This is a genomic window from Halobellus clavatus, from assembly GCF_900107195.1.
Taxonomy (GTDB): Archaea; Halobacteriota; Halobacteria; order Halobacteriales; family Haloferacaceae; genus Haloquadratum; species Haloquadratum clavatum.
This window is the reverse complement of record NZ_FNPB01000003.1, coordinates 110,239-222,052: the sequence shown is the minus strand read 5'-3', so window position 1 is coordinate 222,052 and position 111,814 is coordinate 110,239. Positions and strand designations below refer to the sequence as shown.

General features: G+C 65.7%; 110 protein-coding genes and 2 tRNA genes. 48 read left to right on the top strand and 64 right to left on the bottom strand.

The window, feature by feature from the left end:
* Positions 1-60 precede the first annotated feature (60 nt).
* Together BLU74_RS06645 and BLU74_RS06640 are read left to right on the top strand one after the other, a co-directional pair.
* Complete coding sequence (locus BLU74_RS06645; RefSeq protein ID WP_089766487.1) at positions 61-999, top strand: RsmB/NOP family class I SAM-dependent RNA methyltransferase; 939 nt, start codon at positions 61-63, stop codon at positions 997-999.
* Positions 996-1,544, top strand: a complete 549-nt coding sequence (locus BLU74_RS06640) for a DUF7122 family protein (RefSeq protein ID WP_089766486.1) — start codon at positions 996-998, stop codon at positions 1,542-1,544. The genes BLU74_RS06645 and BLU74_RS06640 overlap by 4 nt, the downstream gene beginning before the upstream one ends.
* Positions 1,545-1,565: 21 nt before the next feature.
* Here the strand turns inward: BLU74_RS06640 and BLU74_RS06635 are convergent, their stop codons facing one another.
* Positions 1,566-3,137, bottom strand: coding sequence for a DUF790 family protein (locus BLU74_RS06635; protein WP_089766581.1), 1,572 nt, complete (start codon positions 3,135-3,137; stop codon positions 1,566-1,568).
* Positions 3,138-3,241: 104 nt separating this feature from the next.
* Between BLU74_RS06635 and BLU74_RS06630 the strand changes: the two genes are divergently transcribed.
* Complete coding sequence (locus tag BLU74_RS06630; protein ID WP_089766485.1) at positions 3,242-3,643, top strand: hypothetical protein; 402 nt, start codon at positions 3,242-3,244, stop codon at positions 3,641-3,643.
* 18 nt (positions 3,644-3,661) lie between these two features.
* Here the strand turns inward: BLU74_RS06630 and BLU74_RS06625 are convergent, their stop codons facing one another.
* Complete coding sequence (locus BLU74_RS06625; protein ID WP_089766484.1) at positions 3,662-5,011, bottom strand: DEAD/DEAH box helicase; 1,350 nt, start codon at positions 5,009-5,011, stop codon at positions 3,662-3,664.
* 98 nt (positions 5,012-5,109) lie between these two features.
* On the opposite strand from BLU74_RS06625, the gene BLU74_RS06620 reads away from it, so the two are divergent.
* Positions 5,110-5,304 carry a hypothetical protein gene (locus BLU74_RS06620; RefSeq protein ID WP_089766483.1) on the top strand — a complete coding sequence of 65 codons (195 nt, stop codon included), beginning with the start codon at positions 5,110-5,112 and terminating at the stop codon, positions 5,302-5,304.
* Positions 5,305-5,326: 22 nt separating this feature from the next.
* Here the strand turns inward: BLU74_RS06620 and BLU74_RS06615 are convergent, their stop codons facing one another.
* The 3 genes from BLU74_RS06615 to BLU74_RS06605 form a co-directional block, all read right to left on the bottom strand.
* On the bottom strand, positions 5,327-6,076 hold the full coding sequence (locus tag BLU74_RS06615; RefSeq protein ID WP_089766580.1) for an ABC transporter ATP-binding protein: 750 nt from the start codon (positions 6,074-6,076) through the stop codon (positions 5,327-5,329).
* Positions 6,077-6,141: 65 nt separating this feature from the next.
* Positions 6,142-7,032 carry an ABC transporter permease gene (locus BLU74_RS06610; RefSeq protein WP_089766482.1) on the bottom strand — a complete coding sequence of 297 codons (891 nt, stop codon included), beginning with the start codon at positions 7,030-7,032 and terminating at the stop codon, positions 6,142-6,144.
* The gene (locus tag BLU74_RS06605; RefSeq protein ID WP_089766481.1) at positions 7,029-8,111 is read right to left on the bottom strand and encodes an ABC transporter substrate-binding protein; all 1,083 of its coding nucleotides are present in this window, start codon (positions 8,109-8,111) and stop codon (positions 7,029-7,031) included. The genes BLU74_RS06610 and BLU74_RS06605 overlap by 4 nt, the downstream gene beginning before the upstream one ends.
* A 262-nt stretch (positions 8,112-8,373) precedes the next feature.
* On the opposite strand from BLU74_RS06605, the gene BLU74_RS06600 reads away from it, so the two are divergent.
* Together BLU74_RS06600 and BLU74_RS06595 are read left to right on the top strand one after the other, a co-directional pair.
* Entirely contained in the window at positions 8,374-9,495 is a 1,122-nt protein-coding gene (locus BLU74_RS06600; protein ID WP_089766579.1) for a pyridoxal phosphate-dependent aminotransferase, read from the top strand.
* A gap of 212 nt (positions 9,496-9,707) precedes the next feature.
* The gene (locus BLU74_RS06595) at positions 9,708-10,847 is read left to right on the top strand and encodes an ATP-binding protein (RefSeq protein ID WP_089766480.1); all 1,140 of its coding nucleotides are present in this window, start codon (positions 9,708-9,710) and stop codon (positions 10,845-10,847) included.
* A gap of 152 nt (positions 10,848-10,999) precedes the next feature.
* Here BLU74_RS06595 and BLU74_RS06590 read toward each other — a convergent pair whose 3' ends face one another.
* Positions 11,000-12,175: a redox-regulated ATPase YchF gene (locus BLU74_RS06590; RefSeq protein WP_089766479.1), complete on the bottom strand. Its 1,176-nt coding sequence runs from the start codon at positions 12,173-12,175 to the stop codon at positions 11,000-11,002.
* A 67-nt stretch (positions 12,176-12,242) separates the two neighbouring features.
* Positions 12,243-12,473: a hypothetical protein gene (locus tag BLU74_RS06585; RefSeq protein ID WP_089766478.1), complete on the bottom strand. Its 231-nt coding sequence runs from the start codon at positions 12,471-12,473 to the stop codon at positions 12,243-12,245.
* A gap of 269 nt (positions 12,474-12,742) precedes the next feature.
* Here BLU74_RS06585 and BLU74_RS06580 point away from each other — a divergent pair, with 269 nt between their 5' ends.
* On the top strand, positions 12,743-13,654 hold the full coding sequence (locus BLU74_RS06580) for a DUF368 domain-containing protein (RefSeq protein ID WP_089766578.1): 912 nt from the start codon (positions 12,743-12,745) through the stop codon (positions 13,652-13,654).
* 283 nt (positions 13,655-13,937) lie between these two features.
* Here the strand turns inward: BLU74_RS06580 and BLU74_RS18415 are convergent, their stop codons facing one another.
* Positions 13,938-14,087 (bottom strand): rubrerythrin-like domain-containing protein, encoded by a 150-nt coding sequence (locus BLU74_RS18415; protein WP_139175666.1) that lies wholly within the window; start codon positions 14,085-14,087, stop codon positions 13,938-13,940.
* Between the two features lie 110 nt (positions 14,088-14,197).
* On the bottom strand, positions 14,198-14,752 hold the full coding sequence (locus tag BLU74_RS06575; RefSeq protein ID WP_089766477.1) for a class I SAM-dependent methyltransferase: 555 nt from the start codon (positions 14,750-14,752) through the stop codon (positions 14,198-14,200).
* A gap of 106 nt (positions 14,753-14,858) precedes the next feature.
* Here BLU74_RS06575 and BLU74_RS06570 point away from each other — a divergent pair, with 106 nt between their 5' ends.
* The gene (locus tag BLU74_RS06570; protein WP_089766476.1) at positions 14,859-15,068 is read left to right on the top strand and encodes an HEWD family protein; all 210 of its coding nucleotides are present in this window, start codon (positions 14,859-14,861) and stop codon (positions 15,066-15,068) included.
* Positions 15,069-15,085: 17 nt separating this feature from the next.
* Here BLU74_RS06570 and BLU74_RS06565 read toward each other — a convergent pair whose 3' ends face one another.
* The 6 genes from BLU74_RS06565 to BLU74_RS06540 form a co-directional block, all read right to left on the bottom strand.
* Complete coding sequence (locus BLU74_RS06565; RefSeq protein WP_089766577.1) at positions 15,086-15,763, bottom strand: HAD-IIB family hydrolase; 678 nt, start codon at positions 15,761-15,763, stop codon at positions 15,086-15,088.
* Positions 15,764-15,948: 185 nt separating this feature from the next.
* Positions 15,949-19,083, bottom strand: a complete 3,135-nt coding sequence (gene ileS, locus BLU74_RS06560; RefSeq protein WP_089766475.1) for an isoleucine--tRNA ligase — start codon at positions 19,081-19,083, stop codon at positions 15,949-15,951.
* Between the two features lie 81 nt (positions 19,084-19,164).
* Positions 19,165-19,767, bottom strand: coding sequence for a hypothetical protein (locus BLU74_RS06555; protein ID WP_089766576.1), 603 nt, complete (start codon positions 19,765-19,767; stop codon positions 19,165-19,167).
* A gap of 221 nt (positions 19,768-19,988) precedes the next feature.
* Positions 19,989-20,447 carry a DUF7992 family protein gene (locus tag BLU74_RS06550; RefSeq protein WP_089766474.1) on the bottom strand — a complete coding sequence of 153 codons (459 nt, stop codon included), beginning with the start codon at positions 20,445-20,447 and terminating at the stop codon, positions 19,989-19,991.
* Positions 20,448-20,512: 65 nt separating this feature from the next.
* Entirely contained in the window at positions 20,513-21,025 is a 513-nt protein-coding gene (locus tag BLU74_RS06545) for a bifunctional nuclease family protein (RefSeq protein ID WP_089766473.1), read from the bottom strand.
* 87 nt (positions 21,026-21,112) lie between these two features.
* On the bottom strand, positions 21,113-21,736 hold the full coding sequence (locus BLU74_RS06540) for an ArsR/SmtB family transcription factor (protein WP_089766472.1): 624 nt from the start codon (positions 21,734-21,736) through the stop codon (positions 21,113-21,115).
* Positions 21,737-21,880: 144 nt separating this feature from the next.
* Here BLU74_RS06540 and BLU74_RS06535 point away from each other — a divergent pair, with 144 nt between their 5' ends.
* Positions 21,881-22,474 (top strand): GNAT family N-acetyltransferase, encoded by a 594-nt coding sequence (locus BLU74_RS06535; protein WP_089766471.1) that lies wholly within the window; start codon positions 21,881-21,883, stop codon positions 22,472-22,474.
* Between the two features lie 57 nt (positions 22,475-22,531).
* Here BLU74_RS06535 and BLU74_RS06530 read toward each other — a convergent pair whose 3' ends face one another.
* Positions 22,532-22,816: a DUF8142 family protein gene (locus BLU74_RS06530; protein WP_089766470.1), complete on the bottom strand. Its 285-nt coding sequence runs from the start codon at positions 22,814-22,816 to the stop codon at positions 22,532-22,534.
* Between the two features lie 60 nt (positions 22,817-22,876).
* Positions 22,877-23,206, bottom strand: a complete 330-nt coding sequence (locus BLU74_RS06525) for a DUF7520 family protein (RefSeq protein WP_245705744.1) — start codon at positions 23,204-23,206, stop codon at positions 22,877-22,879.
* A gap of 90 nt (positions 23,207-23,296) precedes the next feature.
* Between BLU74_RS06525 and cdd the strand changes: the two genes are divergently transcribed.
* The 3 genes from cdd to BLU74_RS06510 all read left to right on the top strand — a co-directional run bounded on the left by cdd (position 23,297) and on the right by BLU74_RS06510 (position 25,910).
* Positions 23,297-23,728, top strand: a complete 432-nt coding sequence (gene cdd / locus BLU74_RS06520) for a cytidine deaminase (protein WP_089766469.1) — start codon at positions 23,297-23,299, stop codon at positions 23,726-23,728.
* A 57-nt stretch (positions 23,729-23,785) separates the two neighbouring features.
* Positions 23,786-24,604, top strand: coding sequence for a nucleoside phosphorylase (locus BLU74_RS06515; protein WP_089766468.1), 819 nt, complete (start codon positions 23,786-23,788; stop codon positions 24,602-24,604).
* 121 nt (positions 24,605-24,725) lie between these two features.
* Positions 24,726-25,910 (top strand): NAD(P)/FAD-dependent oxidoreductase, encoded by a 1,185-nt coding sequence (locus BLU74_RS06510; protein ID WP_089766467.1) that lies wholly within the window; start codon positions 24,726-24,728, stop codon positions 25,908-25,910.
* A gap of 103 nt (positions 25,911-26,013) precedes the next feature.
* Here BLU74_RS06510 and BLU74_RS06505 read toward each other — a convergent pair whose 3' ends face one another.
* The gene (locus tag BLU74_RS06505) at positions 26,014-26,547 is read right to left on the bottom strand and encodes an Rrf2 family transcriptional regulator (RefSeq protein ID WP_089766466.1); all 534 of its coding nucleotides are present in this window, start codon (positions 26,545-26,547) and stop codon (positions 26,014-26,016) included.
* 254 nt (positions 26,548-26,801) lie between these two features.
* On the opposite strand from BLU74_RS06505, the gene rocF reads away from it, so the two are divergent.
* Entirely contained in the window at positions 26,802-27,710 is a 909-nt protein-coding gene (gene rocF, locus BLU74_RS06500; protein ID WP_089766465.1) for an arginase, read from the top strand.
* A gap of 118 nt (positions 27,711-27,828) precedes the next feature.
* Here the strand turns inward: rocF and gyrA are convergent, their stop codons facing one another.
* Positions 27,829-30,351, bottom strand: coding sequence for a DNA gyrase subunit A (gene gyrA / locus BLU74_RS06495; protein ID WP_089766464.1), 2,523 nt, complete (start codon positions 30,349-30,351; stop codon positions 27,829-27,831).
* A gap of 32 nt (positions 30,352-30,383) precedes the next feature.
* Complete coding sequence (gene gyrB, locus BLU74_RS06490; protein ID WP_089766463.1) at positions 30,384-32,357, bottom strand: DNA topoisomerase (ATP-hydrolyzing) subunit B; 1,974 nt, start codon at positions 32,355-32,357, stop codon at positions 30,384-30,386.
* 199 nt (positions 32,358-32,556) lie between these two features.
* Between gyrB and BLU74_RS06485 the strand changes: the two genes are divergently transcribed.
* Positions 32,557-32,892 carry a ferredoxin gene (locus tag BLU74_RS06485; protein ID WP_089766462.1) on the top strand — a complete coding sequence of 112 codons (336 nt, stop codon included), beginning with the start codon at positions 32,557-32,559 and terminating at the stop codon, positions 32,890-32,892.
* Positions 32,893-32,953: 61 nt separating this feature from the next.
* A tRNA-Leu gene (locus BLU74_RS06480) sits at positions 32,954-33,038 on the top strand.
* Between the two features lie 160 nt (positions 33,039-33,198).
* Here BLU74_RS06480 and BLU74_RS06475 read toward each other — a convergent pair.
* A complete protein-coding gene (locus tag BLU74_RS06475; protein WP_089766461.1) occupies positions 33,199-34,017 on the bottom strand; it encodes a hypothetical protein in 819 nt (272 codons plus the stop codon).
* A gap of 146 nt (positions 34,018-34,163) precedes the next feature.
* Here BLU74_RS06475 and BLU74_RS06470 point away from each other — a divergent pair, with 146 nt between their 5' ends.
* Both BLU74_RS06470 and BLU74_RS06465 read left to right on the top strand, forming a co-directional pair.
* Complete coding sequence (locus tag BLU74_RS06470) at positions 34,164-35,825, top strand: TraB/GumN family protein (RefSeq protein ID WP_089766460.1); 1,662 nt, start codon at positions 34,164-34,166, stop codon at positions 35,823-35,825.
* A 70-nt stretch (positions 35,826-35,895) separates the two neighbouring features.
* The gene (locus BLU74_RS06465) at positions 35,896-36,531 is read left to right on the top strand and encodes a zinc metalloprotease (RefSeq protein ID WP_089766459.1); all 636 of its coding nucleotides are present in this window, start codon (positions 35,896-35,898) and stop codon (positions 36,529-36,531) included.
* A gap of 6 nt (positions 36,532-36,537) precedes the next feature.
* Here BLU74_RS06465 and BLU74_RS06460 read toward each other — a convergent pair whose 3' ends face one another.
* Positions 36,538-36,819, bottom strand: a complete 282-nt coding sequence (locus BLU74_RS06460) for a DUF8028 family protein (protein ID WP_089766458.1) — start codon at positions 36,817-36,819, stop codon at positions 36,538-36,540.
* 240 nt (positions 36,820-37,059) lie between these two features.
* Between BLU74_RS06460 and purM the strand changes: the two genes are divergently transcribed.
* Entirely contained in the window at positions 37,060-38,073 is a 1,014-nt protein-coding gene (purM, locus tag BLU74_RS06455) for a phosphoribosylformylglycinamidine cyclo-ligase (protein WP_089766457.1), read from the top strand.
* A gap of 26 nt (positions 38,074-38,099) precedes the next feature.
* On the opposite strand, the gene BLU74_RS06450 is transcribed toward purM, so the two are convergent.
* Together BLU74_RS06450 and BLU74_RS06445 are read right to left on the bottom strand one after the other, a co-directional pair.
* Entirely contained in the window at positions 38,100-38,642 is a 543-nt protein-coding gene (locus BLU74_RS06450) for a CBS domain-containing protein (RefSeq protein WP_089766456.1), read from the bottom strand.
* A gap of 74 nt (positions 38,643-38,716) precedes the next feature.
* Positions 38,717-39,097 (bottom strand): DUF555 domain-containing protein, encoded by a 381-nt coding sequence (locus BLU74_RS06445; protein WP_089766455.1) that lies wholly within the window; start codon positions 39,095-39,097, stop codon positions 38,717-38,719.
* 299 nt (positions 39,098-39,396) lie between these two features.
* Between BLU74_RS06445 and BLU74_RS06440 the strand changes: the two genes are divergently transcribed.
* Positions 39,397-39,582 (top strand): hypothetical protein, encoded by a 186-nt coding sequence (locus BLU74_RS06440; protein ID WP_089766454.1) that lies wholly within the window; start codon positions 39,397-39,399, stop codon positions 39,580-39,582.
* Between the two features lie 151 nt (positions 39,583-39,733).
* A complete protein-coding gene (gene psmB, locus BLU74_RS06435; protein ID WP_089766453.1) occupies positions 39,734-40,462 on the top strand; it encodes an archaeal proteasome endopeptidase complex subunit beta in 729 nt (242 codons plus the stop codon).
* Positions 40,463-40,650: 188 nt separating this feature from the next.
* Here psmB and BLU74_RS06430 read toward each other — a convergent pair whose 3' ends face one another.
* Entirely contained in the window at positions 40,651-42,183 is a 1,533-nt protein-coding gene (locus BLU74_RS06430; RefSeq protein ID WP_089766452.1) for a glutamate-cysteine ligase family protein, read from the bottom strand.
* 109 nt (positions 42,184-42,292) lie between these two features.
* On the opposite strand from BLU74_RS06430, the gene ligA reads away from it, so the two are divergent.
* Positions 42,293-44,071 carry an ATP-dependent DNA ligase LigA gene (ligA, locus tag BLU74_RS06425; RefSeq protein WP_089766451.1) on the top strand — a complete coding sequence of 593 codons (1,779 nt, stop codon included), beginning with the start codon at positions 42,293-42,295 and terminating at the stop codon, positions 44,069-44,071.
* A gap of 85 nt (positions 44,072-44,156) precedes the next feature.
* Here ligA and BLU74_RS06420 read toward each other — a convergent pair whose 3' ends face one another.
* The 7 genes from BLU74_RS06420 to BLU74_RS06390 all read right to left on the bottom strand — a co-directional run bounded on the left by BLU74_RS06420 (position 44,157) and on the right by BLU74_RS06390 (position 50,750).
* A complete protein-coding gene (locus BLU74_RS06420) occupies positions 44,157-44,456 on the bottom strand; it encodes a hypothetical protein (protein WP_089766450.1) in 300 nt (99 codons plus the stop codon).
* Positions 44,457-44,532: 76 nt separating this feature from the next.
* Positions 44,533-44,814 (bottom strand): DUF7967 family protein, encoded by a 282-nt coding sequence (locus tag BLU74_RS06415; protein WP_089766449.1) that lies wholly within the window; start codon positions 44,812-44,814, stop codon positions 44,533-44,535.
* 52 nt (positions 44,815-44,866) lie between these two features.
* Complete coding sequence (locus tag BLU74_RS06410; RefSeq protein ID WP_089766448.1) at positions 44,867-45,961, bottom strand: DNA topoisomerase IV subunit A; 1,095 nt, start codon at positions 45,959-45,961, stop codon at positions 44,867-44,869.
* Position 45,962: 1 nt separating this feature from the next.
* A complete protein-coding gene (locus BLU74_RS06405; protein WP_089766447.1) occupies positions 45,963-48,371 on the bottom strand; it encodes a DNA topoisomerase VI subunit B in 2,409 nt (802 codons plus the stop codon).
* A 117-nt stretch (positions 48,372-48,488) separates the two neighbouring features.
* On the bottom strand, positions 48,489-49,028 hold the full coding sequence (locus BLU74_RS06400; protein WP_089766446.1) for a peptidylprolyl isomerase: 540 nt from the start codon (positions 49,026-49,028) through the stop codon (positions 48,489-48,491).
* A 143-nt stretch (positions 49,029-49,171) separates the two neighbouring features.
* The gene (locus BLU74_RS06395; protein WP_089766445.1) at positions 49,172-49,588 is read right to left on the bottom strand and encodes a nuclear transport factor 2 family protein; all 417 of its coding nucleotides are present in this window, start codon (positions 49,586-49,588) and stop codon (positions 49,172-49,174) included.
* An 88-nt stretch (positions 49,589-49,676) separates the two neighbouring features.
* A complete protein-coding gene (locus BLU74_RS06390) occupies positions 49,677-50,750 on the bottom strand; it encodes an anthranilate phosphoribosyltransferase (protein ID WP_089766444.1) in 1,074 nt (357 codons plus the stop codon).
* A gap of 139 nt (positions 50,751-50,889) precedes the next feature.
* Here BLU74_RS06390 and ahbB point away from each other — a divergent pair, with 139 nt between their 5' ends.
* Entirely contained in the window at positions 50,890-51,939 is a 1,050-nt protein-coding gene (ahbB, locus tag BLU74_RS06385; protein ID WP_089766443.1) for a siroheme decarboxylase subunit beta, read from the top strand.
* A 7-nt stretch (positions 51,940-51,946) separates the two neighbouring features.
* Here the strand turns inward: ahbB and BLU74_RS06380 are convergent, their stop codons facing one another.
* Positions 51,947-52,633, bottom strand: a complete 687-nt coding sequence (locus BLU74_RS06380) for a helix-turn-helix domain-containing protein (protein WP_089766442.1) — start codon at positions 52,631-52,633, stop codon at positions 51,947-51,949.
* A gap of 140 nt (positions 52,634-52,773) precedes the next feature.
* Here BLU74_RS06380 and BLU74_RS06375 point away from each other — a divergent pair, with 140 nt between their 5' ends.
* A complete protein-coding gene (locus BLU74_RS06375; RefSeq protein WP_089766441.1) occupies positions 52,774-53,742 on the top strand; it encodes a VOC family protein in 969 nt (322 codons plus the stop codon).
* A gap of 58 nt (positions 53,743-53,800) precedes the next feature.
* Here the strand turns inward: BLU74_RS06375 and BLU74_RS06370 are convergent, their stop codons facing one another.
* The 3 genes from BLU74_RS06370 to BLU74_RS06360 all read right to left on the bottom strand — a co-directional run bounded on the left by BLU74_RS06370 (position 53,801) and on the right by BLU74_RS06360 (position 56,911).
* Positions 53,801-54,922: a hypothetical protein gene (locus tag BLU74_RS06370; RefSeq protein ID WP_089766440.1), complete on the bottom strand. Its 1,122-nt coding sequence runs from the start codon at positions 54,920-54,922 to the stop codon at positions 53,801-53,803.
* Positions 54,923-54,994: 72 nt separating this feature from the next.
* Positions 54,995-55,774, bottom strand: a complete 780-nt coding sequence (locus BLU74_RS06365; protein ID WP_089766439.1) for a CehA/McbA family metallohydrolase — start codon at positions 55,772-55,774, stop codon at positions 54,995-54,997.
* Between the two features lie 72 nt (positions 55,775-55,846).
* Entirely contained in the window at positions 55,847-56,911 is a 1,065-nt protein-coding gene (locus tag BLU74_RS06360; RefSeq protein WP_245705743.1) for an NAD(P)/FAD-dependent oxidoreductase, read from the bottom strand.
* A gap of 113 nt (positions 56,912-57,024) precedes the next feature.
* Here BLU74_RS06360 and BLU74_RS06355 point away from each other — a divergent pair, with 113 nt between their 5' ends.
* The 4 genes from BLU74_RS06355 to msrB all read left to right on the top strand — a co-directional run bounded on the left by BLU74_RS06355 (position 57,025) and on the right by msrB (position 59,515).
* Positions 57,025-57,699: an HAD family hydrolase gene (locus tag BLU74_RS06355; protein ID WP_089766437.1), complete on the top strand. Its 675-nt coding sequence runs from the start codon at positions 57,025-57,027 to the stop codon at positions 57,697-57,699.
* Between the two features lie 38 nt (positions 57,700-57,737).
* Positions 57,738-58,442, top strand: a complete 705-nt coding sequence (locus tag BLU74_RS06350; RefSeq protein ID WP_089766436.1) for an RAD55 family ATPase — start codon at positions 57,738-57,740, stop codon at positions 58,440-58,442.
* Between the two features lie 2 nt (positions 58,443-58,444).
* Positions 58,445-58,861 carry a DUF8057 family protein gene (locus BLU74_RS06345; protein ID WP_089766435.1) on the top strand — a complete coding sequence of 139 codons (417 nt, stop codon included), beginning with the start codon at positions 58,445-58,447 and terminating at the stop codon, positions 58,859-58,861.
* Positions 58,862-59,095: 234 nt separating this feature from the next.
* The gene (gene msrB, locus BLU74_RS06340) at positions 59,096-59,515 is read left to right on the top strand and encodes a peptide-methionine (R)-S-oxide reductase MsrB (RefSeq protein ID WP_089766434.1); all 420 of its coding nucleotides are present in this window, start codon (positions 59,096-59,098) and stop codon (positions 59,513-59,515) included.
* Between the two features lie 5 nt (positions 59,516-59,520).
* Here msrB and BLU74_RS06335 read toward each other — a convergent pair whose 3' ends face one another.
* Together BLU74_RS06335 and BLU74_RS06330 are read right to left on the bottom strand one after the other, a co-directional pair.
* Entirely contained in the window at positions 59,521-59,955 is a 435-nt protein-coding gene (locus BLU74_RS06335; protein ID WP_089766433.1) for a universal stress protein, read from the bottom strand.
* Positions 59,956-60,057: 102 nt separating this feature from the next.
* Positions 60,058-61,017, bottom strand: a complete 960-nt coding sequence (locus BLU74_RS06330) for a PAS domain-containing protein (protein WP_089766432.1) — start codon at positions 61,015-61,017, stop codon at positions 60,058-60,060.
* 122 nt (positions 61,018-61,139) lie between these two features.
* Here BLU74_RS06330 and BLU74_RS06325 point away from each other — a divergent pair, with 122 nt between their 5' ends.
* Positions 61,140-62,726, top strand: a complete 1,587-nt coding sequence (locus BLU74_RS06325; protein WP_089766431.1) for a spermidine synthase — start codon at positions 61,140-61,142, stop codon at positions 62,724-62,726.
* A 14-nt stretch (positions 62,727-62,740) separates the two neighbouring features.
* On the opposite strand, the gene BLU74_RS06320 is transcribed toward BLU74_RS06325, so the two are convergent.
* The 4 genes from BLU74_RS06320 to BLU74_RS06305 all read right to left on the bottom strand — a co-directional run bounded on the left by BLU74_RS06320 (position 62,741) and on the right by BLU74_RS06305 (position 67,560).
* A complete protein-coding gene (locus tag BLU74_RS06320; protein ID WP_089766430.1) occupies positions 62,741-63,460 on the bottom strand; it encodes a hypothetical protein in 720 nt (239 codons plus the stop codon).
* 253 nt (positions 63,461-63,713) lie between these two features.
* Complete coding sequence (locus BLU74_RS06315; protein ID WP_089766429.1) at positions 63,714-63,908, bottom strand: cold-shock protein; 195 nt, start codon at positions 63,906-63,908, stop codon at positions 63,714-63,716.
* A 238-nt stretch (positions 63,909-64,146) separates the two neighbouring features.
* Positions 64,147-65,487, bottom strand: a complete 1,341-nt coding sequence (locus BLU74_RS06310; protein WP_089766428.1) for an FAD-dependent oxidoreductase — start codon at positions 65,485-65,487, stop codon at positions 64,147-64,149.
* 129 nt (positions 65,488-65,616) lie between these two features.
* Entirely contained in the window at positions 65,617-67,560 is a 1,944-nt protein-coding gene (locus BLU74_RS06305; RefSeq protein ID WP_089766427.1) for a PAS domain-containing sensor histidine kinase, read from the bottom strand.
* A gap of 241 nt (positions 67,561-67,801) precedes the next feature.
* Here BLU74_RS06305 and BLU74_RS06300 point away from each other — a divergent pair, with 241 nt between their 5' ends.
* A complete protein-coding gene (locus BLU74_RS06300; protein ID WP_089766426.1) occupies positions 67,802-67,975 on the top strand; it encodes a DUF5786 family protein in 174 nt (57 codons plus the stop codon).
* A 44-nt stretch (positions 67,976-68,019) separates the two neighbouring features.
* On the opposite strand, the gene deoC is transcribed toward BLU74_RS06300, so the two are convergent.
* Positions 68,020-68,658, bottom strand: coding sequence for a deoxyribose-phosphate aldolase (deoC, locus tag BLU74_RS06295; protein WP_089766425.1), 639 nt, complete (start codon positions 68,656-68,658; stop codon positions 68,020-68,022).
* A 124-nt stretch (positions 68,659-68,782) separates the two neighbouring features.
* Between deoC and BLU74_RS06290 the strand changes: the two genes are divergently transcribed.
* From BLU74_RS06290 to BLU74_RS06270, 5 genes are all read left to right on the top strand, one after another.
* Positions 68,783-69,604: a DUF63 family protein gene (locus BLU74_RS06290; protein ID WP_089766424.1), complete on the top strand. Its 822-nt coding sequence runs from the start codon at positions 68,783-68,785 to the stop codon at positions 69,602-69,604.
* Between the two features lie 98 nt (positions 69,605-69,702).
* Complete coding sequence (locus BLU74_RS06285; protein WP_089766423.1) at positions 69,703-70,566, top strand: ATP-dependent ribose-1-phosphate kinase; 864 nt, start codon at positions 69,703-69,705, stop codon at positions 70,564-70,566.
* Between the two features lie 49 nt (positions 70,567-70,615).
* On the top strand, positions 70,616-71,137 hold the full coding sequence (locus tag BLU74_RS06280; RefSeq protein WP_245705741.1) for a hypothetical protein: 522 nt from the start codon (positions 70,616-70,618) through the stop codon (positions 71,135-71,137).
* Between the two features lie 37 nt (positions 71,138-71,174).
* Positions 71,175-71,903: a nucleoside phosphorylase gene (locus tag BLU74_RS06275; protein ID WP_089766422.1), complete on the top strand. Its 729-nt coding sequence runs from the start codon at positions 71,175-71,177 to the stop codon at positions 71,901-71,903.
* Between the two features lie 3 nt (positions 71,904-71,906).
* Positions 71,907-73,394 (top strand): HPP family protein, encoded by a 1,488-nt coding sequence (locus tag BLU74_RS06270; protein ID WP_089766421.1) that lies wholly within the window; start codon positions 71,907-71,909, stop codon positions 73,392-73,394.
* Between the two features lie 25 nt (positions 73,395-73,419).
* Here BLU74_RS06270 and BLU74_RS06265 read toward each other — a convergent pair whose 3' ends face one another.
* Positions 73,420-74,682, bottom strand: coding sequence for an NAD-binding protein (locus BLU74_RS06265; RefSeq protein ID WP_089766420.1), 1,263 nt, complete (start codon positions 74,680-74,682; stop codon positions 73,420-73,422).
* An 84-nt stretch (positions 74,683-74,766) separates the two neighbouring features.
* Between BLU74_RS06265 and BLU74_RS06260 the strand changes: the two genes are divergently transcribed.
* The 3 genes from BLU74_RS06260 to BLU74_RS06250 are packed head-to-tail and all read left to right on the top strand — an operon-like array spanning position 74,767 to position 77,582.
* Positions 74,767-75,990, top strand: coding sequence for a potassium channel family protein (locus tag BLU74_RS06260; RefSeq protein WP_089766419.1), 1,224 nt, complete (start codon positions 74,767-74,769; stop codon positions 75,988-75,990).
* Positions 75,987-77,231: a DUF8167 domain-containing protein gene (locus BLU74_RS18870; RefSeq protein WP_089766418.1), complete on the top strand. Its 1,245-nt coding sequence runs from the start codon at positions 75,987-75,989 to the stop codon at positions 77,229-77,231. The genes BLU74_RS06260 and BLU74_RS18870 overlap by 4 nt, the downstream gene beginning before the upstream one ends.
* A gap of 60 nt (positions 77,232-77,291) precedes the next feature.
* Positions 77,292-77,582 carry a ubiquitin-like small modifier protein 1 gene (locus BLU74_RS06250; protein ID WP_089766417.1) on the top strand — a complete coding sequence of 97 codons (291 nt, stop codon included), beginning with the start codon at positions 77,292-77,294 and terminating at the stop codon, positions 77,580-77,582.
* A gap of 27 nt (positions 77,583-77,609) precedes the next feature.
* Here the strand turns inward: BLU74_RS06250 and BLU74_RS06245 are convergent, their stop codons facing one another.
* Genes BLU74_RS06245 through BLU74_RS06230 form a run of 4 tightly spaced genes read right to left on the bottom strand, consistent with a single transcriptional unit; the run spans position 77,610 to position 85,315 of the window.
* The gene (locus BLU74_RS06245; RefSeq protein ID WP_089766416.1) at positions 77,610-79,622 is read right to left on the bottom strand and encodes a SpoVR family protein; all 2,013 of its coding nucleotides are present in this window, start codon (positions 79,620-79,622) and stop codon (positions 77,610-77,612) included.
* On the bottom strand, positions 79,619-80,968 hold the full coding sequence (locus tag BLU74_RS06240; protein WP_089766415.1) for a YeaH/YhbH family protein: 1,350 nt from the start codon (positions 80,966-80,968) through the stop codon (positions 79,619-79,621). Before BLU74_RS06240 ends, BLU74_RS06245 begins: the two co-directional genes overlap by 4 nt.
* Complete coding sequence (locus BLU74_RS06235) at positions 80,959-83,244, bottom strand: PrkA family serine protein kinase (protein ID WP_089766414.1); 2,286 nt, start codon at positions 83,242-83,244, stop codon at positions 80,959-80,961. Before BLU74_RS06235 ends, BLU74_RS06240 begins: the two co-directional genes overlap by 10 nt.
* A 1-nt stretch (position 83,245) precedes the next feature.
* A complete protein-coding gene (locus BLU74_RS06230; protein ID WP_089766413.1) occupies positions 83,246-85,315 on the bottom strand; it encodes a PrkA family serine protein kinase in 2,070 nt (689 codons plus the stop codon).
* 338 nt (positions 85,316-85,653) lie between these two features.
* Here BLU74_RS06230 and BLU74_RS06220 point away from each other — a divergent pair, with 338 nt between their 5' ends.
* Positions 85,654-86,064, top strand: a complete 411-nt coding sequence (locus BLU74_RS06220) for a DUF5820 family protein (protein ID WP_089766411.1) — start codon at positions 85,654-85,656, stop codon at positions 86,062-86,064.
* Positions 86,065-86,089: 25 nt separating this feature from the next.
* On the opposite strand, the gene BLU74_RS06215 is transcribed toward BLU74_RS06220, so the two are convergent.
* The 3 genes from BLU74_RS06215 to BLU74_RS06205 are packed head-to-tail and all read right to left on the bottom strand — an operon-like array spanning position 86,090 to position 89,722.
* Positions 86,090-87,661 carry a glutamate-cysteine ligase family protein gene (locus BLU74_RS06215; protein WP_089766410.1) on the bottom strand — a complete coding sequence of 524 codons (1,572 nt, stop codon included), beginning with the start codon at positions 87,659-87,661 and terminating at the stop codon, positions 86,090-86,092.
* Positions 87,662-87,707: 46 nt separating this feature from the next.
* Positions 87,708-88,832, bottom strand: a complete 1,125-nt coding sequence (locus BLU74_RS06210; RefSeq protein WP_089766409.1) for a DUF7972 family membrane protein — start codon at positions 88,830-88,832, stop codon at positions 87,708-87,710.
* 44 nt (positions 88,833-88,876) lie between these two features.
* Complete coding sequence (locus BLU74_RS06205) at positions 88,877-89,722, bottom strand: PspA/IM30 family protein (protein ID WP_089766408.1); 846 nt, start codon at positions 89,720-89,722, stop codon at positions 88,877-88,879.
* Between the two features lie 53 nt (positions 89,723-89,775).
* Here BLU74_RS06205 and BLU74_RS06200 point away from each other — a divergent pair, with 53 nt between their 5' ends.
* The gene (locus BLU74_RS06200) at positions 89,776-90,459 is read left to right on the top strand and encodes an AcvB/VirJ family lysyl-phosphatidylglycerol hydrolase (protein ID WP_089766407.1); all 684 of its coding nucleotides are present in this window, start codon (positions 89,776-89,778) and stop codon (positions 90,457-90,459) included.
* Here the strand turns inward: BLU74_RS06200 and BLU74_RS06195 are convergent.
* From BLU74_RS06195 to BLU74_RS06170, 6 genes are all read right to left on the bottom strand, one after another.
* Entirely contained in the window at positions 90,438-90,866 is a 429-nt protein-coding gene (locus BLU74_RS06195) for a hypothetical protein (protein WP_089766406.1), read from the bottom strand. The genes BLU74_RS06200 and BLU74_RS06195 overlap by 22 nt on opposite strands.
* 56 nt (positions 90,867-90,922) lie before the next feature.
* Complete coding sequence (locus BLU74_RS06190) at positions 90,923-91,252, bottom strand: transcription factor S (protein WP_089766405.1); 330 nt, start codon at positions 91,250-91,252, stop codon at positions 90,923-90,925.
* A 148-nt stretch (positions 91,253-91,400) separates the two neighbouring features.
* On the bottom strand, positions 91,401-92,570 hold the full coding sequence (locus BLU74_RS06185) for a lycopene cyclase domain-containing protein (RefSeq protein ID WP_089766404.1): 1,170 nt from the start codon (positions 92,568-92,570) through the stop codon (positions 91,401-91,403).
* Positions 92,571-92,656: 86 nt separating this feature from the next.
* Positions 92,657-93,202, bottom strand: a complete 546-nt coding sequence (locus tag BLU74_RS06180; RefSeq protein ID WP_089766403.1) for a DUF8135 domain-containing protein — start codon at positions 93,200-93,202, stop codon at positions 92,657-92,659.
* On the bottom strand, positions 93,199-94,203 hold the full coding sequence (locus BLU74_RS06175; protein WP_089766402.1) for a hypothetical protein: 1,005 nt from the start codon (positions 94,201-94,203) through the stop codon (positions 93,199-93,201). The genes BLU74_RS06180 and BLU74_RS06175 overlap by 4 nt, the downstream gene beginning before the upstream one ends.
* A 236-nt stretch (positions 94,204-94,439) precedes the next feature.
* On the bottom strand, positions 94,440-95,801 hold the full coding sequence (locus BLU74_RS06170) for a putative ATP-dependent zinc protease (RefSeq protein ID WP_089766401.1): 1,362 nt from the start codon (positions 95,799-95,801) through the stop codon (positions 94,440-94,442).
* A gap of 120 nt (positions 95,802-95,921) precedes the next feature.
* On the opposite strand from BLU74_RS06170, the gene BLU74_RS06165 reads away from it, so the two are divergent.
* From BLU74_RS06165 to sdhB, 4 genes are all read left to right on the top strand, one after another.
* Positions 95,922-96,953, top strand: coding sequence for a succinylglutamate desuccinylase/aspartoacylase family protein (locus tag BLU74_RS06165; protein WP_089766400.1), 1,032 nt, complete (start codon positions 95,922-95,924; stop codon positions 96,951-96,953).
* Between the two features lie 121 nt (positions 96,954-97,074).
* Positions 97,075-97,470 (top strand): succinate dehydrogenase, cytochrome b556 subunit, encoded by a 396-nt coding sequence (sdhC, locus tag BLU74_RS06160; RefSeq protein WP_089766399.1) that lies wholly within the window; start codon positions 97,075-97,077, stop codon positions 97,468-97,470.
* The gene (locus tag BLU74_RS06155; RefSeq protein WP_089766398.1) at positions 97,470-97,841 is read left to right on the top strand and encodes a succinate dehydrogenase hydrophobic membrane anchor subunit; all 372 of its coding nucleotides are present in this window, start codon (positions 97,470-97,472) and stop codon (positions 97,839-97,841) included. The genes sdhC and BLU74_RS06155 overlap by 1 nt, the downstream gene beginning before the upstream one ends.
* A gap of 5 nt (positions 97,842-97,846) precedes the next feature.
* Positions 97,847-98,731, top strand: a complete 885-nt coding sequence (sdhB, locus tag BLU74_RS06150) for a succinate dehydrogenase/fumarate reductase iron-sulfur subunit (protein WP_089766397.1) — start codon at positions 97,847-97,849, stop codon at positions 98,729-98,731.
* A gap of 429 nt (positions 98,732-99,160) precedes the next feature.
* On the opposite strand, the gene BLU74_RS06145 is transcribed toward sdhB, so the two are convergent.
* Positions 99,161-100,408 carry a tyrosine-type recombinase/integrase gene (locus BLU74_RS06145; RefSeq protein ID WP_089766396.1) on the bottom strand — a complete coding sequence of 416 codons (1,248 nt, stop codon included), beginning with the start codon at positions 100,406-100,408 and terminating at the stop codon, positions 99,161-99,163.
* 86 nt (positions 100,409-100,494) lie between these two features.
* Between BLU74_RS06145 and BLU74_RS06140 the strand changes: the two genes are divergently transcribed.
* The 3 genes from BLU74_RS06140 to BLU74_RS06130 all read left to right on the top strand — a co-directional run bounded on the left by BLU74_RS06140 (position 100,495) and on the right by BLU74_RS06130 (position 102,937).
* A complete protein-coding gene (locus BLU74_RS06140) occupies positions 100,495-102,339 on the top strand; it encodes an FAD-binding protein (RefSeq protein WP_089766395.1) in 1,845 nt (614 codons plus the stop codon).
* A 62-nt stretch (positions 102,340-102,401) separates the two neighbouring features.
* A tRNA-Thr gene (locus BLU74_RS06135) sits at positions 102,402-102,495 on the top strand.
* A 214-nt stretch (positions 102,496-102,709) separates the two neighbouring features.
* Complete coding sequence (locus BLU74_RS06130; RefSeq protein ID WP_245705740.1) at positions 102,710-102,937, top strand: TrmB family transcriptional regulator; 228 nt, start codon at positions 102,710-102,712, stop codon at positions 102,935-102,937.
* A gap of 130 nt (positions 102,938-103,067) precedes the next feature.
* On the opposite strand, the gene BLU74_RS18865 is transcribed toward BLU74_RS06130, so the two are convergent.
* The 6 genes from BLU74_RS18865 to BLU74_RS19455 all read right to left on the bottom strand — a co-directional run bounded on the left by BLU74_RS18865 (position 103,068) and on the right by BLU74_RS19455 (position 110,161).
* Positions 103,068-103,217: a DUF7557 family protein gene (locus tag BLU74_RS18865; RefSeq protein ID WP_175454578.1), complete on the bottom strand. Its 150-nt coding sequence runs from the start codon at positions 103,215-103,217 to the stop codon at positions 103,068-103,070.
* 97 nt (positions 103,218-103,314) lie between these two features.
* Complete coding sequence (locus BLU74_RS06125; protein WP_089766393.1) at positions 103,315-103,662, bottom strand: DUF7268 family protein; 348 nt, start codon at positions 103,660-103,662, stop codon at positions 103,315-103,317.
* Positions 103,655-104,572, bottom strand: a complete 918-nt coding sequence (locus tag BLU74_RS06120; RefSeq protein ID WP_089766392.1) for an ABC transporter permease — start codon at positions 104,570-104,572, stop codon at positions 103,655-103,657. The genes BLU74_RS06125 and BLU74_RS06120 overlap by 8 nt, the downstream gene beginning before the upstream one ends.
* The gene (locus tag BLU74_RS06115; RefSeq protein WP_089766391.1) at positions 104,569-105,582 is read right to left on the bottom strand and encodes an ABC transporter permease; all 1,014 of its coding nucleotides are present in this window, start codon (positions 105,580-105,582) and stop codon (positions 104,569-104,571) included. Before BLU74_RS06115 ends, BLU74_RS06120 begins: the two co-directional genes overlap by 4 nt.
* A gap of 43 nt (positions 105,583-105,625) precedes the next feature.
* Positions 105,626-107,341, bottom strand: coding sequence for an ABC transporter substrate-binding protein (locus tag BLU74_RS06110; RefSeq protein WP_089766390.1), 1,716 nt, complete (start codon positions 107,339-107,341; stop codon positions 105,626-105,628).
* Between the two features lie 102 nt (positions 107,342-107,443).
* Positions 107,444-110,161: a dipeptide ABC transporter ATP-binding protein gene (locus BLU74_RS19455; RefSeq protein WP_089766573.1), complete on the bottom strand. Its 2,718-nt coding sequence runs from the start codon at positions 110,159-110,161 to the stop codon at positions 107,444-107,446.
* A gap of 80 nt (positions 110,162-110,241) precedes the next feature.
* Between BLU74_RS19455 and BLU74_RS06100 the strand changes: the two genes are divergently transcribed.
* Both BLU74_RS06100 and BLU74_RS06095 read left to right on the top strand, forming a co-directional pair.
* A complete protein-coding gene (locus tag BLU74_RS06100) occupies positions 110,242-110,724 on the top strand; it encodes a DUF7529 family protein (RefSeq protein ID WP_089766389.1) in 483 nt (160 codons plus the stop codon).
* Between the two features lie 182 nt (positions 110,725-110,906).
* Positions 110,907-111,704, top strand: a complete 798-nt coding sequence (locus BLU74_RS06095) for a class I fructose-bisphosphate aldolase (RefSeq protein ID WP_089766388.1) — start codon at positions 110,907-110,909, stop codon at positions 111,702-111,704.
* The last annotated feature ends 110 nt before the right edge of the window (positions 111,705-111,814 follow it).

Sequence of the window (111,814 nt, the reverse complement as noted above, 5' to 3'; positions counted from 1 at the left end):
TGCGCCAGTCGGCCTCCGCGAACCGACATTCACAAGCGCATACGCCGAGTGGCTCGTCGTATGCAACCACTCGAGCGGTACGCGTCGATCGTCGACGAGTTCGACGCGTTCCGGGCGGCGTGCGATCGGCCGCTCCCGTCTGTCGTCCGCGTCAACACTCTCAAGGCGTCGATAGCGCGCGCTCGCGCGGCACTCGACGCCGATAACGTCGAGTACGAGGCGACCGACTGGCACCCCGGCATCCTCCGACTCGAAGAGCGCGGTCCCGGGACGTCGTGGCCGTACTTCCACGGCTGGCTCCACGGGCAGGAGGAGGTCTCGGTGCTGCCCGCACTCGCACTGGATCCACAACCCGGCGACGTCGTCTGGGACGCCTGTGCCGCGCCCGGGAGCAAGACCACGCAACTGGCCGACCTGATGGACGATCGGGGAGTGCTCTTGGGCAACGACAACAACCTCGGACGGCTTTCGGCGTTGCGACACAACGCCGAGCGACTGGGGATCACGAACCTCGTCGTGACGAATCAGGACGCACGGAATTTCTCGTTCAAGCCGTTCGGCGACCGCACTGACGACGAAAACCGGATCGAGGCGGTCGACCGCGCGCTGGTGGACGCTCCCTGCTCGTGTGAGGGGACGATCCGGAAGAACCCCGACGCGCTCGACCAGTGGTCGATGGACCACGTCGAGAGCGTGGTGGGAATACAGAAAGGGATCCTCCGGCGGGCGGTTCAGGCGACGCGCGCGGGCGGGACCGTGGTCTACTCCACCTGTACGTTTGCCCCCGAAGAGAACGAGGCCGTGCTGAATCACGCGCTGGAGACCGAAGACTGCGAACTCCGCGAGTGGGAACCGCCCGCGGGATTCGAGACCGACCCGGGGATCACCGAGTGGGACGGCGACGAGTACGACCCGTCGGTCGAACTGGCACACCGCGTCTACCCGCACCGCAACGACACGGGCGGGTTCTTTTGTGCGAAACTGGAGGTGACTGGATGACTGACCCGAACACGGACGGTGTCGACGGCGACAGTCCCCCCGAGAACGATGGCCACCGGTTCGACCGACTGCCGGCGACGGCCGCCGAGCGCGAGGTGCCGGGCCGACCGACCCGAGCGGAGGTCGTTCAGTGGTGGGAACAGCGATACGGGATTCCGCCAGCGACGTGGGAGGAACACACGTTCTGGGAGAAGGGCAACGGGAAACTATGGGCGTTTGCGGCCGACGTGGTCTCGCCGATCCCGGTCGAAAGCCTGGGGCTGCGCATCCTCCGGACGCGGCAGGAACACTGGAAGCCCTCGACGGACGCAGTCCAGCGATTCGGACGTGCCGCGACCGAGAACGTGGTGCGTCTCGATCGGACCGAGGCAGAGCGGTTCGCCCGCGGTGAGGACCAGGAACTCCCCCGGTGGGACGGCGACTGGGGCTACGTGATCGCTGCCCACGAGATCGCCGACGGGGTCGAACCGATCGGCGTCGGCCTCTATCTCCACGGCGAACTCCGGTCGACCGTCCCGAAGGGACGGCAGGAAGACCTCTCATAGATCTCGTAGACTGGGACAGACTCACTTCGGCTGGACGGTGCCGCCACCGAGTCCTTCCCAGGCGACGCGGTACCCGAGTCGCGAGAGGACTGCAGCCACCTCGTCGATGCCGTGGCGCGACATCGTCTCCTCCACCGCCGAGAGCGACAGTCCGGCCTCGACGTCGGCCTCGATCTCGCTGAGCACCGCCGGCCGGATCAGCGTCCGCCCCACGCGTTCGTGTTCGGGAAACGACACCGATTCGACGGCCTCGACGCCGACACCGCGCTCGTTCGCGACGTCTTCGAGGCTGACCACGTCCCGGTCGGGAACCAACGCTTCGGGCAGGCCGGCCGCAGCCCGCGCGATCAGTTCGGACTCGTACTCGCGGAGCGCGTCGACGACGTCTTTCACCCGCACCCGTTTCGAGAAGGTGACGACGCGGTGATCCAGCGCCTCGATCTCCTCGCCGACGCCGAGCGATTCGTCTACCGCGACGAGGAGTTCGACGTCTTCGGCGACGCTCCCGAACTGATCCAGTTTCTTCTCGACGTACGCCGGCGTCCAGAAGCCCATCACCTCGAAGAAGACCCTGCGTGAGGGGGCCGCCGCGTCCCCCGCTGGATCCGCATCACCGGGGCGGTACTCGAAGGCGAAATCCGGAATCATCGCCCGCGCGCCGGCCGCGAGCGGTTCGGGTTCCCGGGACAGTTCCCAGTCGAGATCGAGATTCGAGAACCGGGCGGCGAAGTCGGCTTCGACGCCGCTGTCGTACGTCGGTTCGGCGACGGGGTCGACGTCGGGGACGGAGACGTCGTCGGGACCGAGTCGGAGTTCGCGTTCGGTCCCTCGATCGTCGATCGTCGCCGTCAGCGACCAGTCGGCGGTGGCCGCAACACTGCGCAGTAGCCGGGCGAACGCCGTGCCGTACCGCCTCGTGCGGCGAAAGAGCGCATCCGGTCCCGTCACCAGGAGTTCGCGCGCCGCCGTGCCGTCGGTCGCCTCGTCGGCGCTGTCCTGGGTCAGCCGTCGGATCTCGTACAGCAGGCCGAGGCGCTTGACCGCCGAGACCAGCCGCTTTGGGTCCGAACTCCGGATCCGGACCTCAGTCGCGTCGAACAGTGCCGTCTGCGCGAGCGATAGATTGTACTGCGCGATCAGTTGTGCCGGGTCCCACCGCGAATCGAACTCCGTGAGCACCTCGTTCCGGTCGCGGTCGGCGTACAGCGACTGCTCGACCGCGTCGCGGTCCGCTCCCAGTCGGTCGGCTGCGGCGTCCAGCGCCTCGCGGCGGTCCGCCGCCGTGACGACCGGGCCGAGGGACTCGGCGGCCTCGAAGGCGACCCGACGGACCCGGGCCGGCGGCAGGGGCGCTCGCGTCTCGAACACCGCTTCGCGCTCCAGCAGCGCGGCGAACCCCCGGACGAGTTTGAAGTCCTCAGCATCGCGTTCGAGATCCTCCAGCGCCTCGTCGAGTCGGACGCGCGGCTCGCCGACGTGGCCCTGAAAGACGCCGACGACGCGCGCGGCCAGCGGACGATCCGCGCGCTCTGCGAACTGCGGGTGGTAGCCGCCGCCTGCCCGCGAGACGCGCAAGAGGTCTTTTCGCAGCACGTCCACGATTTCGCGGGCGCAGGCCAAGAGCGTGCCGCCGGGGGGTCGAGACGGCCCGGCCGCGAGGAGAAGACTGATCACACCGGCCGGTCCTTCGGGAGACGATGAAGCGACGAAGCCTCCTCGAGGCCGCCGCCGGTGTCTGCACCGCAGTCCTGGCCGGCTGTCTCGGCGCGGCGCCCCGGGCGACGGGTCCGCGAAACCCCCCGGCGGCACCCGCGGGGGAGCCCCGGCAAACCACTCCCCCGCCGGCCCTCGTCGTCGGCACGTTCGACTTCGAGGCGACCGACGCGGGCACACTCCGCGTGTTCGGCACGGTCGAGAACCGAGGCGAAACCCAGACGACCGCGACGGTAACGGTGACGGCCGACATCGGCGACGAGCGGGTTGAGACGCAGACGTCAGTGGCAGTCGACTCGGACTCGACCGCCGAGTGGTCAGTGGTTTTCGACGTCGAGTACGCGCGGTTCACCTCGAACGGGAGCCTGAGCGTCGACGTCGGCTGAGTGGGGTGCGCTGACGGCTCACCGCCGTCGGTCGGCCACGCGCTCTTCGGCAGTTTCCTCGGTCACGACTTCGTACAGCAGCGCGCCTCGGCCGTCGGACTTCGGGCGGAGGATCCGCCCGAGCCGCTGGGTGAACTCCCGCTCGGAACCGGACCCGGCGAGTACGACCGCGACGGTTGCGTCCGGAACGTCGACGCCCTCGTCGAGGACGTTCGCGGTCACGACTCGTGAGTACGTCCCCTCGCGGAACCGATCCAGAATCTCCTGGCGCTCGCTCGCGCCGGTCTCGCTCGTGATCGCCGGGAGCAGATAGCGATCTGAGAGCCGGTAGACGAGGTCCGTGTGCGCGGTGAAGACGATCACGCGGTCGTCGCGGTGACGGTCGAGCAGGCGTCCCAGCGTGTCCACCTTCGCGTCGGCGTTCATCATAATCTGGCGCGCGCGCTGCTTGGCGAGCAGGGCTTCCCGGGCCTTGGGATCGGTGCCCGAGCGCATCACCAGTTTGCGGTAGTCCGATCCGCTGGTCAGCGAGAGGTTCGAGCGTTTCAGGTAGTCCACGAAGGTCCCCTGGGCCTCGTCGTACGCCTCGCGCTCCTCGGGGCCCAGTTCGACTTCGATCCGCCGGATCTCGTACGCTGCGAGATGCTCACCGGCGAGATCGTCGACCGACGTCTCGTACACCTTCGGCCCGACGAGGTCTTCGAGGACCTCGTGCGCACCGTCCGGACGCTCGAAGGTCGCCGTCAACCCGAGACGCGCCGGAGCCGCGAGTAGTCGTGCGATGTCGCGGTATCCCTCGCCGCCGAGGTGGTGGACTTCGTCGAACACGACGAACCCGAAGTCACCGCCGACGTCCTCGGCCCGGAGGTACGCCGAGTCGTACGTCGAGACCGTGATCGGTGCCTGGGTCTGTTCGCCGCCGCCGAACTGCCCCACTTCGACGTCGAAGTCTGTTTCGAGTTCGCGTCGCCACTGCGTGAGCAGATCGATTGTCGGCACGACGATCAGCGTGGGCACGCCGAGCGTCGCGATCGCGTCGACGGCGAGTACGGTCTTGCCCGCGCCCGTCGGGAGTTCGACGACGCCGCGGTCTCCGCGCTCGCGCCAGGCGGTAATCGCGTCTCGCTGGTACGGTCGTAAGTCGTAGGAGTGCGACAGCGAGAGCGTCTCTTCGGGGAGGACGTGGTCGGCGACCGTCGAGTCAGCGTCGCGAAGCGCGCGCCGGAGGTCCGCGTACCGGAACGCGGGCGTGCGGGCGACCAGGCCGCGTTCGTCCCAGGCGACGCCGGGGAGCGACGCGGCGCGGGCCGCGGACTCGTCGAGTCCCTCGATCCGAATAGTTCCGTCCTCGAACCGCAGCGTGAGCACGCCCGGAGGTGCGTGGTGATCGCATATATACTGTGGGCCGAGGGTGGCTGATGACTCGGACGGCGGGCTTTTACCGACCCGCACGCAACTCCGGTGGTATGAGCCGCGAATCCGAAGAAACCGACGAGGAGGCCGGGGAACAGTCGCTGGAGGCGACGGTAGCGGCGGTCCTCCGCGATGTCGACGCCGCATACGACGACTACGAGCGCGGCTACGTCGACGCGGACGCGACGCTGTCGGTCGTGATGACACACGTCGAGCGCCTGCGCGAGGCACAGGCGGACGAGGACTGACCAGCGGGCCGCGTCTCGGTCGCTATTCCCCGATCAGTCTGCGGACTCGATCGACGTACTCGCCGAACGCCGGTTCCGTCCGATCGCGCGGCCGATCGAGGTCGACGGTCACGACTTCACGGACCCGACCCGGATCGGCTGCCATCACGACGACCCGATCGGAGAGTTTCACCGCTTCCTCGACGTCGTGCGTCACGAACAGGACGGTCTTCTCCGTCTCCGACCAGATCCGGAGGAGTTCCTGATGCAGCATATCGCGGGTCTGTGCGTCGACGCTTCCGAAGGGCTCGTCGGCGAGCAGGATCTCCGGGTCCACCGCGAGGGCCCGCGCGATCCCGACGCGCTGTTTCATCCCGCCGGAGAGCTCCTTGGGATAGGCGTCTGCGAAGTCGGTGAGGCCCACCAACTGCAGCATCTCGTCGATTCGGTCGGTCCGCTCGGTGCCGCGCACCCCCTGTTCTTCGAGGCCGAACGCCACGTTCTCGCGAACGGTCCGCCAGGGGAACAGGCCGTACTCCTGAAACACCATCCCTCTGTCCGTCCCGGGCCCGGTGACCGGCTCGCCGTCCAGGCGGATTTCACCGCTCGTCGGGGCTTCTAGCCCGGCGATCGTCCGGAACAGCGTCGTCTTCCCACACCCGGAGGGACCGACGAGACAGACGAACTCGCCGTCGTTGACGGTAAAGCGCACGCCAGAGAGCGCCTCGACACGCTGGCGATCGGACTCGTAGACCTTGCCGACGTCGTCGACGACGACTTTCGAGCCCCGCATCGTCGCGTTCGTCCGCTCGGCGTCGTCGGCCGTCGAGGAATCCGACGCCGCCGCGTCGCCGTCGCTCACGCCCGCCACGCCAGGACCCTCCGTTCGACCCGCCGGAACAGTCCGTCACTCACGAGGAACACGAGGCTGATGACGGCCATATACGCCACGCTGACGTCTGTCGCGAGGTTCTGTGCGGCGTTGATGATCTGGAATCCGACGCCGGGCGCGCCGAACAGTTCGGCGGCAACGACGATCATCCAGCACTGCCCGATGCTCGTCCGGATCCCGGTCGCGATCGACGGCGTCGCCGCCGGGAGAATGACCTTCCGGATCATCGTGAGGTCGTCGTCGACGCCGAGGCTCGCCGCGACTTCCTTCAGGTGCGTCTCGACGCCCTCGACACCGGCGTAGGCGTTGTAGAAGTTGATCCAGAACGCGCCGATGCCGACGATGAACGCCGCGCCGCCGTGGCCGATTCCGATCCAGACGATGGCGAAGACGATCCACGCCAGCGGTGGGATCGGCCGCAGGAAGCGCGTGACCGGTGTGAGTGCGTCGTCGAGCCGCCCACTCCACCCCATCCCGACGCCGAGGGCGATCCCGAGGACGCTCCCGACGACCAGCCCCGGAAGGTAGTGCAGAAGGCTCTGTGCGAGGTTCGCTGTCAGTCGGGTCGCCGGCATGGCGACGCCGACGAACGGGACGGTAAACGTCGTCGGCGCGGTGAGTTCGACGACGAACGCCGTCGCGACTTCCACCGGCGACGGGAGGAGATACGTCCGGTCGACCGCCATCGCCGCGGCCTGCCAGAGGGCGAGAAACGCGAGTGATCCGACCGCACCGTAGGCGAAACTCGTTCCGTCGAGGTCCGCGAGCGAACTCGTCGAGACCGAGTCGGACTCCTCGTCGGGCCGGGCCGCTTCCGACGTGCCGGTGCCGGACGTCGCTCCCGTCTCGAGGCTCATAGCGAGTCGTACACCCCGAAGTCGAACATCGCGTCGTTCGAGAGTACCTCGCTCGTCTTGCCGGACTGCTCGGCGTACTCGGAGAAGACCTGTGCGCCGTCGGCGATCTTGTGCGGATCAGTGATGAAATCAGAGGCCCGAGAGTCCATCGCCCGCCGGGCGGTCTCGACCGGCAGCGAGGACTCCCCGATGACGGTGCTCGCGTGCTGTGCCGCCTCCTCGGGGTTCTCGTTCGCGAACGTCGTCGCGCGCTGGTGCTGCTCGACGAACGCCGCCGCCTGCTCGGGGTTGTCCTCGCGGAGGCGGTCGTGCATCAGCGTGACCGCCGCGGGTTGGCCGGGCATAAAGTCGCCCGCCCAGGCGATCGATTGATACGGCGCGTCGTTGATTTCGGCGATCGTCGGGACCGGTTCCATAATGGACGTCCCGTCGATTTCGCCCGCCAGGAGCGCCTGCCGGACCGGACCGGCGCCGCCCAGCGCCGTGACGTTCACGTCGGTTTCGGGATCGACGCCGACGATCTCCGCGAGCCAGTAGCGGAGCAGGATGTCCGGAACCGAACCGGGTGGGAACGTTCCGAAGGTGAACTTCCGACCCCGTTCTTCCTCGAAGCGAGCGAACGCCTCGGCACCCGAGGACGCGTCCGCCCACATCGCCGCGAAGTCGTCGTGTGCGAGGATCTGCATCGCGTTCTGGATATTTGCGGCGGTGATCTTCGAGGGAATGCCCTTGTCCATCACGATCATCGCCGGCACGATGCCGAACATCATCACGTCGAAATCGCCGGTCGCGGAGGCCTGGACGATGCTCGGGCCGTCGGAGAATACCTCGCCGGAGACCGTCGCCGACAGTTCGTCGAAGTACTCCTCCTGCTCCATAATGAAGTACTGCATATCCGGATAGATCGGCATATACGCGACGGTGATCTCCTCGAGGCCGCCGTCACCGCCGCTTCCACTGGCCCCACCGCCGGTACAGCCTGCAACGCCCGTGAGGCCGACCGCCGAGATCGCCCCGGCCGACCGGAGTACCCGTCGCCGCGAGACCGCCATCCGATCGGTCGTCGTGTCGTCTGTCATTCGACTGTTATAGGCGTTCCTCCCTTATTTACAGCGCGCACGCGGCGAACGTCACGCACAGGTCAGACGGTCGAAAAAGCCCTGATTGGCCACGTTCGGTCCGGAACGGCCCCCTGGGTTCAGAGCCGCCGTTCAGGTGTTGTCAGAGATACCAGTAAAAGTTGCTTATTTATGCACGATGCACGGCAGTCGTCACTGACGGCTACCGGCGCGGTCGGCCGAGGAGGCAAGACCTAACCCGGTGGCAGACGCCAGCGAGGATATGACGAACTTTTCCGAGCGGGTCGAGCAGGTGTCGATCAGCGGCATCCGCGAGGTGTTCGAGGCCGCGGGGGAGGACGCGATCAATCTGGGACTTGGGCAGCCGGATTTCGCCGCGCCGCCGCACGCCCGCGAGGCAGCCGTCGAAGCAATCCGAGACGGCGCTGCCGACGGCTACACCGAGAACAAGGGGATGGCCTCGTTGCGAGAGGCGATTGCTGCGAAGCACGAACGAGACCAGGGCCTCGACGTCGACCCCGACGACGTGATCGCCACTGCGGGCGGTTCTGAGGCGCTTCACATCGCGTTGGAAGCCCACGTCGATGCCGGCGACGAAGTCATAATTCCGGACCCCGGATTCGTCTCTTACGACGCGCTCACGCGGCTCACGGGTGGTACGCCCGTTCCCGTTCCGCTTCGCGAGGACCTCACGATCGATCCGGACGCCATCGAGGCGGCGATCACCGACGACACCGCGGCGTTCGTCGTCAATAGCCCCGGCAACCCGACCGGAGCGGTCTCCCCACCGGAAGACGTCCGCGAGTTCGCCCGGATCGCCGACGAACACGACGTGCTCTGCATCTCCGATGAGGTGTACGAGTATACGGTATTCGACGGCGAGTTCCGCTCGCCGATGGAGTTCGCCGAGAGCGACAACGTCGTGGTGGTCAACTCGGCCTCGAAACTCTACTCGATGACCGGGTGGCGACTCGGCTGGGTGACGGCGTCCACGCCGCGAGTCGAGCGGATGCTCCGCGTTCACCAGTACGCGCAGGCCTGCGCCGCGGCACCCTCGCAGTTCGCCGCCGAGGCCGCGCTGACGGGGCCACAGGACCAGGTTGCGGAGATGACCGACTCCTTCCGCGAGCGACGGGATCTCGTCGTCGACGGCCTGGAGAAGATCGGTCTCGACGTACCCACACCGGGCGGTGCGTTCTACGCGATGCCAGAAGTCCCCGAGGGCTTCGTCGACGAGTGCTTGGATCGGGGCGTTGTCATCGTCCCCGGGGAGGCCTTCGGCGACCACGGTGACGGGTACGCCCGTCTCTCGTATGCGACCGACGAGGAGTCCCTCCGGAACGCGCTCAGTATTATGGAAGACGCGTACGACGCCGTGGTGTGAACGCGAGCGGGGCGCACTCACCGCGTTTGGCACCGGACGTCGCGGAGATCCAGATGGGACGCGACGTCAGGACACGGCTCCGTTCGTCCTGGGGAGGGACGTGCGTCCCGAGCGAGTCCGACCGACTCCTGTGGGCACACTTCGGCAGAAAATCAGGTGTGAGTCTCTAGAGGAGCGTTTTTATACGAACAAACTAATCTTGACGCTATCGAATGCCGCGTTCGGAAGCGACCAGAGCCCGCGTGGGTATCCTCCTGATCGGAGCCATCGGTGCCGGGCTTGTCAGTATCCACGTGAACCACGCTCTGGGCGACCGAGAGAGCCTCCAGACCTTCCTCTCGGGGATTTTCATTCCGATGCTGTTCGCGCTCGGGGTCTTCACCGGTGGCATCTGGCTCTGGAGACTGCGACTTGACGGTGAATATGTCCTCCGTGTCGCAGGGTGGTGTGCACTCGGGGCGGTCGCGTTGGCCGGCGTCGCGACGTTGACGACGGTGTATCAACACGGCGAGGGCGTGACGATGAGCCACCAGTTCTACGTGTTCTCGAACGCCGCCTCTACCGGTGCCGTCATCGGATTTATTACCGGTGTCTATGACATCCGACAGCGCATTGCACAACAGAAACTAACGCAGTTGAGTCACCAACTCACGGTCCTGAATCGCGTCCTTCGTCACGACATACGGAACAACGCGAACATCATCCGGGGCCACGCCGAACTGATCGAGGAGGATTCCGTTGACACTGCCGAACAGATCAACACGATCCGCCAGCGGTCGACCGAACTGGTCGAGATGGGCAAGCAGGCGAGACAGGTGGAGCAACTGCTCCAGGCGGACGATCTGCGTATCGACCCGGTCGAGATCGTCTCCCTGATCGAGAGCAGTTGCGAACAGCTCGCCCGCGAGTATCCCGATAGCATCATCGATACCGCGCTTCCGGACGAATTGGTCGTCTACGGACATCCACTGATCGAATCGGCGCTCCGGAACGTACTCGAGAACGCGATCGAACACAACGAGACGGAGACGCCCCGGGTGTCAGTCGAATCGGTCGCGCCCAGCCAGGGCAGAACCGACCTGGTCGAGATTCGGATCGCGGACAACGGTCCGGGCATCCCCGACCGCGAGCGCGAAGTCCTCGAACGGGGATACGAGACACCGCTCGAACATACGAGCGGCCTCGGACTCTGGCTCGTCAACTGGATCGTCATCGAATCAGGCGGACAAGTCGGATTCGAGGAGAACGATCCGACAGGCAGCATCATCTGTCTCAGGTTCGAGCGGCCACAGACGGGATCACCGCCGAATCCCCCGCTGGAGTCACCGGTCGCTGATGGGAGACCGTTATAAGAGAACGCTCGCCCACCACTCCGCGCGGGCCCCCACGGTTCCTCGCTATGGAGTGGCCGTCCGTGCAATCGGTCGGTGAGCCTGGACGCCCGGAACCGGCCAGTGACTCCACAGTGATGGGGTGGCGGACGGCACGAAACCCAGAGACGGGCTCAATTCGCCGTGCTGACGATCTTGATCACGTCGCCCGATTCCAGTTCGTAGTCCTCGCCGATCCGGCGATTCGATCGCGCGTCGACCGCGTGAAGGTAGCCCTCGCCGATGTCGGAGTGAACGGCGTACGCGAGGTCCTTCGGCGTCGACCCTCGCGGCAGGAGGAAGGCGTCGGGCAGGACGTCGCCGGTCCCGTCGGTCCACCTCGTCTCGTTCTGCACCGGGTAGGCCGTCACCATATCGAGGACGTCGTAGACGACCGTGTCGATAGCACGCTGGACGCCGGTGCCGCCGTGCGTGTTCATCACTTCGCGGATCGTTTCTAAGCCCTGCTGCTGGGCGTCGGACACGGCACCCGAAATCTCGAAGTCGTTGTCGCCCGGCAGGTAGTCCACGACTCCCGACTCGGCGGCCGTCCGGAGCGCCCGCTCGCCGTCCGCCGTCGCGGGGATCACGGGCTTCCCTGCTTCGTTCAGTCGGTCGAGGTTCTCCGCGGGAGCTACGTCGGCCTTGTTGGCGACGAGCACGATTGGCTTGGTCCGCTCGCGGACGTCCCTGGCGAGTCGCTCGCGGTCGTCGTCCGTCCACTGCTGTGGGTCCTCGGGGTACGACACTGCCCGGAGCGATGCGGCCACGTCGTACTCGGTGGCCCCGAATCCAGTCAGCATCTCCGTGAGCGCCTCGTCGATGTCGAAGTCCGGCGATCGGGACTTCCTGACGACTGACTCCCAGTTGCGTTCGATGATGCCGGCCAGCCACTGTTCGAGTTCGGCTTCGACGAAGTCCGCTTCGCGGACGGGGTCGTACGTCCCCACTTCGACGGGTTCGCCCTCGTCGTTGGTCTCCCCGGCGGCGTCGACGACCGCCAGGATCGCGTCCGCGTCCGTCAGCGCGTCGAGGAACTGATTGCCCAAGCCTCGTCCCTCGTGCGCACCGGGGACCAACCCGGCCACGTCGAGGAGTTCGACGGGGACGTAGCGGACGCCGTCCTCACAGTTGCCGCAGCGTTCCTCGCGATCGAGACAGGGGCACTGCGTACGCGCGTGGGTGACGCCGCGGTTCGGATCGATCGTCGTGAACGGATAGTTGCCGACGTCGACGTCGGCCATCGTCGCCGCGCGATAAAAAGTAGACTTGCCCGCGTTGGGCTTCCCGGCGAGTGCGAGAGAGAGCATACCAGCGAGAGGGGCGACGGTCGGAAGTAGGTTTCCGTCCCACTCGCGCTCGCGCTGTCGGAGCCGTTCAGTCCGACGCGCGCTCGATCCGCCGGCGGGCAATCTCGTCGATCCGATCGGCGAGTTCGGCCGTGTCAGCGTCGCTCGCCGCCGCATCGATCGCCGCCTGATCGATCAGTTCCAGCGTCTCGAGGCGCTGCCGAATCGCGCGCTCCGAGATGCTGCCCCAGTCTACGTCTCCGTACGCGTCCATCCGCTGTTTGAGTTGGTCGTCTACCTCGATGGTGATCGCGGGCATATATGCTATACGTGCACACATAACACTATACGTTTCGGTGAATTGATCCGAGTGAGAACGGTCCCGCAACGACACACTGAAACGAAAGTCCGGAGTAGGGGGCAACCGAACGCACTCCTATGTCGAAAGAGCGAGACGGGTCGGGCGGGACGAGTGGGGGGTCCGGGACGGCCGTCGACGGGGCAGAGAACCCGGAACTGGGCCGCGGTGAGAGCGTCCTCGGTCTCGGCGGAACGTCGTGGGTGGTCGTCTACCTCAAGGGGCTCTGTATGGGCACTGCGGACGCCGTCCCGGGCGTCTCCGGGGGCACGATCGCACTCATCACTGGGATCTACGAGCGGTTGATCGGGGCGATTACCGCGGTATCGCCGGCGCGGATCCGTCGCGTCCTGATGGGGATTTTTTCGGACCACCGCAGCGATGCGATCGAGGCGCTCCGCACGATCGACGGCGGATTCCTCGCGGTGCTCGGATTCGGCATCGCCACGGCGATCGTCACCGTCACCCGCGTCGTCCACGTCGGGATCCAGTCGATGCCGGTCCTCACCTTCGGGTTCTTCTTCGGCCTCATCGCGGCGTCCGCGTGGGTGCTCTTTTCGGAGGTCGCCGTCGACACGGCCCCGCGTATGGCCGCGGCCGTCGCGGGATTCGTCATCGCCTTCGTCGCCTCAGGGCAGGCGTCTGCAGCCCTCGGCGCAGGGCTTCCGGTCACCTTTCTCGCCGGCGCGATCGCGGTGAGCGCGATGATCCTCCCCGGAATTTCGGGGTCGCTCCTCCTCCTCATCCTGGGTCAGTACGACTATATGACCGGCACCCTCTCGGCGTTCGTCGATGCGCTCCTCGCGCTCGCGACGGGCGGCGGACTGGGGCCACTGCGCGAGAACGGAATCGTCGTGGCCGCGTTCGTCTCTGGCGCGCTCGTCGGCCTGCTCACCGTCGCGCACGCGGTCCGGTGGGCGCTGGATCGTGCGCGGACCGCGACGCTGGCGTTCCTCGTTGCGCTGATCGTCGGTGCGCTGCGCGCCCCACTGTCTCGGACCGGCGACCGCCTAGCGGAGCTCGGTCGGACGTGGACTCCCACGACCATCGGCGTCTTTATCATCGCAGCCGTGGTCGGCGCAGCGCTCGTGCTCCTGTTAGAACGGTACACGGGCGTCGCGACCATCGAGGACGGAGCCTAGACGCAGAACTGGCGTTTCGGGCTGGTCGAACAGACGGGTTCGAGCCGCAGAATCGAAGGGACGAACGCCGGATGACTGACAGCGACGTGGTCACAGGCGTCCCGACCGCGTGAGGGCCGGCAGCGAACGACGTCGTCCGCGCGCAGTGCTCCGGCGGGGCACCGCGCCCAGCGGTCGGGAGGAAGGCCACCGTGATGCGGCGGGCGACCGACGTGTGGCACCGTCCGACCCGATGTGATGCCGATCGGCCGCCGTCGCCGCGGGAGTGTGCGTGTGCCCAGTATCACTCCCTCGGTACCGCGATGTTCACCAGCGATGCTTCGCCACACTGTTCGCAGACGCCGCCTTCGTCGGCCCGAGCGCCGCATATCCGGCACTCGTAACGACTCTCGTCGGGGTGGTATGGATCGATTGACCCGTTGTATATCACCATACGTGTTAGCTGATGACACACCGTAATAACAGTTGCCCTGATATCGGGCTGTACGAGAAATAAGACCTAAAGTAACATAATATATCGACAGTTATCGTATCAGTCTAGGATTATCTACGCGCGATGTGAACGAACGTTTCTTTCCGGCTGCTCGCTTCCACGGTTCGGAATCCGGCGGACTCGAACCGTTCGACGGCGTCGGCAAGTGCGTACCGCTCGTCCATCGGCGGGCCGTCGTCGCCGGTCCCCCGCGCGGACCAATCGAGGGTCACCACGCGTCCCCCGGGCCGAACGACGCGCGCGAGTTCCTCGAGAGACGCCTCGGAAGCGAACTCGTGGTAGGTCATCGTCGAGAAGGCGGCGTCCAGTTCGTCGTCGTCGAGCGGCATCGCGGACGCTTCGGCGGCGACGAATTCGACGTTCTCCTGAGCACCCTTCTCCCGGTGGTACTCGTGCATTTCGCTCTGGACGTCGACTGCGTAGACGGTGTCGGCGAAGGGGGCGATCTCGTCGGTGTAGAATCCAGTACCGCTGCCAATGTCGGCCACGACCGCTCGGCCGCCGAGATCGAGCGCGGCGAGAAGTTCTTCTCGCGAGCAGAACCGATACCGACCGGGGTCTTCGAGGACGTCCGCCCGGTCAGCGTCGAAGGTGTGAAATCCCATACCGGATGGAGGGACGGTACGGGCCTAAGTGTGTCCGTTGCGCTCTCACCGGACGAGGGAGACGGAGGAGTCACAGTTATCAGGGTCGCACGCAGATCTTCTGGCGATGGCCCCGACACTCAAAAGCCCGACCGAACGGACCTGTGAACGCTGCGGCCGAATCGAGGTCTGGGATGAGTCCATCGCCACGTGGCGTCTGACGAACGAGGACGACGAGAGCGATCGGGACGTCGGCAGCCCGTACTGTATTCACGAGTGGGACATCAACGGCTCGTTCGTCCCCTTCGAGGACGAGTCGAAGGCTGCGACGGCCTGAGTGCGGTTCTCTTCGCTCTACGTCGAGCCGAGCGAACCCAACACCGACGCCGTCCCGTCGAAGTAGGAACCGTCGACGACGACGTCTGCTGCGTCCCGAGCAGCCGCGTCGGCGTTCGCGACGGCGTAGGCAGTCCCGGCGGCCCGGAACGTCGAGACGTCGTTCTCGCTATCGCCGATAGCGACGAACTCCGACGGGCTCCGGCCCAGCGACGAGGCGACGACACCCAGTCCGTCCCCCTTCTCGACGCCGGGCGTCTTGAGATGGTACGCGTAGCCGGTGTCGACGACTTCCAGATCGAACTCCGCGGCGACTGTCCGGAGCAGGTCCTCGTCGGCCGAGAGATCGACTGCGACCTCCGTGCGTCGCCACTCGTTGACGTCGTCGAACCCGTCCCAGCCGAGGTCCCCGCCCCGCTCCACGAACGCATCGGCCGCGGCCTGCGCCCGCTCGCGGTCGCCCTGATAGGACACCTGCCCGTCGGCGAGGACGACGCCGCCGTTCTCCGCGATCACGGTGAGTTCGATCCCGAGGTAGTGACAGAGCGTCACTGGATACGGGAAGGCTTTCCCGGTCGCCAACACCACCGGTGCGTTCCAGGCCTGGAGATACGGGAAGGTCCGGGAGTCCAGGCGGCCGGCGTCGTCGGTGAGCGTCCCGTCGATGTCCAGGACCAGCGGCGGCTCCGAAGTCATCGACAGCACTAGCGCCTGCCGCGACATAGACCCTCCGTTCGGTGGGCTCGGTCCGGTGACTTCGGCGTCCGTTTCGGGTGCTGTCCGTGGCTGTCAGCGCACCGTCTCCCAGGGTCGGGCCGTCGACTGACCCCGTGGTGGGCCGTCTACAGGCAGCCCGGTCGGCCGGCGAACGAGGACGCGATCTACGCCGACGCGACGGGTTCGACGCCGATCGTGACGGTCACGCCCTCGACGTCCCACTCCTCGACGAGCGCCCACTCGCTCTCGGCGGCGAGTTCGTCGCCGTCGACGAACTCCCGCGTGCGAGTCTCCTCGGCGACGACGTCGCGGTACTGGTCGACGAACTGCTCGATTCGGGGATCGGCGACGTCGACGTAGGTGTCGATCTCCGCGTCGACGTCGAGATCGAGCCGCTTGCGCATCTCCTGGATCCGCCGGACCACGTCGCGGGCGTACCCCTCGGCTTCGATCTCCTCGGTGAGCGAGGTGTCGACGTAGACGGTGCCGCCGTCGAAGTCTGCCCCCGAGACGTGCTCGGGCGGTTCGGCCTCGTAGGACACCATCTCGTCAGTGAGTTCGTAGGTTTCGCCGTCGATCTCGACGCCGTTTTCGACTGCCTCGCGCGTCTCCCCCTGGACGGCTTCCATCACGTTCTGGGCGTCGGCACCGAACTCGGGGCCGATCACGCCCATTTCGGGGACGGCGCGCTCGATCAGTTCGTCGAACTCCGCCACTACCTCGATCGAGCGGGCGTTGACGCGTTCGCGCAGGAGCGCCGAGAGCGATTCGACTGCCGCGCCGACGTCGTCGTCGCCGGTGGCCACGATCACGCGCTCGACGGGCCAGCGGAGTTTGCGACCGCCCTGCTGGCGGGCGTTGGCTGCGGCCTCCTCGACGTCACGGAGGACCGCCATCTCACGTTCGAGTTCCTCGTCGCGCAGGTCGCTGTCGGGTTCGGGGTACGAGAGCGCGTGGACGCTCGCCGCGTCGCCGTCGAGGTGCTGGTACATCTGCTCTGCGAGGTACGGCGTCACGGGTGCCAGCAGACGGATCGTCTCCTCCAGGACGGTCACGAGCGTCGCGTACGCGCCGCGCTTGGAGGCTGAGTCTTCGTCGTCCCACATTCGCTCGCGGATCGCCTTCACGTAGAAGCGCGAGACGTCCTCGGTGAGGAAATCGAGCACCGTGTTCAGCGCCGTGCTCACCTCGTAGTCCTCCCACGCATCGCGGGCCTCGCGCTTGACGGACTGCAGTCTCGAGAGGACCCACTCGTCGACGACCGTGCGTTCGCCGTCCGAGAGGTCCGCGTCCGCGGGATCGTAGCCGTCGAGTTCCATATACGGCAGCGGGAAGCGGAAGACGTTCCAGAAGATGTTGAGCGTCGACTGCATTTCACCCAGTCCGTCCCACTCGAAGGAGAGATCCACGCCCTGCTGGTCGTGGCTGAGGAGATACGCTCGCAATGGGTCCCGGCCGGCCCGCTCGATGGCCTCCTCGGGCGTGACGATGTTCCCGAGCGACTTCGACATCTTTCTGCCGTCCTCGTCGTTGACGAAGCCGTGCATCATCACCTCCTCGTAGGGGGCGCGGCCGACCGCGGCCGAACCCATTCCCAGCTGGGACCAGAACCACCCGCGGGTCTGGTCGTGCGCTTCGACGATCCAGTCGGCGGGCCACAGTTCCTCGTAGGCGTCGGTCTCGCTCGGGTAATCGAGGGTTCCCCAGGTCGCGACCGAGGAGTCGATCCAGACGTCGAAGACGTCGGGGACGCGCTCGTAGGTCTTGCCGTCCTCGGTGATCGTCAGCGGATCGACCGCGGGCCGGTGGAGGTCCAGTTCGTCGGGGTCGACGTCCTGATCGGCGCGTTCGGCGAGCTCGTCCCGGGTGCCGATCACGATCCACTCGCCGTCGTCGGCCTGCCAGATCGGCAGGGGGATCCCCCAGTAACGCTGCCGGGAGATGTTCCAGTCGGGGGCGTCCTCGACGAAGTCGCGGAAGCGGTTGTCGCGCGCCCACTGCGGGTACCACTCGGTCTCCTCGATGTTGTCGAGCAGTTCGTCTTTGATGTCGGTGACGGTGATGAACCACTGGTCGGTCGCGAGGAAGATGATGTCCGTGTCGCAGCGCCAACAGTGACCGTACCGGTGCTCGTGGGTCCCCGACGCAAGGAGCGCGCCGTCGTCGTCGAGGTCGTCGATGATGTCGTCGTTCGCGTCGCGGACGAACGTGCCCGCGTACGCGCCGGCCTGTTCGGTGAACGCTCCGCGGCCGTTCACGGGGACGAAGACGTCGAGGTCCAGTTCCTGACCGCGGGCGAAGTCCTCCTGCCCGTGACCGGGCGCTGAGTGGACCAGTCCGGTGCGGTCGGCCTCGACGTAGTCGGCGGTGTACACCTCGCCGGCGCCCTCGAAGTCCGCGTGTTCGTTCAGATGTGGTTCGAGCGGATTGTCGTACGTGTAGCCGACGAGTTCCTCGCCAGCGAACTCCTCGACGACCTCGTAGTCCTCGTAACGGCCCTCTTTGAGGACGTCCTCGACGCACGGTTCGGCGATGTAGAGCACCTCGCTTTCGCCGCCCTTCTCCGCGCGAACGGCCTGATACGTCATCTCGCCGTCGACGGCGACGAACGTGTTCGCGGGGATGGTCCAGGGGGTCGTCGTCCAGATCACGAGACTCCCCGCTCGGTCCCGAAGCGGGAACTTCACGTAGATCGACGGTGAGGTGATCTCGTCGTACTCGACCTCGTTGGCGGCGATGGCGGTCTGACACCGCGGGCAGTAGTTGACCGAGCGCTTGCCCTGCTCGACGAGTCCGCGCTCGTCGACCTGCTGGAAGGCCCACCACGCGGCTTCCATATACTCGGGCGACATCGTCTCGTAGGGATCGTCCCAGTCCATCCAGACCCCGATCGACTGGAAGTCGTCGTCCATCGCCTCGCGGTTGCGCTCGGCGAACGCCTTGCACTCCTCGATGAACGGTTCGATGCCGAACTCTTCGATGTCGCGCTTGGTCTCGAAGCCGAGTTCCTCCTCGACTTTCACCTCGATCGGCAGGCCGTGCATGTCGTACCCCGGCCGATCGGTCACGCGGTGCCCTGTCATCCGCTTGTACCGGATGACGGCGTCCTTCAGCGTCTTGTTCCAGGCCGTCCCGAGGTGCATCTGTCCGGAGGTGTACGGTGGCCCGTCGACGAAGAAGAAGGGCGGGTCGTCGGCGTGCGCCTCCTTCGTCGCCTCGTAAGCGTCGGCGTCGTCCCAGTACTCCTCGACCGCGGATTCGACGGCCGCGGGCGTGTACTGGTCGTCGACTTCGTCCATACAGGTGGAGTACCAGCGAACGTATATGAAATCCGTGGAACGGGCGCGAACTTCGGGTCTCGGCGGCGCGAGTCGGGACCGTCAGGACTCGGATCGGACCATCCGTTCGGCGAGCACCTCCCCCGTCTCCTCGTCGTATACGGGGACACGGACTCGTCGGGGGGTCGCGTCGGCGCTGTAGCGGATGACCGTCGTCGCGATAACGTCCTCGGTCTCCGGCGGCAGGTCGAGTTCTGAGGCATCCCGCGTCGCTCGCACCATCGGGGCCATCACCGTCCGCCAGCCCGTCCAGCCGAGGTCGCCGTACAGTATCGTCGGGGCGACTTGGGCGGCGTCGGCCCGCGGCATCCGCACTTCGTAGACCAGGATGAAGTGCGACCCGTAGTCGGCGTTTCGCAGTTTGTTGTCGAAGGTGCGCTCGTTCGTCGGGTAGTGATCGGTGAATACCTCAGAGACGTCCGGCGGTTTCTCGGTGAACAGCGCGGCGTGGTGGGTCGACTCCGACGACGCCGAGAGGCCGTCGGCGAACCACGGTTCCGACGCGGGGTGAAACACCATCGTGGCGACGTCCATTTCGACGTCGTCGCTCAGTTCTCGGCGCACCGCGCCGGTGCAGCCGGCGAGGGCGGTCATCGACAGGGCGGCGGCCGACGCGGTCGTCGAGAGGAGGGCTCTGCGATTCACGGTCGACTCTCCCGGAGCCATCGACATATATCCGTGGACTGGAGCGCGATCGAACGGGTACGATCGGATGGGCGGTGAGCGTACGCTTCGTGGCGGCGGTGCAGTCGTCGCACCGAATCGTACCGCGAGTCTCGCGGCGCGAGTCTCGCGGCACTTTTTTCGTCCAGATTTTTGCAAGGAGTGGTGCGCCTCCGGCACCCGACGCAGCAAAAAGGTGGGTTTTAGAAGTCAGGCAGGTCGTCGGGCGCTTCGTACTCCGATTCCCAGGTGATGTAGTCGTCTTTCAGCACGTCGCAGACGGTCTGGCCCAGTTCTGTCAGGCCGGCGTTGATCGACGAGACCGTCTTCCAGGAGTCGACGTCGGGGTGGATCTCGCGCTCTTTCCAGTCCTCCGGCAGGCCGGGGGCGTGATACCCCACGCGGTCGGCGAAGTCGTCCCAGAAGAAATCGAAGTGCGAGAGCAACTCCAGTTCCAGGATGATCGTCCACTCCTCGTCGGTGACGTCGGTTGTCGCAGCCCACGCCGCGAAGGCGTCTTCCCACGCGCCGTCGCGGAGGAGCGCCTCGAGGTCGTCGCGGCGATAGTCGGTGTCGCCGACGACGTCGGCGTCGTCGTACTCGTTCGGGTCGACGGTGTCTTCGAGTTCCGGGACGGACGGGGTCTCGACCGAGAGCGTCATAGGAAGATGTTGGCCTCCAGGCGGGATATACTGTCGGGACGACCGGGCGGGAGAGACGCTCGAACTCAGCGCTCGCCGCCGAAGCCGTCGAAGTCGTCGAACTCGTCGGGTTCCTCGGTCGGGTCGTCGCCGGTGTCGTCAGTCGGTCCGAGATCGAACCGCTCGGGGGGTTGCCCCGCCTCGTCGAGCACCACGTCGCTCACCTCAATCGGGCAGTCGATGCGGACTGCGAGCGCGATCGCGTCACTCGGGCGAGCGTCGAAGACGAACTGGCGGGACTGTCCCTGTTTGTACCGCTCGGCGTCGATCTTCGCGTAGAAGGTCCCGTCTGCGACGTCGTCGATCCGGACGCGATCGACCGCGCCGCCGAACTCGGTGACCATCTCGACCAGCAGGTCGTGCGTCAGTGGGCGCTCGAAGGGCTCGCCTGAGACAGCGAGTTGGATCGCCCGGGCCTGGTCGTTCGTGACCACGATCGGGAGGAACTCCGACCGTGCTGACACGACGACCGCGGGGATGTTCTCGCCGTCGGCGTCGACGCCAACGGCGATGCCTTCGACCTCGCCCGGGTGATTCATACCGTGCTCTAGTGCGTCCGGGTACGAATACTTACGGGACGTGACCCCCTCTCGGACGGGCCGCGCACTCGGTCACGGGCCCCGCGATCACCGTCGTTCGCGGACAGCCCAGATCCCGAACCACAGGAGTAAGACGGTGAGGCCACCGAGGAAGACGAGCAGCCCGGGAGGAATGGTAGACGCGGCGGCATCGGCGGCGATCTGGGCCGATTCCGTCGATTCCGCCGAGAACGTTCCAGCGTCGCCGCCCCCGCTGCCGGTCTGCGCGCCGAAGGGGAACCCCTCGATCGCGACCTGCGCGAGCATGCTCACGATTCCGACGACGCCGACGCCGCCGAGGAGGCTCTTGAGCGCCGACGAGAGACCGGCCGTCTCTTCGTTGTCTGTCGCGACGACGACGAGCGGGCGGTCCGCGGGCGCGTAGACGTTCATCTCGCGACCCTTCTCGGAGTAAGCCGTGTCGACCACCTCGATCGCCCCGGCCGATTCGAGGCGTCCGAGGTGGTACTGGACGTTTTGCAGGGACGTGTCGACGGTCTCGGCGAGGGCGGCGGGGTTCGTCGGTTCGTCGTGGAGCGCACCGAGGAGCTGCCGAGCGGTCTTCGATGAGAGGACCGAGAGCAGTTCGTCGGCGTCATCGTCGTCGAGTCCGACCACGCGCGGGGACGCGTCGACGTCGGGCTCGGATTGGGAGGGCAGGAGACGAGCCATCGCAAATCGCTACGACGGGGACCGATACAAATCTGTTGTTCTGCCGGGGTCCAGATCGGACGAGTGCCGTGGGGCCGTCGCCGTCGCGGGACGGGGTGTTCTCCCTCCGCAATACACTTGCATCCCGGCGTTCTACGTCGGGTTATGTACGTCCGGGACGCCAAAAATCGAGACGAGGTCTGGTTACTCGACAGGATCGAGGAGGCCGACATCGACGACCCCGCGTTTCGGTCCCGGGATTACGTGATCGCCCTCGACGAGGAGACGTCACGAAAGGCGGGATTCGGCCGTATTCGGGTCCACAAGACCGACGCGGGTGAGTTCTGTGAACTCGCGTTCGTCTACACCCTCCCGCCGTGGCGCCAACAGGGCGTCGCGGCGCACGTCATCGAACGGCTGGTTTCTGAGGCCTCAGACGAGGGCTACGACACGGTGTACACGTTCACGCGGCAGCCCTCGTACTTCACGCCGTTCGACTTCGAGCCACGAGAGACCGGCGACCTCCCGGCTGCGGTCCGCGAGCGCCTCGAGACCGTTCGGAAAGAGCGCGGCGAGGACGTCATCGCGATGGCGGTCCACGCCGACGATTTCACCGTTCCCTCGCGGTTCCGCGAGCGGTTCAAGAACGCGTCGCCCGCAGACGAACCCGAGGACGGTGAGGTACCGATCGAAGAGACGGCGGAGGACTTCGGGATCGACGCAGACGAAGCGACGTACAAGTACGACACCGGTAACTGAGGCGGTCAGGGCCGCAACGATTGCCGCGGCGTCGAGTCCACGTCTGTGGATCAGTCGCTACGTCCGGTCTTCGAGGAAGTCGGTGCTGAAGACGATGTACGCCAGCACCGAACAGAAGAGGATCGGCGGGAGGATTGCGAACGCCCACAGCGGCTGGATCCCCCACCCGAGGAGCAACACGACGTCCGCGAGGCCGACGGCGAGGAAGGGAGCGACCGCGAGGGCGGCGCGACGGCGGTTTTTGCCGCCCGAGGTCGAGTCGAGCGGGTCGTCGGGGTCGAACTCCTCGTCGGGGGTCGCCGCGGTGTCGCCGCGGTCCTCGGCCGACGTGGTCGAAGGCATACCGGCACTCGGACATCCAGCGACAAAAGCGCCGCGCTGTGTCACCGTGTCTCAGCGAGGTCAGTCGCGATCGACCCGCTCGCTCTCGTTCGTCCCGACGTCGTCGTCTTCCAGACGAGACGCGAGTTCGACGAGGCCGAACAGCCCACCCAGGAGAAGGGTCGAGATGCCGACGCCGTAGAGCGCCACAGCGAGCGGTGTCACGGGGATTGTCAGGTTCGTGCCCAGGACCGCCGCGTCTGCGAGTTCCGCCGAGCCGTTGCTACCGACGAACCAGCCGACGGCGGCCGAGAGGAGCACCACCGTGCCACCGACCGCGAGCATAATGCGTCGGCCGAGCCCCGCCTGCCCGGTGACCGCGCCGTCCTCGACTGCTGTATCCGATTGCACGGTCGATCTACGTGCGGCGGCCCCCTTGCCCTTTCGGTGCAGGCGCCTCGACGGCAACCTACAAGCCTCGGCCCCTCGAAGCGACGGGCGATGCCAGCCCACCGCGAACTCGTCGAGCGCGCCCGCCAGGCCACGAAGAACGCGTACGTCCCGTACTCGGAGTACCGCGTGGGCGCCGCGCTCGAAACCGCCGACGGCTCGGTGTATCTCGGATGCAACATCGAGAACGCGAACTACTCGAACAGCCGCCACGCCGAGGAGGTCGCGATCCTCGAGGCGATAAAGGAGGGCCACCGCGACTTCGAACGGATCGCGGTCACCTCCGGCGCGCGCGACGGCGTCACCCCCTGCGGGATGTGTCGACAGACCCTCGCCGAGTTCGCTTCGGAGGATCTGACGGTCGTCTGCGACGAGGGGGGCGACGAGACGACGGTGTACGCGCTCGGTGCTCTCCTTCCGGACGCGATCACGCTGGAGACGCTCTCGGCGGCCGAGGCCGGGCGACGCGACGACGAGGGGTAGGGACGTCCGACGACCACAGCCGACAGTGTATTCTCCCTTCGTTCTCGACACTCGGGTATGACCGACAGCGAAGACCCGAACGACGAAACGCAGTACCACATTGCCGTCGGCCCCGACGACGTCGCCGACGCGGTCCTCCTGCCGGGCAACCCCGAGCGCGTCGACAAGGTCACCGCGCTGTGGGACGACGCCGAGGAACGGGCGCACCACCGCGAGTACCGGACAGCGACGGGCAGTTACGAGGGAACGCCGATCTCTGTCACCTCCACGGGGATCGGCAGTCCGTCGGCGGCAATCGCCACAGAGGAACTCGCGCGGGTGGGCGCGGACACGTTCGTCCGCGTCGGCTCCTGCGGCGCGATCCAGCCCGAAATGGACGTCGGTGACCTCGTCATCACCTCGGGCGCAGTCCGTCAAGAGGGAACCTCGAAGGAGTACGTCCGGGAGGACTATCCGGCAGTGGCCGACCGTGAAGTCGTCTCCGCACTCGTCGCCGCCGCCGAGCGCCTCGGTCACCACTACCACGTCGGGCTGACGATGAGCGCTGATTCCTTCTATGCGGGCCAGGGGCGGCAAGGATTCGAGGGCTTCCGTGCAGCCGGCGCGGAGTCACTCGTCGAGGAACTCCGCGACGCGGAGGTAAAGAACATCGAGATGGAGGCCGCCGCACTGCTCACCATCGCGAACGTCTACGGCCTCCGGGCCGGCGCGGTCTGTTCGGTGTACGCGAACCGGGTCACCGGTGAGTTCCGGACCGCCGGCGAGTCCCGGGCCGCCGAGACCGCCAGTCTCGCCGTCCACCTCCTCGCGAAGATGGACGAGGCCAAACGGGCGGCCGGCGTCGACCACTGGCACGCGGGGCTCTCGATCGAGTGAGTGCCGACAGGCCGATTGTGGCTCGTTCCGACTGAAACCCACGAACGCGGACGATCCCGGGGGGAGCAGTTCTGCGCGGCGTTTCGCAGTCCCTTTATTCGATGCCGCCGCAGGGACAGATATGACTACGCAGGTTGTCGTCGTCGGTTCCGGCTACGCCGGTGCCGGTGCGGTCAAACGACTCGAAGCGGAACTCGATGCGAGCGCGGAACTCACCTGGGTCTCAGAGCACGACTACCATCTCGTTCTCCACGAGGTCCACCGATGCATCCGCGATCCGAGCGTCGAATCGAAGATCGCCATCCCGGTCGACGACATCAAGGCCGACTCCACGGAGTTCGTGAAGGGACACGTCGAGAACGTCGACGTCGACGAGCGCGTCGTCGAACTCGGCGACGACGAGATCGAGTACGACTATCTGCTACTCGGCGTCGGGTCGGGCACCGCGTTCTTCGGCATCGACGGGCTCGAAGCGCACGCTCACGAGCTGAAGGGGCTGGACGATGCCCGAGCGATCCACGCAGACGTCAAGGAGGCCGCCGAGGCGGCCTCACGTGACGATCCCGCGCAGGTCGTCGTCGGTGGTGCCGGTCTCTCGGGCATCCAAACCGCCGGCGAGATTGCCGAGTACCGCGACGAGCACCGCGCACCGATCGACGTGACGCTGGTCGAGGGGCTCGACGAGGTCTTCCCGGGCAACGATCCCGAACTCCAGGGCGCGCTCCGGCGACGCCTCGAAGACCTCGACATCGAGATCCTCACCGGCGACTTCATCTCGAAGGTCGACGCCGAGACAGCCTATCTGGGCGACGACGAGGACGACGACGCCCTTGACTACGACGTCCTGATCTGGACGGGCGGCATCACGGGCCACGAGGAAGTCAGCGAAATGGAACTCGACCAGGACGACCGCTCCCACCGCCTCTTCGCCGATGCTGACTTCCAGACCTCAGACGAGCGCGTCTTCGCGGTTGGCGACACGGCGCTCGTCGAGCAGGGCCCGGACGACGTCGCACCGCCGACAGCCCAGGCAGCCTGGCAGGCCGCCGAAATCGCCGGCGAAAACGTCGCTCGGGCGGCCGCGGGGAAGCCGCTGAAGACCTGGCGTCACGACGACAAAGGAACGGTCGTCTCCGTCGGGGACGACGCCGTCGCACACGATGTCAAACTGCCCGTGCTCGGCGCGTTCCCGGTGAACGTCTTCGGGGGCTCGGCGGCTCGAAACCTCAAGAAGGCCATCGCGGCCCGTTGGATCGCGGACGTCGCCTCGCCACGCCACGCGCTCGACGCGTGGGACAGTATGTGAGATAGGCGGAGACAGACACAGACGAGGAACGTCGTCGAGTTTTTAGCCTGTTTCGGATACGGCTGCGGCTCCGGGCGGTCTGGCAAAGAGAGAGTCTGGAGAGCTAGTGCGAGGCGTCGCCGACGGGCGCGCGCATATCCTCGATGCGGAGAATGAGGATATTTCCGGTGTCGTCTTTCCCGTCCACGGTGCCTTCGATCACCAGTTTCGAGAGCGGCGTCGGGCCGACGGTGACGTTGTCACCCTCGTGGAACTCGCGCACCGAGCCCTGAATGTGGATCTCCGCGCGGCAGAGTTCGGGGTGATGCACCGACGAGAGGTCGATCTCGTCGACGTTCGCGTTCTCGACTTCCTCGTCGTCGTGGAACAGCGGGACGAACGCTGGCTCGTCCATCTGGTCGACGTCGAGGGCCTCGTACGCGTTCGCAGTCGGCTTGTACCCGCCTTTCGGGCCGGGGACGCCCTCGACGAGTTGGAGGGCTTTCAGGCTCTGCATCTGGTTACGGATCGTTCCGGGGTTGCGGTCGACCTCGGCGGCGATGTCCTCGCCCTTTACTGCGTCTTCGTCTTCGCGGTGGAGGTTAATGAGCGCCGTCAGGATGGTTTTCTGACTGGACGTCAGTTCGATCGATGACATAGACTGTGGTTCGCCGCTGACGGCCTTAAATCCGGTGGATGGATTAACGCCACAGCAGGTAGTAATTTCATTCTCCGATGTGTGTATACAATTGTCGAACATAGCTGTACAGAACACAATTCGACTCCCGTTCTGTTCGATTATCAGACAATTCTGTTTCGGCGGAATGGCTTTGTGAGCGCCGGGTCGTGGTGAGATATGGAACCGATCACGAAGCGGGTGACCGCTGCTGCGACTCTGCGAGCGGGTGGCCGATGAGCCGGACCGTTCGGATCATCGGGGCCCCGACCGACTACGGGGCGAACCGTCGCGGCGTGGATATGGGGCCGTCGGCAATCCGCTATGCGGGGTTGGCTGCGCAACTGGAGCGGATCGGCATCGACGTCGTCGATTCGGGTGACGTTCCCGCGCCGCGGGCCGAAGAGCGCGAGCCAGACGCCGAGACGTTCCAATCGGGCGAAGCGAAATTCCTCAGAGAAACTCGACAGGTCTCCACCCGCCTCGGCGACGCGGTCGCCACGGCACTGGATGCCGACCAGACGCCGCTCGTTCTCGGCGGCGACCACTCGGTCGCTATCGGCTCTGTCACCGGTTCGGCCCGTGATGCGGAGATCGGAACCGTCTGGTTCGACGCGCACGGCGACTTCAACACGCCGGCGACGTCGCCGTCTGGCAACGTCCACGGGATGCCGCTCGCGGCGCTGCTCGGGGTCGGCGAGTTCGCGAATCTCGAGTGGCCCGCGGGTGACGGGCTCCGGTCTGAGAGCATCGCGCTCGTCGGGCTCCGTGACGTCGACGAGGCGGAGCGCGAAGCGATCGCCGACAGCCCGGTGACGGCGTTCACGATGTCCGACATCGACGAGCGCGGAATCGCACCGGTCGTCGAGGACGCGCTCGACGTCGCGACGATGGCCACCGACGGGGTCCACGTCAGTCTCGACCTCGACTGGCTCGATCCGCGAGAGGCGCCCGGCGTCGGAACACCCGTGCGCGGCGGCGTCACCTACCGCGAGGCGCACGCGGCGCTCGAGTCCGTGTCGGATCGCGGCTGTCTGCGCTCGCTCGAACTCGTCGAGGTGAATCCGATTCTGGACGAGCACAACGAGACGGCTTCCCTGGCGACTGAACTGGCGGCGAGTGCGCTCGGCAAGCAGATCCTCTGATCGCGTCATAGGTGCCGTACGCGGCGAGGGCGTGCGAGGACTGCACACACCGCGTTTCCGGTGAAAATATCCGATTGGTCGGTAGACAGGACCCGGAAGCTAACGCCCGAACGCGGGGTTATTCGTCGGGATCGTCGCCGGGTTCCTCGTCGTCGTCCTGGGCGGGATGCACGTCGACGCTGGCGACCGCATCGCCCGGTGTCAGGTCCATCACGATGACGCCCATCGTGTTGCGGCCGACCGTCGAGATGTCCTCGACGGGCGTCCGGAGGATCTGACCGTCGCCGCTCATTACGAACAGGTGGTCCGCCGGACCGACCGTCTCGAGTTCGCAGACCCGGCCGTTGCGTTCGTTCGTCTTGATGTCGATGAGCCCTTTTCCGTTCCGCGACTGTCGGCGGTACTGACCGACGTCAGTGCGTTTGCCGTAGCCCTGTTGGGTGACGGTCAGGACCCACTCGTGGCGGTCGGGATCGACGGCTGCGAGCGCCGCGACTTCGTCGTCGCCCTCGAGTTTGATGCCGCGGACCCCACGGGCAGAGCGGCCCATCGCCCGGACGTCCGCCTCCGCGAAGCGAATGGCCATACCGTCGCGACTCGCGAGGATGAGATCCTGCGAGCCGTCGGTGACTTCGACGTCCGCGAGCGCGTCGTCGTCGTCGAGTTTCGTCGCGATGATTCCCGTCGAGCGGATGTTCTGGAACCGGTCGACGCTGGTCCGCTTGACGTACCCGTCTCGGGTCGCGAGGGTGAGGTACTTCTCCTCGTCGGCCTCGATGTCGGCAGTGTTGACCACTGCAGCGATCTCCTCGCCCTCGTCGAGGTCTAAGAGGTTGACCGCCGACTTCCCGCGTGCAGTCCGAGACATCTCCGGCACCTGGTAGGTCTTGAGTTTGTAGACCTGTCCGTGGTTGGTGAAGTACAGGAGATAGTCGTGCGTACTCGCGACGTAGACCGATGAGACGCGGTCGCCCTCCTTCAGCTCGGTGCCGATGATCCCCTTCCCGCCGCGGTGTTGCGCGCGGAAGTTTTCGAGGGGCATCCGCTTGATGTAGTCGTCTTCGGTGACGACGACGACGACGTCCTCCTCGGCGATGAGGTCCTCGTGGGTGACCGTGCCCGTATCTTCGATGATCGACGTTCGGCGGTCGTCGTCGTACTCGTCTTTGATCTCTTCGAGTTCGGACGTCACGACGGCGTCCAGTTCGTCGGGGTCGCGCAGGATCGTCTCTAGCCGCTCGATCCGCGCTTGGACTTCCTCGTACTCCGCTTCGATCTCCCCGGCCTCCATCGCGGTGAGCGAGCCGAGTTGCATCGCGACGATGTGATCGGCCTGCGCCTCGGAGAAGTCGAACGTCGGCAGCGTCTCGCCGTCGACTTCGACGACGTGCTCGCCGCGGAGTGCCGCCTTCGCGTCGTCACGGCTCTCGGAGTTTCTGATGACTTCGACGACGTCGTCGACGTTCTCGAGAGCCGTCAGTCGCCCCTCGAGAATGTGTGCGCGATCCTCCTTCTCTTCGAGTTCGGACGCAGATCGCCGGCGCACGACCTCGCGGCGGTGGTCGACGTACTCGACGAGTGTCTCTTTCAGGTCCAACACCTTCGGCTGGCCATCGACCAGCGCGAGGTTGATCACACCGAACGTCGATTCGAGGTGGTGCTCGAGGAGCTGATTCTTCACGACGTCCGCGTTGGCCCCGCGTTTGAGTTCGACGACGACGCGGATGCCGTCCCGGTCGGACTCGTCGCGCAGGTCGCGGATGCCTTCGATCTTCCCCTCGTTGACGTCGTCGGCGATCCGCTCGACGAGTCGAGCTTTGTTCTCCTGATACGGGAGTTCGGTGATGACGATCCGATCCGATTGGACCTCGAACTCCGCGCGGACGCGGACCCGGCCGCGACCCGTCTTGTACGCCTTGTGGATGGCGTTGCGACCGACGATGTTCGCGCCGGTCGGGAAGTCCGGACCCTTGACGTAGTCCATCAGGTCCTCGATCGTGCAGTCGGGGTTCTCGATGAGGTGGACGGTCGCGTCGATCACCTCTCCCAGGTTGTGCGGCGGAATGTTGGTCGACATCCCGACGGCGATACCCGAGGATCCGTTCACCAGGAGATTCGGTAACGCGGCGGGCAACACCTCCGGTTCCTCCAGTCGGTCGTCGTAATTGGACTGGAAGTCGACGGTGTCCATCTCGATGTCCGAGAGGAGTTCCTCGGCGATGGGCGCCATCCGTGCTTCGGTGTAGCGCATCGCGGCCGGCGGGTCGCCGTCGACCGACCCGAAGTTTCCCTGCCCGTCGACGAGCGGGTAGCGCATCGAGAAGTCCTGGGCCATCCGCGCGAGCGTGTCGTAGATGGCGGAGTCGCCGTGGGGGTGGTAATCACCCATCGTCTCGCCGACGATCGACGAGGACTTCCGGTGTGAAGAGCGGGACGTGACGCCCGCCTCGTGCATCGCATAGAGGATGCGCCGATGAACGGGTTTGAGCCCGTCGCGAACGTCGGGCAGGGCCCGACCCGCAATGACGGACATCGCATAATCGATGTAGGACTGTTCCATCTCCTGTTCGATCCGCGCTGTCTCCACCTCGGCGGCGATGCCTGTGCTCGGATCGAACTCCTCTGGTGCGTCGGAACTCATTGGTCAGTCACCTCGTAAGCGGTAGTGTACATCTAGATGTCAACCCACTCTGCATCGGTCGCTCGCTCTTTGATGAACTGTTTCCGGGGTTCGACCGCGTCGCCCATCAGCACCGAGAACATCTTATCGGCCGTCGCGGCGTCCTCGACGGTGATCTGCTTGAGGACCCGGTTCTCGGGGTTCATCGTCGTGTCCCACAGCTGATCGGGGTTCATCTCCCCGAGCCCCTTGAACCGCTGGACCTGCGTGGGGTTGCCGTTGCACTGTTCTTCGATGATGCGATCGCGTTCGGCCTCGGTCATCGCGTCGTACGTTTCTCCCCGGTACCGAACCCGATACAGCGGCGGTCGCGCCGCGTAGACGTAGCCCGCCTCGACCAGCGGACGCATATGCCGGTAGAACAGCGTGAGCAGGAGCGTTCTGATGTGCGCGCCGTCGACGTCGGCGTCGGTCATCAGGATGATCCGCTCGTACCGCACGTCGTCGATGTCGAACTCCTCGCCGACCCCTGCACCGATGGCCGTGATGAGGGCTCGTACCTCGTCGTTCTCCAGCACGCGATCGAGGCGGTGCTTCTCGACGTTCAGAATCTTCCCCTTCAGCGGGAGGATCGCCTGGAACCGTCGATTACGGCCCTGCTTCGCGGAGCCTCCGGCCGAGTCGCCCTCGACGACGAACAGTTCGGACTCGTTGGGGTTCCGGCTCTGACAGTCCGCGAGTTTGCCCGGGAGTGACGTCGACTCCAGCGCTGACTTCCGTCGCGTGAGCTCTTCGGCCTGCTTCGCCGCTTTGCGAGCCTTCGCTGCCTCGACGGCCTTGCCGACGATCGCTTCGGCGGTGTCGGGGTGTTCTTCGAGGTACGTTCCCAGTTTCTCGTGAGTGACCGATTCGGTGATCCCGCGGACTTCGCTGTTGCCGAGTTTCGTCTTCGTCTGGCCCTCGAACTGCGGGTCGGGATGCTTGATCGAGATGACGGCGGTGAGCCCCTCGCGGACGTCCTCGCCCTTCAGCGAGTCGAGGTCGTCCAGGAGACTGTGCTCCCGGGCGTAGTCGTTGACGACACGGGTGAGCGCCGTCTTGAAGCCAGTGAGATGGGTCCCTCCCTCGCGGGTGTTGATGTTGTTCGCGAAGGCGTGTATCGAGCCCTGGAGTTCCTCAGTGGCCTGCATCGCCACCTCGATCTCGATGCCGTCCTCGGAGTCCGCATAGTAGATGACGTCGTCGTGGAGGACGGTTTTCGTCTCGTCGAGATAGCGGACGAACTCCCGGATGCCGCCCTCGTAGTAGAACGACCGTTCGCGGGCCACACCGTCTGCATCGGGGCTGTCTTCGACCGTCGCTGCGTCCTCGGAGCCGGCCTCACTGCCCGCCTCTTCGACGAGTCGGATCTCGACGCCGGAGTTGAGGAACGCGAGTTCGCGGAGTCGACTCTCGAGCGTTCCGAACTCGAAGTCGACGGTCTCGAAGATCTCGCCGTCGGGCCAAAAGCGGACGGTCGTTCCGGTCTCCTCGTCGGCTTCGAGGTCTCTGACGCGCTCGAACGCGCCCTCTTCGGGCTCACCGTGATCGAAGCTGTCGCGCCAGAGCGCGCCGTCGCGCTTGATCTCGACCGCCAGCCGCTCGGAGAGCGCGTTGACGACGGAGACCCCGACCCCGTGGAGGCCACCGGAGACCTGGTAGGACTTGTTGTCGAACTTTCCGCCGGCGTGGAGCACGGTCATAATGACCTCGACGGCCGGGCGGTCGTACTGTTCGTGTGTGTCGACGGGGACACCGCGGCCGTTGTCGGAGACCGACACCGAACCGTCCTCGTGGAGTCTGACTTCGATGTGGTCGCAGTAGCCCGCGAGTGCCTCGTCGATCGCGTTGTCGACGACCTCGTAGACGAGATGGTGTAACCCCCGAGAGTCCGTCGACCCGACGTACATCGCCGGGCGTTTCCTGACGGCCTCGAGGCCTTCGAGGACCTGAATTTGCCCGGCCCCGTATTCCGTTTCACGTGACATTGATCGTGTCTTCGTTAAGCCACCTCCGTTCTTAAACCCTCGCACGCGCGGGCGCGATGTACCCGTTCCGTAGTTCGCACTGTCTGCTGGCTCCGAACGATTCCCCCTATGTTGATCGACGTATGAGGGCCCCGCTCGCGGCGGTCCCGCAGCCACACAAACCGACAGCACAAAGGCAGCGCCCGCGCTATCACCACATATGAGCGACGCGCCGAAACCGAGCGAGATCGGTTCTGAGACCGACGCGCCGCCGGTCTCTGAGAAGCCCTACAAGATCATCTTCGAGGGGAACAAATGCATCGGTGCAGGTCGGTGTGCCGAGGTCGCAGACAACTGGGAGATGGACATCGAGTCAGGGCTCGGGCGGCCACAATCGTACTTCATCGACGAAGACGAACTGGACGAGAACGTGCGCGCGGCCGAAGTCTGCCCGGCGAAGAAGGACAAGGGTGTCATCCACGTCATCGATCGGCGGACCGACGAGGAGGTTGCACCGGATCCCCACGGGGATGGGACCCTCAGCGTGGACTGGTGAAGGGATGAGACACCGTCCGAAGCGAAACCTCTAACCCCGCGTCCCGGAAAAGCCCGATTGCGCGGGGGTGGCTGAGCTAGGCCAAAGGCGGCGGACTTAAGATCCGCTCCCGTAGGGGTTCGTGGGTTCAAATCCCATCCCCCGCATTCGATGTCCGAGCCATAGTGAGGACTCGTGTCGAACGGTGGGAGTTGAATCAGGGAGCGGCTACGCCGCGACCGTGGTTCAAATCCCATCCCCGCATACGAATCCGCGAGCGACAGCGAGCGATTCGGCTTCTGTGACCCTACCAGCCACAAACGACGCTCAGTCGGTGAGCGCCGCTGCCTCCGGGAGATACTCTCGCGCCGTCCGCTCGGCTTCCGTCCCTGCGGGCACTAACTCCGGTTCAGTCGGTGGCTCGTCGAATCGGTCCGGGTCCGGTTCGACAGGTGCCAGCATCTCGGTGAACATCGACCCGCGGCGACCGGCCGCGCCGACGATGCCGCCGTACCTCGGTTCGTCGTCCGGGAGATCGTCGGGATGCGGGAACTGTTCGTGATACGTCTGTGCGGCCCGTCGGAGGTAGTCGGCCGCCCGGTCCTGCTCGTGCTGGCTGTCGTCGAAGTACTGCTGGGCGTGCGGGTCGTCGGGCCCGACTTTCGCGTGCCCGGGTGACTCGAAGATGACCGACTCGGTCGTCGTGTGAACGTGCGGGAAACGGAGGTTCGCCGTGTAACTGTTCGGATATCGGATAATGAGTGGGAAGAACAGCATCCCCGGAACGGTCGAGCGCCGTTGGATCCGCCACAGCGCCTCGAGATAGTAGACGGCGAGCGCGCCGGTTCGATCGTCGCGTTCACCGGTAATGTACGCCTTCGCGACCGCCTCGTAGTCGTCGCCGGCGACCTGCCGAAGCCGGTATTTGCACCGCTTGGCGATGTACTCGAACTCCCGCTCGTAAGCCTGTGCGACCGATATCGAGGGGTCCGAAAGCAACTCGGCTTTCCGGCGACATCCCTCCGCGAGGAGCGTCGCAGTTTTGTGGAGTTGCCTCTCGGCCTCCTCGTCCAGTAACGGCATTCGAACCGCTTGCCCCTCCAATACGTCGGCTCGATTGTACCACCTTTCGTCCCCTTGTCCCATTACTCCCCACTACGTGATATTCAGATAATAACTTCAACGATCATATGTGTGCGGTCCCAGCGGGACGCTCGGGACCGGAGCGGACGTGATTCACCAGTGCCGACTGCTCCGACAGGAGTAAAAACCACCGTGCGGTATGGAGAGCAATGAGTCAGGAAGCGGCCGAGGAGGGTCGCGTCCGCGTCGTCGGCACCGCGCACGTCTCCGAAGAAAGCATCCGCGAGGTCGAGGAGACGATCGAGGCCGAACGTCCCGACGTCGTCGCTGTCGAACTCGACGAGGGGCGGTATCGACAGTTGAAGGGGGGCGAACCAGACGACATCGAACCGAGCGATCTGCTCTCGGGCAACACGGTGTTCCAGTTCATCGCGTACTGGATGCTGTCGTACGTGCAGGCGCGATTGGGTGAGAAATTCGACGTGACGCCCGGCGCGGATATGCTCGCGGCCGTGGAAACCGCCGAGGAAGAGGGGATCGACGTCGCGCTCGTCGACCGCGACATCAACGAGACGATGCGGCGGTTCTGGACCCAGATGGGAATCGTAGAGAAGTTCCGGATGATCGGCGGGCTGGCCTTCGGCATCGGCGACAACCGGGGCGTCGGACTCGCGGCCGGCGCGGTCCTCGGCCTCCTGTTGGGGCCGCTCGTCGCGATCTTCGGCGGCAGCGTCGGACTCGGACTGCCGGTTCTGACCCGAATCGCGGGTGGTGCGTTCCTGGCGGTCGGCGTCGCCGCGGCCGTCTGGTTCGCGTCGGCGTCGATGGGCACTGCGGAGGACCGACTCCTCGCGGCGCTCGGACTCGGCATCGCCGTGGGCGGGGTCGGCGGCGTCGGACTCGGACTCGCCGAGCCGGTGACGGACGTCCTGGGACCCTTCGTCGTCAGGATCGTCGGGAGTATGACCCTCGGCGTGGGCACTGGTCTGCTCGTCGGCGGGGTGCTGGGCCAGTTCGCCACTGCGTTCGGGTTCGGCGAGGTCGAAGACGTCGACGAGTTCGATATGTCTGAGATGACAGACACCGACGTCGTGAGCGCGATGATGGAGGAGTTCCGCCAGTTCTCGCCCGGGGGTGCAGCGGCGCTCATCGACGAGCGCGACGCGTTCATCGCACACAAACTGGTCGCGCTCCGACAGCACGGCGCGGACGTCGTCGCTGTCGTCGGCGCGGGTCACAGGGAGGGCATCGAACGGTACCTCGAGCATCCGGAGGAACTCCCGCCGATGGAGTCGCTTACGGGGACACAGGGCGGCAGGATTCCGTGGGCGAAAGTCGTCGGAACGGGCATCTCCGTCGTCGTGATCGGCTTCTTCGTCCTGCTGGCGCTCTCGTCCGCCGGGGACGATACGCTGCTCCGCCTGTTCGGCGCGTGGTTCCTGGTGAACGGGCTCTTCGCCGCCGGACTCGCGAAGGCGGCCGGCGCGCGGTGGTCGTCCTCGCTCGTCGGCGGCGCGGTCGCGTGGATGACGTCGATCAACCCCTTCCTCGCGCCGGGGTGGTTCACCGGATACGTCGAACTCCAGTACGACCCGGTGAACATCTCCGACATCGGTACGCTCAACGAGTTGCTCGCCGACGAGGAGAAGCCGATTTCGGACCTGCTCGAGGAGATGTTCGCCGTGCCGCTGTTCCGGCTCATCATCGTCGTCGCGGCGACGAACATCGGGAGCATCGTCGCCTCGGCACTGTTCGTCGCCTATCTGCTCCCGCTGTTTGCACTGGATCTCGGCGGCGCTGCGGGCGTGACACGACTGCTCTTCGAGGGCGCACAAAACGGCTGGGAGATCCTCTGGGGCACGGTCGCGTGAGACCACCGGGCTGGCGGGCACACCCCCGCACCCACAAGGCCCAAATCTCGTCGGCCCGAACTCAACAGGGATGAGTACGTCTTCCCTCTCGTTTAGCTCCAAAGAGCTCCAGGATCTGGCACTCGCGTGGGTCGCGCTGGGCGTCGCGTTCGCCATCTTCTTCGCCGGCGGCGGCCAGCGCGCCGTCTCTGGGATCCTCCAAGGCGGGATCGTCGGACCGATCCTGCTGAGCCTCCTGACCGCCGGAATGGGGTTTCTCCTCCACGAGGTCGCCCACAAGGTCGTCGCCGTGCGGTTCGACCAGATCGCGGAGTTCCGCGCTGACTACGGAATGCTATTTCTCGCGGTCGTGAGTGCACTTGCCGGATTCATCTTCGCTGCCCCGGGCGCAGTGCATCACCGCGGACGACTCACGCGTCGCGAGCACGGACTGATCGCGCTCGCCGGGCCAGCGACGAACGCCATCCTGGCTTTCATCTTCGTCCCGGTGTTTGTGGTGGGCGTTCTCCTCAGCTCGGAGTTCCTCGCACTCGTGGGGTCGCGCGGGCTGACGATCAACCTCTTTCTCGCGACGTTCAATATGATCCCGTTCGGGCCGCTCGACGGGAAGACCGTCCTCGGCTGGAGCAAGGTCGCCTTCGTGGCGTTCTTCGTTCCCTCCGTCCTGCTGACGATCGGCGCGTTCGTCTCGGGCTTCGGGTTCTGAGACCGGCTATCCCCGGATCGAGCGGGGCTCGTGACCGTGCCCGACGACGAACGCGACCCCGTTCGCACCGATCAGTCCAGCGAAGAGGAGGGCTTCGCCCCCGGTGAAGCCAGTCGCCAGGAGGGGCAGGTACGCCAGGGGCAGAGCGATGGCAATCCAGAAACTCACGGCCACGACGAGCCACTGGATCCATCCAGTAGCTGTTCGCAACGCGCCTCGGAGGGCGCCGTGGACCTGCCGGACCGATTCGTTGGTGGAGGGATCGATGGTGGAGGGAACGGTGGACATCTGTGCTCGCTTCGTCGTAGGTGCGACGACTCCATATAACGGGATGAGCGTTCATTCCCTTCACCCGGATTCACCCGGCCGTTCGCACCGTTCGCGCCGTTTTGAAATCGACTCAAAATCCGGCAAAACGTTTATGAGCTGATCTACATCGGTATCGCCGCCGTCACGGCTCCGACGGCTGGACTGCACCCGTGGCCGGAGACCGGACGTATTTTGCCCCCTCGCCGCGGGACTCCTGGTATGACCGCAGACGACGCGGATCCGGACGAGGTGTCGGATCCCGAAGGTGCCGATGGGGCGGAGTTGACCTACGCCGACGCGGGCGTCGACATCGAGGCCAGCGAGGCCGCAACGGCGGCCCTGATCGGTGCCGTCGGCGAGAGCGACGGGGACTACGCGGGGTTACTCGACATCGGTGACCGGTACCTGGCACTCGCGACTGACGGCGTGGGGACGAAGCTCCTCGTCGCGGCGGCGCTGTCAGACTACTCGACGGTCGGCATCGACTGCATCGCGATGAACGCGAACGACCTCGTCGCCGCGGGCGTCCGGCCGGTCGCGTTCGTGGACTACCTCGCGATCGACGAACCCGACGACACCTTCGCCGAGCAGATCGGACAGGGACTCAGCGCAGGCGCCGAGGAGGCCGACCTCGAACTCGTGGGGGGCGAAACCGCCGTGATGCCGGAAGTCGTCGACGGCCTCGATCTCGCCGGTACCTGTGCGGGGTTGGCGGCCAAAGACGCGATCTTCCCGGGCGCGGCCGAACCGGGCGACGCGCTCGTGGGCTTTGAGTCCTCGGGGATCCACTCGAACGGCCTGACGCTCGCCCGGACTGCGGTCACGCGCGAGCACGAGTACACCGACTCCTGTCCGTTCGGCGAGTACGACACGCTCGGCGAGGCGCTGCTGGAACCGACTCGCCTCTACACCCACCTGCTCGATCCGATGCGGGCCAACGACGTCCGTGCGGCGGCGCATCTCACCGGCGGTGGATGGACGAACCTCGAACGGCTCGGCGACCACCGGTACGTGATCGAGGACGCGTTCGATCCACAGCCGGTCTTCGAGTTCGTTCAGGAGGCGGGCAACGTCGCCGACGAGGAGATGCACCGGACGTTCAATATGGGGACCGGCTTCGTCTGTGCACTCGCGCCGGACGACGCAGAGGCGCTCGCCGAACGCACCGAGGGCCGCGTGATCGGGCACGTGGAAGCGGGCAGTGGCGTCTCGATCCGCGGACTCGATCTCTGAGGTCGGCTGAAGGCGTCGCCCGGTGCTCAGAGGTGCGCCGCGACGTCCGCCTCGGTGACGATGCCGACGGTCTCGCCGCTTTCGACGACCAGTACCGCCGAGTGGTGATCTAACGCTGCATCGATCTCTTCGAGCGTCGCCGACGGCTCGGCCGTCGTGACCGACTCGCGCATCACGTCCGCCACCGGGAGGGTGCCCACGTCGTCTTGTTCTTGGGCGTGGCGGATGTCGCTGTTAGAGATGATACCCACGGGCCGGCCGTCGCGAATGACGGGTAACTGAGAGAAGCCCTCGTCGAGCATCACGTCCCGCGCGAAGCGAACCGAGTCGTCGGGCGCCACGCTCACGACGCCTTCGTTCATCAGATCCGCCGCGCGGACGACGCTCCCCTCGGCCTCCTCGAGCGCGTTGACGATCCGCCGGAGCGTCGAGAGCCGCGGATCCACGTCGCCGCCCTCGATGCGGGCGATCAGTGGCTGTGACACCTCGGCCATCTCGGCGAGCCGGCTCTGCGTCAGCTCCAGGTTGGTGCGGCGTTGCCGCAGGTCCTGCGGAGTCGGGAGGTCCATACGCCAAATTACCCGAAGTTATAGGAAAGTGTTTCGGGGTGACGCGGCTCCGGACACGTCCAGAGAGTCGAGCGCTACTGCTCGGAGTGATCGTCGCGGTCGTCCGCATCGGCTTCGGTCTCGACGACGTCGATGACCGAGAGCGGGACGTCGCGAAGGGCGCCGCCGACCTCGCTCTTGGCGATCCGAGAGGCGTGTTCCTCGCTGTCCGCGTTGAAGACGTCGATCTCGAGCAGGAGGCCGACGAGCGCCGTGTTCGCGGCGATGAACGCGGAGTCGAACGGTTCGCCACAGGCCGGACACGGGGTCACACCCACCTCGACTTCGACGTACTCCTTGTCCTTGTCGTTGAGTCGCTTCCCGGCTTCGCTGACGGCGACGCCGATGGCGTCGTCGACGTCTTCGACGTCGCGAACGAGCCACGCGGCTTCCATCGCGACGAGATAGTTGCTCATACCACGAACTCGTGCCGCGGGGTTTCGTGTCTTGTGGTTCGTCCGCGCGGATGCGAGTGCGTGACACCGATATTCGGAACGCTCAGCCACCGAGCGTCGCGTACGCGACTCCAATACTGCGCATAACTTATGCGGACGAACAGTGGAGTTGAGTACATTCGTACGGGGTCGAGCGCGAAGCAGCGCGGCACGCGAGGAAACGGCGGCAAGAATGTATAATCGCTGTACAGCGTCGACATCACCATCCGCGCCGTGGAAAAAGATTTATATATGCGGCCTCCTGCTGACGAGTCACGCCGATGATGACAGAGTTTCACCGAGGGATCGCGTTCCTGCTGTATCAGACGACGCTGCTCCTCGGAATCCTGGCGATGCCCTTCGCGCTGGTCGCGCACCGACTCGGACTCACGCTGACAGTACGCCCGCTTATCGAATCCGCCGAGCGGACCTACGAGCGCGCGGACGGCCGAGCGGACGGGTCGTAATCGAAGACGCACTGAGTTTCTCCGACGGACTCGATCGTCCCAGCTGCTGGACCCGCCGGACAGCATATGGTAGTCTGTCGCCACGAAGGCGGAACGGGCAACAGCAGTGGGAAGGGTGGCATTTATCAGCGACGGGTGTTAACTCCGGGTAATGCGTAATCCTACGAGCGACGACGTCTCGAATCTCGATTCGCTGAACGGCGAGCACTCGGACGTCTTTTCGCCCGAGCTCGGAGAGTTTTCCAACGCTGAACAGCGGGCCCAGCAGATGGGCGACAAAGAGACCAAGACGGGGACGACCACCGTCGGTCTGAAGACCGAAGACGGAGTCGTGCTGGCGACCGACATGCGCGCGAGCCTCGGTCGGATGGTCTCCTCGAAAGACGTCCAGAAGGTCGAAGAGATCCACCCGCGCGGCGCGCTGACCATCGCCGGCTCGGTGTCTGCGGCGCAGTCGCTCATTAGTTCGATCCGCGCTGAAGTTCGCCTGTACGAGGCGCGACGCGGCGAGGATATGAGTATGCAGGCGCTCTCGACGCTGATGGGCAACTTCCTCCGCTCGGGCGCCTTCTACATCGTCCAGCCGATCCTGGGCGGCGTCGACGACGACGGCCCGCACATCTACAGTATCGACCCCGCCGGGTCGATCCTCGAAGAGGAGTACACCGTCACCGGCTCGGGCAGCCAGTACGCCCTCGGTGTCCTCGAACAGGAGTACAACGAGGACCTCTCGCTCGAGGAAGCCAAGTCGGTCGCCGCCCGTGCGATCAAGAGCGCCGTCGAGCGCGACCTGGCCTCCGGCAACGGCATCAACGTCTGCGTCGTCACCGAGGACGGCGTCGAGGTCACTCGCCACAAGGACTTCGACGAAGTCCTGTAATCGGTCGGATTCCATCCTTCGCGGCGTCGGAGGCGTATCGCCGGCCCGTGATTCTCTCCGCCGCTGGAGCGCACACGACCACGACCCGTAGAGAGACTCCGCTGTGCAGTGCCACTGCGGTGGCCCACGAGTAGTACCGACCCACAGACGTGGACGACTCTGGTGACGCGTGAGAACGGAGCGTCGGCTCAGAGCCAGTCCGCGAACGAGCCTTCGAGCAGCGTCTCCCGCTGTTCGCGGACGTAGTCGCGCTGCATCGAGGCGATCGCGTCTGCAAACGAATCACCGTCGGCCAGATACTCTCTGACGCGCGAGACCTTCCAGTCCGCGGGCGTGGTACGGTTCTCGACGCGGGCGCGCAGGGGGCGCACGTACGTCTCGGCCTCCGACTCCGACAGCCCGGCGGCCGTGAGTCCGTCAACCGCGTGCGCGAAGATGTCCTCGTAGACTTCCTCGGTCGACATCGTCTCGACGCCGTCGTTACAGATCCACCGCTGCCGGCTATCGAGCCCCTCCCGCATCGCGTCGTAGAAGTTCCCCCGCGCGGTCGACCACGGCTGATCGGTCGCCGGGTGACGCCGCTGCGGGAGGCTCTCCATCAGGCCGGCGAAGGTGGCCTGGAACGCGATCGAGTCGTGGACAGTCGGCTGGGCCGCGATCGGTCTGAACTCGATTCGCGCGTTCGCATCCGAGCGCGAGGCCCCGTCGAAGACCGGGCGGACCCAGCGCCAGTACGTGCCGTGTTTCCGTCGGAGCGTCGCGAACTGATCGTCGAAGCGGTTGCCCTCCGCGACAGGCATCGGGACCATCGTATCGTCGGTGGCGACTCTATCGACGGCCTGATCGATGGTCTGCAGATCCTCGGGAAATCGGACTTTCTGGGCGTCTTCGGCGTTCAACACCGACTCGAACACGGCGATGCGGTGTTCGTCGTAGCCCTCCGCGAGGATCTTCTGCGCCCCGACGTCGTCGTAGAGGTCCGGCGGGAAGAACGGCGAGTTGACACCGAGCGCTAAAAGCGGGCCGGCCACCCGGAGCGCGTAGTTGAACAGCGTCGGGAGGTCCTCGGCCTGCGCGACCTGGTAGTGCGGCTGGATCGAGGTGATGAGTGACTCCGGCATCACCGTATCGGCTGACAGCGTCACGTTCGGCGCGTCGATCGCCATCTCTTCGCCCGCGTTCGGCCCGTTGGCCATCGTGTGATACCGGACGGAGCCGCTCATATTCGTCGCGATTCGGACGCCCTCGGCCTCCACGCTGCCGGTGAGATACTCGCGTGCCGTCTCGCCCGCCGGCGGGATCGTCCACAGGCCGTCACTCACGAGCCGCATCCCCTCCGCGGCGGTACAGTCCATCGCCGCCGCGAGGCGGGCGCGGACCTCCGATTCCTGGGCCCGGAGCCCATCAGCATTCAGCGGCTGTGGGCTCGTCGTCATCTCCGCGTTGTGGAGGCCGAGTTCCTTCTCGAACCCGATCAGTTCCAGCAGCCGACGGGGAACGCGCATCAGACCGTACCTGTCGGCTTCGTTGGACGCGGCCCACCGGCCGTCGGCGACGGCGTAAAACTCGTATTCGAGGCCGACGATCGACTGGTGGTTGTCGAAGGTCCCGTCCCGGAGTTCGGTCTTCACGACCTCGGCATCGGTCCGAGCCTGCGCCTCGAACTCGTCGGGGTCGACGGCGAGGGCGTCGCGCACCTCGGCCGCCAGCTCCTCGGTCATAGCCCACCGTGGGCGGTGGGAAGTCTTCAATCCGACGGCTCCCGACGCGCGTCCGCACTCCGGGACTGAGTCGGCGGACTCTTGTCGACCGCGGCGGTAGGACCTGCCGATGCAGTTCGCAGCGTTCGCCGCGCGCGCCGCGGAGATGGAAGCGGAACCGGGCGACCTCGCGACGATGGATCTGGTTGCGACGCTCCTCGAAGACGCCGACGCGGAACTCCCGATCGTCGTTCGGTTCCTCCAGGGACGAGTGTATCCCGCCTGGGACTCGACGACGCTTGACGTGGGGCCGGCGCTGCTTCACGAGGCGATCGCACGCGCGGCGGGCCAGAACGTCGATGCGGACGACGTCGAGGCGACACTCGCCGAAGTGGGCGAGATCGGTGCAGTCGCCGCCACCTACGACTTCGGCGGCCAGCGCGGTCTGGGCGCGTTCGCTAGCGGCGAGCGCGACGCACTAACCGTGTCGGCGGTCGACGACAGACTCCGTGAGATCGCGACGATCACGGGCGACGGAAGCGAACGGCGACGGCTCGATACGCTGTTCGGCCTGTTCAACCGCTCGTCGGCCGACGAGGCGAAGTTCCTCGCGCGCCTCGTCCTCGGAGAGATGCGGATCGGCGTCGGAGCGGGGACCGTACGCGATGCCATCGCCCGGGCCTTTCTCGACGACGGGTCCGGAGACGTCGAGTCAACCGCAGCCGAAACGGATGGGGATCGGGGCGAAAGCGCGGAACACGACGAGGCGGAGACGCCGGCCGTCACCGCGCCAGCAGACGCGACAGTCGCGGCCGTCGAGCGGGCGCTGCAGGTCTCAAACGACTACGGGATGGTCGCTGGCGTCGCGCGCGACGAGGGGCGTGCAGGCCTCGAAGCGATCGGACTGGAGGTCGGCCGGCCGGTGCAGGCGATGCTCGCACAGACGGGCACCGCCACCGAGGCGATCGACGCGTGGGGAGCGGCCGCCGTCGAGACCAAATTCGACGGCGCGCGCGTGCAGGTCCATTACGACGGCGCGTCGACCGCGCTGTTCTCTCGGAATATGGATGACGTCACCGAGCCGCTTCCGGAGGTGGTCGAGTTCGTCGAGCGGGAACTCGACCGCCCGGCGGTCCTGGACGGAGAGGTCGTCGCCGTCGACGAATCGGGCGCACCGCTGCCGTTTCAGGAGGTCCTTCGGCGGTTCCGACGGAAGTACGACGTCGAGCAGATGCGTGACGAGGTCCGCGTCGAACTGCGTGCGTTCGACTGTCTGCACGCCGACGGCGAGGACCTCCTCGACGCGCCGCTGACAGCGCGACACGACCGGCTCGAGTCGCTGCTCGGCGGCACCGACGCCGTCTCGAAACTGATCGTCGCAGACGACCCCGAGACGGTCGCGACCGTCGAAGAGGCGGCCCTCGAAGCCGGCCACGAGGGAATTATGCTCAAGGACCCGACGTCGACGTACGACCCCGGCAAGCGGGGCCAAAACTGGCTGAAGCGCAAGCCCGACGTGGAGACGCTCGATCTGGTGGTCACCGGGGCCGAGTGGGGCGAAGGTCGCCGCGCGAACTGCCTCGGGACGTTTCTCGTCTCGGCGCGGGTGGACGACTCGACGGCAGCCGAAGCCGGAGCGTACGCGACGCTCGGAAAGGTCGCGACGGGGATCACCGACGAGCGCCTCGAGTCGCTGACCGAGCGCCTCCGACCGCACATCGATCACGAGGACGGGCAGACCGTCTCGATCGAGCCCGCGGTCGTCTTCGAGGTGGGGTACGAAGAGATCCAGCAGTCACCGACCTACCAGTCCGGGTACGCGCTCCGCTTTCCCCGGTTCGTCGAAGTGCGCGAGGACAAACGGCCCGCGGACGCCGACACGATCGAACGTGTCGAGCGGTTGCAGTAGTGCCACGTCGCAGGAGGGCATTGTCGTCTCGGTCGATGCGATACCGCCGATCAGCGAGCGGAACGGACCCTCGGAACTACCCGAATCAGCGTTCGCGCTGCGCGTAGACCTCGACGGTATCACGAGTGATGACGACCGGGTGGTCCCAGATGACCGTCGAGAGTTCGACATCGTCGTGGGCAGATGCCAGGAGCGAGTCGATCGCGTCGGTATCGATCCACTGATACAGTGTGCCGTTGTCGGTCGGAATGCCATCCAGTGGCCCCTCGGAGAAGGCGGCGACGACGGCGTTCGCACCATCTTCCTCACCGGTCCAAACGTAAGTGGCGATTGGGTCCGAATCGGCTGGGTTCGGAGCCGTGCTGGTTCGTGGCGTACTGCTCATACACCTCGCTGTGCGCCACCTCATAAAAAGGCACGGGCCCAAAAATCACTATTGATAGCGGAATCGCTCCGCTTACTCAAACCGCGTCGTCGGGGTCGTGTTCCGCTCGCATTCGTCTGGCCTCGGTGGCGAACTGGGAGCGACGATCGGACTGTTCGACGACGCCGAGGTTGTCCGGATCCGCCTCGACGGCGGCGGTCGTCTCTCGGACGTCGCTGAACGAGGTCAGCGCCCGTTCTTTGCGGAAGTACTGTTGGCCGTCCGGAGTCGCATACGTGAGAATGATCAGGTTCTGTTCGTCGTCGGAGTCGGTCCGCTCGACGAGCCAGACACGGACCGTCTCACCTGATGAGGTCATACGTGGGCCTACGCCGCAGGCGAAATTAGTCTCTCCTCCGATTCCCGGGCGGTTAGAGGACGCCCATCGTTGAGAGTCGCTCCGGGAGGTAGGTGTCGGTGACGAAGTCCAGGCCCCGTGACGCGAGCGCCTGCTGCTCGGCCTTCTTTTCGAGATCCAACTGGAGTTCGATCTGCTCGGTCCAGTAGTCGGTCTGGAACCGGGGGTCCTCCAGTTCGGATTCGAGCGCGTTGACGTCGGAGTCGGCCAGCGGGTCCGTCGGGAGGTCGTACTCGACGATGTCTTCGGGCTGGATTCCCACGAAGCGAGCCTCGGGCGTCGCGAGGTACTCCGAGAGGTGGGCAGACTTGATCGACCCGTAGGCGACGGACCCGTAGATCCGATAGGACCACGGGTCACCGTCAGTGAAGACCACGACCGGGAGCGACAGTTCGTCGTGCAGTCGCTTCGTGATCCGGCGCGTCGCGCGGGCCGGTTGCCCCTTCAGGTGGACGACTAGGCAGTTGTACTCCTCGTCGAAGCCGTTCTCGACCAGTCGGTCGCGCATCCCACCCGTCTCGACGCAGAGCACGAAGTCGATGTCGTGGTCCAGAAAGTCGATCGTGTCCGGGTTGTTCGGGATCTGATACCCGCCCTCGCCGACGTCTTTCTGACAGTGGATCTCCCGTTCGCCGCGGCGCGTCTGTTCGCGGAGTTCCAGCGGACCCATCAGCGTCGCGCCGGACTCCTCGGGGCGCATGTGGAAGTCCTCCCGGGTGACCTTCGAGACGATCTCGAGGTCCTCGATGAGTTGGTTCGACTCGTCCTGGCTGTTGAACTGCGCCTCCTCGTTGTCCCACGACTCGGAGAGGTAGTACAGTTCACGCAGCGTCGACGAGCGGCTCTCTTCGAGTTGGTTCACTAAGAACTCGATGGCGTAGGCGGCCTTGAGCAGTTTGCGTGCCCCGCGGACGCTGTTTGCGGACCGGGTGGAGGTCCGGTCGCCGTAGACCCACACCTTCGACTCCTCGTCGAAGACGATGTTCGACTTCGTCCGGGTGGGAATGTCCATGTGTGGTACCTCGCCCGCCGCGAACTGATCGTAGAACTCCGCGGCGAGTTCGACGAGGCGCTCCTGTGCGAGTTCGTCGTCCTGTTTCGTGCTCATATCAGGCGTTGATCGTCAGTTTCTCTGTCTCGATACCGTCCACGTCGACGTCGAACTCCGCGTCACCGCTCACGGTGTAAGTGAGTTCGGCCGTCTCTCCCGCCGGGATCGACGGCTCCCAGGAGATGAACCACTCGTCGTCCAGATCGACGACGCTCACCCCGTCCGGAAGGTCGCCGGGTTCCGCAGAGACGATGTCGGTGATCTCGGGGGTTTCCGCCCGGTCGGAGTGGTTCTCGACGACGAGGGTTACGCTGTCGCCGTCGACGTCCCGCTCGACGCTGACGTTGTTCATAATTCGGGCGAGCGCGCCGTCGATGTTCGGTCGCGGCCGTCCCGTCACTTCAGAGAGTTTGTCGGCCATCTCCGGGAGGATCGTCCCGAGGACGTCCTGTTTCTTCCGCCGCTTCTGCATCGAGCGCCGCTTGTTCAGGTAGGATTTGAGGTCCCGAGCGGCCTCTCTGATGGCCAGTTCGATCTCGTCTTCGATCGCGGGGATGTTCGCGATGGCGTCCTTCGACTCGCTGGTGAACGGCACGTTCGTCGAGGCGACGTGGATCATCACCACTGCCGGGCCGTTCGGCATCCCCGACCCGCCCGGCTGGTCGAGTCCGTAGTTGCGCCACCCGATCTGCTTCACCACGTCAGTCGTCGCACACGCGCCGCGCTGGTAGACCAGCGGCACGCGGTTGGCGAACCGCAGCAGATCGACGGTGCCGTCCTCGAGTTCGCCGCCGTAGGCGATCCCGGCCTCGACGACGAACGGATCGCCGCCGTGGACCTCCGCGTCGCGCGAGGCGGCCGCATAGAAGTCGGCGTCGAACTCTTTTTTCAGACCGGCCTCGACGAGTTCGGCCGTGATCGGTGAGAGGCAGTTCGTCGGCGGCGCGAGGATGTCGGTCTCGCGCATCGCCTCCAACAACTCGGAGGCGACGTCGCGGTCGTCGGCGACGGCCCGAACCTTCGGCGGGTCGTCGGGGACGGTCCGCATCGCCCCCCACAGCGCCTCGACGACGTTCTCGCGAGCGGTGTCGCCGAAGGAGACGTCCTCGGAGACGACGAACTCCGCCGATCGGTCGACGTAGTCCCGGACGGTGTCGCGCGTCGCTCGGTGCCGCGGATCGCCGTCGCGGAACTTGTCTGCCAGCCGTTCGGCGATGCCCGAGATGGTCGCGTCGTCCTTGCGCGTGCTCGTCGCATCGTCGACGAGTGCGTAGAGGTCCGAGACGAGATCAGTCCTCAGCGCATCCCACCCCGCCTCGACGGCGTTCTCGCGCACCGTCTGACCGAAGGTCGTCTCGAACTCGTCTTCGACGTCCTCGGCCACCGTGTCCACGATCTCGGTCACATCCGCGTGCGTCGTCCGCTCGCGGGACTCGAGCGCGTCCGCGACACGCTCGGCGAACGTCGCGGTCGCCGCCGCCCCCTTGTTCGCGACGGCGTCCTCAACCGCGGATTCGACGTCGACGTCGGCACTGCGCGGCACGCTCCAGCCCATCTCGCGACCGAAGTGCCGATCGCGGAAGTTGTTCAGGACCTTGTCGGCGGTCTTCGAGCCGACGCGGGTGAACTCCTCCTGGAGGAACCCCGAGACCGAGTACGACTCGGTCGCGGTGAGCATCTTGAGCAGCGTGCCCAGTTCGACGCCGTGGGGATGCGGCCGGATCTCTTCCGTTTCGGCCGGCAGCGACGCCCCCTCGACGCGTTCGTATCGTCTCGGTTCGTCGAGCCCCGGTTCGTCGAGGACGAGTCGCGCGTGGGGGTTGACGACGGCGGTGTGCTTGACGTAGTCGTGGAGTTGCTGGCGGGCACGCATGTTCGCCTCCATCTCCATCTCGATCCGCGTGCCGTGGGTGGGCGAGAGCTCCGATTCGCCCGGTGCGCGCTCCTCTTCGACCTGGATCTCGGGCTCGTTGGTGTCGGTGTCGATGATCAACTCGAAGTACTGCGCGCGTTCGGAGCGCTGCGTTCGGGAGGTGATCTTCGCGGGTTTCCCGGACGTGAGCTGGGAGTAGAGAACCGCCGCCGAGATGCCGATCCCCTGCTGTCCGCGGCTCTGCTCGCGGGCGTGGAACCGGGAGCCGTACAGGAGCTTCCCGAAGACTTTCGGAATCTGCTCGCGGGTGATCCCCGGACCGTTGTCCTCGACGATCAGCGTGTAGTAGTCGCCCGATTCTCTGATCTCGATGGAGATGTCGGGTTTGATCCCGGCTTCCTCGGTGGCGTCGAGGGCGTTGTCGACCGCCTCCTTGACGGCGGTGACGAGCCCGCGTGCCCCCGAGTCGAAGCCGAGCATGTGCTTGTTCTTCTCGAAGAACTCGGCGATGGAGATCGCCCGCTGGCCCTCGGCCAGCTCCTCGGCGATCCCGCCTCCGTCATCTTCGCCGAGTGTCGACTGGATAGACGTCATTCTCTGCGAGATCCTTCCGCACGGACGGTTAAGAAGGGTTCGGGAGCGAGGTGAAAGTATAACTGGCCGACCGGCGAGTGCTCGAACCGCGCTCCCGGGCCGGAGGCCTAGCGTGCGCTACTGTTCGACGTCGACGGCTTCGATCTCGATATCTTTCACGGGCTTGTCGTCGCTGTCTGTCGGCACGTCGCCGATCTCCTCGACGACGTCCATCCCTTCGACGACCTGTCCGAAGACTGCGTGCCGGCCGTCGAGATGGGGCTGAGCGCCGAGCGTGATGAAGAACTGCGACCCGTTCGTGTTGGGCCCGCGGTTCGCCATCGAGAGTTTCCCCGCCTCGTCGTGGTTCAGGTCCTCGTGGAACTCGTCGTCGAAGGTGTAGCCGGGGCCGCCGCGACCCGTCCCCTCGGGGTCGCCGCCCTGAATCATGAAGTCGTCGATGATCCGGTGGAAGACCGTCCCCTCGTAGAGCGAGTCGGTCCGCGTCTCGCCGGTTTCGGGGTCGCTCCACTCCGTCTCGCCCGTGGCGAGACCGATGAAGTTCTCGACCGTACGCGGCGCTCGCTGCTCGAACAGTTCCAGTGTGATGTCACCCTTCGTCGTCGAAAGCGTCACGACGGGGTTCTCGGGATTTTCGAGTTCGGACTCGTCGACCATAGGCATCTGGAGGGCCGACTGATACAAAACGGTGTCCTCTCGGGGACGTCGGTCTGGGCCGGTGGGTGTCTCGAGCGCATCGGTCGGTGGGTGTCTCGAGCGCATCGGTCGGTGGGCGCTGAGACGCGGTGCCCCCGTGATCCTCACTCCGCGAGATCAGTGTCCGGGATCGCGCTCACGTGCATACCGACGAAGACCCACTGCGCCGCCTGGTCGTCAGGTGCGCGTCGTTCGAGCGTCCCGCTCCACCGGGTCTCGAAGTCGAACGCGCGGTCGCGTCTGGTGTCCGTCCAGGCCATCCGCACGTCGTCGGCGAACCACGCGTGTTCACCGGACGCAGTCACGCGGAGGTCGTGGCTCTCGACCGACCAGTCCTCCGTCGACGCCGTTTGCTCGCGCAGGCCCGCCTCGATCTCTTCGTAGCCGCATAGCTTCTCAGTGATCCCGTACTTGACGATCGAGGCGTCCTCGGCGAAGAAGGGAGAGAGCGGCTCTCCGTTCCGAAGCGCCGCGTAGTACGCTCGAAGGCGTGCGGTAGCGGTCTGCGTGGGCGTGCTCATACTCCCACACCCGGTCGCCGCGAAGAAACCCCTGTCGGCGACCGGGGATCGGGACAGCGGGGGCGTGCGGAACCGACAGACGCCGCCCTCAGAAGTCGCGCAGGTCGTCGAGGACGGCGTCCGCCGCGCCCGATTCGATGCTCTCGCGGGCCAGTTCGAGCCCCTCTTCGAGCGTGTCGGCGTCCTCTCGGGCGTAGATCCGGAAGGCCGCGTTGAGCGCCACCGCGTCGGCGAAGTGGTCTTCGCGTTCGCCGGCGAGGATCGCTTCAGTCAACTCCGCGGAGTCGCCGGCGACGTCGTCTGGGTCGACCTCGAGGTCCTCGTACTCGAAGTCCATTCCGTACTCCGGCGTCTCGATCTCGTAATCCCGGAACTCGCCGTCGGTCCACTCGCCAACCTTCGTGTACCCCGGGCGGATGTCGTCGTAGCCCTCCATTCCCTGGAACATCACGACGCGGTGGGGGCTCTGTGAGGACATCTGCTCGAAGGTGCTGGTGACTTTCTTCGCGAAGGCGAGGTGGTAGAACGAGCCGAGGTGGACGTCGGCCTTCGCGGGGTTCGCGAGCGTCTCGACGGTGTTGACGAACGTGCGGACGCCCATCTGATCGCGGCGGTCCCACAGCGCGTGAACGTGCGGCGCGAACTCAGGTTGGTAGTAGAACCCGAAGCCCGTCTCGTCGGCCATCTCGGCGCTCTCCTCCGGGACGAGTTCGGTCCGAACGCCGAGTTCGTCGAGGACGTGCTTGTAGGCGTCCTGCTTTTGCGTCGGCACGCGGTCTCCGGAGTGCGCGACCACGGGTGTGCCCGCGCCGGCAGCGACGATGCCCGCTGCGGCGCCCAGGATGGCGGTGTCGCCCTTGCCGTCGTAGTTCGCGCCGCAGTCGACGGGGTCGACGTCGGGTTCGGCGTACACCACGTCCTCGGCGATCACGTCGGCGTACCCGGACAGTTCTTCGGCGTTGTTGTGCTTCCAGCGGTTCGCGAGCCAAAACGCACCGAGCGTCGTCGGATCGGGCTCGTCGGCGAGGATCCGCTCCATCGCTTCGGTCGCCTGCTCGCGCGTCATGTCCTCCGCGGACTTGACGCCCGAACCGACGACTTCGGTCATCAGTCGCTTCAACGGCCACTCCCCGAATTCGGCGGGCTCCGTCGCTTGCGCCATACGAATACGTTGGGAATCGAGTAGCAAAAGTCACCCGTTCGATTCCCGCCGCTTCGGGAAGGCCACCTCCCGATCCGCGCTGTCGATGCGACGGAGTCAGGCCGAAATAGGTAGGTTCGTCGGGACCGAAGCCGAGGTAATGAGTGCACTCGACGAGGACTGGCGCGCCGACCTCGACGAGATCGACGCGGCGCTGATCGACGACTACCAGAGCGGCTTTCCGGTCGTCGAGCGGCCTTTCCGCGTCGTCGGCGAGGAACTCGGGGTCGAAGAAGCGGAGGCGCTCGAGCGGGTCCGACAGCTCCGCGAGCGCGGGATCTTTCGGCGGTTCGGGGCGGTGTTGAATCCGCCCGTGATCGGCAGTTCGACGCTGGCAGCGGTTTCCGCACCCGAAGACCGCCTCGCGGAGGTGGCCGAGGTGATCAACGGCTACCGGCAAGTGAACCACAACTACCGCCGCGACCACTCGTGGAACCTGTGGTTCGTCGTCACCGCGGCCTCTCAAGAGAAACGCGACGCGATCCTCGAGGAGATCGAGACGCGGACCGGCTGTGCGGTCCTGAACCTCCCGATGCTCACGGACTACTACATCGATTTAGAGTTCCCGGTCGTCAACGACGACGCCTTCGCCCGCGAGAGCGTGGCCGCGACCGACGCCTCGGCCACCCGGATCTCCGAAGCCGCCGTCGGTGATCTCTCAGCGCTCGACGCGGCGCTCCTGACGGAGATCCAGGACGGCTTTCCGCTCTCTGCGACGCCGTATCGGGACATCGGAGCGGCCATCGACGCCGACGTGGCAGACGTCGTCGCGGCCGTCGAGCGGCTGCGTGACGACGGGTGTATCAAGCGCGTCGGGTGCGTCGTCAACCACATCGTGACGGGGTTCGACGCCAACTGTATGGTGGTCTGGGACGTCCCCGACGAGGAACTCGACGAACGGGGTGAGGCGGTCGGCGAACTCCCGTACGTGACGCTGTGTTATCACCGGCCGCGACGCCCCGAACAGGACTGGCCGTACAACCTCTTCACGATGATCCACGGCCGCGAGAGCGAGGCGGTCGACGCGAAGATCGACGAACTCGCCGCGGACCACCTCCCATTCGAGCACGAACGGCTCTACTCGACGGAAACGCTGAAACAGACCGGGGCGCAGTACGACGACCTGGTGACCGCCGAGACCGAGCGCTGACTCGGAGTCACGCGAGAATCGCGGCCAGGAGCTTTCGCTGTGCGGCCGCCAGGTGTTCTGAGAACGTCGACAGCGCGATGTCCAGTTCCGCGGCGACGTCGCCGGCGTTCGCGCCTTTCGGATGCTCGAAGTACCCCAACTCGTGGGCGGTCTCGATGACCTCGCGCTGGCGCTCGGTGAGATCGCTCCGGTCGACGAGGACGAGGTCGGCCCCGTCGCGGTCGTCTCCCGATCGGACGAGTCGGTGAACCGAGACGCCCGACCAGCGCTCGTCGAGTCGGGAGATCACGCGCCGGAGAGTGTCGATGTCGGGGGCGTGGAAACTGATCACCAGATTTCCCTCCCGGGTGTGGACGTTCCGGACGGGACAGCCGAACGCCTCGACGGCCTCACAGAAGCAGAGGCGATCCCGTTCCCGTTCAAAGCGGTAGACCCGTTCGTCGCCGTAGGAAAAGACCGCACTGAACTCGGAATCGAGAGCCGCGAGCGATTCGTCGATCGAGGCCGCCGAGGCGTCGGTCTCGAGAACGATCTCCTCGGTCGCGGGCGCCTCGGGATCCGTCGGGGCCGACTTCGTCACGGACGCCGCGGGCGCGTCCGCCGCGGCGGACGCCTGTGCGGCCGGACAGTCCGGCGGCGATTCGACAGTCACCTCGGCGCGAATTCCGGTCACGCCCGGCTCTGAGGGAATCATACGTGATCAATGGTTCGGGATGCCGACGCGCTCAGTAAAAAGCCCCCACGATATTTGGGACGTTTCTATAACCATTATACCAGTGAAACGGCAACCGTTCAGTAGAGTTCGCCACGGGAACTCACACAGGAACACCAACTATGAAACGACGACAATCCCCTGTTGCCAAGCTCGGACACGTCGCAGCGCACACGCCGGACCTCGACGAATCGCTCTGGTTCTTCAACGAGGTGATGGGCTTTCAGATCACCGAACGCGACGGCGATACGGCCTATCTCCGCGGGATGCGTGACTGGGAGCACCACACCCTGAGCCTCACCGAGAGCGGTCAGACAGGCATCGATCACTTCGCGTTCCGAACCGAGAGCGAGGAGGCGCTCCACGATCTGGAGGCACAGCTGAAAGACGAAGGTGAGGAGGTCACCCACGTCGAGGCCGGCACGGAGAACGGCATCGGCGACGCCATCCGCGTCAACAAGTTCGGACACGAGTACGAGTTCTACTGGGACGTCGAGAAGCCGCGCGCGCCCGAGGAGAAGCGCTCCGGCCTCCTCAATCGGAACTACAGCGAGTCCGTCGCGAACCGGATCGCGCCCCGTCGGATCGATCACATCCACGTGAACGACCCCGGCCAGAAGGCGTTCGATCACGACGAGTGGCTCCGCGAGAAGATGCACTTCCAGCTCAACGAGCGGTACACGGACAAAGACGGCGAGCACTGGGGCTTCTGGTACGCCGTCACACCGCTGCCGCACGACATCGCGATCCACCGCGAGGCGCCCGACGACCCGACGCAGTTCCACCACGTCGCGTACCACCTCGACAGTCTGCAGGACCTCTGGACGGCCGCAGACATCTGCAGCGAGCACGGCATCGAGATCAACAACCGGAGCAACGGCCCCGCGATGCACGCGATCACGCGTGCGGACTGTATGTACGTCAAGGATCCCGCGAGCAACCTCCGCCTCGAGCTGTTCGCCGGTCCGGGCTATCTGAACTTCGAGCCCGACTGGGAGCCGATCGAGTGGCAGGAAGAGTCCCTCGGCGGCCCGACCAACCACCAGTGGCACGGCGGCGGCCCGACCTGGGACGGCATCGACTACGTCTGAGCGGCGCCGGCGCTCTCGGTTCTTTTTCGCTCGTCGCGCCAGCATCGAGCCGCATCGCTCAGATGACGCGGGTGAGCCAGCGGACGCCCCACTGTATCACAAGCGGGATGATCCCCCCGACGATGATCTGCAGCCACATCGCCGTCGACGCCGGGAACTCTTTCGTATCCCGGACCTGACCAATCCGGTGTCGCTCACGTTGGAACCGCTCCAGTTCGTCGCTGTCGTTCAGTGCGTTCTGTACGTCGGACGGGTCGCCGACCGTCTCGTAAAACCGCTTCTCCAGGGACTTCAGCTTCCGCCGCCGTCGCTTTCGCATATACCGGTGCAGTGTCAGCAGCGAGAAGCCGATTGAGAGGACGCCAACCGCCCAAAGCCCCGTGAGAAACGCCGTGACGACCGTCTCGGGCTGTCGATACGGCGTGTAGAGAAACTCCGGGAACACGAACGGGGCGTACAGCAGCACCGTGAGCAGCACGACTCCGGCGACGAAGAGGTAAAACGAGTGCTTGAGCAGTTCCCCGATCGGCCGAAGCCCGCCGAGGTTGTGTGGGTCGAAGTAGTAGAATTTCACGTCTTCTCGGTCGAACCGCCGCGGGAGCGAGATGTGGAGGCTGGCGTACATCGCAGCCGTTTCGAGCAGTACCGGGGCATATCCGAACGGGATGATCACGAGCCAGCCGAACAGTCCGGCGACGCCCTCGTACTCGGCGATCGTCGGGATCCGGCCGGTGTATATCAGGTAGAGATAGTACCCAACGACGGCGACGACGAACAGGGCACGCTTGGGGCGGGCGGGGACCAGCCGCTGAAAGGCCGTCGACCCGGACTCGATCCGCGAGCCGATCCGGATCTCCCGGCAGGCGTCCGCGTAGCGGTCGCGCGCGTACCGGTTCGTGAACACCGCCAGCAGCACCGTCGCGGGGAGCGCCAGCCACGAGGGGTTGTCGAGCACCGTGTTCCGGCCGACGGTCACCTGTTGGACGGAGTGCAGAACGAATATGTCAAACAGGATGATGGCACCGACCAGAAGGTACGGCCGCGGGACCGACTGCAGCCGTCCGACGGCTGGCGTCGACGCACCGAGATCCGGGAGCGCTGGGCCGACGCGGGCCGCGACCCGGTCCGCGGCCTGTTCCACCCAGAGCCGCTCGCCGTACTGCGGGCCACCGTCTGCCATATAGGATACGTGTCCGGTCAGCGGTACTTTTAGTTGCTCATTGCTCGGCCGATTCGGAGAAGACTACCTGGGTTACCTGGACAGCGGCGAGAGCTGGTACAGCGCCCGCGCGGCCCCGATCGCCCCCGTCTTCGCGAGCGCACCGCCGCGGTACGCGCCGTAGCGAGCGTAGAGACCGCTCTTTCTGACGCCCGCGCCGGCGTAGTGGCGGGCTGAGGTGGGAATCGGCGTCCGCCGACCCTCGACCCGCGTCGCGCCGTCGCGGATCGCGTTCAGTACGACGGCCGTCGTGAGTTCGTCGCGGCTGAGGTCGTCGATTTCGATCTCGGTGTACGCACGGCCGACGTATCCGACTTTGTGGGCGTCGCTGCCGGCGACTCCCGGATAGCCGTACGCGTTCGCGTACCGTCGCGCACGTCGGTTCTTCCACCCGGTAAAGGCCCAGGAGTTGTACACTTCGATCGCGTCGGGTTCGACGCCGCGGAGCCGGCGTTTGCGGACGCCGTGGCGACTCCGCTGGAAGGGGTGCGGCACGATCGCCACGCCGCCGCGCTCGCGCACCCACGCAGCGGTGTCGGCCATCGATTCGCGGTGGGGCGGCATCTCTTCGATCCCCAGCGCGAGCAGGTGGCCGTCGGCGGTCGACACCTCGACACCCGGGATGCCGACGAGCCCGTACGTTGGCGCTAACTCCGCGGCCCGGACTGACTCGTGGATGACGTCGTGGTCAGTCACGGCGACGCCGTCCAGTCCGATCTCGGCAGCCTGTTCGAGGAGGAGTTCGACGGGATCGGTCCCGTCGTAGGAGGCCTCCGAATGGACGTGGGGGTCGATTCGTACAGTTAGCGACACGAGAGTCCGTAGGACACGACCGCAGTAAAGCCTGTCTGCACGCGGATCAACGATCTCGAACCGGCCGGCGGCTCACTCGAGCGCCGTTCGGAGCCGCGCTCCCGTCTCGAAACCGTTCCACAGCGCCGCCGGGACCCGGCCTTCGCCGACCACCCAGTCGCCGGCGACGTAGAGGCCCGCGTCTTCGGCCACCCGGGTAGAATCGGCGTCGGCAGCCGCATCGGGCAGTGCGTACCGCCAGCCCTGATCGTCGACCCAGTCGGGGTCCTGATAGCGCTCGTCGTCCAGGAGCGTGGCCACCTGGTCGCAGACTCTCGACTGGATGGCATCGAGTTCCTCGTCGTACGTCTCCGTCGACCACTCGGGACTCATCTGGACGATCAGGAGGCTCTCGCCGTCGGGAACGTGTCCCGGTTTGCACTCTTCGCGGGACAGCCACCCGATCGCGTGGTCGTACTCGGGGTTGACCAGCCCGTACCACGGGTAAGACTCGTGGAAGGGGTAATGCAGCACGACCGTCCGGATGGTGCGGTAGCTGACCGAGTCGACCGCCTCAAGCAGCGTCGAGCGGCGCGCGTCGTCCCAGTCGGTCGCGCGCAGAAGGTCGGCTGTCTGCGGGGCTGGCGGCGTCACGAGGAGCGCGTCGAACGGCCCGTGGTCAACTCCGTCGGTGTCGGTGAGCGTCCACGTCTCTCCCCCCGCGATGGATTCGATCCGGGTCCGACGGTGGACGGTCGCGTCGGCGTGATCGAGCAGTCGCTTGGCCAGTTGGGTGATCCCCGTCGACCAGGTGCGCTTCGTCGAGTCGCGGCCGTCGCCGGGCGTGATCTCGCCCGTGCCGTCGAACGTCCAGACCGGCTCGTCGATCTCGACGAGGCCATCGGTCCCGAGTTCCGCCAGGAGCGACGCCGTCCGCTCGTCGACTTCTTTCACGTAATTCGCCCCGTGGTCGTAGTAGCAGCCGTCCCGTCGACGAGTCGCCGCGCGTCCGCAGACGCCGCCGCTCTTCTCGAGAATTGTCACGTCGACGTCGGCGTCGCGGAGCGCGTACGCCGCTGCGGAGCCGGCAGCCCCAGCTCCCACGATGCCGAGACTCGGCGTCGAGTCACTGTCAGTCGCTGAGTCCGTCTCGCTCACACTGCAGGCTTGGGCGGCGCGGATTTCAGCGTTCGGGCCGAACAGCCGCGACCGGACGCCCGGGGAGCCGCGATTCCGCAGATACTTCATCGCTCGGCGCGCACGATCCCTCGATGACCTACGACGCGGTGCTCTTCGACAACGACGGCGTGCTCGTGGAACCACCGCCGCTGGAACTCCTGACCGAGGCCGCAGCCGACGCGTTTGCCGCCGTTGGCGTCGAGGATCCGTCGGAAGCGGACGTCGATGCGATCTCTTACGGCGTCACGCCGGATCGGCTTAGGGACGTCTGCTCGACGTACGACGTCGAGGTCCAGGACTTCTGGCAGACTCGGGATCGGACCGCGAGCGACGCCCAGGTCGCGTCGATGCGACGCGGCGGGAAGCCGCGGTACGACGACGTCGCCACGCTCGACTCGCTCGCCGACCCGCTCGGAATCGTGAGCACGAATCAGCAGGCCACGATCGACGCGATCCTCAGCCATCACGACCTCGACTCCCTGTTCGAGACGGCGCACGGCCGACCGCCTACCGTGGCGAGCCTCCGGCGGAAGAAACCCGAACCATACTATCTCGATCGGGCACTGGCCGACCTCGACGCCGAGTCGGCGCTGTTCATCGGCGACAGCGAGACCGACGTCCTGGCCGCTTCACGGGCGGGGATCGATTCGGCGTTCATCCGCCGCTCACACGTCGCTGCCGTTGAACTGGATGTGACCCCGACGTACGACCTCGACTCGCTGTGGGACCTCCACGAACTGCCTGGCGTTACGCTCGCTGAAAATTAGCCCGGAACGGTTATGGGGGCCCTCGCCCGACTGCACCTATGCGGATTCCGAGCGGGGTAAGCGGCTTCGATCATCTCATTCAGGGGGGATTTCTCCCGGGGCGACTCTACGTCCTCTCGGGACCGCCCGGGAGCGGCAAGACCACGTTCACGGCGCAGTTCATCGCTGAGGGGCTCAGGAACGGCGAGAACTGCCTGTACGTCACGATGCACGAGTCCCGTGACGAACTGGTCGACGACATGTCGAATTACGACTTCGGCTTCGAGACGCTGACGAGTTCGGAACAGTTCCGGTTCGTGAACCTGGCCGGCCAGAAGGGGCAGCGACTCCTGAATCAGTCCTCCGGCGGCGGGATGGCCTCGAGCGTTCAGGGGTTGACCGACAAGCTCGTCGGATTCGTCAACTCCCGCGACATCGACCGCCTCGTCATCGACTCGACGATGCTGTTGGAACTCTTCTTCGCCGACGGCGACGAGGAGATGACGCGGTTTTTGACGGCGTTGAAGAACTCAGACGCGACGACGCTGCTCATCTCGGAGATGACCGACCCCAGCGCGTACGCCGACGAGCACTTCCTCGCCCACGGGGTCGTCTTCTTCCACAACTACCTCGAGGCGACCGGAATGACGCGCGGCATCCAGGTCGTGAAAATGCGTGGAACCGACATCGACTGTGACATCCGCTCGCTCCGGTTCGAAGACGAAGGCCTTGTCGTCGATCCGACGAGCCGGGTCGACTTCTGACGATGTACGAACGCGCCTTCGACGTGGACTGGACATCGCTGTCGGGCGAAGAGGCCATCCGTCGAATGTACTCACTCGGGATCGCGACGGAACTGGGGTACGAACGCCCCGAGGAACGAACGCGGATTCAAGAACTCGCCTCAAGCGCGTACGAGCGGAGCGTCCTCGAACTCTCCTTCGAGGAGGGGCGACGGAAGGTCAGAGACGTCAGGCCGCTCCACGAGACGGACGAAGAAACGTGGACGGAACTCGTCGAATCTGTCGACGACCCGTCGCCATCCCGAGAGTCGCTGGCGATCGATTCGGTGCCGGACGACGTCCCCGACGCCGTGGATCGACCCTCGTTGCTCAGCGGGTTCGATGCCGACGACCTCGATCGCCTTCGGTTGCCGTCGCTCCTGGAGCGAGACGAGGAGTGACCGAGCGCGGCGTCGCAGTTCGGTAGTCGATTCCGGGGAGATTTTTGGCGAGCAGGCGGCACCAGCGCTGCACCCGCGCCGGTGTGCCGCTCAGTCGCTGTCCGGCGCGGGGTGAGGTTCACCGCACACGCAGGCTGGCCGCGGGATGTGTCATAAACCTCCGGACCGCAGCGGCGCCGAGCCGGGCTCGGCTGTCGGGGCGAGACTCTTGGGTGTCCAGTCCCAACGGAGGGTATGGCACACGAGCCCACGACGGAGAGCGACGACGAACTGCCGGACTCCGAGGAGGGGTGGCGCGATCGCCTCACAGAGGAGGAGTACGAGATCCTGCGCGAGCGCGGCACCGAACCGAAATTCAGCGGCGACTACCTCGATCAGAAAGACGACGGCAGTTACCGGTGTGCTGGCTGTCAGGCGGAGTTGTTCGACAGCGAGACGAAGTACGACTCCGGCTCCGGCTGGCCCGCGTTCTTTGATGCCGCGGAGGGAGCGATCGAGACGGAGACAGACACGCGCCACGGGATGCGCCGCGTCGAAGTCCTGTGCCGAAACTGCGGCGGCCACCTCGGTCACGTCTTCGAGGACGGCCCGGATCCGACGGGAAAGCGCTACTGCATCAACTCCGCCGCCCTGGAGTTCGACCCCGAGGAGTGATCGGCCTACCGTTCGGCAGCGAGGTTGGTGGTCAGCACCGGCACGCCCGCGCGGGCGACCACCTTCTGTGAGACGCTCCCCATCATATTCTTCGTGTAGTCGCCCTGCCGCGTCCCCATCGTGATCAGATCGGCGTCCATCTCCTCGCTGTATCCCAGGATCTCCTCGGCGGGATTCCCCTCGCGGATCTCGGCGGTGACGTCGATGCCGGCCTCGCGGAGCCGCGTCGACGCGCGGTCGGTGGCCGCCTCACCCTCGCCTTCGAGTTCCGAAACGACCTCGCTCTTCATCTCGTCTTGAAGCGTCAGGAAGGCCCGGTCGTCGATGACGTAGAGAACGTACACCTCGGCGTCCCGTTGGACGGCGATGTCGGCAGCGGTCTCGACGACCGCGTCCATCGACTCGGTGCCGTCTGTCGGCAGCAGGATTCGATCGAACATATGGCTCTGTCGGGGGTTTCGTCTGCGGGACCCTATATCCTCCTTTCTTCGGTCGCCGGGTTGCGGCCGGTCGCGACCGGGACGACCCGGGGTCCGCGATGGCTACGCGGAATCGGCGGTGGAATCGGTGCCCGGGATCCCGACTGTCGGCGGGGGAGTTGCGGTGTCTCGAATCGATTCGAGCGCCGCACGAAGTTCGTCGTCCGGAAGCGATTCGATGGCTGTGTTCAGTTCCGAGATCACGGTTTCGAGCCGTTCGCTGAGACGGTGTCGCTCTGTGACGTCCTCTGCGATACCGAGGACCATTCGCTCCCCGGTCGGCGCCAGTTCGATCGGGAACTTGCGAACGCGCTCGATTCGTGCTTCGGCGCCGTCCTCGACGTGCTGCTCTGTGATTACGAGCGGACTGTCGCGATCCAAGACCAGCGTGTCCTCTGTGTGAAACTGCGCGGCGAGGTCCGGATCGTCGAGGACCGATGCCTCCGCAGTCCCCTCGATCTCCTCGGGGAGTCGGCCGTAGCTGGCTGCCCCGGCCTCGTTGACGAAGCGGTAGTGTCCATCTCGATCTTTGAGGAAGACGCACTGTGGCAACCGATCGAGGACCCGTCGGAGGTGGCGCTCGCTCCGGGAGACCGCGCGCTCCGCTCTAACGCGTGCACAGGCGTTTCGGACGCGGTTCGCGAGCATATCGAAGCGGTCGGTCTTCCCGCCCTTCCGGATGTAATCTGTGACGCCGGCGGAGATGGCCCGACTGGCGATCTCCTCAGATCCCTTCCCGGTGAACAGAATGAACGGCAGGTCCGGCGCTTGCGCTCTGACCGCTTCCAGCAGGTCGAGACCTGACATCTCGGGCATCTCGTAGTCGCTCACGAGACAATCGACGTCACCGACGTGTGTGAGGGCGTCCTCGGGGTTCGTTTCCGTCTCGACCGTGATCTCCGGGCTCGCCTCCCGGCCGACACGCGTAAGCTGGAGGGCTGTCAGTTCAGCGAACGACCCGTCGTCGTCGACGTGGAGGACCTCGATGGGTCGCTCCTCCACAGGGCTTCCCAGCGCACTCATTGCCGTCTCCCGTACATACGCTGCCAGAGGGCGGGTGAGCGCATAGCTCTTTTCAAACAGAGAGCACGAACGGGATCTCCGCAGCCGAGTCGTTGAAGGGCGCGCGGGACGCAGCACTGGTGATGAGCCAGCGGGCCCTCCCCAGTCGCCTCCCCACTCGACCCGAGACTGCCGTGTTCGTCTCGGGGGTGACCAGTATGGGACTGGAGATCCTCGCCGGGCGGATTCTCGCCCCCGAGTTCGGGAACAGCATCTACACTTGGGGCGGCATCATCGGCGTGTTTCTCGCCGCACTCAGCCTTGGATATCACCGCGGCGGCCGGCGAGCGTCCGCGAACGCCTCTCACAGCCGTCTCGTCTGGGTCTTCTTAGCGACCGCGCTCTACGTCGCCGGCGTGGTCCTCTTCGGGGATATGGTGGTGCGAGCGACCGGCCTCTTCCCGGTTCCGAGCCAGTTCGCGTCGCTGCCCGCGATCACCCTGCTGTTCGGTCCGCCGACGTACCTCCTGGGCTACGTCAGTCCGTACGCGGCGGAGCTCGCCGGAGGCGACGTGGGGGCGACAGCGGGGCACGTCTACGCGCTCGGGACCATCGGCAGCATCGTCGGGGCGTTCGCGACCACCTACGTACTCGTGCCGACGCTGTCGGTGCCACAGATCGGGCTCGTCCTGGGGCTCTCGGCGGTCGCTGCGGCCGCCGCCGTCGCTGCGCCCGACCTCATCGGAGCCACCGGTCTCCGGGTCGGAAGCGTCGCCCTCGCACTGGTCGTCGCGGCCGCGGTCGGCGGGGTCGGACCGGCCGTCGCCGGCGACTCCGTCTACAGCACCCAGACCGCCTACCAGGAACTCCGCGTCGTCGACCGCGGCGACACCCGAACGATGTACCTCGACGGGCAACCCCACAGCGCGATGGACCGCAGGGACGCGACGCGCCACGTCTTCGATTACACCCGCTACTTCCACGCGCCGCTGCTGCTCACCGAGGACGTCGACCGGGTGTTGTTCGTCGGCGGCGGCGGCTTCACCGGCCCGCGGATCTTCCACGAGATGTATCCGAACGTCACCGTCGACGTGGTCGAGATCGATCCGGCCGTCGTCGACGCGGCCGATCAGTACTTCGGCATTCCGGCGTCCGAGCGGATGAACGTCCACGTCGACGGCGGCAGACAGTATCTCGAGTCCACGAACCGCACGTACGATCTGATCGTCCTCGACGCCTATCGGAAGGACTCAGTCCCGTTCCAACTGACCACGGTCGAGTTCATGCAACTGGCCTCCGATCGCCTCGACGACGACGGTGTCCTGTTGGCGAACCTGATCGCCGCACCGAGCGGCCCCGCCTCGGAGTTCTACCGCGCGGAGTACGGGACGATGGAACAGGTGTTCCCCCGCGTGTACAGTTTCCCGACCGCGGGGGGACCAGTCGTGCAGAACATCGAGGTAGTCGCGACCAAGCGCTCGACGCTCGTGACCGAGGCGGAACTACAGGCGCGCAACGAGCGACGCGACATCGGCATCGATCTCTCGGGCGAACTGTCGTCGTATCGCCGCGACGAACCGACGCAGGACGTACCCGTGCTGACCGACGACCGTGCCCCGGTCGACACCCTCCTCGACACGACGGTCGGACAGCGGTACGTTCGCGTCAGAGCGAACGAATCGGGAGCCACTCGATCGAACGCCACCGTGACGGCCGCGGTCGAGGAGTGAGGCGTTCTGCCGACTCAGAGCCCGATGCCCCAGCGGAGATACACCATCACGGCAATGATGCTCAGTTGGAAGACGCCTTCGACCCCGCTGAGCTTCGCGTTTCGCATCCCGATCCGGCCGATGAGGTCGGTGTCGGGGTTCGCTGAGGTCATTTCGAGGTACATCCGCGCTTCACCGGGTAGCAGGACCCCGAAGCCGAGGAACGTGAGGATGCTCACGATGCCGAGCGCGGCCAGAATCGCCGGACCGGGCATCGCCAGCGACCCGAGGTTCGCGAAGAGCGACGCGGCGCCGCCGCCGACGATGACGCCGAAGAGCGCGAGCCATCGCCGATCTGTGAAGGCATCGAACTGGGAGGCGATAGCGACGAGCGCGGCGCCCATCGCGACCACCGCAAACAGTCCACCCCACGCCGCGAGCCCCGGCAGGTAGCCCATCCGACTCGCCAGAACCATCCCGCCGATGATCGTCGTGAACGCCAACGTCGGCATCAGGAACGTCATCTTCGGGGTGAATCGCTGGAACACCGCCGCGCGCTGCTCCACGTCGAGACCGCCGAGGACCGGTCCGAGGACCATCGCCATAAACAGGTCGATGCCGGTCCAGAGGATCCCGGCCATCACGTGGACGTACGTCAACTGTTGTGCCGTGCCGAACAGCGCCGTCGCGACGAGGAGACCGAGCGGCACGACGACCGCTCCGACGCCGAAGGCGGGGTTCGCCCGGTTCGCCATACCGCGGATCGTGCGAGTGATGCTAACGCTCACAGCGGTGGTGTATGAGTGCGGCATCAAATACGTACTGGAAGTGACAGTCCTCGGGACCGGCACCGTTCGGTGAAGAAAGGACTCGGAGACGGTGCCGCCTCGGCGCAGCGCTGTCGCTCCGTGGTGGTAGTGTCAGAAAATCGCGGATCGTGCGTCGCGTGCTGATCAGTTCACCGGGACAGCGTCCTGGCGAACGCAGACGGCGACGGCTCGAACCGGATTAGACGCGGACGACGTTCGTCGCGCGGGGGCCCTTGGGGGCCTGTTCGATCTCGAATTCGAGTTCCGTTCCCTCGGTGAGATCCTCGCCACCGACGTCTTCCATATGGAAGAACACGTCCTCGTCAGCGTCCTCTGTCTCAATAAAGCCGTAACCGCCCGTGTCGTTGAAGAAGTCAACCGTACCGTTTGCCATTGCGACTAAACGGACACCCAGTATGCATAAAAGGCTTCTGTATTCGTTTCCGGAATTCGCCGGCTAAAGGAAACGAATGACCGACTGCTGCCCGTTTCGAATTACAGTCCCGAAATCAGTCGGTTCTCGTGGTGAGGGGCGAACGATCTCGTGCGCAGCGCCGAATCGGTCCGTAGACCCACAGTTCGGCGCAGTCAGTGATCAGGTGACCGCGCTGGGCGGCAGGGCGGGACTGCGACTACGAGCCGCGGGGGAAGTGTTCGATGGTGTCGGCGCGGAAGGCCGCTTCGTCGAACGTGTAGTCCGCCTCGAAGAAGTCCAGGATCGTTTCGGTGTCCCGCTTTGCGTTCTTCAGACTCGTCGACGCGCCCGGCGAGGGCGTAATGTTGAAGATGATGTCGTCGCCGACGATCTTGGCCTCGCCCATATCCAGGGATTTCGCGCTCGTGTCGACGATCTGTGGTCGGATGCCTCCGTAGCCCGTCGCGCGCTCGATGTCGCCGAGTTCGACGCTCGGGACGACCTTCTGGACGTGCGGGAGGAACTCGCGCGTCCCGATTTCGGGGACGTCGTAGAGGAGGTTCTTGAGCACGTACGGCAGGAGGGTTCGATCGGCGAGGACGGTCGCGTAACTCAGGATCGACGCCCCGTCGAAGCCGAAGACGTCGACGAAATCCGAGACGGTGGAGAGACGACCGCGTTCGAGCGCGGGCACCAACTTCGCCGTCGGGCCGAATCTGGTGATACTGCTGTCGTGGACGTCGGCGTCGCCGTGGATCGCCGCGAAGGGGAGCTTCTTCATCTGTAGCGTGTAGACCTTCCCGTTCAGGAGGTCGTCTGCGAGGAAGAAACTGCCCGCCACAGGCAGGAGCGCCATCTCCTCGCCGTACCCGAGTTCCTTCGCGATCTGGAGGCTGTGTGACCCCGCAGCGACGACGGCGACCCCGCAGTCGACGGGGCCCCGGTCGGTGGTGAGCGTGTAGCCCTCGGTGTTGCGCGTGACGTCCTCGACGGTCGTGTCGGTGAGGACGTCGACGTGGGGTTCCTTGCGAGCCGAATCGACGAAGGATTTCGCCGTCTCCCCGTAGTCGACGACGTAGCCGTCCGGCGTCTGTAGCGCCAGCATATCAACGTCGGGGTCGCGTTCCGCTACGACCGCCGGTTCGATCTCGGCGATCTCGTCTCGGTCGATCGGACGGAGTTTCGGGAACAGGTCGCCGAAGCCCTCGTCGTGATAGCGCCGTTCGAGGCTCGCTACCTCCTCGTCGCCGACACCGAGGACCATCTTGCTGCGCTTCTTGTGCATCTCGCGGTCCGGATCGTGGTTCTCGAGGTAGCCCGCGAGCAGCTCCGCGCCCGTCTTGACGTCCGCGGCCTTCTCGAGCGTGTAATTGGTCTCGATGTCGCCGAAGTGCAGGGTCTGTGAGTTGTTGGTGTGGTGGGAGTTGATCGCCGCGATCTCCGGTTCTTTCTCGATCAGCGCGATCGATTCGATATCGGTGAAGGTGGCCGCCGTGTAGAGCAACGACGCACCGCTGATGCCGCCGCCGACGATGACCAAATCATATTTTCCTGACATTTTCGGGATCCTGTGAGGGGTCGATACCTCGGTCACGTCGCTCCAGCGGGATAACTCCACATTTTTCCTGCGAGGCGGAGACAACGGAGGGACAGTTCGGGACGGACGGCCGGCGAGCGTCGGTGACTCTCACGCGGTCTCGAAGACGAACCGAGCGCCCCCGTCGCTTCCGGACTCCGCCCGTACTGTCCAGCCGTGGGCCTCCGCGATTTCCGCGACGATCGAGAGTCCGAGCCCCGTTCCGCCGTTCGCACCCGAGTACCCGTGATCGAACACCGTCGACCGGTGTTCCTCCGGGATCCCGACGCCGTCGTCTTCGACGGCGAATCCCGTCTCTGTCCGCTCGATCGAGACAGTGATGTCCGCAGCGTCGCCTTCCCCCGAGCGGAGGAAGCCCGCGTCCTGAGCGTCTACGGATGCGTCTCCGGGATCGTCCGGCGTCCCGTGTTCGATGGCGTTCGCGAAGAGGTTCTCGAACAACTGCTGGAGTCGATCGGGGTCTGCCTCGATCTCCCCCGACGCTTCGATACGGAGGGCGGCGTTCGGCGTCGCGGTGTGTTCCCACGCGCGGCGAGCGACCTGTTCGATCGCGACCGACTGGGGTTCGTTGATCGGTTCCCCCTCTCTCGCGAGCGCGAGCAGGTCTTCGATCAGGGCCTCCATCCGTCGGTGCGCGCGCTCGACCCGATCGAGCGCGGCCTCGTCGCCCTCGCGAGCGAGTTCGAGATACCCCTGTGCGACCCCGAGCGGATTGCGAAGGTCGTGGCTGACGATGCTCGCAAACGTCTCCAGACGGTCGTTCTGCGATTCGAGACGGCGTTCGCGCTCCGCCCGTTCCATCGCGGCTTCCACGTTCGAGCCCAGGATCTTGCCGAGCGACTGCGCTGATTCGTCGAGGCCGTCGACGGTGCGCGAGCCCAGAACCAATACGCCGAATCGTCCGATCGGGACGACGAGTTCGCTGGCAACCCCGGACTCGTCGTGGTCTGCGCCCTCGACGTCTGACAGGTCCGGCACGTACCGCGGGGTCCCCGACTCGAACGCCTCCCGCGCAATGGCTGTTCCGTGGTGGTTCCTCGGGGGATCGCGGTGACGCTCCGTCTCAGCGCCCTCGGGGTCCAACGGCCGCAACTCGCCGTCGTCCTCCCGGACCATCGTGACGAAGTCGACATCGAGGAGGTCAGAGGCGGCCTCGATCGCGGCCTCGGCCACCGCCTCGACCGATCCGATCGTCACCAGTTCGCGGGTCGCCTCGTGTAAGGACCGTAACTGGGACTCATAGCGGTGTTCTTTCGTGATGTCGGTGTAGACTGCGTACCCGTCCGTCTCGGCGTCAGTCGAATCCAGTGGGATCGCCTGGAGCCGGAACACGCGAATCTCACCGGTCGCCGTCTGTCGGAAGAGTTCCTCGCGGCCGAACCATTCCCCGCTCATCGCACGGTCGTGGTGTCGCTCGAAGTCGTCTTCATCCGGAGGGACGATCAACTCGTCGAGCGGTCTCCCCTCGGCCTCGGAGAGCGAGTACCCGAAGCTCTCACGGAATCCGGGGTTGACGTCTCGGACCACCGGGTCGCCGTCGATGTACTCCAGTTCGGCGATCGCGTCGGAGGTGCTCTCGAACAGCGCCGAGAGTTTGTCGTGTTCGGCCGTCAGTTGCGCCTGTCGCTGTCTGCGCTGATCGTCGTAGACACCCACGCCCAGCCCGGCCACCGTGCCCATCGAAACGATGTGGCTGAAGATGAGCCACGGCTCGATCTCTCCCTGAACGATCTGAAAGAGATAGACCCACAGCGAGACTGCGAACAGCGCGAGAGCGCCCAAGAGTCCCCAGACCGTCACCCTGGAGACGAACTCCCCCCGCAATTCGGAGCGTCGAACGAGCAAGATCCCCGCGCCCACGATAGACAGATTGAGAGCGATCGGTAATGCGTTCTCGACGAGCGTGAGATACAGCGGGTTCGCCTGGACGGTGACGTCCTCGTACATATCGAAGAACGTGATCGAGGTGAGGAGCAGCCCGAAGAGCGAGAGGCTCCCACCGGCGAGGATCCGTCGCCGCGGCGTTATCTCCATTGAAACCCACTTACGGCGATCTATGTCAAAAACCCTTGGCTCGTCACAGATTCGGGCCGCAGCGGACGCACAGAGCCCGCTTCGAACAACTATGGGACCGCAGAGAGGTCCGCGATTCGGCGCCGATCCGTCTCGCTGACGCACCGTTGGTCGTCGGATCCACCCGGCATCCCATATGACAGCAGGTGTCGTCCGGCGACTGCTTCGTGTGGTTCTTCCGTGCCCGTACTGACCCACGGGTATGGGATTTGGAAGCTACGACGAGTCCGAGCAGGAAGACGCCACGACAGACACCGAAGAGGAGGGCGAAGCCGTCAACGTCCACGAACACGACCACGACGGCGACGTGAACGTCGAGGCCGACGTCGACACCGACGCACTCGTCGACCGCCTCGGCGAGATGCGCGAGGAGTAAAGAGGCAGTTCCGGGGTTCGGCCCGGTCGGGGGCGCGGCTCCGATTACTCGTCCGGGAACCCCTCGACGATGGCGACGCCCGAAGACGCCCCGATTCGATCGGCCCCGGCGTCCAGCATCGCCGTCGCTTCCTCGTAGGAACCGATACCGCCGCTGGCTTTCACCGGGAGATACTCCGCCATCAGTTCGACGTCTTCGACGGTCGCCCCACCGTCAGCGAAGCCCGTCGAGGTCTTCACGAAGTCCGCACCGGCCTCCCTGGCGGCCTCACACGCTCGGTGCGTTTCGGACTCGGTCAGCAGCGCGGTCTCGACGATCACTTTCACCGGAATCGGGACGGCGGCGACCACCTCGGCGATGTCGGCGGTGACGGTCTCGTCGTCCCCCGCTTTCAACCGCCCCACGTTGAGCACCATATCGACTTCGTCGGCACCGGTCTGCCAGGCGTCGACCGCCTCGCCGTGTTTCGCCGCCGTCGATTGCTGTCCGTGGGGGAACCCGATCACGGTCGCGAGGGTGACGTCGGGCGCGTGCTCCGCCGCCGCCGCGACGTAACACGGGGGGATGCACGCGTTCATCCCGTAGGATTCGGCCTCCTCGAGCACTCGCTCGACGTCTGCGGGCGTCGTCTCCGGACCTAAGACGGTGTGGTCGATGCGGGCTGCGAACTCGGCTCTGTCCATACCGTCTCCTCTACCCGCGGAGCGAAAAAAGCTACAGGCCGGAGACGGGCGTTCGGACCCCGCCGAGCGTGGCCCCGCCGTACCGCTCCGACACCGTTTTGCCTGCGGGTTCGGAGTCGGATCTATGGCGATACTTCCCGAGGGGTTCACGCTGCCGCCACCGCCGTATCTCGCGCTCCTGGCCGTGGCCGGTGCGCTCGTCGCTCGCGCCGCAGTGCGTCGCCGGCCGGCTGTCACGACGGATCGCATCCTCGCGCTCGCACCGTGGATGGTCCTGGGATCGGCCCTGCACGTGCTGTACGTCGCGGGGTCGCTCCCGTCTCTACTCCGCCCCCTCGCAGGAACTCCAGCCGTGTACGTCACCGTCGCCATCGCGGCCGTCGCCACGTGGCTCACGGTCGATTCGCCGTCTCGCGCCGAAACGGTCCCCTACACGCTGGCGGGCGTCGGCGGACTCGCCGCGGCGGTGGCAGTAATCGCGGGACTCCTCGCCGGCGCATCGGAGGGGACGCTGTCGCCGCTGCTGCCGGCCGCGGGGGTCGTCGTCGCGGGAATCGTTGCCGCGAGCGTGTGGGGCCTCCTCACGCGTGTCGTTCCGGAGATCGGGGTCACGGGACGGCTCGGCGCGTTCGCGCTGTTCGCGCACGTCCTCGACGGGATCTCGACCGCGATCGGGATCGACCTGCTCGGGTTCGGTGAGCGGACGCCGCTCTCGCGGATTATCATCGAGTTCGCCGCCGGCCTGCCGACCGCGTCGCTGATCGGGGCAGGGTGGCTGTTCGTCCTGGTGAAGATCGGGGTGGCCGCGCTCGTCGTGTGGCTCTTCGCGGATCTGTACGAGGAGGCCCCGACGCAAGCGCGGTTGCTCCTCGGCTTCGTCGCGGCGGTCGGGCTGGGCCCCGCCGTGCACAACGTGCTGCTGTTCACCATCTCTGCGCCCGCGTGAGCTCTCGGGGCGCCGTCGGGACGACCCGGCCGGCACCGACCCCGACGCGGAACCCACGGGGGCGAGCGTTTTTGTAACCGGAGACGGTAGCTCCGAGAATGGCCCGAGTCGTCTGTGCCGGACACCTGAACTGGGACGTGACGCTCCGGGTGCCGGCGCTGCCGGACCCGGACGGCGAAGTGAACGTCGACGAGCGGCGGAGCGGCGGCGGCGGCAGCGCCGCCAACGTCGCGAACGGCCTCTCGGACCTCGACGTCGAGGCGGCCCTCCTGGGGAGCGTCGGTGCCGACGAGAAGGGGCGGACCGCCCGCGAGGAACTGGCCGCTAACGGCGTGGACGTGACGAACGTCGTCGAATCCGCGTCACGCGAGACCACGACGAAGTACATCGTGGTCGAGCGGTCCGGCGAGGTGATGGTGCTCGGGTGTCCGGGAGCGAACGAGGCCTTCGAGGCGCGCGACCTCCCCACGTCGGAACTGGCCCGCGCCGACCACCTGCATATGACGAGTCAGCGCCCGGAAACGGCGACACGGCTCGCCGAGCGCGCTCGAGAACACGACGTCCCGGTGAGTTTCGACCCCGGTCGGCGGATCGACGACCGCGGGTACGGGCCGGCGGTCACCGCGGTGGAGTACCTATTCTTGAACGACCGCGAGGCCGCGCTCGCGCTCGACGCGTTCGATCTGAGCGACCAGACGCTCGTGCTCAAACACGGCCCGGAGGGCGCAGAGGTCCGTCGAGACGGCGACCGAGTCGCTCACCCGGGCTATCCGATCGACGCCGTCGACACCACCGGCGCGGGCGACGCCTTCGCCGCGGGGTTCATTGCCGCGACAGTCGACGGTGCGAGCGACGAACGAGCCCTCGCCGTCGCAAACGCCTGCGGGGCGCTCGCGTCGAAGTCGCCGGGTGCGCGGACGACCCTCTCTTGGGAAATGATCCGCGCGTTCATCGGCGAGTGATCGCGCTGCTGCCGCCTCGAAGCGGGAGAGTTTTACCGCCGGGACCGATGTGAGTGAAACCGTGACGGACGTGTTGGGAACCGCGGGTGCAAACACCGCCGGTGAGTTTGGGGCATTCGTCATCCTCTGTGCGGTCTGCGGGCTGTTCGGTGCGGTCGTGATGGACGTGCCGATGACCAGACAGGAGGACGGATTCACGCCGGCGTACGTCGCGACGAGCGTGCTCTCTCGATCTTCACCGGCCGAAGTCGCCTTCGGCGCGGCGTTCGCGCTCCACCACCTCACGGGCGTCCTCGCCGGGCTCCTGTACGCGGCGTTGTACCTCCTCGTTGCGGTCGGCGTTCCCGACGTGGCGACAGTCGGTGGGATCAGACTACTTCCGCACCTCGTCGCGACGGTACTCGTCGCCGGGTTCGTCTACGCGTTCTTCGCGTACCTGGTGTTCCCCCGGGCCGGCGGCTGGATCTACGAGGAGCGCGCGACGGCCGTCAGCGGGCGGTGGCTCCGCTCGACCGCCGTCTTCGGCTCAGTCCTGGCCCTCGTCGTCCCGGCGGCGACGACGCTCCTGTGACCGCGTCGTTTTTCACCGTCTCGCGCCAGATTCCGGTATGGCCAAGCAGCCTCACCTCCTCGTCGAGGAGGGCGACGTCCACGAAACTGCGCTCATCCCCGGCGATCCCGGTCGCGTCGATCGAATCGCCGCGCAGTGTTCGGACGCCGAGACGGTCGCAGAGAATCGCGAGTACACGGTCGTCAACGCGACCTACGAGGGCGTCCCGCTGACGATCTGTTCGACCGGAATCGGCTGTCCCTCGGCCGCCATCGCCGTCGAGGAACTCGCGGCTGTCGGCGTCGAGACCCTCATCCGCGTCGGAACGACGGGCGCGCTCCAGCGAGGTATCGAGATCGGCGATATGGTCGTCGCGACCGGCGCGGCCAAGGAGGAGGGTACCTCGAAGCGGTACGAAGACAGCGTGATTCCGGCCGTGCCGGACTACGACGTCCTGACGGCGCTGGTCGACGCCGCAGAGCGGAACGGAGAGGACGTCCACGTCGGCCCGATCGTCTCCGACGACGCGTTCTACACCGAGAGCGAGGAATACGTCGAAGAGTGGGAGGCCGCGAACCTCCAGGCCGTCGAGATGGAGGCTGCGGCCGTGTTCTCGATCGCACGTCGGAAAGACCTGGCCGCCGGTGCGATCTGTACGGTCGACGGCAACCTCGTCGAAGGGACCCAGAAGGGTGCGGACTCCGATTCGGAGCTTCCCGAAAAGGCGAAGGACAACGTCGAACGGGCCATCAGACTCACCTTAGACGCCGTCGTCGATCTCGCATAAGCGATGCGCGGACAGCGGCTCCTCGACCAGGCGATCGACCGTCTCGCCACGGCGCGGAGCCGCATCAAGCGGATCGAACGGCGCGAACTCTGGGAGTTCCGACGCTGGCTTCAGAACACCGACAATCTGCTTCACCTCTCGATCGTCCTGTTCGTCCCGGTCGTCATCGGGTTCGTCACGTACCTCTCGAACCAGGTCCAGACGCTGTCGTTCCTGCTCTTTCCGCCGCTGGCGTCGGGGACGTACACGCTCTTTTCGGATCCCGACGGGCGACACGCCGACCCCGTTCGCTTCGTCGCGAGTCTGAGCATCGGCGCGATCTGCGGGCTGATCTCTTACACCGCGACGGCCTGGGTATACGATGGCGTAGGCAGTGCGCTCGTCCACCCCGAGAGCGCGGCACTCGCGATCTTCCTCACCGGTCTGGTCACCTGGGCCGGTCACATCGAAGCGCCGTCGGCGTTCTCGACGGCCCTGCTCGCGCTCGTCACCGGAGACGTCGAGCCCGTGACCTACGTCGTCAGCGTGTTCCTCGCGGCGGTGTTCGTCGCCGGCGCGTTCGTGGTCTGGCGCGAGACGTTCTACGAGAAGCGAGCCGAGTACCTCTACGAGACGGTTCGCGGCGACGACCACGTACTCGTCCCGATGCGTGGTGAGACCGCAGAACGGACGGCGCTCTTCGGGGCGCGGCTCGCAGCGGCGCACGAGGCCGGGAAGGTCGTGCTCCTCGACGTGGTGTCCGAAGCCGAGACGGCCTCGGCGGACGGCGGCGTGTCGACCTTCGAGGACTCACGGCGCATTCACGAGGTGGCCCCGTTCGACGACGACACCGAGGAGGTGGCTGCGGCACCGAAGGTTGCAGCCGAGACCCGCGAGACGGTCGAGCGGCTCGAACGGTGTGCGTCGGACATCCACACGCGCGTCGGCGTCCCCTGTGAGGTGGTCGTCGTGGCCGGCGACTCGGTCTCGGCGACGATCGAAGCCGGCCAGAACGCCAATTGCGATCTCGTCGTGACGCCGTACGAAGAGGACCGGGGGACGCTCTCGCGGTACATCCGCGGGATCTTCGCCAGCCGCTTCGACGCCGTGGCGTTCCGCTCCGTCCGGGACAGAGTCCGGTGGTCTCGGGTGCTGGTGCTCGTGGCTCGCCCCGGCGACGTCGCCCACGGGATGATCGACTTCGCGTCCCGGCTGACGGGCGACAGCGGAACGGTGAGCGTCACCACCTGCATCGGGAGCGAAGTCGAGCGCCGGACGGCGGAGACGCATCTGGACCATCTGGTCGAGACCGTCGAAGGCAACGTCGAAACGCGGGTCTCGCGCTCTCCGGTCCAGGATTTCATCGCCGCCAACGCCGACGACTACGACCTGCTGGTCATCGGTTCCAGCGGGGAACGCTCGCCGGCGTCGCGGTTCGTCTCGCCGCCGACGTTCGAGCGGGTACAGGACCTCGAGTGCGACGTGGCAGTCTTCGACCGCGGCAACCTGTAGCCGTCCGGACCGGCCGGAGCGATCGTCACTGCGCTCTCTGGTCCCCGTCCGGCGGGTCACCGGTGTCATCGACTTCGTCTGCGGCGTCACTCACTGCCTCCGCGGCAGCTTCCAGGTCCTCGGACTCTCCGCCGGCTCCGAGGAGGCGCGCTTCGAGCGCTTCGGCCCCGTGACCGCCGAGGGCGGACTCCGCGAGAAAGTGTGCGCCGAGTGCCGCCGGGCTGATGACGGTGTCTGCGCCGGCGCGCTTGAGTTTGTTCACGTTCTCGCGCTGCGTCGCGGCGGCGACGATCGTCACCTCGGGGTTGAGTTGTCGGGCCGTCAGGATCGCCAGCGCGTCTTCCGCGTCGTTGTTCGTCGCGGCGACGACTGCCTTCGCGACCTCGACCCGGCCGCGGTGCTGCGCCTCTTCGTCGCTTGGGTCGTCCGTGAGGACGGTGTAGCCCCGGTCGGAAAGTCGACGGGAGCGCTCCTCGTCGGGGACGACGACGAGGATGTCTGCCTTCGTCGAGAGTTCTTCGAGAATCGGTTCGGTCAGGTCCCCGTGCCCGAGCACGAGGACGTGGTTCTCCAGTACGTCGAGTTGTTCTTCTGTCATACGTCCGAGTGCTTTCGAAAACTGCGCTTCGATCAGCGGCGTGAAGACGACACCCAGCACCACGGCGAACGACGAGACGGTCACCAGGAGGACCGACAGTGCGAACAGTTCGCCGATCGCCGAGTTCGGAGTGATATCGCCGTAGCCGACGGTGCTACCGGTGACGAGCGTGAAGTAGAACGCGTCCAGCGGCGTCGAGACGCCATCGAAGTGTTCCTGTAGGGCGAACGCGCCGGCGGTCCCGTAGCCCTGTGCGCCCGCCAGCGCCGCAAGCGATGCGATCTGTGTCGTCGTCAGTGAGACGGCGCGGTCGAACGTCCGGACGTTGAGTCCCACGACGACCAACGCGATCGCCGAGAGTCCGACCAGCGGCAGGGACAACTGTGAGGACTGCAGCACTCCCTGCGCCGCGGTGATCGGAAAGAGTACCAACACGGCGAACCACGCGGCCCGAAGGCGACGCCGGAGTCCGAACGCACACAGCAGGAGGATGAATCCCGTGAGCGTTCCGGTGAAGGCGGCCACCTGTCTGGCGATGCCGGGGACGAGAACGCCGATCACCCTGAAGTCCGCGCCCGCTCCAGCGCCGATGTTGGCGATGCCCGTCACGACCGAGAGTGCACCGACGAGAAGCGTCAGCACGACCGCGGCACGGGCACCGATCCAGTTCCAGTCCCGTACGGTGGCCATACCTGTCTCTCCAGTGTCGTCGACTTAAGCGTCTCGTCATTCGCCCTCGAAAGTGGTAAGCCGATGCCCCGAGAGTGAGGACCGATGGCGTCGCTACCGATCGAGATACTCTACGGACTCTACCTTGGCGTGCTGACCGGCCTCGTCCCCGCACTGATCGCCTGGCTCCTCGGTTTCGGGTTCAAGTACTTCACCGGGATCACCATCCCGGGGCTGGGGGTCGTCGCCCTGGGCGTCGCCATCGCCGGGCTCAACGGCGGGCTCCTCGCACTCGCGGATCCGAGTCTCACCGGCTCCGCGAATCAGTTGCGTCTCACCATCGCGCTCCTGGTCGTGTTGATGGCGACGCTCTACGCCCACGGACAGGGCGACAAGATGGGGGCGGCGCTCCCGAAGCGAATCAGCCTGCGGGAACTCACGAAGCGGACGCTGTCGGCAGACGTGGTCGAACTGGTCGGCGGCCGCGGGCAGGTGCGGATCTCGGTCGCCGGCGACGTGGGTGACGTCGAGGGGTTCCCGCCGCTGCCGGCCTCACTCCGAGAAGCGATCCGGACCGAGACGTGGACGTTCCCGGCGGACCTGCCGCTCGTCGAACTGGAGTCTCGGGTGGCTGCTGCGCTCCGGACCGACTACGACCTCACCGAGGTGTCGGTGACGCTCGACGAGCGCGGGCGGGCCACCGTCGCCGCCGCGCCCCCGACGAGCGGCCTCTCGAAGCACCTCGAGTCCGGCCAGCGTGCCGTCTCCGTCGACGCGCTGGTTCCGATGGGGGCCGCCCGCGGCGACGACGTCGTCGTCTGGGCCGACGGCGACCGGTTCGAGGCGAGTCTGCTGGGCGTCGTCGACGAAGCGCCAGAAGACGAGCGGTCCGCGGATCTCGAGCCGTCGCAGGACGCGACCGCCGAACCGACAGTGGCTGAACCGACGGCTCCGAGGGCGGCCGGCGGGCGCGCTCGCGTGACCCTCGCGACGACGCGGGCAAACGCGACGGCGCTGCTCGGGGCCGACGACGTTCGATTGGCGGTCCGCTCCAAAGGCGTCCGCCGGGAGTTCGAACTCGTCGGGCTCCTCAAGCGGGCGGGCAACCGCTTCCGCCGAGTCACCGTTCGGGAGGGGAGCAGCATCGCCGGCAGCACGCTCGGGGCAACGGCGGTTCGCGACGCCTACGACGTCGCCGTGCTCGCCGTCCGCCAGGGCGGCTCCTGGGTGATCGCCCCGGCCGGAACGCAGGCCGTCAACGCCGGCGACGACCTGCTCGTGGTCGGGACTAAGAGCGACCTCGATACCTTCGCGGGGGTCGTCGCGTGAGGCCGTTCCGCTCGTCGCTGCAGCTCGGTGCCCTCGCGGACGAACAGACGCTCGTGAGCGCGGGTCTCGGCGTCCTCGGACTCGCGACGCTCGCGGCCGCACTCGCCGGACTCGCGGCCGTCCTCTATCGATGGTACACCCGCGAGGAGATCCCCGCCTGGTTGGCCACGCTGGTCGGCGCGTCGGGGGTGGCCCTGTATCTCAACGCGGTCGGACTCTTCCAGCGCGCCGTGGGGACCGGCGCACCAGAGATCTTCGCGCCGGCGACAGTGCTCGTCAACGCGGTCACGATCGGGACGGCCATCGTGGTCTCGCCCGCCGGACGGGCCGTCGGTGATCGCCTCACGACGAGCGCGTTCGCCGTCGCTGGGTCCCGACAGCTCGATACGGAGGTGAGCCGACTCGTCAGCAGCGTCGGGCGCGTCCGACCGATCGAACTCCCCGAATCAGCCGCTGAGGTCGACGACATCGAGGGCTACGACCCCGTTCGGCCGACAATCAAAGCGGAGTTGGCCGGCAAGACGCTGCTCGTCCCCCGACATCTCCGGGGTGAGAGCCTCCGCGAGCGCGTCGTCACCCGAATCAAAGAGGATTACGGCGTCGGCTACGTCGATCTCGAACTCGACGACGACGGGACAGTCACCCGGCTCGGACTCGGCCGCCGCGTCGCCGGCATCGGGACCACGCTCGCCCCCGGCGTCGCGGCCGTCGCGGTCGACGCAGACCCCGGGGCAGGCGCGTCCGCGGGCGATGCGGTCCAACTCTGGCGGCGCGTCGAACCCGCGGAGCGCGACCGACCTGCCGAAGACGAATCGGTCGAGGCCGGGTCCGCAAAGCGCGTCGCGAGCGGCGAACTCCGCGCGGCGGGCGAGGACGTCGCGACCGTGATCCTCGACGAGGCTGACGCGGCCGCGCTCGATCCCGACGAGCGCTATCGACTCCTCACCGTGCCGACCGACCCCGGCGCAGAACGGGAGTTCACGTCGCTGTTGGGTGCCGCCGACGAGACGATGGACGTCGTGACGATCGAGGCTGGCAGCGCGCTCGACGGCGCCGCGCTCCGCACGGTGCCGGGAACGGTCGCGGCCGTCCGGGCTTCTGACGGGCCGATCGAACCGACCCCGCCGCGGTCGCGGGAGCTGAAACCGGGAGAGACGGTCTATTTCGTTGCCCGTCCCGAACGGCTTCGCGAGGCCGCGGAGTTGGCCAGCACCCCGGCGGACGACGGCCGGGGTCAGTGACGGGCGGCCCGCCGCGGTCGACTGCGTAACGCTCAACTCCGCCGGGACGCGAACGGAGGTATGGACACGGTACACTGGCGGCTGTTCGCGGACCTCGCCGAGGTCGCTGGCGGTCGAGAACACACGGTGTCGATCGAATCCGGCGGAACCGTCGAAGACGCACTGGCGGCGCTGTTAGACGATCGAGCAGGACTCAGCGATCGGGTCCTCGACGGCGACAGCCTCGCGGACGACGTGAACCTGATGCGGAACGGGACGCCGGTCTCCGAGTCGGACGAGGTCGAGGCGGGTGACGAACTCGCGATGTTCCCGCCCGTCACCGGCGGGAGTCTGTCGAGCGTCGACCCGTAACCCGATCGGCGCTCGCTGCGGTCGTCGCTACGACAGCCACTCGTCGGGTTTGGTGTCGTAGTCGACGTCGGACGCCTGGATCCGTTCTTCCAACTCGGGATCGAGGTCGAACTCCTCGAACTCCGAGCCGTCGTATCGGATCCGGACCCCGACCTCGGTCGGCTCGGGTTCGCGGTTCCGACGCCGAGCCACCTCCACGTCGTGTTCGTCGTACTCCTTCCGGATCGTCATCAGGTTCACCGGCCGCCCCCACAGTTGGTGGACCCGCTCGAGGACGTCCTCGGCCTGGTCGAGGTCGAGCATCACGCCGTTGTACCGGTGCCCCAACAGGAGTTCGCCGCGGTTCTCGAAGTTGTCGTCGAAGACGGCGATCGTCGGCTTGCCGAAGTTGGTGAACTGGAGCAGCAGTTTCTTCTTCACGTCGTCGGGGTCTGTCGAGGCCACGCGGAAGTCGCCGGTCGAACGGGTGTACTCGTAGGTGAAGTAGTCGTTCGACTCGACGAACTCCGGTGAGAGGAACGCGTCCACGAACGTCACGTCGTTGTGGCTCTCGCGGACTTCGCGCATCCGCTCCCACCCCGCGGTCCTGTCGACGGCGGCGATGGCCTCGTCGACGCTTTCGAACTTCGCGTCGTCGAACATGTATCTGGAGAGCTGTTCGAGTTCCGAGCGACGAATCCGTTCGAGGAATCCCCGATACTGGGGCTTCACCAGCGAGAAGTGCCGCTCGGCCAGTCCCTCGTAGGTCAGGACTTTCCACGGATAGCGGTCCGCATCGACCGATTCGGGAGCAGAGAGCGTTCGGTCCAGCGTCTCCCAGTCGACCCGCGGATCGTCTTCGGGGAGCGCCGCGAGGTCCGAGAGCGTGTCTGAGCGGATCTCGTCGATCGCCGGATGCGGCGCTAAGCCCGACTGCACCGTCTCGAAGTCGATCGCGTCGTGGAAGTTTCGCCAGGTGATCCCCTCCACGCGGAGGAGTTTGTCGGCGACCTCTCGCCGGTTGGTCGTGTTCTCGACGTACTCCCAGAGCTGCTTGCCGAGTTTGTAGGGGTTCATCCCCGGCGACCCGAGGACGCGTGACTGGTGATCGGCGTAGGTGAGGAACTCGTCTTGGCCGGCGAAGCGCTCCTCGCCCATCATCAGCGATTCCCAGTAGGCGGCCCACCCCTCGTTCATCGTCTTCGTCAGTTTCTGCGGGGCGAAGTAGTACGCCTCGCGGCGGAGTAAATCGAGGACGTCCTTCTGCCAGGACTCCATTTCGACGGCCTCGCCCGCCTCCTCGTCGTAGACCATCCCGTGGTCGCTGAGGAAGCCGAGCACGTCCGACCGGGGACGGTCGAGGTTCGCCGCGGCGGCCTCCGCCTCGGCGAGTTCGTCGAGCCACTCGTCGTCGAAGACCTCCCCCTGGACCGTATCGGAGAGGTCCATCCCGTCGAGGCGCTCGCGGAGATCTTCGGGCTGTGTGCGCTCGGTGTCACGCTCGGCGGCCAGCGGCTGATGCTGGTCGATCGTGTCCTCGAGGCAGGTGACGGCGTCGACGAACCGTTCGATGTCCTCCTGATCGATGTCGGGATCGTCGACGTAGCGCTGGATGGTCTCGGCGTGCCGCGCCAGCATCGCCGCGGCGTCGAGGTCGCCGTCGCCGGAGAACCGCGAGAACCACTCGTTGTTGCGGAAGAAATCCGCATGGGCCTCGACGTGTGTGATGACGGCCTTCTGGTCGGCCAGCGAGTTCGACTCCTGCAGGAAGGCGTGGCTCGGATCGTCGTTGTTGACGATCTCGAAGGCCTTGCCCATCCCGAACTGGTCCTGTTTCTTCTGCCGGTCGTAGGTCATCCCCCAGCGCCAGTGCGGATACCGGCGTTGAAAGCCGCCGTAGGCGATCAACTGGTTCATCTCGTCGTGATCGACCACCCAGTAGTTCACCGGGTACGGGTCGAGTCCCAGTTTGTTGGCCAGGGCCGCGGCCGCTTCGACCGGCTCTTCGAGCCGATCGGCCTCGTCCTGGGCGATCCGTCTGAAGCGATTCGGTGGCGTCATCGGTCTCCTCCTGTGGAACTGGATTCGGTCTGGAGCACGTCGTAGATGGCGTCAGTCACGTCTTCGGCCGCGCCGACACGTGCGACGACCACGTCGCCGCTGTCCTCGAAGGCGTCTTCGACTTCCTCGGCGTGGGTCGCGTTGATCGCGGTGCCGCCGGGTTGGGTCTCCACGTACGCGTGGAGGTTGGCGGGGATCTCCTGCATCAGCGGGATCACCCGCTCTGTGGTATCGTTCGAGGAGTTCTCGGAGTCGCCCGCGGCGAAGACGTATCGGTTCCACTCCGACCAGGGGTACTCCGCTTCGAGAACCTCCTTTGCGAGTTCGTAGGCACTGGAGATCCGCGTGCCGCCGCCGGATCGGATGCCGAAGAACTCCTCGCGGTCGACTTCCCAGGCGTCGGCGTCGTGGGCGATGTAGACGAATTCGGCGTTGTCGTACTTGCCCTGAAGATACCAATCGAGCGGTGTGAACGTCCGCTCGACCAGTTCGCGTTTGGTCTCCCGCATCGACCCCGAGACGTCTCGGATGTTGACGACGACGACGTTCTTCTGTTTCTTCTCCTCGATCTCGGGATGGCGGTATCGCTCGTCGTCGCGGCGGAACGGGACCTCGCGGAGCCCCTTCCGGCGGATGCGCTGGACCGGCGTCGTGCGCTCGACGTTCTCGGTCATCTCCTCGAAGGACGCCCAACGGTCGCGCTCGGCCTCGTCGATCTCCTCCCACTCGGATTCGATCCACGCGAGTGAGACCAGGATGTTCTCCTCGCGACACCATTCGTAGACGGACTCGGGCGTCGCGCCTTCGATACGCATCGCTTCGCGCACGAAGTCGTCGTCGAAGTCAGTCGCGAGCTTCCGCTTGAGCCCCTGTTTGAACAGCCGCTCGAAGTCGAGCGTGCTGTTGGGGCCGGTGCGCGTGACGTCGGTGAAGTCGCCCTCGATCTCCTCGATTACCTCCTTGCCTTTCGGTTCGAGATCGAGACCGAGTTCCTCGTCGAGTTCCTCGGCGAACTCTTCGGGATCCATCTCGTAGTGGCCGTGTTCGCCGCCCTCTTCGCCGGGTTCGCCCTCCTCGCCGTCCTCGTCACCGTCCCCGTCGCCGGGTTGGGGCTCGGGTTGGCCGATCGGCTGGCCGACGTCCGGCGTGCCGTCGCCGCCCTGTCCGACGCCGCCCTTGTCCAGGCGGTCGTAGGCGAACTCGGGGAGGTCGACGATCTTGATCGGGATCTGGATCGTGTCCGACTGAGAGCCGCTGAGGTCGCCGTACCGGATGAACGATTCCAGATCTTCGCGACGCTCTTCGCCGATTTCGCGGAACCGTTCGATATCCTCTCTCAGTCCCATCGGTGACGCACCTCCCGGACGACCGCGCGGCTCGTCAGTTCGGCGGAGGCCTCAGTGTAGCCGCGGTCGGTCAGTTCCTCGATCGTCTGGGCCTTGAGCCGCGCCGTCTCGGTGTCTTCCGGCGGATCGTCCCACTGGTCGGGATCGAAGTCCTCGTAGAGTCGCCTGACGTCGTCCCAGTCGTACGCGTCGAGGACGGATCTGATGACCGGGATCTCCGAAAGTTCCACGTCGTCGACGGTGAAGCCCTCGTCGCGGTTCTCCCAGGCGTAGCGGTTCAGCGCGGTGATGACCTTCTCGCGACGGAACTGTTTGACCTTCTTCGTCGGTTGGTTCGACAGGTAGTCGCCGTCGGTGAAGCGACCCAACTGTTCGGTTTCGAACAACTTCATCAAGAGCGGGTCCGGGTCGACCGGGCCGCGCTCGGTCTCGATCTGCTCGTCGCCGGCCCAGGCGTAGACGTGCTCGACGTATTCGGCGACCGTCTCGCGCTCGACTGAGCGGTCCGCTAACAGCGCTTCGAGGACGTCCTCTTCCTGCCGTTCGAGGACGTACTCTTTGGCCTGGGTCACGCGACCCTCGTACTCCGCGCGCTCCGAGCGCGAGAAGACGGGGGCATCGCGGAGCCCATCGGCCATCGCGTCCAGCACGTCCTCGGGGAGGAGCACGCGCTCGACGTCCAAGTCGGCGTGGCGGCGACCCGTGTCCTCGTGGAGCAGGTCCGCGATGACGTCGCGGGTGTAGGTGACCGGGATGCCGTGGACGCCCTCTTCGCCCTCGAACTCGAACTCGTCGATGGCCGTCCGGGTGTCGCCCTCCTGGATGTAGCCGAAGTCGAAGAGCAGCGCCTTGTCGACGAGGTCGTAACCGCTGGGAACGTCGTCGCCGTCGAGTCGCGTGAGGACGCTGTACATCGCGGCTGCCTCCACGGTGTGCGGGGCGAGTTCCCGCGTGTCGACCGTGCCCGGCGCGCTTCGGACGTCGAGTTCGAGCGGCGCGCGGATCTGCTCGCGCAGGTCCGACTCGTCTTCGACGTCCCAGACCGCCGTCTCGTCGGTGAGCTCTCTGCGGATCAGTTCCGCTTCGAGTGAGACGTTCGTGAGGTAGCGGAACTCCCGCTTGTCGAGTCGGCGCTTGAGTGCCTTCAGCGGGTCGCGGCCGTTACGATCGGCGTACTTGTCCAGTTCGGCGTCGAGGTCGGGGTTCGAGATGATCAACAACTGGGTGTCGACGTCCATCCCGATCCCCTTGTCCAGTTTGACGTGCCCCTCGTCGGGGACGTTCAGGAGTTTCTGCAGCAGGTCCGCGTGCTGGGCGGCGTCCTCGACGATAGTCAGGAGGCCGTTGCCCTGCGAGAGAACGCCGTCGTAACTGAACGCCTGCGGGTTCTTGCGCCCCCGCGAGTCGAGTTCGCGGAGCATCCCCGGCATCCACGACCCGACGAGTCGCTCCTTCGGCGAGCCGTCGTCTTCGGAGTGGAGGACGCCGATCCCTCGCCCCACGTCGACGACGTAGTTCTTCACGCGGAGGTGCGTCGGATCCGTGACCGCCGAGAACAGATCGCGCGTGCCCTCTCGGCGGTACTGCTCTTCGAGGTGCTCGTACGCCTCCCGCGAGAACGGATCGAGATCGTTCTCGACGGCGATCGGGACGTGGTCACCGGACTCGCTGTTCAGTCCGTCCAGCAGCTCTGATCGGACGGATTCGGGAAACACCGAGAGCGGGTGCGCCTGCACGGGACTCTCGTACCAGTCGTCTTCCCGCTCCGGTCCGGCTTCGTCACCGTAGGACAGTCCGCGGGTTTCCCGGCCGGCAGCGACGTTCCACTCGACGGTGTAGCGCCGACCGGCGTCGGTGCGTGAGTACGCGCGCAGGCCGTTGATCAGACAGCGCTTCAATTCGGATTTCCCGGTCGCGGTGGGCCCGTCGAACCAGAGAATCTTCTCGGATTTGCCCCGCCCGGCGGCGATCGTTCGGAGGTCGTCGACGAAGCGGTTCAGCACCTCCGTGTTCCCGAGCACGGCGTGTTCCCCATCGTTCGCGGGATCGTCGAAGAAGCGATAGCGCTCGCGCGTCTCGCCTTCCTCTAGCACCTCGCGCGTCCCCATCGACTCGATGGCGTCGAGCAGGTACTTCGAGGCGTGTGCAGCGATCGAGGGCCGCTCGAAGGCGGCGTCGACGTAGGCCGCGAGGCTCATCGGCTCCTCGTACGTGCCGCGGAGGTGGTCGTCGGCGCGGTCGAGATACTCGCGCGCCGCGTCGGTGTGTGAACTCATCTTACCCCTCGAGTTCGCTCTTTGCCACCTCCGCGCCGGCGAACTCGAGCACCTCCTTGGCTCCCTCGGGTGAGTACCCTTGTTCGATCAGCGCGTCGATCCACGCGCTGCGCTCGTCGTCGTCGAGTTCGTTCGCGCTGACGAGCGCTGAGAAGTTGATGTTGTGCTTCTTGTCTTCCCAGAGTTTGCGCTCCAGGGCCCGACGGAGCCGGTCGTTGTCCTGCGGGTCGAAGGAGGTACCGTCGCGGGCGCGACGGGACACCCAGTTTGAGACTTCCTGTCGGAAGTCGTCCTTCCGATCCTCCGGAATGTCGAGTTTCTCCTCGACCGAGCGGAGGAACGTCTCGTCGGGGTCCTGCTCTCGGCCGGTGAGTTCGTCCTCGACGGTATCGTCGTCGATGTAGGCCATCACGTGGTCCATGTACTTCTCGCCCTGTCGCTGAATCTCGTCGAGGTCGTACGCCAACGCGTGGCGGACGTCCTCGATCGCGCGCTCTTTGTACTCCTCGCGGACCAGTTCGAGGTAGCGGTAGTAGCGATCGAGATTCTCCTCGGGGATCGACCCGTGGTTCTCGAGGTTCGCCTCGAAGTGTGAGAACACCGACAGCGGCGAGAGGTAGGACCGATCGCGGTGGGTCGAGTCCATAATCGCCTCCGCGATCTCGTCGCCGATGAAGCGCGCGGAGACGCCGTTCATCCCCTCAGCGATGTCGGCGCGCTCCTCCCCGCTCTCTCTGAGTTTCCTGACGTCGACGTCGTCGCCGTCGTCGATCTCTCCGTTGTAGGCCTTCGCCTTCTGGACGAGCGAGACGCTGTCGTCCGGCTCTGTGACCCGAGTGAGCACGCCGAACAGCCCCGCCATCTCCAGGGCGTGGGGTTCGATGTGCATATCCGGCACGTCGGCGTTCCGGAGCATCTTCCGGTAGATTTCGGCCTCCTCGTCGTACTCGAGCACGTACGGGAAGTCGATTCGCTTCGTGCGGTCGTTGAACGCCTCCATCTTCTCGTCGCCCTTCTTCTCTCGATACTCGGGCATATTCGTCCGGCCGACGATCACCTGGTCGATGTCGATCCGGGGGTTGTTCTTCGGCTTGATCGTCTGCTCCTGGGAGGCGTGCAGGAAGTCATAGAGGAACTCACGCTGGAGTTTCAGCAGTTCCTCGCCGGAGAACAGGCCGCGGTTGGCGTTGCAGAAGGCCCCGGAGTAATCGAACGCCCGGGGGTCGGACTCGCCGTAGACGGCTAACTTCGAGTAGTTGACGTCGCCGGTGAGTTCGGTCTCGTCCTGGTTCTTCTTGTCTTTGGGCTCGAACGTCTCGACGCACTGGCGTTTGTTCTCGCTCGCGACGAGTCGGACGATCTCGACGTGGTTGTTCAAGACCGCCTCGAGGTCGTCGTCGTAGTGGGCGAGTAACTGGTCGAGGTAGAACTCCGAGGCGGGATCGAGCGTTTGATCGTTTCGGATCGTGTACGGCGCGTCCAGAGCCTCGTTGAGTCGCTCGATCACCCCGTCGCGCTGCTCCTGCGGGAGCAGGACGAGCGGATCCTGGTTCATCGGCGAGGTTACGACGTCGTCTTCGGGGTCCTGATCGCGGATGACGTCGCAGAGGTCCGTCCACCGGAACGTGTACATCCGGCCCGCATCGGTGGCTGTGTAGTCCTCGAAGTACCGGCGGACCATCCAGTCGAAGTGGGACTTCCCGGAGCCCACCGGGCCCAAGAGGAGTTTGATCCGCTTCTCGGGGCCGAGTCCCCGCGCGCCGGACTTCACTTTGTTCACGAATTCGTGGATCGACTCGTGGACCTCCCGGCCGTAGAAGGTGTTCTCGCCGTCGTGCAGTGGGTCCTCCGCGGCCATCCGATACTCGACGACACCGGCGTCTTCGTCGTAGTCAGTGCCGTAGTGGTCGAACATATCGGCCACCCGCTGGTGGGCGTTGCGAGCGATTCGGGGGTCCTCGTACACCGCATCGAGGTACCACTCGAACGACTTCGCTTCGCGGAGGTCTTCGGGCACCGAGTCCTTGTACTGCCGACTCAGGGATTCGAGGGTTGCTCTGTCACCGTTCATTGTTTCTCCGTCTCGGGAGCGACGTGGGCCGGCGTTCGGACGGCCGGCGGCGAACGGCGTCGCGCGTTCGCGACGTCCACGGAACGCGAACGTTCCGGTACTCACGCGGCGACGATACGGCGCAGGGGCGACAGCGACACGGCGTCGTGGAACGACAGAACGTCGGGATTCAGCGTGCGGTGCGTGCTACGTCGTCGCTCGATCCGATCGACCGAGACTGAACGTGTGTGAGGGTCACACACACATAAGCCTTCCTTCGGTTCTGGGATCCGTGCCCGCGCGGTCACCGAATCGGCGCTGAGGCCACGATATTTGTAGGCGCAGACGGAACGACCGGTATGAGTGAGTCTCCCGACGAGTCGCCGGCCGACGAGCCGCCGGGCGGATGGACGCTCTGGAACGACGAGCCCCGGGGCCGACGGATCCTCGTGTTTCGACCGGACGTGTTTAACGAACAGGCGGGACTGCCCGCGGAGTGTCTCCCCACGATTCTGATCTCGAATCGGTCGCGAGCACCGCGTCCGGGCGCCTCCCGGCGGCCCACGTCGACCTGGCACGTCGTGCTCACGTTGGAGCCGGAAGTCGAAGCGGTCACCGAGTCCTACGACAGCCGGGACGCGGCGATCGCGGGGGCGAACGACCTCGCGCGGCGGTTCGCGACCGGGGCGGTCGACTACCGGGACGCCTACCAGATTCCGCGGGAGGCGTACTTCGAGCGTCTCGACGAGGTGACCGGGCCGGACGCCTGATGGCCGCGTCTCGGTCCGGTCGGCGTCACCACTCTGCGAACGGCACGCCGCCGGCCGCCCGGTTGACGTACGCCGCCTGCATCTCCCGGACCGCGTCCGGAAGCGAGGCTCCCTCCTCTCGGGCCTTCTGCGCTCGAGCACGCTTCCACGCGCTCGGTGAGGTGTACTCCGCGTCCCGCCGCGCTTCGATGGGGCTGAGCGCCCATTCGATCGACGCTTCGTCCACGCCGAGTTCGTCCAGTCCGAGCCGCGCCAGCGAGAACAGTTCGTCGTAGATCTGCGCGGTCGCCGACGTCGCGTCGCCGTCGTCCCTCAGCCAGTGCAGTTCCGCGTCCGGGCCGTCGTCGACCGCCGCGTAGAACGAGTCCCGGGCGTCCGCCCACGGGAGGTCCGAGAGCGGGTGGCCCGCCGCGTCGACGCCGCGGAGGACGCCCGCGACGAGCGCTTGCACGCCGACGGTGTCCCGGATCGTCGGCTGCGTCGGCAGGGGTCGGTACTCGATCCGGACGGAGTTGCCGTCGGCCTCCGCGAGGTGCTCGCCGTCGGCGTCGCGGGGGTGGTCGCCGCCGAAGACCGGCCTGACCCACCGCCAGTACGTGCCGCGCTTCGCGGCGAACGCGGGGAACTCTGCGGCGGCCGCGGCCCCCGAATCGGGGCCGGCGGCGGCCGTTCCGTTCTCGCCCGCGATGTCGTCGATGAGGTCCGGGGCGGCCACGAGGGTCGGATCGTCGGCCATTCGGTCGATCACCGCCTCGATCGAGTCCACGTCGCGGGGAAGCCGACACTTGTTCGATCCGTCGTCGACGGATCGCTCGAAGATCGGCACGCGCAGTTCGTGCGGTGTCCGATCGAGCACGTCCGCTCCAAGGTCGGACTCATAGCGGTCCGCCGGCAGGAACGGCGAGTTAGCGGTCAGCGAGAGGATCGGGCCCATCGTTCGGGTCGCGACGTTCAGATACGCCGGGACGTCGTCGGGATCGGGGATCTGTAGGTGCGGCTGCATCGAGGTCGCCAGCGATTCGACGAGCATCGAACTGGTCTCTGAGAGCCCCGGGAGGTCCATCTCGATGACCCCGCCGTTGCGCCGCCGGATCTCCTGATCGAGCGCCACGTACCGCGGCACCGGACGCATATGCGTCGCGAGGAACACGCCGTCGGTCTCCTCGCCCGCTTCGAGATACTCGAGCGACCCCATCTCGGGGCCGTGTGTCCACATCGCGTCGAGGACGAAGTCCAGGCCGTCGCCTTCCAGCGCCGTCCGGACGTCGCGGTGTGTCGCCCGCAACTCGTCGAACTGGCGGCGGAGACCCGCCCCGGAGACCACGTCGGGATCAGTGTGTAACTCGGCGTTGTGGAGCCCGAGTTCGCGACTACACCCGTCGATCTCGAAGAGTCGCTCGGGCGCCGGCGCGATCCGCCCCGCGCCGTCGACGACGTACCCCTCGAGTTCGAGGCCGACGGCGAAGTGCGTCGCGTCGAAGACGCCCGCACGGATCGCCCCCTGCAACGCTTCTGCTTCGGCATCGACCCGCTCCGCGAACGCCGCGCAGTGATCCGGATCGAGCGCGGCGCGGACTGCGTCGGTCGTTTCAGTCATACCTGGGTGTGGAGGCCGGTGGGTACTGATACTGTCGACTGCGCGGCTACTCTCCGCCGTCCCGGTCCTCCTCGTCGGTGCCGGGCGTCGACGCAACGGCCTCGTCGTCGGCCGTGGTCCGGAGGATGAACGGTCCGATCGAGAGCGTCCGCTTGGCGACCGTGCCGAGTCGGAGGATGAACGAGAGCAGGATCGCGAACGGCGCGAGCGCGACCGACGCCGCCGCGGCGACCACCCAGACGAAGTGATTGACACCCAGCGTCGTCCCGGTGAGCGGGTCGAGTGCGTCCTGGAAGAGGATCATACTCGTCGCGACGATGAGCGCGGGGACCGCACTGTAGAGCATCGCCCGTGAGAGGTCGACGAGTTCCCACTGGAAGTACAGCGTCTTGATGTGCTCGCGAGCGGGGCCGAAGAGCGTCAGCAGCGACACGATGTCGTCGAGACGCGCCCAGACGTCGCCGACTCCACCGGTCGCGGCCTCGAGGGTCGACGTCTCTTCGTCGTCGCCGCCATTGTCCGCATCCGCGGCGAGTTGGTTTCGCAGGCGACGCGCCTCCTGGATCTTCCACGAGTAGTTGAAGTCGAGCGCCGCCGAAAGGACGCCGAACGTGCCGAACTGTCGGCCCGAAAGGTCGTCACCGACCGTTGCGGCGTGGTTTCTGAGATCCGCCGCGTACAGCTGTATCTGATCGTCGACGGCGGCACTCTCGACCGCCTCCTCGAGACGCTCGGCACGCGACTCGAGCGCATCGACGAGGAGTTGCAGGAACGCCGCGGGGGTCGCCGGCGCGGTGTTGCGACCGAGTTCCGCCTCGAGGTCCCGGCGGAACGACATCGCGCCCTCCATCCGCTCGCGCTGATCGCCGAGCGTCCCGAGTTCCTGTGAGAGCACCAGGGAGTTGATCGACACCACCAGGCTGACCCCGGTGATCGTGGCGGTGAGGAACCCCTGAAAGAGCGTTTCGACCGGATCGCCGGCGCTCATATTCATCCGACCGGGAGCGATCATCGCCGCGAGGATCACACCCGCGAAGAAGACGGCGACGGTCACCCCTGCGACAGTCCACCGGTTCGCTTCCAAGAGAATCCAGAGGGTGAGGCGGTTCTCCTCACCGCGCCGTCGCATCGTGTCCTCAGGCCCCGTCTCCGACGATACCGAGTCCTCCATCTGGGTCGACGTTCACGGCCCGGAGAAAAGAAGGTCCGGTCGACCTACGCGTCGTCGTCTTTCAGCTCTTCGAGTTCAGCCTCGACCGCCGAGTCGGCGACGTCGACCTCGGGTGCCTCCTCCACGTCGGTGGCGGCGGCGTCGCTCGATTCCACGTCGGCGTCGGGGCTCGCGTTCCCGGCGCTCTCGTTGCTCCCGTCGACGTCGGCCTTGAGCGTCTCGAGTTCGGTATCGACTTCCGACGACGTCCGCCCGCTCTCCAGTTCGCGGTCGATGCTGTCTTTGTCCGACATCGCGTCGTCGAACGCGCCCGTGTCGACGAGTTCGTCCATCGCTTCCGAGCGCGCTTCCATCTCGTCGGTCCGTTCCTCGGCGCGCTCGATGGCCCGTGAGACGTCTTCCATCTCGTCGCCGACACCGGTGAGTGCCTCTGAGACCCGTGAGGACGCTTCGGCCGCCTCGTAGCGAGCCTTCATCGTCTCTTTCTTCGTGCGGAACTCCTCGATGCGGTTCTGGAGGTCGTTTTTCTTCTCGACGAGGTTTTCCTGTGTCGACTGGAGCTCGGCGATCTGTCCTTCGAGGTCCTCGATCTGGTTCATCTTCGCCTGCTTCTTTTCGAGCGCCTGCCGGGCGAGGTCGTCGCGGTCCTGGCGGACGGCCTCGCGGGCCTGTTCGTTGTGCTTCTCGACGTTCTCCTCAAGCCGGCGCTTCTGGATCTCGAGCCGCTTCTTCTGGGTCGTCAGATCCGCGATTCCCTGCTTTACGTCCTGCAGTTCGTCACGCATCTGCTCGTAGGAGTAATCGAGCGTCTCCGAGGGGTCCTCAGCGCTGTTGAGGAGGGAGTTCAGTTTCGATCGGACGACGTAGGACGCGCGTGAGAGGATTCCCATAGTCCCGTTTGGGCACGCCGGAGTTAAAAGCTCACGTGCCGAACGCCTCGCAAGTGACCGAAACGGTACTCCTACCGGGCGCTCGCGACGCCCGAGGAACCCTCGACAGCGCGGGTGACGCGGACGCCGTCGCCGACCCGGCGTCGTCAAGCGAGTGTGTCGTCGCGTGCCCGCCGCACCCGCAGCACGGTGGCAGCCGGACCGATCGCCGGCTGGCTGCCGTGAGCGACGCGCTCGGCGAACACGGCGTCGACTGCCTGCGCTTCGACTACGGCGCGTGGGACCGGGGACGAGGCGAGCGACAGGACGCGACCGCCGCCGTCCGGTGGGCCCGAGACCGCTACGACAGCGTGGCCCTGTTCGGCTACAGTTTCGGTGCCGGCGTCGCGCTCGCCGCGGCGGCCCGGGGCGCGGTCGTCGACGCCGTGGCCGCGGTGGCCCCGCCGGGCAGGCTGGGCGGTGAGGAGGGGGCCGTCGCTGAATCCGCCTCGATGGCCGAGTCCGTGCAGACGGATATCCCCGCTGCACTTGAGGCGATTCCGCCGGCCGTCCGCGTGGGGGTCTTCTACGGCACTCGCGACGACGTCGTAGACGTCGATGAGGTCGTCGCCGCCGCCCGTGCGGACGGCCGGACCGTCACCGAATTCGACGCGGGCCATCGCTTCGTGGGTCGTGAGACGGCGGTGGCGTCCGCGGTCGTGGCGTTCCTGCTCGATCAGGCTGAGGACTCCCGGTAGCCCGCGGCGAGGTGGACGACGACGCCGACGCCGATCGCGCCGAAGACGAACGCCCAGAACGCGGTCCACGCCGCCGCGCCGAGACTCGCGGTCACGACGTACGTGGCGATCCCGGCCGCGACACCGATCCCGAGCGTGGCGAGAAACGGCAGATCGGTCCACTCGCCGCCGGCGTTGGCGTACTCGACGGCGTAGCCCCAGAGATTCCCGACCGTGACGCGGAGGATAAACACCGCGAGGAGGCCAGAGACGGTCGCGACCGAAACGACGAACGGATCGAGGGCGAGCAGGTCGGCCGCCGGGGTCGAAGACTGCTGGAGCCAGGTCCAGACGCCGACGACGAACGCGGCGACGTCGAGGAGGTACCAGAGGCGGAACTCGTCGGGGAGCGGGCGGGGGAGGGCCATCGGCGGACGTTCGCGAGCCGGGAGTAATAATCTCCCGTTCGGATCGCTCCGACGGGTCAGTTGTACCCTCGCCAGCGGTGGCCGCACTCGGTGCACTTGAAGAAGCGCGTCGGTGGCTCGTCGGCCGACCCGGTCTGTTTGATCGTATACCACGCCTCGCCGTTGCCGCACTCGTCGCAGTGCACGTCGGTGGCGGTCGGCTTGCCCTCGAAGTTCGCGTCCTCGGTCGTCTCGATGACGTCGCCGTCGCTCTGGGACTCGGTCGAGACGAACTGTTCGGCCAGTTCCTGATCCTGGTCGGCGCGCGCGCCGCAGTCTTCGTTCGTACAGACCATCTCCCCGTCTTTCGAGACCATCATCGTGCCGCACTCGTCGCAGAACTGCATTTGTCGGCCATTCCGGGCGTAGACACAAGTGTCTCTCGGGACGGGCGTCGCCGTGGGCCGCGTGTGGGAACGAGATCGATGCCCTCCGTCACGTATCCGAGCCAGATCCTCACCCCCCTCACGCGTTGAGCGAGATCCTCACCACGCCTCATACGTCCGAGCGGAGATGCCCGTGCAGCGTCTCGTGAAAGCCGATCACCAGGGCCGGGACGACGAGCATAAACAGGTGTTCTTCGAGCGGAATGCCGAACAGATCGATCCCGGTCCGCAGGCGGATCGCGAAGACGCCGACCTCGAGCGTGTACCAGTCCCAGACGTACGCGAGCGGATAGAGCGCCAGCACTGTCAGCGCCGCACGAACGAGCGCGTCGGCGCGGACGAGCAGTGCGAGCGCGAACAGGCCGAACACGACTTCGGTCGCGAGGTACGTGAACGGACCGAGCACGCCGATGTCGGGAAGTGGCACCCCCGCGAGCGGCCGATACCAGACGGCGACGACGAGCAGGGCCAGGAAGACGTACGTCCCCCGGACGAGCAGCATCGTGGCCACCGTCGCCTCGCCGCGCTGTGCGAACAGCAGGACGACCCCGAACGCGACCGCCGCTAGCGAGGCCGCGGGCGGGAACACGCCCGAGACGGCGAAGACCACGACCAGGGTGCCGCCGGCGTAACTGAGAGCGGACGCCAGTCGCCGGGCGCGCCCCCGCCCGAGGACGACGGCGACGGTTCGTTTGCCGATCGACCGATCGTACGCGTAGTCCTGTGCGTCGTCGACGATCTTCACACCGGCCAGGATGACGAGAAAGACCAGCGCGAAGGCGAGCGGGCGGACGGCAATCTGCCCGGTCTGCGCAGCGTAGCCGCCGAGGATGGCGAGTCCGATACCGACGGGATAGCCGAGGGTCGTCGTCACCGGGTGGGTGTCGAACTGCGGTGCGTGGAGGAATCCGAGTAGCCACATCGGTACGGTGAGCACTGCGGCCGCCAGGCCGACGAGCGAGCCGATCGCGACGGTCACGGCGACAAAGCCGAGCGTCGCGAGCAGGATGGCACGTCGACACCCGGTCTCGGTCATCGGGTGCCGGTCGTCCTCGTCGCGGACGTAGAAATCGACGTAGCCGTCCTTCACGTGTGCCGTGTACACGGCGAAGAACGCTGCGGAGGCGTGGAGGACGAGCGTACCCGGTGCAATCGCCCCTGCGAGGATCGCGCCGAACGCACTCGCGGCGAGCGGCGGTAACATAAACACCGGGTGGACCTGCGAGGCGAGCGCCCCGAGTTCGGCCCGCACATCGTCCCCCCGGCGAGCGAACGACATACGGTACCGTTTGGCTATGGGAGCAAAAGCGTTCGGTGGTTGCCGCAGTGGACCCGAGAGCCGTCAGGCGGGACCGGATCGAGCGGTCACTCCTCGACTATCGGACAGTTCCGGACTCTGAAGTGATCGGAATCGGTGACTTCGACGATCTCGGTCCCCTCGTGGGTACACGCCAGTTCCGGCGGGTCGTCGAGATGCGGACACCGCTGGCAGTACTCCGTTTTGTCGACGACGTGTTCGGTCGTGTCCGCCGAGGGGTCCGTCTCCGGTGTGACCGTCCGGGCGGACGCCTCCGCTCCGACCGCGGCCGTCGGCTCTGCAGGCTCTTCGAGCGACGCCCACAGTTCCTCCTCGTCGATATCGCCGACGGACACCTCCTCGAAGGGATCCTCGTCCGCGGCCGCCGTCGGCTCGTCGTCCCCGAGATCGGTCCCCGACGCCGGCCCCTGCTCGTCCGCTCGCGCGTCGTGTCGGTCCGAGACGCGTTGCGCCAAGTCGGCGAGCGGGGCCGCCTCCGACGCGTCCGCACCCTCGGGTCGTTCGTCATCGACGCCTCGGCTCTCCGACGCGTCGCCGCCATCGTCCGAGTCGGTCGCGCCCGCGGGGTTCGAGTCCGTTGGATCGTCGCTCATCGGTCGGTCACCTCCGATTCTTCGTCGGGCACATCGTCCCGGTCACGCTCCTCCTGGTCAGGCTCCTCGGTGGCCTCCGACTCCGGGGTGTCGCTCCCAGCCGCGCGGTGCTCGAACGTGAATGGGCCGGTCGAGTCCGCTGTCGCGTCTTCGAGGGTCTCGTCCGTGTCGTCGGGGCTCGACTCCGCCGCGTCGGTACCGGTCGACCCATCTCCATCGGTCGATTCGAACGGGGAGGGTCGGTCGGTCGGCTCGGTGCCTGCGGCCAGTGCCGGGCGCTGTCCGACGGTCAGGGTGTTCGCGCCGAAGAATCCGCGTTTGGGATCGAGTTCTTCGAACGTCGCCTCACAGTGTGGACAGCGCGGCCCGTCGAGCAGCCCGATCTGGACGGCAGAACCGCAGGAGCCACACTCCGCAGACGTGATTCCCTGTCGGTTCGCTTCGCGCCGTAGCTCGGCGGCGGCAGCGCGTTCGTTCGACCGCTGTTCGAGTTCAGTGACGCGCTCGCGAAGGTCGACGACGGCCCCGGCCAGTCGGCGCAGTTTGTCCTCGTGGTCCTCCCCGAGGTCCGCGAGGTACGCCAGGACCTCCTCGTAGTTCTCGAAGCCCTCGGTCATCCGCCGACTGATCTCGGGGTGGTCGTGGTCGGCCGGTGCCTTCGCGTCGGCTTCCCGTTTGACCTGGATCACCCGCTCGCGGACGTCGGTAATCTTCTCGTCGAGGTCGGCTTCCAGCGCCGTGAGCCGGGACTCGATGTCGTCGAGGTCCGCTGCCAGCGACTCGCTGGGTTCCGAACGCTCTCGTTTCGGTCCCATCGTGTCGTCGACGGCGACAGTGGTCGAGCCGTCGCCGTCGAGGAGTTCGGGATGCTCGTCGAGCAGTCGGTGCGCTGCGAGCAGTTGGCGGAGCACTTCCGGCCGCGAATCGCCCGTTGCAGCCGCTCGCTCCGCCACCCAGGCGTCGAGTTCGTCGGGCAGTCCGTCGGCCTGCTCGCTCGCCATCTACGGATCGTTGGGCCTCCCTCACTTAAGAATGTGCGCCCGATTTCGGGGCGTGATAGACCGACCATCGGTTGCGACGTCCGCTGACGCGGGCCAGCGGTGTGTAGCGATCGCTCAGACCTCCTCCCGGGGACTCGTAGAGGAGCTCCGTGAACAGCCCTCCGGGGGCGTCCTCGCCCGTCCCACCCGACTCGGTCACGCGACGGCGTCGGTGCCGTGCCGGGGAGTCGCGTGTATCACTCCAGATACGGTTCGTCGCGGTCGCCGTCGTCGGCCTGCTCGTCGGTCCGTCGCGTGACGTCGACCTGATAGTGCTGGAGGATGTCGCGACCGAGGAGGAGGGGATAGTCCATATGCGAGCGGTCCTCGACGCTCGCTTTCACCGTGTGCTGCGTCCCGCCGATTCCGATCACCAGGTCGACGACCGGCCGCGCCTTCCCCGACTTCACTGACCCGGAGCGAACGCGCGTCATACTCTTTATCGGTCCCGCACCGATTTCGGCCGCCAGCGACGTGTCGATGCTCGTCCGTGTCGCGCCGGTGTCGGACTTCGCGAGCGCCTGCGTCGAGCCGCTGGTCCCCGAGACGATGACCTCCTCGATGTATCCGATCGTCGGCCGTTCCCCCGCTGGCCCGGCGTCGACGCGCGGCATCCCCGCGGGTCGGGAGTCGTCCAGGGCCGTCGCCAGGTCCTCGACACGGTCGTCGTCGACCGCGCCGCCGACCTGTTCGATCGCGAGTTTCGCGATGTAGGGGGCGGGGCTCTGTCCGGTCGCGCGGTAGAGCCCCCGGAATCCGGCAGTCGGATTGGCTTCGAGGACGAACCAGCCGTCTTCACCCTCGATGAGGTCGACGCCGACGTAGTCCAGTCCCATCACCTCAGCCGCGTAGAGGGCGGTCTCGCGCGCCTCCGTCGGCATATCGCCGGTCGCGTCGAGAACGTCCCCGCCGAGCGCGACGTTGGTTCGCCACTCTCCCTCCGGCGCGTAGCGATACATCGCGCCGATGACCTGCCCGTCGACGACGTACACCCGGAGATCCCGGTGTTTCTCGTCGTCGCGGTCGATGAGGTCCTGGAGGAACGCCTGCCGGTTACCCACCTTCGGGTTCACTGGCGCTGTGAGATCGACCTTCCAGGTCCCCCCGCCGTGGGTGCCGATCGCGGACTTGTAGACGCCCACGTCACCGAACCGTTCGCGGCCCTGGTTCAGCCGATCGTTCGACAGGGCCAGCAGCGCGTCGGGTACCTTGATGTTCCAGTTCGCGAGCGTCGCGGCCGTCGCGAACTTGTGGACCGCAGTGAGTACCGCGGCGGGTTCGTTCAGCATCGGGCGGATCCGCTCGAACGTCGTTGCCAGGCCCAGCAGTTCGGCCGGTTCCTCGGTGTTCGAGAGCAGGAGCCGGTTGGCGACGATGTCGACCTCGGGTTCGATCGAGACGTCACCGTCTTCGACCGAGACCGCGGTGTTCTCCCGTCGGAGCCAGATCCCCTCGTGTCCCAGGTCGTCGACAGCGTTGAGGATGGCCTTCGTCTCCTTGCTGTTGTGGAGCGAGAGAACCCCGACGCGAACCGGATCGTCGTCAGTAGCGGCGGACATACACCCTCGTAACTTGCCACGCGAGCAAAGAGGTGCCGGTCTCACTCGGTCGGCGCGGGCGTGGCGGCCGGCGTCCCGCGCGGTACGAGCGTTTAAGAAGGCGGATGTCCGATGGCGCGTATGAGCAGCGACGGGACCTTCACGTACAACGGCGGGAAGGTCCTCCCGGGCGAACGGCAGAACCTCAGATACGGGATCAGCGAGACGTACCTGGGGGACCCGGTCCGAATCCCGGTGACGATCATCAACGGCGAACACTCGGGCCCGACGATATTCCTCTCGGCGGCCGCCCACGGGGACGAACTCAACGGAATCGAAGTCGTTCGCGAGGTGGCCCACGAGTGGGACCTCGCCGACCTGGCGGGCACGCTGGTCTGTCTGCCAATCCTGAACGTGCCGGGGTTCCTGGCACAGCAACGGTACCTCCCCATCTACGATCGGGATCTGAACCGTTCGTTCCCCGGTCGGGAGGACTCCACCAGCGCCAAACGGATGGCCGCGAGGATCTTCGAGAACTTCATCGAGCCCTGTGATTACGGCCTGGACTTCCACACCTCTACCCGGGGGCGGACGAATATGCTCCACGTCCGTGCGGATATGTCCGACGACGATGTCGCGAGACTGGCGCGGGCGTTCGGTTCGAAAGTCATCATCGACAGCGACGGGTCGAGCGGGATGCTCCGGACCGAGGCCGCCGCGGTCGGCGTTCCCACCGTGACGATCGAGATGGGCGAGGCGCACCGGTTCCAGCGCGGCCTGATCGACGAGGCGCTCGACGGCGTCGAGAGCGTCTTCGCGGAGTACGGACTCCGAGCGGACGCGACCGTCCGGTGGCCGGGGTGGCGAACCGTCATCGACGACGGGAACGAGAAGACGTGGATCCGCGCGGATGCGGGGGGAATCGTCGACATGCACGCCGAACGTGGGTCGCTGGTGACGAGGGGCGAGCGGATCTGTACGCTCACCGATCCGTTCAAGAGCGACAACATCGCGGTCGAGGCCCCCTTCACCGGCCTCCTCGTCGGTGTGCTCGAGAACCCCGTCGTCTACCCGGGGAACCCGCTGTGTCACCTCGTCGAGCTCGAACCCCGCGTGCAGGCGGTCGTCGAACGCGAGCAGTCGGTCGATACCGGGACGGAGGCCACCTCGTAACCCACCCTGATCGCCGGACCAGACGTCGCCCGAGACCGTCGCGTTCCGGCCCACATCTCCACTGGACACTGACCCGTACACGTAAGGTCTATAGTGGGTCCGTCCAGAGATTCAGAGGAGTATGAGTCAGTCTTACAATCGGGGTCTCATCGAGGACTTCGGCCGCTGGCGGGAGTTCTCGGCTGGAATGTGGGCCTGGGTGTTCCACAAGTTCACGGGCTGGGTGCTCGTGGGCTATCTCTTCACCCACATCGCCGTGCTGTCGACGGCGCTGACGAGCCCGGAGGCGTACACGACGACGATCCAGTCGCTGGAGAGTCTCCTCGTCGTCCGGCTCTTGGAAGTCGGCCTGCTCGCCGTCGCCGTCTTCCACATCCTCAACGGACTTCGACTGCTGTTCGTCGATCTCGGCATCGGACTCGAGTCACAGGATAAGAGCTTCTACGCGTCGCTGCTCCTGACGGGCGCGATCGTGATCGCGAGCGTGCCGACGTTCCTCGCGGGGGTGTTCGGCTGATGGCCGAGCGATACTCCTCGTTCCAGCGCGGCGGCCGCCGGTGGCTCTGGCAACGCATCACGGCCGCGTTCCTCGTGGTCGTGTTAGCCTTCCACTTCTTCCTCCTGCACTTCGTCCACCACGCTGACGAGGTGACCTTCGCGATGTCCCAAGGGCGGATGCAGGAACTCACGTACTTCTCGCTGATGATCCTCTTTCTGCTGACGGCGACCTTCCACGGCGTCAACGGCGTCTACAACGCCCTCGTCAATCAGGGCATCTCCGGGACCAAGAAGACCGCCGCCAAGTTGGTCCTCGGCGTCGCCAGCGCCGTCTTGATCGTCCAGGGTGTCAGAACCGCACTCGCGTGGGCCGGAGGCGTCCCACTCTAATCACAATGAGCACGCAACTCCCAGAACAGGCCGACGAGGAATCGTCCGCCGCCGAGGTCGAACCGACGTCGCAGGCACGAGAGCGTCGCCTGCAGAAGAAACGCGAGCGGGCCGAGGAAGCCGAGCGGCAGGCAGAGAAGGCCGAGAAGGCGCTCGACGACGAGGACACCTACCACCTGAAGGTGTTCCGCTACGACCCCGAGATTGCGGGGAAGAAAGAGCCGCGCTTCGACGACTTCCACGTCCCCTTCGAGAAGGGGATGACCGTCCTCGACGCGCTGATGTACGCCCGCGACACGTACGATTCGAGTCTCACCTTCCGGCACTCCTGCCGGCAGGCGATCTGTGGCTCGGACGCGATGTTCGTCAACGGCAAACAACGACTTTGCTGTAAGACCCAACTCTCGGACCTCGAAGAGCCGGTCCGCATCGAACCGCTTCCGCACGCCGAGGTCGTGAAGGACCTCGTCGTGGATATGGAGCACTTCTACGACCAGATGGAGGCCGTCGAGCCGTACTTCCAGACGAACGACCTGCCGGAGGGCGAACTCGAAGAGCAGAAACAGAGCCGAGAGAACCGCGAGAAGGTGAAGATGTCGACGCGGTGCATCTGGTGTGGGGCCTGTATGTCCTCCTGCAACATCGCCGCCGGCGACAACGAGTACCTCGGTCCGGCCGCGCTCAACAAGGCGTACCGCTTCACGATGGACGAGCGCGAAGGTGAGGATATGAAACAGCAGCGCCTGGAGATCCTCGAACAGGAGCACGGCGTCTGGCGCTGTCAGACCCAGTTCTCCTGTACGGAGGTCTGTCCGAAGGACATCCCCCTCACCGAGCACATCCAGGAGCTCAAGCGCGAAGCGGTCAAGAACAACCTCAAGTTTTGGTGATTCCAAACTAACATAACCTGAGAAAACCCCCCGGCTCATCTCACCTAGGTTCGATTCTCTGACGAAGAGATAGCTCCACCTCCCGTAGTAGCAGAGACACACCTACAGTCACTACTGAGTTCGTCTTTCAGTTTATTAAGGACCGGATTAGCGGGCCGGACTACCAAACCCGCTATATTGTTCATTTCTTCTGAGCGACAGTCTTATTTTTCGCTACTGTGGACCGAGAAAATAATGACTGTCGACCTATCCGACGAAGAGCTTGAGTCTCTCCGGACCGTAGCGCAGTCGCATCTACCCGCTAATTGGATAGCTCAAAGGCTCCTACAGGCTCAAGGGGGAAATATCGTATGAGCCGAAAGGATCCGAAGAGACGGACGTGACACCTACTCCTGAGACAGAGAACGACAGTCAGGGTGTCTTTACCTTCTAATCTTCGAGGAGTTGCTTTTTGAGAGCGGGGTTTTCGTCTAGGACTTTCTTCAATTCGTCTATAGCCTCTTCCTCTTCTCCCTGTGCCTGACCCTCCGATTCATACATATCATCCTGTATTTGCTCCTGAGTCGCCTTTGCGTCCGGAGTGAATACCATACCACAAGCCGGACAAGCCTTAGCAGCGGGAGGTAGGTTTTCGTCACAAGTCGGGCATACGTCAGGAGTAAGTGACCCTTCAGGCTCTTCAGGATCTTTCCCGACTCCTTGAGCGGCTTCCCTAGCGTGTTGGATATGATCATCGTCGGTTAGATGAGAGTATGTAGACTCCATTACCACAGAGTCGGCGCTATGTCCGATTAAGTGTTTGATCGTACTGATATCCATATCATATTCGCGGTGACACACAGTAACGAAATAATGCCTGAAATTATGGGCATTAGACGGTTTGTCTACCTCTGCCTCCTCTGCTATCCGTCTGAGCCTATCCCAAATCGCCGGAGAAGATAGATAGCTTCCCTTTTCGGACGTGTTGGTAGCAGAGGGAAGGTGTGTAATCAGATAGTCGTCAGGCTCTCCTGTAGGATGATTCTTAATCCATTCTCTGACGGCCTTTGTCGCTCCGAGTAACGGACGTTTCCGACCGGACTTCTCGGCCCCTTTCAATCCTAATTCGTCCGTATTGAGGTAATAGACATTCTCATCTAAGTCGATATCTTTCAGTCGGAGGGTTTGGATTACTCGGATTCTTTGGCCGGTGTATAGCAGTAATTCGAGGAGACACCTATCACGGGTATTACTACAGGCTTCCCTCATCTTTTGCACTTCCTCACGGGAGAACATATCCCGCTCATTGACGGACGTATCACCTTTGTCCGTCAGAGGAATGTCGTCAGGATCTACCTCTGTCTTGTCACCGTGATACCTGTAGAATTTGATAGCCCCCGCTTGTCTCTGCCTGACAGTCTGATTTGCTAACGAATCAAGCATTGATTCAAACACAGAGACGAGAGAGTCGTTAGTGTGTTCCAGAAGGCCACAGTCGGATTCCTTGGCGATAAGCCGTAAGGCCCGTCCGTATCCCTCTAAGGAGTTGTAGGATAGAGATTCCTTACTTCCCAAATCAGGGTGGTGAGCCTCTAAAAACTCTAATACAGCCTTTGTGTCTTTCTCCGACAAGGCGGAATCTTTTACTCTGTCTCTTTCTACCCTGTATTTATGGGCCGGATTGTCACCGCGAGACATACTTTGCAATTTGGTACGGTTAGACAAAAGGTTATGCTAAGCTCAAGTAGAGCAAACCTCAAGTTCTGGTAACCCTACGATCAACTATGCACGAACACGACGTCATCGTGGTGGGCGCTGGGGGCGCGGGGCTCCGAGCGGCCATCGCGGCACAGGAAGAAGGGGCCGACGTGGCCATCGTCTCGAAGCTCCACCCGGTTCGCAGTCACACCGGGGCGGCCGAGGGCGGGATCAACGCGGCGCTCCGGGAGGGCGACTCCTGGCAGGACCACGCCTACGACACGATGAAGGGGTCGGACTACCTGGGCGACGCGCCGGCCATCGAGACGCTGGCGCAGGACAGCCCCGAGGAGGTCATCCAACTCGAGCACTGGGGAATGGCCTTCTCCAGAGAGGACGACGGCACCGTCAGCCAGCGACCGTTCGGCGGCCTCTCGTTCCCCCGGACGACCTACGCGGGCGCAGAGACGGGCCACCAGCTCCTCCACACGATGTACGAACAGCTGGTCAAGCGTGGGATCGAGGTCTACGACGAGTGGTACGTCCTCGACCTCGCGGTGAGCGACGAGGCCGAACCCGAAGAACGGGACTGCCACGGCGTCGTCGGCTACGACATCCAGTCCGGTTCGATCGAGGGCTTCCGCGCCCGCGACGGGGTCATCCTCGCCACGGGAGGTCTCGGGCAGGTGTTCGATCACACGACGAACGCCGTCGCGAACACCGGTGACGGCGTCGCGATGGCCTACCGCGCCGGTGTCCCGATCGAGGATATGGAGTTCATCCAGTTCCACCCGACGACGCTGCCCTCCACCGGAGTGCTGATCACCGAGGGGGTCCGCGGCGAGGGTGGCATCCTGTACAACTCCGAGGGCGAGCGGTTCATGTTCGAGTACGGCTACGCCAACAACGACGGCGAACTCGCCTCCCGCGACGTGGTCGCCCGCGCGGAACTCACCGAGGTCAACGAGGGGCGCGGGATCGAAGACGAGTACGTCCACCTCGATATGCGGCACCTCGGCGAGGAACGGATCGTCGACCGACTCGAGAACATCATCCACCTCTCGGAGGACTTCGAGGGCGTCGATCCGCTCGAAGAACCGATGCCCGTCAAGCCCGGACAGCACTACGCGATGGGCGGCATCGAGACCGACGAGAACGGCGAGACGTGTATCTCGGGCCTGTACGCTGCCGGCGAGTGCGCGTGTGCGTCGGTTCACGGCTCGAACCGGCTCGGCGGGAACGCGCTGCCCGAACTGATCGTCTTCGGTGCGCGCGCGGGCCACCACGCCGCCGGCCGCGATATGAAGACGGCCGAGATCCCGACCGGCAAGCGCGGCGAGTGGGACGCCGGCGACGTCGACACCCCGGTCGAGCCCGGCGACGTCTCCGGCGGCGGCGCCGGCGATGCAGTCGCCGACGGTGGGGCCGCAGCCTCCGACCTGGACCCCAGAGAGCTCGTCGAGCGCACGACAGAGCGGGCCATCGCCCGCGTGGAGGCGCTTCTCGAGAACGAGGACGGACGGAACCACGCCGAGATCCGTTCGGAAGTGCAGGAGTCGATGACCCAGCACGTCAACGTCTTCCGGGAGGAAGCCGGTCTGAAACAGGCGCTTCGGGACATCCGAGAGGCCCGTGAGGACTACGAGGACGTCGGCGTCGCCGATCAGTCCCGGACGTTCAACACCGACCTGCTCCACACGATCGAGACCCGCAACATCATCGACTTAGCGGAAGCGATCACGCTCGGGGCGCTCGCTCGCGAGGAGTTCCGCGGGGCGCACTGGCGGAAAGAGTACCAGGAGCGCGACGATCAAGACTGGCTACGACACACGCTGCTCTCGTGGAACGGCGGTTCGCCGGAACTCTGGTTCAAGCCGGTCATCCTCGAGGGCGAGGACAAACGCTACGAGCCGAAGATCCGGAGCTACTAAGCAATCGCGCGGCGGACACCGCCGCCGTCATTCATATAGGTCGTGGTCGCATAGCCTCGGTTGGAAGGGTGGCTCAGTGGTAGAGCAATTCGGCAGCGACCGTCGTACGGTCGCTCCCGCATACGGCTTCGCGTGGTTCGATTCCCGCCCCTTCCACTTCCTTGCTATCGCTTCACACGATGTCGTCACGAGTCGAAACGAACGGGCCGATTCGAGCGATCGAACGAAATGAACATTCGTTCGAAAATAACTGATCGTGCTTCTGAGCGTCGCTACCACCGGAATGCGGTTCGGCGGTTTTCGACGATCGTTGTAGATGGGTTTTATTATCGTCGAAGCTAAGGGTACGATAACAACGATGCAGCACTCGATGTCTCCGCAACCGACAGCCGGTATCGAAACGCCGTCGATGCCGTCTGAACTCGAATCGCCGCGCGCGAAACTGGTCTATCTGTTCCTCTCGACGCACGGCGAAGCGTCGATCTCCGAACTCGAATCCTCACTGGATATGAAGAAAATGTCGCTGTACAGTATTCTTTCGACGCTCCGGGAACGCGAACTCATCGATCAGGACGCCGAGCGTTACCAGCTCTGCTGACTTTCTGATCGATCGTCGCCAGAGTGGTTCACCTCGCCGGACGCTATCTCCGCACACCGAACGGTTGCGTCGGTCTGCATTCTGTCACCGTCGCTGAGTCGGTCGACTGGGTAGACGGTCGAGGCCGGGGCTACACTTCGTCGCCGCTGTGGAACAGCGTCAGTTCCTCGGCCTCGTAGATGTTGATGAGTTCGTTGACGATCTCGTCGTAGTCCTCCTCCTCGCGCCGGAGCGAGTCTAATCGCGCGATCGTGTCGTCGTCGAGGTGGATCTGCGGCATACCCGGGTGCACGCTGCGGGAGAACTTAAACGCCCGGTCGACAGAGGAGTGACACGATCGAACTGCCGGACAGCACGGGGATCGTCCCGAGACGCGATCACGGGCCGACCAGCGCGAGCGAGGCCGCGACCGCTGTCGCCGACCAGCCGACACCAATCCAGGTCAAGACGGCGAAGGCCTGGCGAGCGCCCTCCTGTGTCCATCCCGAGTGGCCGCCGAGCCGCTCCTGAACGGCGGCCACCGACGATCCGAAGCCGACGGTGCCGGCCCAGGTGGCGATCCCGAAGCCGAACACCAGCGCGCCGAGTGCGAACGAGGTGTCGGTCGCGGCCCGCGCCCCGAAGAGCGGAAGCAGCGCACCGGCGACGACGACGCCGGCGACGGCACCGACACTGAGCCACCGAGCGGCAGTGCGCCCGAGTGACCGATCCTCGGGCTCAGTCAACGGTCTCCCGCATCCGCGGGTCGAGCGCGTCGCGCATCCCATCCCCGAGCAGATTGAACCCGAGGACCGTCAGCGCGAGCAGGAGTCCGGGGAAGAAGGACCACCACCACGCCCCCGAGAACAGGCCGAACTCGACGCCGTTCGAGAGCATCATTCCCCAGGTCGGCTCGCCCGGACTCGCGCCGAATCCGAGGAACGACAGCGCCGCGATGTCGATGATCGCCAGCCCGTAGTTGAGCGTCGACTGGACCGTGATGGGCGCGAGACAGTTCGGCAGGATGTGCCGGATGAGCAGTCGCGGATCGGTCGCACCCAGCGCCTTCGTCGCGTCGGTGTACTCGTCTTCGAGGACTTTCAGCGCCGCTCCGCGGACGACCCGAGCGAACCGCGGCGTGTACACGAGCGTCAGCGCGGCCACAGCGCGCCACAGGCCCAGTTCCTCGGGGAAGATCGTGACGAGTGCGAGCGCCAAGAGCAGTGAAGGGAACGACAGCAGGACGTCCATCGTCCGCATGATCAGGTTGTCCGTGAGGTCGCCGTAGTACGCGGCGACGATTCCCAGACCGACACCCAGGGCGGTCGACGCCGCCACGGTGACAGTCCCGTAGAGGACCGCATACCAGGCTCCATACAGCACTCGCGGGAAGATGTCGCGGGCCTGACCGTCGGTCCCGAAGGGATACGCCATACTGGGCGCTGCCTCCGAGGGATTGGTCCCGAACTGTGTGGCTAACAGATCACTGAGGTTGAACGTCAGCCGCGCGTAGACCGCGAGGACGACGACGGCGACGATGATGACGATGCCAGTGACCGCGAGCCGGTTCGAGAGGAGCTGCGAGAGGAACGGGCTCGCGCGGAGGCGCTCGACGATGCTTCGTTCGACGGTTCCGCTCTGTGTTTCTGTGCTCATTGTTCGATGCGGGGATCGAAGACGGAGTACGTGATGTCCACCACGAGGTTGACTAACGTGTACAGGACGGCGAAGACCAGGACGGTCCCCTGCACGACGGGGTAGTCACTTCGGTTGATTGCGTCCACAAGCAGCGTGCCGATGCCGTTGATCTCGAAGACGGTCTCGGTGAGGACGGCCCCACCCAGCAGCGACCCGAACTGGATCCCGATGACGGTGATCACGGGAATGAACGCGTTGCGGAGCCCGTGTTTCATCACCGTGATCTTCGAGCCCTGTCCCTTCGCCCGCGCGGTCCGCATGTAGTCCTGCCGGATCACCTCCACCATCGAGGAGCGCATCATCCGCGAGAGCAACGCCATCTGGTAGATACCCAACACCACGACGGGTAACAGCAGGTGGACGACGGCGGACTGGAACGCTGCCATATTCCCTGCCAACAGCGTATCCACCAGGATGAATCCGGTGACTGGCTCGATGAAGAACTCCGACCCGATCCGCCCGCTGGTGGGCAAGAGCCCGAGGAACTGCGCGAAGAGCAGGATGAGGAGCGGTCCGCTCCAGTAGATCGGGACGCTGATCCCGCTGAGCGCGCCGACCCGGGTGAGGTGGTCGGCCCAGGTGTCCTGTTTGACGGCGCTGAGGATGCCGAGCGGCAGGCCGAACAGAAGCCCCGCGAGTTCACCCAACAGCGCGAGTTCGATGGTGATCGGAAGCCGGTCCGCGAGGATCGTACTGACGGGCGTGCCCCGGTTGACCTGGTAGGACTGGCCGAGATCTAACGTCGCCACGTCACCGAGGAACCGGACGTATTGCTGCCACAGTGGGTCGTCGAGGCCGAGGTTCGATCTGACCTCGTTGACGAACTCCTGACTCGCGCGCTCGCCCGCGATCGTCAGCGCGGGATCGCCCGGCGAGAGGTGGAGGATGGCAAACACGACTGTCGCAACCCCGAACAGTACGGGGATCAACAGGAGGAGCCGTTTCAGGACGAACCGATTGGAGACCATTCAGGACGAAACGGTGAGTGGACGGGCAAAAAGCCTGTGCTCGTTACTCGACGTCGACGGCCCCGAGGTACGGACCGCCGATTGCGGCGACCGTGTAGTTACTCACGCGGTTGGAGACGCCGCGGACCTCGTCGGCGTAGTCGATAAACACCCACGGGGCCTCGTCGTGGGCGATCTGGGCGGCCTCGCTGTACAGTTGGGCACGCTCCTCCTGGTCGGTGGTCGTCTGTGCGTCCTCGACGCGGGTCATGAATTCGCTGTTGGCCCACGCAGCGTTGTTCGAGGTGTTGAAGCCCTCGGTGTCCCAGGAGACCCAGTCCTGGCCGTCGGGGACCTCAGTCTGCGGGTGGAGCAGGACGTAACAGAAGTTGTCGGGATCGGCGTTGTCGGTGTACCATCCCGCGAGCGTGGCGTCGTGTCGCCCCTGACTGGTGTACGTCAGGTAATCGGAGAACTGCCGGTCGTCGATCGAGACCTCGATCCCGACGTCCGAGAGGTTCGATCTGATCGTCTGTGCGGTCGGCAGCGGCGCGGGGTTGTACCCACGGGGGTTCTGGAAGGTCGTCAGCGTGAACGAGAAGCCGTCGCCGTAGCCGGCCTCATCGAGGAGGCTCTGTGCCTGTTCGGGATCGTACTCGTAGGGGCTGATGTCGTCGTTGTGCCCGAAGAGCGCCGGCGGGATCGGCTGGTCGGCCTCGGTGGCGATGCCGGAGTAGATATTCTCGACGATGGCCTGGGTGTCGATGGCGTAACTGATCGCCCGGCGGACCCGACGATCACGGAACGCCTCGACCCGCGAGAGGTTGAACGCCATATACCCGATGTTAATCCCGGTCGCCGTCCGGTTCTCGGCGGTGTCGGACCCCTCGATGATCTGCATACTGTCGGGGTCGAGGCCGTCGATGATGTCCAGTTCCTCCTCGACGAGGGCCTGCGCACGCGTCGAGTTTTGTCCGCGAGTGAGGAAGAGCACCTCGTCGATGTTCGGACTCTCGCCCCAGTAGTCGTCGTACGTGGTGAGTTGGATCCGGTTGTTGGCGTCGTCGAGCGTCTCTAACTCGAAGGGGCCGGTGCCGACCATCTCCTGATCCAGGTCGGTGTCGCCCTCGATCGCGTCTCGGGAGATGACGACGGAGACGAACATCGCGAGGTTGCGGAGGAACGGCGCGTACGTCTGATTCAGCGTGATCGAGAGTTCGTAGTCACTCGTGGCCTCGACGCTGTCGATCCAGTTCCCCAGCGTGAACGGCCCGTAGGCGGAGGCGTCCTCGAAGTGGTATTCGTATTCGTCGTCGACGAACCGGCGATAGGTGGCGACGAAGTCGTCGGCGGTGAAGTCCGACCCGTCGTGGAACGTTACGCCCTCTCGGAGGGTGAGCGTGACCGAGTCGCCCTCAAGCGACCAGTCGGTAGCGAGGGATTCGGTGAGGGCCGCCTCACCGACCTGGAAACTGATCAGTCCCTCGTACGCCTGGTTAGTCACCTTCGCGACCTCGCCGCTGGTGGTGTTCTGTGGGTCCAGCGTGGCCGAGTGCGCACCGCGACCGTACCGGAGTCGAGTCGTGTCACCACCACCGTCTTCACCGCCCTCCGCTTCGGTCTCGGTGTCGTCGCCGGTGTCATCTTCCGCTGCCGTTTCGGTTTCGTCGCCACCTCCGCCGCACCCCGCAAGCGAGGTGATTGATGCCGTGGCGACGGTCGCGCCGCCGGCTCGTTTCAGAAAGTTTCGCCGCGAAGTCGCAGTGGTATCAGGGACCATATGTCGGATATATAGGGCTACCCAAATAATACTGATGGAAAGAAAGAACAATTATGACATTGCCCCCCGAGGGGGACCCAAACCCTCACGCGGGGGCGTATCTCACTCCTCGTGTAAGTGACAAGCAACGGGATGTTCGCGTTGGCTGAGTGTGGGATGTTCCCGTTCGCATATACTTTCGAAGGTGTCGGTGAGCGTGGCTTCGGCCTCCTCCCACCGGTCGTTCTTGAGGTGCTCGAACGATTCCGCGACCACCCTTCTGGCCTCGTCGGGGAGCGGGCCGTCGAAGAAGTACTCGAACAGCGCCGCGTGTTCCCCGCCGTCGGTGACGGCGGCCACGTCGGTTTCCGCCTCGATGCGCACTTCCGATTCGATAGCCTCGAGGTCGATATCGCCGGATTCGACGCGCTGGCGGTAGAACATCACTTCCCGGTATCGCTCCTGGTCGATCTCTAGGTCCTCCGGGGGAATGATCGACGGACACCGTGTCCGAAACCGGCAGGCCGAGGGCGGGTCGATCGGCGACGGGACGTCGCCGCTGAGGATCGTCCGATCGCCCGTATCCGCGCGCGGATCCGGTTCGGGGATCGCCGACAGCAGCGCCCTGGTGTAGGGGTGTTTCGGCGTCTCGAAGAGGTCGTCCGTCTCGGTCACCTCGACGATTTCGCCGAGATACATCACGGCCACGCGATCGGAGATGTGTCTGACGACGCTCAGATCGTGCGCGATGAACAGGTAGGTCAGTCCGAACTCCTCTTGGAGGTCTTCGAGGAGGTTGATGATCTGCGCCTGCACGGAGACGTCGAGCGCAGAGACCGGCTCGTCGGCGACGATGAAATCAGGGTCGACGGCGAGCGCCCGGGCGATTCCCACCCGCTGCCGTTGACCACCCGAGAGCTCGTGGGGATACCGCCCGTACTGCCCGCGCTCGAGGCCGACCGCCTCCATCAACTCGAACACCCGCTCGCGACGACGCCCGTCCGCGAGGTCGTGGATCTTCAGCGGCTCCATAATCGTCTGTCCGGCGGTCATCCGCGGATCCAGACTCGACATCGGGTCCTGGAACACCATCTGCATCTCCTTTCGACGCTTCCGGAGTTCGGACTTCGACAGCGAGCCGAGGTCGTCGCCGGCGAACACGACGGTCCCGTCCGTCGGCGGATCCAGATGGAGGATCGCCCGGCCCGCGGTGGACTTCCCACAGCCTGACTCGCCGACCAGCCCGAGCGTCTCCCGCTCGCGGATGTCGAGGTCGACGCCGTCGACGGCTTTGACGCTCGGGGTCTCGCTGCCGAGTGCGCGATCGAGGGCGTCGTCGTCCTGCTGGTAGTACTTCCGTAAGCCCGTGACTTCGACGAGCGGGTCTCCGAATGTGGACTCGGCGCTGGCCGCGACCCCGTCGCTCCCGTAGGCCGCCTTGTCGAACTCCTCGTGGACGCACTTCGCCCGGTGATCCACGTCCGCCGGACCGTGCTGTAACTCCGGGATCTCGCCTTCGAGACACTGCTCTTCGGCCCAGGGGCATCGCGGCGCGAAGTGACAGCCCTCGGGGAGGTCGATCAGATCGGGGACGTTGCCCTCGATCGGGGTCAGCCGCGCTTTGTCCTCTGTGGGGATCGATTCGAGGAGCGTGTACGTGTAGGGGTGACTCGGGTCGTGGAAGATCTCCTCGACGGGTCCCTCTTCGACGATTTCGCCGGCGTACATCACGGCCACGCGATCGCAGGTCTCGGCCACGACGCCGAGGTCGTGAGTGATCATCAACACCGACATCCCGAAGTCCGTCTGGAGATCGTCGATGAGGTCGAGGATCTGCGCCTGGATCGTCACGTCGAGGGCCGTGGTGGGTTCGTCGGCGATGAGCAGGTTCGGCCGGCAGGCGAGCGCGATGGCGACGAGCACTCGCTGGCGCATTCCGCCGGAGAACTCGTGCGGGTAGTCGTCGACCCGCTGTTTGGCCTCGGGGATCCCGACCGCCTGGAGCATCCTGACGACCTCGTCCATCACCTCTTTGTCGCCGTCGCGACCGCCGATCTTGGGGAGTATCTCACGGATCCCGTTGAGCCAGGAGTCGTTCTTCTGGTCGCCGTAGCGGTGCAACCGCAGCGACTCGGCGATCTGCTCGCCGATGGTGACCGCCGGGTTCAGCGAGGTCATCGGATCCTGGAAGATCATCCCCATCTCGCCGCCGCGGATCCGTCGGACCGCCGCCTCGGGCGCGGCCGTGATATCGATGACTGCATCGTCGATATCGACGGCACTGGGGTCCGCGCCGTCGCGGAGTCGTGCACGGGCGTCGTCGTCGACGTACACGAATCCGTCCGCGGCGGACTCGAGGGCCGTCTCCAGCGCCGCTCCGACGTCGGCGGGCGGGTCCCCGTCGGCGAGGCGATCTGCCGCGGAACGGAGGTCGTCCGCGAGCGCTGCGGGGTCGTCGCCGGCGAGGTCGTCGGCCATTCCCCGGAGTTCCGAGGAGGCCGCTCGGATGCGCCGTTCGGCGCGGATGTCGCTGCTGATAGTCCAGACCGCATCGAACAACTCGAACGGGTACGGGACCAGCGCGCTGCGGAACTCGTCTAAGAGCGATGCGGCCAGGGCGGTACCGCGGAGGGTGATGCGACCGTCGACGATCTCGCCCGGATCGTCGATGAGGTCCATCGCAGACAGGGCGGTGACGCTCTTCCCGGACCCCGATTCGCCGACGAGGCCGACGGTCTCGCCTTCCTCGATCGTGAGATCGATCCCGTCGACGGCCTTGACCGCGCCCCGTTCGGTTTTGAACTGGGTCCGGAGGTTCGAGAGCGAGAGGAGGTCGGTCACTTTCACTCCTTGCAGAGAACCGGAAAAATATCTTGGGGCGCAGTGAAACGTTTTATCTGCCCACCGACACGCGTCATCGTATGAGCGACCCGCCCGGCGACGGCGTCCCGCCGAACGTACAGGCACAAGAGGGCTGGACCGCCGTCATCGAGGATATGGAAGCGACCGCGTCGCAGTACCGCGATCGTGGGTGGACGACACTGGAACTCCACCCCGGAGACTCCGTTCTCGTCGACTCCGAACGCCGCACGGGCATCGACGTCCTGCTTCCTGGCCCCGAATTCGAAGACCTCGAAGCCACCGTCGAAGAGGGCGCGTTTCGGGACGTCGAGGTGTTCAAAGCGGTCGGCGACGGACTGGTCTACTTGCTCGTCGTCGAAGCCGATCGAACGAACGAGACGGCGGTCTTCGTCCCGGCGTACTACGATCCGACGGCCAACGCCGACACCCTCGAATCGATCCGCGAGACGGGCTCGGTGCGCCTGTTCTGCCGCCGACTGAACGACGAGACGGTGACGTTCGTTCACGACGACCCCGAGCCGTTCCTGCCGGAGCCCCCGTGAGTATCGGTACGCTGCGATTCGGGTTCCAGCGACGTGTCCACGAGGTGGTCCCGTCGGCCGGTGCTGTGAACTGACTCTGTCGGTGCTGTCGACCCCGAGGATTTCCGGGAGTGCTCAGTCGATTCACTACGCCGTTTCGAGGGACGGTAAATTGAAACCCTTTCGCGGCGATACCTCTTGCTATGAAACCGATCGATGACACGCCGATCACACGGAACGGAAACTCCCTCATTCTCGCCTACGACCACGGGACCGAACACGGGCCCGTCGACTTCGAGCCACTCCCGAAAAGCGCCGACCCGACACACGTCTTCGAGGTCGGACGACACGACGCAGTCACCGCCATCGCGCTGCAGAAAGGCAACGCCGAATACTACCGATCCTGGGAGCAAACACACGGCGTCGACGACGGCGCACCGCTCCTCGTCAAGTTGAACGGAAACTCGAATCTCGCGAAGCGGGACGACTACTACTCCCCCAAACAGTGCTCGGTCCAGTACGCCGTCGAAGAACTCGACGCCGACGCCATCGGCTATACGATGTACGCGGGGTCGCTCCACGAAGACGAGATGTGGAAGGAGTTCCGCGACGTCCAGGAGGCCTCGCGGAAGTACGACGTCCCCGTGGTTATGTGGAGTTACCCGCGCGGCAAGGGGATCCAGGAGAACGACGACTACACGGGGCAGGAGGACCCGGACGTCGTCGCCTACGGGGCCCGCCTGGGACTCGAACTCGGTGCCGATATGGTCAAGTGCAAGTACCCCGGGACGCAGGAGGAATGGGAGCAGGTCGAAGCGGCTGTCAGTGGGCTGAAGACGGTGATGAGTGGCGGATCGAAGCGGAGCGACGAGGCGTTCCTCGAGGACGTTCGCTCGACGGTTGCAGTTGGCGGGAACGGCCTGGCAGTGGGTCGCAACATCTTCCAGCGCGACGACCCCGTTGCGCTGCTAGACGAACTCGAAACCGTGATCTTCGAGTAAGACCGGTTCCCGGGACCCATCCTGACCGAGCCGACACCGGTCACGCCGACGCGTCGTGACGCTCTCGTTGCCGCTCACACGAGGAGTGGTATTCGACCCTTACTCCGGCG

Coding starts and splice junctions, on each gene's coding strand:
- BLU74_RS06645 (WP_089766487.1), top strand. CDS start 61: ATGCAACCACTCGAGCGGTACGCGTCGATCGTCGACGAGTTCGACGCG.
- BLU74_RS06640 (WP_089766486.1), top strand. CDS start 996: ATGACTGACCCGAACACGGACGGTGTCGACGGCGACAGTCCCCCCGAG.
- BLU74_RS06630 (WP_089766485.1), top strand. CDS start 3,242: ATGAAGCGACGAAGCCTCCTCGAGGCCGCCGCCGGTGTCTGCACCGCA.
- BLU74_RS06620 (WP_089766483.1), top strand. CDS start 5,110: ATGAGCCGCGAATCCGAAGAAACCGACGAGGAGGCCGGGGAACAGTCG.
- BLU74_RS06615 (WP_089766580.1), bottom strand. CDS start 6,076: ATGCGGGGCTCGAAAGTCGTCGTCGACGACGTCGGCAAGGTCTACGAG.
- BLU74_RS06610 (WP_089766482.1), bottom strand. CDS start 7,032: ATGAGCCTCGAGACGGGAGCGACGTCCGGCACCGGCACGTCGGAAGCG.
- BLU74_RS06605 (WP_089766481.1), bottom strand. CDS start 8,111: ATGACAGACGACACGACGACCGATCGGATGGCGGTCTCGCGGCGACGG.
- BLU74_RS06600 (WP_089766579.1), top strand. CDS start 8,374: ATGACGAACTTTTCCGAGCGGGTCGAGCAGGTGTCGATCAGCGGCATC.
- BLU74_RS06595 (WP_089766480.1), top strand. CDS start 9,708: ATGCCGCGTTCGGAAGCGACCAGAGCCCGCGTGGGTATCCTCCTGATC.
- BLU74_RS06590 (WP_089766479.1), bottom strand. CDS start 12,175: ATGCTCTCTCTCGCACTCGCCGGGAAGCCCAACGCGGGCAAGTCTACT.
- BLU74_RS06585 (WP_089766478.1), bottom strand. CDS start 12,473: ATGCCCGCGATCACCATCGAGGTAGACGACCAACTCAAACAGCGGATG.
- BLU74_RS06580 (WP_089766578.1), top strand. CDS start 12,743: ATGGGCACTGCGGACGCCGTCCCGGGCGTCTCCGGGGGCACGATCGCA.
- BLU74_RS18415 (WP_139175666.1), bottom strand. CDS start 14,087: ATGGTGATATACAACGGGTCAATCGATCCATACCACCCCGACGAGAGT.
- BLU74_RS06575 (WP_089766477.1), bottom strand. CDS start 14,752: ATGGGATTTCACACCTTCGACGCTGACCGGGCGGACGTCCTCGAAGAC.
- BLU74_RS06570 (WP_089766476.1), top strand. CDS start 14,859: ATGGCCCCGACACTCAAAAGCCCGACCGAACGGACCTGTGAACGCTGC.
- BLU74_RS06565 (WP_089766577.1), bottom strand. CDS start 15,763: ATGACTTCGGAGCCGCCGCTGGTCCTGGACATCGACGGGACGCTCACC.
- ileS (WP_089766475.1), bottom strand. CDS start 19,083: ATGGACGAAGTCGACGACCAGTACACGCCCGCGGCCGTCGAATCCGCG.
- BLU74_RS06550 (WP_089766474.1), bottom strand. CDS start 20,447: ATGACGCTCTCGGTCGAGACCCCGTCCGTCCCGGAACTCGAAGACACC.
- BLU74_RS06545 (WP_089766473.1), bottom strand. CDS start 21,025: ATGAATCACCCGGGCGAGGTCGAAGGCATCGCCGTTGGCGTCGACGCC.
- BLU74_RS06540 (WP_089766472.1), bottom strand. CDS start 21,736: ATGGCTCGTCTCCTGCCCTCCCAATCCGAGCCCGACGTCGACGCGTCC.
- BLU74_RS06535 (WP_089766471.1), top strand. CDS start 21,881: ATGTACGTCCGGGACGCCAAAAATCGAGACGAGGTCTGGTTACTCGAC.
- BLU74_RS06530 (WP_089766470.1), bottom strand. CDS start 22,816: ATGCCTTCGACCACGTCGGCCGAGGACCGCGGCGACACCGCGGCGACC.
- cdd (WP_089766469.1), top strand. CDS start 23,297: ATGCCAGCCCACCGCGAACTCGTCGAGCGCGCCCGCCAGGCCACGAAG.
- BLU74_RS06515 (WP_089766468.1), top strand. CDS start 23,786: ATGACCGACAGCGAAGACCCGAACGACGAAACGCAGTACCACATTGCC.
- BLU74_RS06510 (WP_089766467.1), top strand. CDS start 24,726: ATGACTACGCAGGTTGTCGTCGTCGGTTCCGGCTACGCCGGTGCCGGT.
- BLU74_RS06505 (WP_089766466.1), bottom strand. CDS start 26,547: ATGTCATCGATCGAACTGACGTCCAGTCAGAAAACCATCCTGACGGCG.
- rocF (WP_089766465.1), top strand. CDS start 26,802: ATGAGCCGGACCGTTCGGATCATCGGGGCCCCGACCGACTACGGGGCG.
- gyrA (WP_089766464.1), bottom strand. CDS start 30,351: ATGAGTTCCGACGCACCAGAGGAGTTCGATCCGAGCACAGGCATCGCC.
- gyrB (WP_089766463.1), bottom strand. CDS start 32,357: ATGTCACGTGAAACGGAATACGGGGCCGGGCAAATTCAGGTCCTCGAA.
- BLU74_RS06485 (WP_089766462.1), top strand. CDS start 32,557: ATGAGCGACGCGCCGAAACCGAGCGAGATCGGTTCTGAGACCGACGCG.
- BLU74_RS06475 (WP_089766461.1), bottom strand. CDS start 34,017: ATGGGACAAGGGGACGAAAGGTGGTACAATCGAGCCGACGTATTGGAG.
- BLU74_RS06470 (WP_089766460.1), top strand. CDS start 34,164: ATGAGTCAGGAAGCGGCCGAGGAGGGTCGCGTCCGCGTCGTCGGCACC.
- BLU74_RS06465 (WP_089766459.1), top strand. CDS start 35,896: ATGAGTACGTCTTCCCTCTCGTTTAGCTCCAAAGAGCTCCAGGATCTG.
- BLU74_RS06460 (WP_089766458.1), bottom strand. CDS start 36,819: ATGTCCACCGTTCCCTCCACCATCGATCCCTCCACCAACGAATCGGTC.
- purM (WP_089766457.1), top strand. CDS start 37,060: ATGACCGCAGACGACGCGGATCCGGACGAGGTGTCGGATCCCGAAGGT.
- BLU74_RS06450 (WP_089766456.1), bottom strand. CDS start 38,642: ATGGACCTCCCGACTCCGCAGGACCTGCGGCAACGCCGCACCAACCTG.
- BLU74_RS06445 (WP_089766455.1), bottom strand. CDS start 39,097: ATGAGCAACTATCTCGTCGCGATGGAAGCCGCGTGGCTCGTTCGCGAC.
- BLU74_RS06440 (WP_089766454.1), top strand. CDS start 39,397: ATGATGACAGAGTTTCACCGAGGGATCGCGTTCCTGCTGTATCAGACG.
- psmB (WP_089766453.1), top strand. CDS start 39,734: ATGCGTAATCCTACGAGCGACGACGTCTCGAATCTCGATTCGCTGAAC.
- BLU74_RS06430 (WP_089766452.1), bottom strand. CDS start 42,183: ATGACCGAGGAGCTGGCGGCCGAGGTGCGCGACGCCCTCGCCGTCGAC.
- ligA (WP_089766451.1), top strand. CDS start 42,293: ATGCAGTTCGCAGCGTTCGCCGCGCGCGCCGCGGAGATGGAAGCGGAA.
- BLU74_RS06420 (WP_089766450.1), bottom strand. CDS start 44,456: ATGAGCAGTACGCCACGAACCAGCACGGCTCCGAACCCAGCCGATTCG.
- BLU74_RS06415 (WP_089766449.1), bottom strand. CDS start 44,814: ATGACCTCATCAGGTGAGACGGTCCGTGTCTGGCTCGTCGAGCGGACC.
- BLU74_RS06410 (WP_089766448.1), bottom strand. CDS start 45,961: ATGAGCACGAAACAGGACGACGAACTCGCACAGGAGCGCCTCGTCGAA.
- BLU74_RS06405 (WP_089766447.1), bottom strand. CDS start 48,371: ATGACGTCTATCCAGTCGACACTCGGCGAAGATGACGGAGGCGGGATC.
- BLU74_RS06400 (WP_089766446.1), bottom strand. CDS start 49,028: ATGGTCGACGAGTCCGAACTCGAAAATCCCGAGAACCCCGTCGTGACG.
- BLU74_RS06395 (WP_089766445.1), bottom strand. CDS start 49,588: ATGAGCACGCCCACGCAGACCGCTACCGCACGCCTTCGAGCGTACTAC.
- BLU74_RS06390 (WP_089766444.1), bottom strand. CDS start 50,750: ATGGCGCAAGCGACGGAGCCCGCCGAATTCGGGGAGTGGCCGTTGAAG.
- ahbB (WP_089766443.1), top strand. CDS start 50,890: ATGAGTGCACTCGACGAGGACTGGCGCGCCGACCTCGACGAGATCGAC.
- BLU74_RS06380 (WP_089766442.1), bottom strand. CDS start 52,633: ATGATTCCCTCAGAGCCGGGCGTGACCGGAATTCGCGCCGAGGTGACT.
- BLU74_RS06375 (WP_089766441.1), top strand. CDS start 52,774: ATGAAACGACGACAATCCCCTGTTGCCAAGCTCGGACACGTCGCAGCG.
- BLU74_RS06370 (WP_089766440.1), bottom strand. CDS start 54,922: ATGGCAGACGGTGGCCCGCAGTACGGCGAGCGGCTCTGGGTGGAACAG.
- BLU74_RS06355 (WP_089766437.1), top strand. CDS start 57,025: ATGACCTACGACGCGGTGCTCTTCGACAACGACGGCGTGCTCGTGGAA.
- BLU74_RS06350 (WP_089766436.1), top strand. CDS start 57,738: ATGCGGATTCCGAGCGGGGTAAGCGGCTTCGATCATCTCATTCAGGGG.
- BLU74_RS06345 (WP_089766435.1), top strand. CDS start 58,445: ATGTACGAACGCGCCTTCGACGTGGACTGGACATCGCTGTCGGGCGAA.
- msrB (WP_089766434.1), top strand. CDS start 59,096: ATGGCACACGAGCCCACGACGGAGAGCGACGACGAACTGCCGGACTCC.
- BLU74_RS06335 (WP_089766433.1), bottom strand. CDS start 59,955: ATGTTCGATCGAATCCTGCTGCCGACAGACGGCACCGAGTCGATGGAC.
- BLU74_RS06330 (WP_089766432.1), bottom strand. CDS start 61,017: ATGAGTGCGCTGGGAAGCCCTGTGGAGGAGCGACCCATCGAGGTCCTC.
- BLU74_RS06325 (WP_089766431.1), top strand. CDS start 61,140: ATGAGCCAGCGGGCCCTCCCCAGTCGCCTCCCCACTCGACCCGAGACT.
- BLU74_RS06320 (WP_089766430.1), bottom strand. CDS start 63,460: ATGGCGAACCGGGCGAACCCCGCCTTCGGCGTCGGAGCGGTCGTCGTG.
- BLU74_RS06315 (WP_089766429.1), bottom strand. CDS start 63,908: ATGGCAAACGGTACGGTTGACTTCTTCAACGACACGGGCGGTTACGGC.
- BLU74_RS06310 (WP_089766428.1), bottom strand. CDS start 65,487: ATGTCAGGAAAATATGATTTGGTCATCGTCGGCGGCGGCATCAGCGGT.
- BLU74_RS06305 (WP_089766427.1), bottom strand. CDS start 67,560: ATGGAGATAACGCCGCGGCGACGGATCCTCGCCGGTGGGAGCCTCTCG.
- BLU74_RS06300 (WP_089766426.1), top strand. CDS start 67,802: ATGGGATTTGGAAGCTACGACGAGTCCGAGCAGGAAGACGCCACGACA.
- deoC (WP_089766425.1), bottom strand. CDS start 68,658: ATGGACAGAGCCGAGTTCGCAGCCCGCATCGACCACACCGTCTTAGGT.
- BLU74_RS06290 (WP_089766424.1), top strand. CDS start 68,783: ATGGCGATACTTCCCGAGGGGTTCACGCTGCCGCCACCGCCGTATCTC.
- BLU74_RS06285 (WP_089766423.1), top strand. CDS start 69,703: ATGGCCCGAGTCGTCTGTGCCGGACACCTGAACTGGGACGTGACGCTC.
- BLU74_RS06275 (WP_089766422.1), top strand. CDS start 71,175: ATGGCCAAGCAGCCTCACCTCCTCGTCGAGGAGGGCGACGTCCACGAA.
- BLU74_RS06270 (WP_089766421.1), top strand. CDS start 71,907: ATGCGCGGACAGCGGCTCCTCGACCAGGCGATCGACCGTCTCGCCACG.
- BLU74_RS06265 (WP_089766420.1), bottom strand. CDS start 74,682: ATGGCCACCGTACGGGACTGGAACTGGATCGGTGCCCGTGCCGCGGTC.
- BLU74_RS06260 (WP_089766419.1), top strand. CDS start 74,767: ATGGCGTCGCTACCGATCGAGATACTCTACGGACTCTACCTTGGCGTG.
- BLU74_RS06250 (WP_089766417.1), top strand. CDS start 77,292: ATGGACACGGTACACTGGCGGCTGTTCGCGGACCTCGCCGAGGTCGCT.
- BLU74_RS06245 (WP_089766416.1), bottom strand. CDS start 79,622: ATGACGCCACCGAATCGCTTCAGACGGATCGCCCAGGACGAGGCCGAT.
- BLU74_RS06240 (WP_089766415.1), bottom strand. CDS start 80,968: ATGGGACTGAGAGAGGATATCGAACGGTTCCGCGAAATCGGCGAAGAG.
- BLU74_RS06235 (WP_089766414.1), bottom strand. CDS start 83,244: ATGAGTTCACACACCGACGCGGCGCGCGAGTATCTCGACCGCGCCGAC.
- BLU74_RS06230 (WP_089766413.1), bottom strand. CDS start 85,315: ATGAACGGTGACAGAGCAACCCTCGAATCCCTGAGTCGGCAGTACAAG.
- BLU74_RS06220 (WP_089766411.1), top strand. CDS start 85,654: ATGAGTGAGTCTCCCGACGAGTCGCCGGCCGACGAGCCGCCGGGCGGA.
- BLU74_RS06215 (WP_089766410.1), bottom strand. CDS start 87,661: ATGACTGAAACGACCGACGCAGTCCGCGCCGCGCTCGATCCGGATCAC.
- BLU74_RS06210 (WP_089766409.1), bottom strand. CDS start 88,832: ATGGAGGACTCGGTATCGTCGGAGACGGGGCCTGAGGACACGATGCGA.
- BLU74_RS06205 (WP_089766408.1), bottom strand. CDS start 89,722: ATGGGAATCCTCTCACGCGCGTCCTACGTCGTCCGATCGAAACTGAAC.
- BLU74_RS06195 (WP_089766406.1), bottom strand. CDS start 90,866: ATGGCCCTCCCCCGCCCGCTCCCCGACGAGTTCCGCCTCTGGTACCTC.
- BLU74_RS06190 (WP_089766405.1), bottom strand. CDS start 91,252: ATGCAGTTCTGCGACGAGTGCGGCACGATGATGGTCTCGAAAGACGGG.
- BLU74_RS06185 (WP_089766404.1), bottom strand. CDS start 92,570: ATGTCGTTCGCTCGCCGGGGGGACGATGTGCGGGCCGAACTCGGGGCG.
- BLU74_RS06180 (WP_089766403.1), bottom strand. CDS start 93,202: ATGAGCGACGATCCAACGGACTCGAACCCCGCGGGCGCGACCGACTCG.
- BLU74_RS06175 (WP_089766402.1), bottom strand. CDS start 94,203: ATGGCGAGCGAGCAGGCCGACGGACTGCCCGACGAACTCGACGCCTGG.
- BLU74_RS06170 (WP_089766401.1), bottom strand. CDS start 95,801: ATGTCCGCCGCTACTGACGACGATCCGGTTCGCGTCGGGGTTCTCTCG.
- BLU74_RS06165 (WP_089766400.1), top strand. CDS start 95,922: ATGAGCAGCGACGGGACCTTCACGTACAACGGCGGGAAGGTCCTCCCG.
- sdhC (WP_089766399.1), top strand. CDS start 97,075: ATGAGTCAGTCTTACAATCGGGGTCTCATCGAGGACTTCGGCCGCTGG.
- BLU74_RS06155 (WP_089766398.1), top strand. CDS start 97,470: ATGGCCGAGCGATACTCCTCGTTCCAGCGCGGCGGCCGCCGGTGGCTC.
- sdhB (WP_089766397.1), top strand. CDS start 97,847: ATGAGCACGCAACTCCCAGAACAGGCCGACGAGGAATCGTCCGCCGCC.
- BLU74_RS06145 (WP_089766396.1), bottom strand. CDS start 100,408: ATGTCTCGCGGTGACAATCCGGCCCATAAATACAGGGTAGAAAGAGAC.
- BLU74_RS06140 (WP_089766395.1), top strand. CDS start 100,495: ATGCACGAACACGACGTCATCGTGGTGGGCGCTGGGGGCGCGGGGCTC.
- BLU74_RS06130 (WP_245705740.1), top strand. CDS start 102,710: ATGTCTCCGCAACCGACAGCCGGTATCGAAACGCCGTCGATGCCGTCT.
- BLU74_RS18865 (WP_175454578.1), bottom strand. CDS start 103,217: ATGCCGCAGATCCACCTCGACGACGACACGATCGCGCGATTAGACTCG.
- BLU74_RS06120 (WP_089766392.1), bottom strand. CDS start 104,572: ATGAGCACAGAAACACAGAGCGGAACCGTCGAACGAAGCATCGTCGAG.
- BLU74_RS06115 (WP_089766391.1), bottom strand. CDS start 105,582: ATGGTCTCCAATCGGTTCGTCCTGAAACGGCTCCTCCTGTTGATCCCC.
- BLU74_RS06110 (WP_089766390.1), bottom strand. CDS start 107,341: ATGGTCCCTGATACCACTGCGACTTCGCGGCGAAACTTTCTGAAACGA.
- BLU74_RS06100 (WP_089766389.1), top strand. CDS start 110,242: ATGAGCGACCCGCCCGGCGACGGCGTCCCGCCGAACGTACAGGCACAA.
- BLU74_RS06095 (WP_089766388.1), top strand. CDS start 110,907: ATGAAACCGATCGATGACACGCCGATCACACGGAACGGAAACTCCCTC.